Raw genomic sequence first — 113,608 nt, forward strand, 5'->3', positions numbered from 1 at the left:
CCCACCCCGCCCTACCCTGCGCGGGCCAATGCGTGGCCGATCGCGACGCGCGGCGAGGCATGCGCTACCGCGACAACCCCCGGTAACTTGAACGCACTGACTGCCCGCGTCAGCTCCGCTGCCTGGTCCTGCATCGACCCGGCCGCGGCGGCGGCTTCTTCTACCAGCGCGGCGTTTTGCTGCGTGACTTCGTCCATTTGCGATACCGCGCGGTTCACCTGTTCGATGCCGTCGGCCTGCTCGGCGGAGGCCGCTGCGATTTCGCCCATGATGTCGGTCACGCGCTGCACCGAGCTGACGATTTCCTGCATGGTGGTGCCGGCGCGTTCGGCGCTGATCGAGCCTTGGCTGATCTTTTGGACGGTATCTTCGATCAGCGTCTTGATCTCCTTGGCTGCTTGCGCGCTGCGTTGCGCAAGCGTGCGCACTTCCGCTGCGACCACTGCAAAGCCCTTGCCTTGCTCGCCCGCGCGCGCGGCTTCCACTGCCGCGTTCAGCGCCAGGATGTTGGTCTGGAACGCGATGCCGTCGATGACGGACACGATGTCGGCGATCTTGACCGAGCTGGACGAAATGGCGTTCATCGTGCTGACGACCTCGGACACCGTCGCGCCACCGCGCGAGGCCGTGTCGGACGCGGCCGCGGCCAGTTGGTTGGCTTGGCGGGCGCTGTCGGCGTTCTGCTTCACGGTGGAAGACAGCTGCTCCATCGACGCCGCCGTTTCCTCCAGCGATGCGGCCTGCTGTTCAGTGCGGGAAGACAGGTCGGTATTGCCGGCCGCGATTTCGCCCGACGCGGACGCCATGCTGTCCACGCCGGTGCGGATGCTGGCCACGGTGCCGGCCAGATTGGCGTTCATGGATTCCAGCGCCTGCATCAACTGTCCGATCTCGTCACGCGAACGCACGGTGATCGTGCTGGTCAAGTCGTTGGCGGCCACGGTGCGCGCCACGCGCACGGCGTCGGACAACGGGCGGGTAATGCCGCGCGTCAGCAACACGGCCAACACCAGGCCCGTGACCAGTGCGATTGACCCGATCACGATCATCCAAAGGTTGGCGGCGCCGTAGGCGCTTTGGATGTCGGCCGCGCTGGCATCGATTTCGGCGCGTTGCAGATCCGACAGCTTGTTGATCTGGTCGATGAACTGGCGCGTGGCCGGCAGGAATTCCTGGGTGAAAACGCGGTTGGCAGCCTCGACATCGCCGTCCTGCTTGGCCTTGAAGATAGCGTCGCGCGTGCGCAGATAGTCGGCGCGCGATTTGCGGATGCCTTCCCACAGACCCTTTTCCTGGTCGGTCTCGATCAGCGGTTCGATCTTTTGTTGCAGCGCCGACGAATTGCGGGAGGACGCCGCCGCCTCTTCCGTGAAGAAGCCGGCCAGACTGGCGTCGGCGCTCTTGGCAATGGCGGTGGTGCGCGTCACGCCGGTCTGGATGTTGCGCGCCCAGTCGCTGATCAGGCGTTCCTTGATAAGTGAACGCTGCGTCACGGTTTCGACCGACTGGTTGATGTTGGCCAGGCTGACCAGCCCCACGATGCACATGACGATAATCATCGCCAGCAAGACGGAAAAGCCACCCGCAAGGCGGGTTCCAAGCTTCATGTTTTTCATACTGCCTCCGGCATCCACCCAGACGCGTGAATGCGGGTTTTGGCAGCTGCATGGCGCCGGACTACGCCGCCGCCGTCGCAAGCCAGACGCCCGCAAGCCCCTGGATGATCCGCCCCCAAAAATATTGGTGTTCGTTATGTCAGGTAAATGCCGCCGGAGAAGTCGGATTCGAGGATTCTCCAGACGGTCCGGGAAATGCTAGCAGCCCGGATTTGGGCGGCATCGGGCGAAATGCAGAACTTTTTGCCACAAGCTCGCGCGTTTGCGTAACCGCCTGCCCGCCGCCGTGGGTGAAAAAAAGCGGCCGATGCACGATGCGCGGCCGCTTAAAGACGATGCGACCGTGATGGCCGCCTTGTTGCGTCAATCCGTCACGGTGGGCCGCGCCAGCTGGAACAGGTCCGTGCTGCGGGCGTACCAGCCGCTGCCGTGCATGCGCGCCACCAGCCCCATTTCGGTGGTGTTCACATAGCCGCGCTCGGCGTCCTGCACAAAGGCGTCGTCGACATGCGCGCCCAGGACGCGGCCGATGACGACAACCTGATGCGGGCCGGTCACGATCGTGGCCTGGCTTACGCATTCCAGCGACACCGGGCTGCCCTGAATCAGCGGCGGGCGCACGTGCGCGGCGGGCAATGCCGTCAGCCCGGCCTTGGCCAGCTCGTCCACGCCGGGCGGATAATCGGCGCAGGTCTTGTTCATCTGCTGCATCAGCGCTTCGGGCACCAGGTTCACCACGAACTCGCCGTTTTCGATGATGTTGGCGCTGGTGTCCTTCAGGTCACCATTGGCGCGGCGCATCAGGCCGATGGCGACGGTGGGCGGCTGATGCCCCATGACGTTAAAGAAGCTGAACGGCGCGGCATTGACGCACCCGTCGGCCGATATCGTGGTCACCCACGCGATCGGCCGGGGGGTGACGGTCGAGGTCAGCAGCTTATAGACCGTCTGCGAAGGCAGCGCGCTGAAATCAAAATGCATGGCTTAAGGCTCCTGGCCGCCCGCGCCAAGCGCTGAGACGGCCCGCTTTTCTCGGGTGTCGACCTGCAGCTGGAACACGTCTGGCCGGGCGTAATGGCCGGCCACATCGAAGTCATACTTGCCGCGCAGGATCTGGTTGGGGTTGATGTCGGCGTACAGGATGGTCTCGTCCGAGAAATCCGGGCCCGCCAGCACTTCACCAAGGGGGTCGATGATAGCGCTGCCGCCACGCATCAACACCGTGTCGGGCGCATCGCCCAGCGCGCATTCGAAATCTTCCGGATAGGCCTGGCGGCGCAGGTGCTGGCACGCCGTCAGCACATAGCAGCGACCTTCCAGCGCGATGTGGCGCATGCTGGGAATCCAGCTGTCGCGGTCATCGGCCGTGGGCGCGCAGTACAGCGCCACGCCCTGGCTGTACATGTACATGCGCAGCATGGGCATGTAGTTTTCCCAGCAGATCACGGCGCCGATCTTGCCGTAAGGCGTGTCGAAGACGGGCATGGTCGAGCCATCGCCAAAGCCCCAGATCAGCCGCTCTCCGGCCGTGGGCATCAGCTTGCGATGCTTGCCGACCAGGCCCTTGGCGCCGTTGAAATACAGCACGGTGCAGTACAGCGTGCCGCCATCCGCTTCAATGCAGCCCATTACCACGAAGCTGTCGGTGTCGGCCGCGGCCTGCGCCACGATCGCCACTTCCTCGCCATCCAGGGCGATGGCCTGCCGGTGGTAGCTGGCGAACGCGTCGCGGCCTTCGGCCTTGCGCATGCCGATGGGCGCGCCAAAGGAATTGCCCTTGGGGTATCCGCCCAGGAAGGCTTCGGGAAACACCAGCACCCGGGCGCCCTGCTCGGCCGCCTGCCGGATCAGCGACGCCGCCTTGTTGGCGCAGGCGACGCTGTCGGTGGGGATGGACGCGGCCTGGATCACGGCGGCCTTGAAACTCGCTTGCACGGACATGTTTCTCCTCGCTTTTCTAGTGGGTGGGGTCTTCGTCGATGGCTTGGGCGCGGGTGTTCGGCAGGAACAGGCTGCCGATAATGCCCACCACCACCATCACGACAACCGGGTACATCAACCCGCCAAAGATATTGCCGCTGGCCTGGGCCAGGTAGGTGGCGGTAAAGGGCACGATGCCGCCGAAGATGCCGGCGCCGATGTGATACGGAAAGGATAGCGCGGTGTAGCGGATGCGGGCCGGGAACAATTCCACCAGGTACGACGCAACCGGGCCGTACACCATGGCAACCACGGCGGTCATCAGCACCAGGATCAGGATGATGGTGGCGCGGTCCACGCGGGCGGGGTCGGCGCGATCCGGATAGCCCGCCGTGCCCAGGGCGCGGGCGTAGGCGGCGCGGTCAAAGCCGTTGACGGTGGTGCCGCCCACGCTCATCGCAATGTCCTGCCCCGGCAGCGGCGCGGCGTATTCGAAGTTGATGCCCTTGCCGACCAGGAATTTCTTGGCCTGCACGCACACCTTCTTGTGGTCGGCGTGGCTGCCGATCATGGCGGCCTGCAAGCCAAAGTCGCACGCGCCGCCGCTGGTGTCGGCGTGCACGCGGACCGGCGTGCTTTGCATGGCTTGCGCCAGCGCCGGGTTGCCGGCCTTGAGCAGGACTTCGAACATCGAGTGATAGCCGATGGCGGCGATGAACAGGCCGGCCATCATGATCCACTTGCGGCCGATGCGGTCGGACAGCCAGCCGAACAGCACGAAAGTCGGCGCGCCGATGATGAAGCCGATCAGGATCAGCGTGTAGACGCTGGTCTGGTCCAGTTGCACCGCCTGTTGCAGGAAGATCATCACGTAGAACTGGCCCGTGAAATACGTGGCGCCCTGGCCGGCGGTAACGCCGATCAGCGCCAGGATCACCAGGCGCAGGCTGGACCACTGGCCGAACGTTTCCTTGATGGGGTTCTTTGACAGGCGGTTCTGCTGCTTCATCCGCGTGAACACCGGCGATTCATGCAGCTTGGCGCGCACGTAGATCGAAATGGCCAGCATCACGATCGACAGGATGAACGGCAGGCGCCATCCCCACTGACGGAAATCGTCTGCGCTCATGGATGCCTGGGTGCACAGGATGACGACCAGCGACAGGATCAGGCCGGCCGACGAGGTGATCTGGATCCAGCCCGTCAGCAGACCGCGCCGCTTGGGTTCACAATGTTCGGCCACGTAGATCACGGCGCCGCCGTACTCGCCGCCCACCGCCAGGCCCTGCACGACGCGCAGCGTCAGCAGCAGAATCCACGACAGATGGCCCGCCGTTTCATAGGTGGGCAGGCAGCCGATCAACACGGTGGCCCCGCCCATCATCACGACCGTGATCAGGAAGGTGTACTTGCGGCCCCACTTGTCGCCCAGGTACCCGAACATCACCGCGCCCAGCGGCCGGATGATGAAGCCGACCGCCAGCGCGCCCAATGCGGCCAGCAGCGCAACGGTGGGATTGTCCTGCGGGAACAGCACCTGGCTCATGAAAACCGCCAGCGTCCCGTAGATGAAAAAGTCATACCACTCGAACAAGGTGCCCAAGGTCGAGGCCACCACCACCTGGCGTTCTTCTTTACGACTTAGCGTCGGCGCCGCAGCCGCGCGCCCCATTGCCACGTTAGCTTCCATGCTTGCTTTCCCCTGTGCTTTTAGATTGATACTGCTGTATGCATTAACTATTATCAAACTTAAAGCCCGAGCGTACAAAGCTGGGGGAAACCCGGAACGGACCGCCCGGCGGCGTCGAAAGCGGCCCGACGCCGCTGCTACACTGCCGCCAAACAGACAGTGGAGGCAGTGATGGCAAGGCCCGCCGGCAAGGTAGACAAGGACACGGAAAAGACGCCGACCGCGGCGCGCAGGGGAATCCAGTCGATTGAAGTGGGCTTTCGCATCCTGGACCTGATCCGCAAGACGGGCCGGCCCTTGCCCCTGAAGGACATCGCGGACGCCTGCGAGCTGACCGTGCCCAACGTGCATTACTACCTGGTCAGTTTTCAGAAGGTGGGCGTCGTGCAGCAGCATGCGGACACCGGCCACTACGGCCTGGGCCCGTACGCGTTGCGCCTGGGGCTGGCCGCGCTGGAACAGTTCGACGTCTTCACCACGGCGCGCCCGATCATGGCCGAGGTAGCCGCCGTCACCGGGCATACCGTGTTTTTGGGCGTGTGGGGCAACAAGGGGCCGACCATCGTCTATCGCGTGGAAGGCAGCCGCAGCCGGCCCTTGCTGGAATTGCGGGTAGGCACCGTGATGCCGCTGCTGTCGTCCGCGCTGGGCCGCAATTTTCTGGCCCACCTGCCCGACGCCTTGACGCGCGACCTGCTGGAGCGGGAACTGGCATCGTCCGTGCCGGAAAGCCACGGCGGCGCGCCGGGCAATTCCTACACGCTGAAAGACGTGCGGGCCATCCGCGACGAAGTGCAAAAGCACCACATCAGCCGCTGCCGCCATGCGCTGCTACCGCACTTTACGTCGCTATCCGCGCCCATCTTCGACATGTTGGGCGAGATGACGGCCGCCATCACACTGATGGGGCCGGTGGGCGCCATTGACGACGACCTGGATTCCGGCACCGCGAGGCTGCTGCGCGAGAAGGCGCGGTCGATCTCTGCGATGGCGGGTTGGGAAGGGTCCGAGCCGGTCGGGGCGACGCGCGCCGGTTGAGGCTCGGCGCCCGGCACCGGTGCATGCCGGGACGCCGGCCGGTCAGCTTTCCACCACGATCTTCGCGTCTTTGATCGTCTTGGCGTATTTGCGCTGTTCCTGCGTCATGAAATCGGCAAAGCGTTGCACGCTGCCGCCGCCGTCTTCCGCACCGACCTGCGCCAGTTTTTCCTGCACATCCGCCATCGCCAGCACTTGGTCGATGTCGCGATTCATGCGCCGGACCATGGCGTCCGGCATCTTGCCCGGGCCCACCATGCCGAACCAGATGCTGGCCTCGAAACCGGGGTAGCCCTGTTCGGCCACCGTCGGTACGTCCGGCTGGCTCTTGGAACGCTGTTGCAGCGTCTGCGCCAGCGCGATCACCTTGCCCGATTGCAGCAGCGGCGTGGCGGTGGTCATGCCTTCAAAGCAGTACTGCACATGGCCGCCCAGCAGGTCGTTCATCAGTGGCGCCGATCCCTTGTAGGGCACGTGCAGCACGTCGATCCCCGCACGGGCCTTGAAGATTTCCAGCGCAAGGTGTTGGGCCGAGCCGGCGCCGGCCGACCCGAACACGATCTTGCCCGGCTGCGCGCGGCATAGCTTGACCAGGTCGGGCAAGGTCCTGGCGGGTTGCGATGCGCCGCCGATCAGGATCGTGGGCGTTTTGCCGACCAACGCGATGGGCGTGAAATCGCGGTCCACCGAATATGCAAGCTTGGGGTGCAGGCCGGGCGCGATGCCGTGGCTGTTCACATGCGCCATCAACAAGGTGTTGCCGTCGTTGGGCTGACGCGCGACCTGTTCGGCCGCGATGACGCCGGCCGCGCCCGCCCGATTTTCGACGATGACGGGTATGTTCCACATCACGCCCAGCTTTTGCCCCAACAGGCGCGCCAGCACGTCGGTGCCGCCGCCCGCCGGAAAGCCCACCACGATTTTCACCGGGCCGGACGGCATGTCCTGCTGCGCTCGCGCCGTCACGGGCAGCACGAGCGCCGCCCCCAGCGCCGCGGCGCCGGTCATGAATTGCCTGCGTTGCATTCTTGTCTCCTTGCGCCGGTCCCGAAGGCCGGCAGCTTTTTTTAGAAAAGCGCCGCCTGCTTGTGATGGCGCCTAGCGACCGACGCGAACCCACTTGCCAAATTTTTCCACCATGCGCTCGTCAAAGCCAAAGCCCAGGCCCGGTTCCTGATGCAGCACCACGCGGCCTTGCTTGTGCGTCAACTGCCGGTCAACCAGCTTGCGGAAATTCAGCACCTGGTCGTCCCAGAAGAACTCGACGTAGCGCGCGTTCGGCGTGGCCGCCACCAGCGGCGCGTGCACGTCGTGGAACCAATGCGGGCACACCACCACGCCGTAGCTGGCCGCAGTGGCCGCGATGCGCTTCCATTCGGTGATGCCGCCGCAAACGGCAGCGTCGGTTTGCAGGATGCCGGCCGCGCCCTTGTCCAGCAGTTCCTTGTGGTACCAGCGGCCATAGCCGATTTCCGCTGTGGCAATCGGCAGATGCGTCAGGCGCGCCAGCTTGGCATGGCTGTCGATATCGTCGGGGCCAAAGGGTTCTTCGATGAAATACGGTTCGTATTGCTCAAAGCGGCGGATGTACTGCATGGCCTGCGTCACGTCCTGCCAGGCGTTATTGCAATCCATCATCAGTTCGACGTCCGGGCCGACCGCCTCGCGCGCCGCCTTCAGCCGCGCCTCTTCCTCGCGCGGCGACAGGCGGCCCGTTTTCATCTTGACGGCGCGAAAGCCCAGGTCCACATAGCTGGCCATTTCCTCGCCCAGATGCTGCGGCGTCTTGCCGTCCAGGTAATAGCCGCCGCTGGCGTAGGCCGGCACCGTTTCCAGTTCAACGGCACCCAGGAACTTGTGCAGGGGCAACCCGGCCGTCTTGGCGTTCAAGTCCCACAGCGCGATGTCCAGCGCGCTTAGCGCGCGCATCACCGTGCCCTGGCGGCCTTGCAGCAGCGCCTCTTGGTACATGGCCTGCCACAGCCCCTCGACGGCATGCGAATCGCGGCCCAGCAGCACCGGCGCCAGCAGGCTTTGCACGGCCGCTTCGAAAATGGCGCCGCCGGCGCTGCCCACATAGCAAAAGCCGATGCCTTCGACGCCGTCGGCGGAACGAACCTTGACCAGGCCGTAGTGGCGGGTAGACACGCTGCGGTTTGAGAACGACGTGACTTTGTCCAGCGGCACGGCGGCGGCGCAAACGTCGATGGATTCAATAATGGGCACGGCAAGCTCCTTGAAGGCGGGTTTCCAACGCGCCGCGCCGTGGCTTGATGCGGGGGCGGCTGGGGTTGAACGTATTCTTGCCGCCGCCAAAGAAAACAACAATTATCTTCACCCATCTTTAGAATACGGAAAAACCTTCTTCCAAAAAGGAAGCAATCGCCGTGGACTCACGCTTTCTACAAACCTATGTGCATGTGGTGGAACTGGGGTCCATTGCCCAGGCCGCGCGTCATCAAGGCCTGACGCCGGCCACCGTGCAGCAGCGCTTGCGCGCGCTGGAAGGCGATGTCGGCAGCGCGCTGATTGCCCGCTCGGGCCGCACCGTCAAGCCCACGCCGGCCGGGCTGCGCATTCTTGAGCGCGCCCGCCATATCCTGCGCGACGTGCGCGACCTGCGTTCGGCCGCCAGCGACACCGAGTTGCCCGCCGGCCCCTTGCGGCTGGGCGCCACGCCCACCGCGCTGACCGGCATCATGCCGCCCGTGCTGCGCACCTGGGTGACGCGCCATCCGCATATCGAGATCTACATTGAACCCGCGCCCACCACCCTGCTTTACAGCAAGGTGCTATCTGGCGAGCTGGACGGCGCGCTGCTGGTGCACCCGCTGTTCTCACTGCCCAAGACCTGCGAATGGCGCGACCTGCGCCACGAACCACTGGTGCTGGTAACGCCAGCCGACATGAAAGTGCGCGACCCGCTGGCGGTGATCGCGCGCGAGCCTTACATCTGCTATGACCGCAGCGTGGTGGGTGGCAAGATGGCCGACGATTATCTGCGCGCGCGCAATTTGCGGCCGCACGTGCGCTTCGAACTGGACGGCATCGATTCCATCGCCAAGCTGGTGGCCGAGGGCCTGGGCGTGGCGGTGCTGCCTGATTGGGCGGTAATGGGCGAGCCGGCCGCGCGGGTCAAGCGCTGGCCCTTGCCGGCGCCCTGCCCCGTGCGCACGGTGGGCGCGATCTGGCAGCGCGCGGGCGTACGGTCGGAATTGATGCGGGCCTTCGCGGCGTTGACCGAAACGCAGCTGGGGCTGACGCGCGGCTAGGCGATGGCGTCCTGGCCGTTGCGGGCCACGATGACGCCGCCGGATACGACCAGGCGGCGCGGCCTGCGCGTCACCACCGCTTCGGCCACACAGCTGGCGTCGACCAGCACCAGGTCGGCGCGCGCGCCCGGCGTCAGGCCATAGCCGTCGAAACCGCAGGCGCGGGCGGCGGCGCCGCTGACGCAATCGAACGCCCATTCCACTTCGTCGTCACGGCGCAGGTCGTTGCGCAGGCCGATCATCATGGCGCGGGCCAACATGTCGGGGCTGCCGTAGGGCGTCCAGGTGTCGCGGATGCCGTCGTTGCCCCCGAAGATCGTGACGCCCGCCTCGCGGCAAGCGCGCACGGGGGGCACCGGCCGCGATGGCGGCGCGGTGGTCAGCAGCGCAACGTCCAGCGCGGCCAGCCGCTTCAGCAAGCCATCCAGCCGCTTGGCGTCCACACCGCCCAGACAGAAAGCATGGCTGATCACCACCTTGCCCTGCATGCCCAGCGCCTGCACGCGGTCCAGAATCAGGTCCAACGTAAAAGCGCCCAACTCGCCAGGTTCGTGCAAATGGATGTCCACCGGCTTGCCATGCTTGTTAGCCAGGCCAAACAGCACATCCAGGGATTGGGCGGGGTCGCGGTCGATGGCGGACGGGTCCAGCCCGCCCAGCACATCGGCCCCTTGCGCCAGCGCCTGATCCAGCAGTTGCGCGGTGCCGGGGCGCACCAGCAGGCCCGATTGCGGAAACGCCACGGTCTGAATTTCAATGCGGCCCGCCAGTTCGTCGCGAGTGGCATGCACGCCGTCCAGATGGCGCAGGCCCGCGTCGGTGTCGACGTCGACATGGCTGCGGATGCGGGTGGTGCCTTCACGCAAGAAAGCCAGCGCCAGCGCGCGCGCGTGGCTGGCGGCGTCATGACCGGAATTGGCGCGCCAGATGCGTTCGTTGTCGATACGGTCGGTCAGCAGCGGGCCGACTTCGTTGACGTACCAGGGCGAATCCCAGTTGGTCTTGTCCAGATGGGTATGCCCTTCTATCAGGCCCGGCAATAACAACGCGCCGCCGCCATCCTCGACCGGGCCATCCGCCGGCGCGTGCACGGCGGTACCGATCTGAAGGATGCGCCCGTTGCGCACTTGGACGTCGACGGATTCGGCCGCCGACACGCGGACGTTCTTCAACAAGAGGTCGGTCATGGATGTTCCAGGACAAACGAAAGCGGCCGGCCCGAAGGGCCGGCCGTATCAGCCTTGGTGCTCAGACCTGCGGCGGTTCGATCCAGAAAAAGCGTTCGCCTTGGCGGACCATGTCGGCAACGCCTTCGGCGCCGATGCGATAGTCCGAACCCATAAGCGATGCGCCACCGTCTTCATGGATGTGGATAACGGCCAGCGGGTCATTGGCCATGGTGTACCAGTAGTACCCGGGCTTGAGATTATGCAGGTCAGTAGTCATTGCTCGAGTATACAAACAACACCACAAGACAAAAAGACAACACAAATACAAAGCTTGCCTGACAGCCTGAACACGACACGTCATACTGCGTGATCCTGATCTGAATTAGCTGGTGCATGTGTCACGCTGCGGCACTGGGAAACCGCGGACGTAGGTAGATAGGAGAACAGCGCGCGCATGAAAAGGCAGTCACTTCAATTCAGCGAACCGCTCAAGCAAGCCGTTCTGGCGGGCTCGAAAGTACAGAGCCGACGCATCCTGAAACCGCAGCCCACCAAGCTCACCACAGCTTGGTATGCGGACGCGGCCGACGCCGGGCGCTGGGTCGCCATGGGCCCTGATCGCGATAACCCCACAGAATTACGCCGCACCTCCAGCTGGGTCAGATGCCCTTTCGGTAAATCCGGAGAGAGCATTGTATTAACCGATGAAGCGGGCACCCCGTTCGCGCATGCGTTGGTTGTGGGCGTGCGTATTCAACGGCTGCAAACCCTGACCGAAGCCGACGCCCGCGCTGAAGGCACCGAAGCGATCTATCAGGCGTCCGCGTTATTGCCCGGCGTTCCTCTTCAAACGGCGTTTGCGCTGATGTGGTGCGAGCGCTATGGTTCGCACGCGTGGGCCGCCAACCCCTGGGTCTGGGTGGTGGAATACCGGCGCACCCAAACGCTGTAGCGATGTCGCCACGCCGCCGCGCGCGGATGGTGACCGGGTGTAACTTCACACGCTGACTTCATCGCATTCCACTTCATTTCAATCGATTTCAGATCTGGACCTACCAGAGCAGAAGTACTAGTTCCGCATCGCAGCACGATGGCTGCCCAGTCACGGGGGACGGTTGCGGATTGTCGCTATTGGGCTTGGCCCACTTACGAATACACGACCGAAAAGCCCGAAAATAGAGGCGTCAAATAACTTTGCTGTGTCGTGCAGCAGGCAGGTGCAACATGAAAAAGTGGCTTATTGCTGGTGTGGGTGCCGCAGGTCTGCTGATCTCCAGCGTGGCCTCGGCCCGAGTGGATGTGGGTATTTCCATCGGCGTGCCTGGTGTGGTGTATCCCGCGCCGGTATACGTTGCCCCCGCTCCCGTTTACGTGGCTCCGCCGCCTCCGGTTTACTACCGTCCGCCTCCCGTCTACGTGGCGCCTCCGGTGGTTTACCCTGCCCCGGTGTATTACCGTGGTGGCCCCCACTGGCGCGGCGGTCCGCCCCCGCGTTATTACGGTCCGGGCCCCGGGTATTATCGTGGCGGGCACGGCCATGGCAAGGGCCATGGAGATTGGCGCAGATAAATACGAAGGCCACTCGAAAGAGTGGCCTTTTTCCGTGGGGACAATGTCCGGTGCCCCGGTGGATGACTATCCAGCCGCAGGGGCTCTTAGCGGTTTTTCCGCCACCAGGGCGGATTTTTGCGACACCGGCTCGGGCTTGCCACCCACCCAACGCGGCGATTCCTGTACTAGATCAATCCATCTGCGCGGCGCACTGGACGCGCGCCACCAACCATTATGCGGACGCATGGGCAAACTCCGGTTCACCATTAAAACGCACACCATTGATTTCTTGGAACAACTGACGGCTTTCCTGCTCTGCTTCGTGCAAATCCGAGAACGGCGCCTGTCCGGGTACCGTCCAGCATTTTTCCGGCGCGGTTCCACCGACTCGGCGGGTCCATATCTGCACGCGGTAGCCCTGCTCGTCTTCGCGAGCCACAGAGCATCTCACACGAAAATCTCCAATCATTCTTGAAGTCATGGACAACTCCTTGTTATATAAGTGAATGAAGCGTGAAGAACGCGGGTGTATTGTGCCGCAACTATCCGGCCCTTATATTAGAAATACACAATTGCTCACATCAAATTCATGCACTCACACTGTGATGATAATGAGTAAAAAAGACAGCAATGTGTCGCTATGATAAAAAAAAACGGAGCCGCCAGGCTCCGTTTTCTTATCCGCCAAATGGCCGATAGACGTAATGCGCGTCAGGGTTTCAGCACCGTCAAACCACCCATATAGGGTTGCAGCGGCTCGGGAATCAATACGCTGCCGTCGGCTTGTTGATGATTTTCCAGCACCGCCACCAGCGCGCGGCCCACGGCCAGGCCAGACCCATTAAGCGTGTGCACATATTCCGGTTTGCCCTGCGCATTACGGAAGCGGGCCTGCATGCGTCGGGCCTGGAATGTTTCGCAGTTGGACACGGACGAAATCTCGCGCCAGGTATTTTGCGCGGGCAGCCACACTTCCAGGTCATAGGTCTTGGCCGAACCAAAACCCATATCGCCGGTGCACAGCAGCATGACGCGATACGGCAGACCCAGCAGTTGCAGCACGCGCTCGGCGTGGCCGACCATGTCTTCCAGCGCTTCATACGATTGATCCGGCTGCGTGATCTGCACCATTTCGACCTTGTCGAATTGATGCTGGCGGATCATGCCGCGCGTGTCGCGGCCGCCGCTGCCGGCTTCCGAACGGAAGCAAGGCGTGTGCGCCGTCAGCTTCAAAGGCAGATCGGCGGCGGCCTGGATCGTGTCGCGCGCCACGCTGGTCAGCGTGATTTCAGACGTCGAAATCAGGTATTGGTCTTCACGCACATAGGGGTTGCCGGCGGCGTCGACCTTCGGGTCGTCATCGCCACCGCCCTTGGACACCGCGAACATGTCGTCCTTGAATTTGGGCAACTGGCCCGTGCCGTACAAGGTGGACGCGTTGACGATGTACGGCGTATAGCACTCGGTGTAGCCGTGGGCGCCCGTTTGCAGGTCCAGCATGAACTGGGACAGCGCGCGGTGCAGGCGGGCGATGGGGCCGCGCATGAACGAGAAGCGCGCGCCCGACAGCTTGGCGGCCATGTCGAAGTCCAGACCCAGCGGCTCGCCGATGGCGACGTGGTCGCGCGCTTCAAACGCCAGCGCGGGCGGGTTGCCGTCAGCGCCGGCGGCGCCGGGCAGCCAGCGGCGTACTTCGACGTTGTCGTCGGCGGATTCACCCAGCGGCACGCTGGCGTGCGGCAGGTTAGGCACCGACATCAGCAGGTCGTTCAGCGGGGCCTGCAAGGCCGCCAGCTCTTCTTCCAGCTGCTTCAGGCGAACGGGCACGGCCTGCGATTCGGCCATGACGGCGCTGGCGTCTTCGCCCTTGGCCTTCAACTGACCGATCTGCTTGGCCAGCGCGTTGCGGCGGGCTTGCAGGGACTCGGTTTCGGTCTGGACGGCCTTGCGGCGAGATTCCAGGTCGTTGAACCGTTCCGTGTCGAAGGACACGCCACGGCTCTTGAGGCGGTCGACGACGGTTTGCAGGTCTTTGCGCAGCAGTATCGGGTCTAGCATGTTGATGTCGGTTGAGGTTGCGTGAAGGCGGCGGGCCGGGGCCCGTTACCGGTTCTTGGCGCGTTCCTGCGCGTCCAGCTCGCGCAGAAATGCCAACTTTTGCTGGATTTTAGCCTCCAGGCCGCGATCGGTCGGCCGATAGAAGGAAGGCTTGAGTCCATCAGGGAAATATTGTTCGCCGGCGGCATAGCCGTGCGGCTCGTCGTGGGCATAACGATAGGCCTTGCCGTGGCCCAGCTGCTTCATCAGCTTGGTGGGCGCATTGCGCAGGTGGATCGGCACCGGCGCGCTGCCGTGTTCGGCCGCGAACTGGCGCGCCTGGTTGTAGGCGTTGTAGACGGCGTTGGACTTGGCCGCGCAAGCCATGTAGACCACGGCTTGCGCCAGCGCCAGCTCGCCCTCGGGCGATCCCAGGCGTTCGTAGATATCGGCGCCGTTCACGGCCAGGTCGGTGGCGCGCGGGTCGGCCAGGCCGATGTCCTCGACCGCCATGCGCACCAGGCGCCGCGACAGGTATTTGGGATCGGCGCCGCCGTCGATCATGCGGCAGAACCAATACAGTGCGGCATCCGGATTCGAGCCGCGCACCGACTTGTGCAGGGCGCTGATCTGGTCGTAGAACGCGTCGCCGCCCTTGTCGAAGCGGCGCAGGTTCTGCGACAGGGATATTTCCAGCCAGGCCGCGTCCACCGTGTCGCGACCGGCCGACTGCGCCGATTCCGCCACCACTTCCACCGCGCTGATCAGGCGCCGCGCATCGCCGTCGGCCCAGGCGGCCAGCTGCTCGCGGGCATCCGGTTCGATGCGGATGGCGGCCTCGCCGTCGTCCAGCCCTTCGTTCAGGGCATGCACGGCGCGGTCCACCAACTGCTGCAATTCCTCGGGCGACAACGATTGCAGCACGTACACACGGGCGCGTGACAACAGCGCCGAATTCACTTCGAAAGACGGGTTTTCCGTGGTGGCGCCGATGAAGGTGAACAGGCCGCTTTCCACATAGGGCAGAAACGCGTCCTGCTGGGCCTTGTTGAAGCGGTGCACCTCGTCAACGAACAGAATGGTGCGGCGGCCCTGGCCTTGCGCCACTTGCGCCACCGTGACCGCTTCGCGGATGTCCTTGACGCCGCCAAGCACCGCCGAAATGGCAATGAATTGCGCGTCGAAACCATCGGCCATCAGGCGCGCCAGCGTGGTTTTGCCCACGCCGGGCGGCCCCCAGAAAATCATGGAATGTGGGCGACCGGATTCAAACGCCACGCGCAGGGGCTTGTCTGGCCCCAGCAGGTGCGACTGCCCGACCACGTCGGACAAGGTGCGCGGGCGCAGGCGCTCGGCCAGGGGCACATAGGGCCGATGCGCAGGATCGGCCGCGAAGAGATCGTTGCTCATTGGCAGCAGATGGGGGAAGACGGCAAGAAGATCAAGTCAGCATTACACCATGACCGCCGCGCCCTTTCCGGCTGCGCGCCAGGCTCGGCGGACCGACCGTGCCCTAGGCCAGTTCGGGCGGGCCGAAGCGTCGGTTGGCCAGCACCGGCAGCACCTTGCGGGCATGCGCCAGGCGCTCCGGGTCGATGTCGGCAAACACCAGCGCCGGGGCCTCGCCCGCGCGCGCCGTGACCACGCCCAGCGGGTCCACCACCATGCTGCATCCGATATTGCGTTCCCCGCATTCGCCGGTGGCCGCCACGTAGCAGGTGTTCTCCAGCGCGCGGGCCGTGACCAGCACTTCCCAGTGCATTTCCTTGAGCGGCCCGCGCACCCAGGCGGCGGGCAGCACCAGCAGGTCGGCGCCGTCCAGCGCCAGGCGGCGCGCCAGTTCGGGAAAGCGCACGTCATAGCAGGTCATCAGCCCGACGCGCAAACCGGCGATGTCCAGCAGCGGCGGGATCTCGGCGCCCGGCGTGACATTGGTGGATTCCTTCATCGTGAAGGCGTCGTACAGGTGCAGCTTGCGGTATTGCGACACGATGCGGCCGTCCTGCACCGTGACCAGCGTATTCCAGACGCGGCCTTCGCCCGTGGGCACGTGCACGCACATCATGGTGGCCAGCGACGAACCCCGGCTGGCCTCAAGCAGGCGCGTCATGAACGGGCCGTCCAGCGGCTGCGCGGCTTTCAGCACGATTTGCGGGTCGGTGATGTCGCGCGCCAGGATGCCTTCGGGCAAGACCAGCAAGCCGGCGCCGCCCGCGTTGGCCCGCTCCATCAGGTCGATGCAGACCTGCGCGTTCTCTTCCCAGACTCGGCTGACGGCGAACTGGCCCAAGGCAACTTTCAACATGGCTATTCCTTCGTGGAGCGCGGTTTTTTCGCGAATTTCCTATTGTCGCGCCAACTTGGCCGGCCCGCACCGTACGGGTAAGCCCTAGCTGCCTTTGTAAATTTCTTTCAGGATAATGAAAAAAAAGCATTTCCACGTAAATATTTTCCATAACGAGCGCGCCGCCATGATCCATTCCTCTTCCCCCGCAGCCCTGTTGGATGTGAACGGCAAAGGCCTGGGCGCGTTCCCCGAGTCCTGTACCACGGCCGGTGTGGCCGCCCTGAATTGGAACCTGCTGAACGAAGACGTCAGCCTGCCCGTGGCCGTGTTGTACGAGGCGCGCGTGCGCCACAACCTGCAATGGATGCAGCAGTTCATGGAGGCGTACCACGTCAAGCTGGCGCCCCACGGCAAGACCACGATGAGCCCGGCGCTGTTCAAGCGCCAGATCGACAACGGCGCGTGGGGCATCACGCTGGCGACCGCGCCGCAGGTGCTAGCCGCGTACCAGCACGGTATCCGCCGGGTGCTGATGGCGAATCAATTGGTGGGCCGCGCCAACATGGCCATCATCGCGCGCCTGCTGCAAGACCCGGCGTTCACCTATTTCTGCATCGTCGATTCCCCCGCCAACGCCGCCCAGCTAGGCCAGTTCTTTGCCGAACAGAGCCTGACCCTGCCCGTGCTGATCGAACTTGGCCCCACGGGCGGACGCACCGGTGTGCGGGATGATGCGCAGTTGCAAGCGCTGATCGACGAAATCGGCCGTTGGCCCAGCCTGGCGCTGGCCGGCATTGAAGTCTATGAAGGCGTGTTGCAGGAAGAAGGCGCGATCCGCGCGTTCCTGCGCCGCGCCACCGACGCGCTGCGCGGACTGGCCACGGCCGGCCGCCTGCGCAAGAACGGCCCCGCCATTATTTCCGGCGCGGGCTCGGCCTGGTTTGATGTGGTGGCCGAAGAATTTTCGCAACTGGATATCGGCGCGCCGCTGGAAGTGATCCTGCGCCCTGGCTGCTACCTGTCACACGACGTGGGCGTCTACCGGTCCGCCGCTGAACGCATCAACGCCCACAACCCCGTCGCGCAAAAAATGGAACCGGGCCTGCTGCCCGCCTTGCAAGTCTGGGCCTATGTGCAGTCGCTGCCCGAACCGGGCCGCGCCATCATTGCGCTGGGCAAGCGCGATGCCGCTTTCGACGCCGGCCTGCCCACGCCCGCGCTGCATTTTCGGCCGGGCCACGTCAGGCCGGGCCACGTCAGGCCGGGCCACGTTAGGCCGGGCCACGTTAGGCCGGGCCACGTTAGGTCGAGCGACGCCACGCCGGGCCAAAGCGCCCCCGGCGCCGCACCCCAGGCGTGGAAACTGACCGCCATGATGGACCAGCATGCCTTCATGCAGATCGCCGACGGCGACGACATCCAGGTCGGCGACATGATCGCCTTCGACATTTCCCACCCCTGCCTGACGTTCGACAAGTGGCGCCAGGTCTTGTTGGTGGACGAGCAGTACCGCGTCACCGACGTGGCCGAAACCTTCTTCTGAACACCCCCTAGCCCGCCGCACCGCGCCTGGCCCTAGGGGGCTGCTGCACGACGACCGGGATCCCGGCGCGAATCCGATCACACGCGACAACCTGTTTGTTTTTGACCCTCTGGAGAGAGAATCATGAACTTCCGACCCTCCCGGCGAGGCAGTGGGCTGACCAGCCTGCTCGCGGCCGGCGCAATTGGCTTGACCGCAATGACGTCCCCCGCCCTGAGTGCCACGCCGGTCAAGGGGGGCACGATATCCGTCGCCACCATCGGTGAACCGCCCACGCTGGACCCGATGACCAGCACGGCGGATCTGGTCGGCATCCTGACGCAGCATTTCTTCGAAACGCTCTACACCTTCGACGCCAAGTGGAACCTGACCCCGCTGTTGGCCGAAAAGATGCCCGACGTCACGCCCGACGGCCTGGTCTACACGATTGCGCTGCGCCAGGGCATCACGTTCCATGACGGCTCGAAGATGGATTCGTCCGACGTGCTGGCGTCCCTGAAGCGCTGGACCGAAACCGCCACGCGCGGCAAGGGCGCGGCCAAGGTCATCAGCAGCATCGAGGCGCCCGACGCCAACACCATCCGCATCACGCTCAAGCAGCCCTATGCGCCGCTGACCGCGCTGCTGGCCATGAACAACGCCGCCGCCGTCATCATGCCCAAGGGCAAGATCGCGCCGGTGCTGACTGAAATCGTCGGCACGGGCCCTTACCAGTTGAAGGCCCGCGTGCCGGACCAGTACATCCAGCTGGTGCGCTTTGACGGCTACAAGCAGCGCGACGGCGAGCCCGACGGTTACGGCGGCGCCCGCAAGCAGTACCTGGACGAAATCCGCTTTGTGCCGGTCAGCAACGCCAACACGCGTTCCGAAGCCGCCGCCGCCGGCCAGTTCGACTATGTCGACTCGCTGCCCGTGGAAGCGCTGGCCAAGCTCAAGGGCGGCCGTTCCGACCCGGTGATGCTCAAGCCCTTCGGCTGGCCGCGCCTGGTGCTCAACACCAAGCAAGGCATCATGTCCAACCTGGCCGTGCGCCAGGCCGTGCAGCTGGCGCTGAATGAAGAAGACATGCTGTTCGCCGCGTTCGGCAACAAGGACTTCTACAAGCTGAACGGCGACCTGTATCCCGAAGGCTACCCGTGGGCCACGTCGCTGGGCGGCAAGGTCTACAACAAGGGCGATGCCGCCGCTGCCAAAAAGCTGCTGGACAGCGCCAACGTGGCCGACAAGAAAATCCGCATCCTGACCAGCCAGCAGTACGAATTCCATTACAAGATGGCGCTGGTGGCCGCGGAATATCTGAAGGCCGCCGGCTTTACGGTGGACATGCAGGTGGTGGACTGGGCCACGCTGACGCAGCGCCGCCAGGACCCGGCCGTGTGGGACATCTTCATTACCCACAGCGTGTTCCTGCCCGAACCCGCGCTGATCGATTTCCCGTCCAAGGACGCGCCCGGCTGGTGGGACACGCCGCGCCGCGCACAGGTGATGGACGCCTTCAATCAGGCGCGCACGCAGGAAGAACGCATCAAGCGCTGGGCCGACGTGCAGCAGGCCGTGTATGACGAAATTCCGTTCGTGAAGGTGGGCGACTTCAACGCCCAGGCCGCGCGCTCGCCGTCGCTGCAAGGCACGCATCCCGCTCCGTGGCCGTACTTCTGGAACGCGTGGAAAAGCGCCAAGTAAGTAGGGAAACGCGCGGCCAGGCGGTGAACAGATCCCGCCGCCTGCCGCGCCCCAAGCCGTCTTCCGTCCGCGTGCACTGATTGCCGCTTTTCTAGGACTCTATCGTGTTGCGTTATCTATTGAACCGGCTGGTGGGGCTGGTGGCCGTGATGTTTATCGTCGCGACCATCGTGTTCGTCATCATCCGCGTCACGCCCGGCGATCCGGCGGCGGTGATGCTAGGGCCGCAGGCCAGCCAGCAGGACATCGCCGCGCTGCGCGCGCAGTTGGGGCTGGACCAGCCCATGGCGCTGCAATACGTGTCGTGGTTGGGCAAGCTGCTGCAAGGCGACCTAGGCCAGTCCATCTTCATGAACAAGCCGGTGCTTTCCGCCCTGGCTGACCGTGCCGAGCCCACGATTCTGCTGACGCTGATGTCGCTGCTGATTGCCAGCGCCATCGCGCTGCCGGTGGGAATTCTGTCGGCGGTCAAACGCGGCACCACGCTGGACCAGTCGGTGCTGTCGTTCTCGATGTTTACCTCCAGCGTGCCCAGCTTCTGGCTAGGCCTGCTGCTGATGCAGATTTTCTCGGTAAAGCTGGGCTGGCTGCCGGTGTCGGGCTATGGCGGCCCGGATGCCTCGCTGGCCACGCGCCTGTCGCACCTGATCCTGCCCGCCGTGGTGCTGGGCCTGGTCAACTCGGCGCTGATCACCCGCTTTATTCGCGCCAGCATGCTGGACGTGCTGCGCGACGATTACGTGCGCACCGCGCGCGCCAAGGGCCTGCCGGAGAGCAAGGTCATCCTGAAACACGCCGTGCGCAACGCGCTGATTCCCATCCTGACCGTGCTGGGCCTGACCACCGCGCTCTTGATCAGCGGCGCGGTCGTGACGGAAACCGTGTTCGGCCTGCCCGGCGTGGGCAGCCTGGTGGTGTCCGCCGTGCTGCGCCGCGACTACCCCGTCATCCAGGGCGCGCTGCTGATCATCGCGGCCATCTACGTCCTGATCAACCTGATCATCGACCTGCTCTACCTGCTGGTCGACCCCCGGGTGCGCTACTGATATGGCTATTGCAACTTCCCCCCAATCCGCCGGCGGCGCCGACCGCTGGCAGGTGCTGCGCCTGCTGGTGTCGCGCAAGACCGTGCTGCTGAGCCTGATCGTCATCATCGTGCTGGTGGCCGCCGCGCTGCTGGCGCCGTGGGTCAGCCCCTACGACCCCTTCAAGCTGTCCATCATGAACCGGCTGAAGGCGCCGGGCGCCGCGCACTGGTTCGGCACCGACGACTTTGGCCGCGACGTCTTCAGCCGCGTCATCTACGGCGGCCGCCTGTCGCTGATGGTGGGCTTTTCCGTCGTGATCGTGTCCAGCGTGCTGGGCATTGCGCTAGGGCTCGTGGCGGGCTTTTTCCGGTCGGCCGACAAGTTCGTCTCGCGGCTGATCGACGCCATGATGGCGTTTCCCGACATCCTGCTGGCCATTTCGCTAGTGGCCGCCCTGGGCCCGTCGCTGATCAACGTGGTGATTGCGCTGGGCATCGTCTACACACCGCGCCTGGCCCGCATCGTGCGCGCGTCCACGCTGGTGATTCGCGAATTGCCGTTCGTGGAAGCCGCCCGCGCGCTGGGCGTGCCCACGTGGCGCATCGTCACCGTGCACGTGCTGCGCAACCTGGTGTCGCCCATCCTGGTGCAAGGCACGTTCATCTTCGCCTACGCGATCCTGGCCGAAGCCGGCCTGTCGTTCCTGGGCGTGGGCGTTTCGCCCGACATTCCCACCTGGGGCACCATGATCAACGCCGGCCAGCAATACATGGGTTCAGCCGACTGGATCATGATTTTCCCCGGCATCGCCATCGTGCTGTCCGTGCTGTCGCTGCAATTGGTGGGCGACGGACTGCGCGACGTACTCGACCCGCGCCTGCGCAAGGAGCTGTAATCATGACGTCAAGCAACCGAGACGTCGTGCTGTCCGTGGAAGGGCTCAAGACCTGGTTCCACAGCCGCGACGGCATCGCCAAGTCCGTGGACGGCGTCACCTTTGATCTGGCGCGCGGTGAAACGCTGGCCATCGTGGGCGAATCCGGTTCCGGAAAATCCGTGACCAGCCTGTCCATCATGGGGCTGTTGCCCAAGCCGGCGGGCCGCATCGAATCGGGCAAGATCCTGTTTCGCGACCGCCAGGGCGTGCAGCATGACCTGGCACATGCTTCGTCCGCCACCCTGCAGAAGATACGCGGCGCCGAAATCGCCATGATCTTCCAGGAACCCATGACCAGTCTTAACCCGCTGTACACGGTAGGCGACCAGATCGCCGAAGCCGTGTTGCAGCACGAAGGCGGTTCGTATGCGTCGGCCATCCGCCGCGCCCGCGAAATGCTGGAACGCGTGGAAATCCCGGCCGCCGACCGGCGCGTCAACGAATATCCGCACCAGATGTCGGGCGGCATGCGGCAACGCGTGATGATCGCCCTGGCGCTGGCCTGCAACCCGGCGGTACTGATCGCCGACGAGCCCACCACCGCGTTGGACGTGACCGTGCAGGCGCAGATTCTGGACCTGCTGCGCCGGCTGCAAAAAGAAATGAACATGAGCATCCTGTTCATCACGCACAACCTGGGCGTGGTGGCCGAGATCGCGCACCGCGTCGCCGTCATGTACGCCGGCCGCGTGGTGGAAGACGCGGGTGTCTACGACCTGTTCGAAAAGCCCACGCACCCATACACCCGCGGCCTCTTGTCCTGCCTGCCCACGGCCGCGCTATTGGCCTCGGGCGAACGGCTGCGCGCCATTCCCGGCAACGTACCCAGCGTGCTGTCGCTGCCCGCCGGCTGCACCTTCGCCCCGCGCTGTGAATTGGCGGCGGACGATTGCCGCGCCGCCGTGCCCGAACTGGTTGCGGTGCAGGCGGAACACCGCGCGCGCTGCATCAAGGTGAATCCGATATGACTAGCCCCCAAGCCACCGTGCGGGCCGAAGACCCGCTGGTCCGCATTGAAGACCTGAAGGTCCACTTCCCCACGTCGCAAGCCCGTAATGCGCCGGTCGTGCGCGCCGTGGACGGCGTCAGCTTCGATGTGCCGCGCAACACCATCGTCGGCCTGGTCGGCGAATCGGGGTCGGGCAAGACCACGACGGGCCGCGCCTTGCTGCGCCTGTTCAAGCCCACCGCCGGCCGCCTGCTGTTTGACGGCACCGACATCACGCATCTGAACGAAAAGCAGATGCTGCCGTGGCGCCGCCGCATGCAGATCGTGTTCCAGGACCCGTACGCCAGCCTCAACCCCCGCATGACGGTGGCCGAGATCCTGGGTGAAGCGCTGGACACGCACAGGCTGGCGCAGCACCGCCGCGCCGCGCGCATCGGCGAACTGCTGGAACGCGTGGGCCTGAACGCGGACCACAGCCGCCGCTATCCGCATGAATTCTCGGGCGGACAGCGCCAGCGCATCGGCATCGCACGCGCGCTGGCCGTTGAACCCGATTTCATCGTGGCGGACGAACCGGTGTCGGCGCTGGACGTATCCGTGCAGGCGCAGGTGCTTAACCTGCTGCAAGACCTGCAACGCGACCTGGGCCTGACCATGCTGTTCGTGGCGCACGACCTGGCCGTGGTGGATTACCTGTGCGATGAAGTGGTGGTGATGTATCTGGGCCGCGTGATGGAACGCGGGCCCACCAGCGAAGTCTATGCGCGCCCGCGCCACCCCTATACTCGCGCACTGCTGTCGGCCGCGCCCGTGCCGGATCCGCGCGCGCCGCGATCGCGTATTCTGCTCAAGGGCGATATCCCCAGCCCGGTCAATCCGCCGTCCGGCTGCGTGTTCCGTACACGCTGCCCCCACGCGATCGACGCCTGCGCCACCATCGAGGCGCAAGCCGTCCAGGTGGGCGCGGGCCACTTCGTGGCCTGTTCGCGCCTGGACGCCCCCGAGCTGGCGGCCTAGCGCATTGCACGACCCGATCAGACCCAGGAAACCCCACATGGACATCATCCGCGACATCGTCTTCCAGATACGCAGTCGGCGGGACGCATTGAGCGTGACCGAACGCAAGGTGGCCGACGCCATTCTTGACGACATCATCTGGGGCGCCAGCGCCACCGTCGATCAGCTGGCCACCAAGGCCGGCGTCAGCATCGCCACGATTTCGCGCTTTGCGCGCACCGTGGGCTGCGACGACACGCGTGACCTGAAAATGAAGCTGGCGCAGGCCAGCACGGTGGGCAGCCGTTTCCTGGACCCCAGCGCGCCGGCAGAGGAAAGCACCTTTTACGCGCGCATCTACGCCGACATCGAAAGCACGCTGCGCGCGCATCTGCCCACGTTCACCGAACCGCTGTTCGAACAGGCGGCATCCATCGTGGATGGCGCGCGGATGATTTACGTGTTCGGCATGGGCGGTGCATCGGCCGTGCTGGCGCAGGAAGTGCAGTCGCGGCTGGTGCGGCTGGGTTATCCCATCGCGGTGTACAGCGATGCCGTGCTGCTGCGCATGGTGGCCGCCACGCTTACCGAGCACGACGCCGTGCTGGTGCTGTCGGCGTCGGGCCTGACGCCGGAAATCCTTGGCGCCGCCCGCATCGTGAAGCAGTATCGCGCCCGCATCGTCGCCATCACCGACGCAACGTCCGAACTGGCCAAGCTGGCCGACGTGGTGCTGCCCATCCGCACGGACGAAACCGACTTCATCTACAAACCCTCGGCATCGCGCTACGCGATGATGCTGGCCATCGACTTGCTGTCGACCGAACTGGCCATGCTGAACCAAGAGGAAAACCGCGAACGCCTGCGCCGCATCAAGCTGGCGCTGGACGAACACCGTGGTGGCCCCAACCGCTTGCCGCTGGGCGATTGAACCTGGAACCCAAGATGTACGACACCCTTATCGGCAACGTCCGTGTCCTGGACGGCACGGGCGGCCCCGAGTATCGCGCCAGCGTTGCCCTGGCCGACGGCCGCATCGCGGCTATCGGCGCCTTGCCGGGCGCGCAAGCGCGCCAGATCATCAACGGCACCGACCTGGCGCTGGCGCCCGGCTTCATCGATGTGCACACGCACGACGACACCAACGTGATCCGCACCCCGGACATGTTGCCCAAGCTGTCGCAGGGCGTGACCACCGTGGTGGTGGGCAACTGCGGCATCAGCGCCTCGCCCGTGTCGCTGCGCGCCGACCCGCCGGACCCGATGAACCTGCTGGGTGGCCGCGAAGACTTCAACTACCCCAGCTTCAGCGACTACACGCGCGCCATCGAAGCCGCGGGTCCGGCCGTGAACGTGGCCGCGCTGGTCGGCCATACCGCCCTGCGCAGCAACCACATGGACCGCCTGGACCGCGCCGCCACTCGCGATGAAGTGCTGGCCATGCGCGAACAGCTGCGCGATGCGCTGGCGCACGGCGCCATCGGGCTTAGCACGGGCCTGGCCTACGCGTCCGCCATTGAAGCCGACACCGCTGAAGTCAAACTGCTGGCCGAAGCCCTGGATGAGTTTGGTGCGCTGTACACCACGCACCTGCGTTCCGAATTCGCGGCCATTCTGGACGCGATGCAGGAAGCCTTCGACATTGCCGGGCACGCGCGCGTGCCGGTCGTGGTGTCGCACCTGAAATGCGCGGGCGCGGGCAACTGGGGCCGCACGAAGGAAGTGCTGTTCACGCTGGAAAACGCGGGCCGCATTCAGCATGTGGGCTGCGATTGCTATCCGTATTCGGCCAGCTCGTCCACGCTGGATTTGAAGCAGGTGACCGACGAATTCGATATCGACATCACGTGGTCGGTGCCGCACCCCGAGCAGGCGCGGCGCAAGCTGGCCGATGTGGCGGCCGACTGGGGCGTGTCCTTGCTGGACGCCGCGCGCCGCCTGCAACCGGCTGGGGCCGTGTATCACAACATGCATGAGGACGATGTGCGCCGCGTGCTGTCGCATCCGCTGACGATGGTGGGGTCCGACGGCCTGCCCAACGACCCGATGCCGCACCCGCGCCTGTGGGGCGCGTTTCCGCGCGTGCTGGGCCACTACAGCCGTGACGTGGGCTTGCTGCCGCTGATCCAGGCGGTGCACAAGATGACCGGGCTGTCCGCCGCCCGCTTCGGCCTGGCTGATCGCGGCTTGGTGCGCGAGGGCTATCACGCGGATCTGGTGCTGTTCAATCCCGATACCGTCATCGACCGCGCCACCTTCGCCCAGCCGGTGCAGACGGCAGCCGGCATCGAGGCCGTGTGGGTCAACGGCGCGCTGTCCTATCAGAAGGGCCAGGCCACCGGCGAACGCGCGGGCCGCTGGCTGCCGCGCAATGGCGATTTGCGCGCCAGCTTCGCGGCGGCGTCGCCCTATTCGTCCTCGCCCTGATCTTCGCCCTCGTCGTTGCCCCGATCTTCCTTGCCCCAATCTTCCTTGCCCACTACGAATTCAGGAGCACAACCATGAGCAACACTCCCACCCCCGATCAAAACGGCATCACCCGCTACGGCGTCGGCGGCGGCACCGGCCAGGGCGGTTCGCACATGCCGTTCGCGCGCGCGGTCGCGGCCGACGGCTGGCTGCACGTATCCGGTCAGGTGCCGATGGAAAACGGGGAAGTCATCGAGGGCGGCACGGTGGCGCAATGCCACAAGGCCATCCAGCAATTGCTGGGCATCTTGAAAGAAGCGGGCTACGGCCCGGAACACGTCGTGCGCTGCGGCGTATGGCTGGACGACGCGCGCGATTTCCCGTCGTTCAACAAGGTATTCAAGGAATACTTCGGCGAAAATCCGCCCGCCCGCGCCTGCGTGCAGTCCAGCCTGATGGTGGACGCCAAGGTGGAAATCGATTGTGTGGCGTACAAGCGCCCTTGATGCGGTAAATCGCCCGCCGCGCGCTTGCCGGCGCGCGGCGCGGCCTTACATCTTGACGATGTCCACGCCCTTGGGCGCGGTGAATTGGAATTCCTTGGCGGGCAGGCTGGGGTTGGCGGCAATGGACGACAAGTCCACGCGCGTCGTCTGGCCGAAGGAATCCAGCAGTTCGACTCGCACGGGCAGGTTGTCTTTCATGCCGATATCCACGCGCGAAAAGCCCGCGTCGGCTGTGCGCGGCTTGGCGCGCAGCCAGTCCACGCCGTCCTTGGACGGCAAGGCCGACACATCGAACGACTGTTCCAGCGAACCCGACCCGAACAGGATCGCGGCCGGTGACGTGCCGATGGCGGCGTCCACCTTGCGTTCGGTAACCTGAGCCAGATCCGGGTCGAACTGGAACAGCACGCGCCCGTCGGACACCACCAACTGTTCATAGGGCTTTTGCACCGCCCACTTGAACTTGCCCGGGCGCTGGAATGAAAACACGCCGGTCTGGGCGGGCTGCGTGCGGCCCTGGTTGTTCACGGTGTACTGCGAGAACGAACCGGTGGCCGACGTGACCGTGGCCACGAACGACTTCAACTGCTCTTGCGCGCTGGCGGCGAACGTCAGCGCGGGCGCCAGGCTCAGGGCGGCGACAACGGCCAGGCGGTGAAACGTCTTCATCAGGCTTCCTCTCGGGCGGCGGCAGCGGCGGGGACCAGGATCTCGCGATTGCCATTGGACTGCATCGCCGACACCATACCCGATTGCTCCATCTGCTCCAGTAACCGGGCCGCGCGGTTGTAACCGATGCGCAGGTGGCGCTGCACCAGCGAAATCGAGGCGCGGCGGTGCTTGAGCACCACTTCGCAGGCCTGGTCGTACATCGGGTCGGATTCCGCGTCGCCACCGATGCCGGTGACGCTGCTGGCGCCTTCGCCGTTATCGCCCTCGACGCCGCCTTCCAGCAGGCCTTCGATGTAGTTGGGCTCGCCTTGCGCCTTCAGGCTTTCCACCACGCGGTGCACTTCGTCGTCGCTGCAGAACGCGCCGTGCACGCGCACGGGCAAGCCGGTGCCAGGCGGCATGTAAAGCATGTCGCCCTGGCCCAGCAGGGTTTCGGCGCCCATCTGGTCAAGAATGGTGCGGGAATCGATCTTGGACGACACCTGGAACGCGATGCGCGTCGGGATGTTGGCCTTGATCAAACCGGTGATGACGTCCACGCTGGGACGCTGCGTGGCCAGGATCAGGTGGATACCGGCGGCGCGCGCCTTCTGCGCCAGGCGGGCAATCAGTTCTTCGATCTTCTTGCCCACCACCATCATCAAGTCGGCCAATTCGTCGATGACCACCACGATGGTGGGCAGCGGGGCCAGCGGCTCGGGCTGGTCGGGCGTCAGCGAGAACGGATTCGGGATGGGTTCCTCGCGCTTGATGGCGTCGCGAATCTTGGTGTTGTAGCCGGCCAGGTTGCGCACGCCCATCTTGCTCATCAGGCGATAGCGCTTTTCCATTTCGCCCACGCACCAGTTCAGCGCGTTGGCGGCCTGGCGCATGTCGGTGACAACCGGCGCCAGCAGGTGCGGAATGCCTTCGTAGACGCTCATTTCAAGCATCTTCGGATCGATCAGGATCAGGCGCGTGTGCGAGGCGTCGGCCTTGTACAGCAAGGACAGGATCATGGCGTTGATCCCCACCGACTTGCCCGACCCCGTGGTGCCCGCCACCAGCAGGTGGGGCATCTTGGCCAGGTCGGCCACGACGGGGTTGCCGGCAATGTCCTTGCCCAGCGCCATCGTCACGACGGAATGGCTGGCGTGATAGGTCTGCGACCCCAGGATTTCCGACAGGCGCACCATCTGACGGCGCGGGTTGGGCAGTTCCAGGCCCATCAGGTTCTTGCCCGGTATGGTTTCCACCACCCGGATGCTGACCAGGCTCAAGGCGCGCGCCAGGTCCTTGGCCAGATTGACGATCTGGCTGCCCTTGACGCCGGTGGCCGGCTCGATTTCGTAGCGCGTGATGACCGGGCCCGCCTGGGCCGCCACCACGGTGACGGACACACCGAAGTCGGCCAGCTTCTTTTCGATCAGGCGCGAGGTGAATTCGATGGTCTCGGCCGACACCGTTTCCTGGTTGGTCAGCGGGGGGTCCAGCAGGCTGATCGCAGGCAGGTCGCCTTCGGCGCCGCCGGCGGGCGCGAAGAACAGCGACTGCTGCTTTTCTTTTTCGACCCGCTCGGACTTGGGCACCACGGTAATGGCGGGTTCGATCCGCACCGGTTGTTCGTGCACCAGCTTTTCCTGCTTAGCCACGACTTGCTCGGTGCGCACGGCCTTGGCCACCTGGCCCACCTTGCGGTCTTCGCGCGCGGCGTAGGAATTGCGGACGCGGCGCACCAGGCCCTCCAGCCAGGAACCCACGCGTTCGGCCACGGCCAACCACGAAAACGAGAAAAACAGGCTCAGGCCGATGGCCAGCATGACCAGGAAAGCCAGCGTGCTGCCCGTAAAACCAATGCTGCGGCTGATCAGGTCGGCCAAGGTGTGGCCGATGACACCGCCGGCGCCGCTGGCCGTTTCGGACGCGCCGGGCAGATGCGTGCCTCGGCTGGACAAGCGCAGGGCTTCCATGCCAAGCGACCCCACCATCAACAGGAAGAAGCCAATGCCCTCTTCCCAATGGACGCGCGGCAGCACTTCCGGTTGCTTACTGTTAGTTACCTTAAGCTGGCTGGCCAGGCGCCGATAACCCGCGCGCACGCGATGCAGCAGCAGGATGACCCACCACCAGGCGGAAAAGCCAAATAGATATAGCAGGATGTCTGCCAGATAGGCGCCAAGCCGACCGCCGTGATTGCGCACCACGTCGCCGGGCACCGAGTGCGACCAGCCTGGGTCGGACGCGCTCCAGGTGGCCAGCACCAGAGTCAGCCAGGCCGCCAGGGCGGCAAATAGGATCCAGCGGGCTTCGCGCAGCAACGCGGAGATACGCGTTTGTAGCGGCGAAGGACCGTTGCGGGTGTTGCGCGAGGCGCGCGGGGAAGCTGTGGAGATACGCGGCATGCGGCTCATTATAATTGGGCGTTAACCTAAAGATACCCGCCCATGTCCACGCCCACGCACGCTAAAGTTTTGATACTCGGTTCCGGCCCCGCCGGTTACACGGCGGCCGTCTATGCGGCCCGCGCCAACCTGAGCCCCGTCCTTGTTACAGGTCTGGCCCAAGGCGGCCAGTTGATGACCACCACGGACGTCGATAACTGGCCCGCCGACGCGGATGGCGTCCAGGGTCCGGACCTGATGCAGCGCTTTCAGAAGCACGCCGAACGCTTCAACACCGAAATGCTGTTTGACCACATCGCCAAGGTCGATCTGTCCAAGCGTCCGTTCACGCTGACAGGCGACACCGGCAAGGTCTACACCTGCGACGCCCTGATCATCGCGACCGGCGCATCGGCCAAATACCTGGGCCTGCCGTCCGAAGAGGCCTTCATGGGCCGCGGCGTGTCGGGCTGCGCCACCTGCGACGGTTTCTTCTATCGGAACCAGGACGTGGTCGTGGTCGGCGGCGGCAATACCGCCGTGGAGGAAGCCCTGTACCTGTCCAACATCTGCCGCAAGGTCACCCTGATCCATCGCCGCGACAAGTTCCGCGCCGAACCCATCCTGGTGGACAAGCTGATGTCCAAGGTCGAGAACGGCAACATGGAACTGAAGCTGTTCCATACGCTGGAAGAAGTGCTGGGCGACAACAGCGGTGTAACCGGCGTGCGCGTACGCCACGTGGACACCGGCGTCACGGAAGACATGCCGGTTACCGGCGCGTTCATCGCCATCGGCCACCAGCCCAACACGGAAATCTTCCAGGGCCAGCTGGAAATGAAGGACGGCTACATCGTCACCAAGAGCGGCTTGTCCGGCATGGCCACGATGACGTCCGTGCCCGGCGTGTTCGCGGCCGGCGACGTGCAGGACCACGTCTATCGCCAAGCCATCACCAGCGCCGGCACGGGTTGCATGGCCGCGCTGGACGCCCAACGGTGGTTGGAGAATGCGGGGCAGTAAGGTCGGCCTGGCCGACCTGAAACGCCTGAAGAAAGACCTGCAGGCCGAGCGCGAACGCGAAGCGCTGGCCAAGCGGGTTGCGGCCATCAAGAAGCCTGAAACCGCCCCCATGGACGACATGGCGGCGTTTCAGCGCACGATGAAGTCCGTCACGCCCATCAAGCAGGACGCCCGGGTCGAACACAAACCCGTGGCGGAGCCTGCCCCGGCGTTGCGCCGCGCCAACGCGCTGGGCGAAACACCATCGCGCGCGGATGTGGGCGTGTCGGATGGTGGCGAAATCACGCACCTGTTGTCCGAAGGCGGCACCGCCTTTGTGCGCAGTGACGCGGCGCCGGACACCGCGCGCAACTTGCGGCGTGGCCAATGGCGCGCGGGCGCAGAGCTGGATCTGCACGGGCTGCGCGTCGAGCAGGCGCGCCACGCGCTGCTGTCGTTTCTGGACGAATGCCAGGACCACGGCATCCGCTGCGTGCGCATCGTGCATGGCAAGGGCTACGGGTCCGAAGGGCTGGAGCCCGTGCTGAAAGACAAGGCGCGGACCTGGCTGGTGCAAAAGAACGAAGTGTTGGCGTTTTCCGAGGCGCCCGAACGCGAAGGCGGCGCCGGTGCGCTGCTGGTGCTGCTGCGGCAATCCGAAGGGTCACGCAAATGAAATGGCTGTACCTGGGCGTGGCGATCGTCGCCGAGATCTTCGCCACCAGCGCGTTGAAGGGTTCCGAAGGCTTCACCCGCCTGGTGCCGTCGCTGATCACCGTGTGCGGCTACCTGATTTCGTTCTACTTCCTGTCGCTGACACTGCGCGAGATTCCCGTGGGCATCGCCTACGCAATCTGGTCCGGCGTGGGCATCGTGCTGATATCCATCGTGGGCGCGGTGCTGTTCAAGCAGCACCTGGACACGCCCGCGCTGATCGGCATCGGCCTGATCATCGCGGGCGTGGTGGTGATGAACGTGTTTTCGAAGTCGGTATCCCATTGACCGCGCCTGCCGCGGGGGGTGCGGCCGCTGTAGGTGACGCGGGAATGCCCGGCGCGGCTTGCCGGCGCGTGGTCGGAATGCCGCTCTGGCGCCGATGGCTTGCCTGGCTGGGCTTCGTCAGCCTGGCCTGCCTGGGCGGGCTCTGGAGCGCCAACGCCATGGCGCAGGACTTCAACCGCGCCGCCGAACTGGTCCGCTATCGCGCCTGGTTCCAGAATTTCACCCAGGATCTTGATGTGTTTGCCGCCACGCGCGGCCCGCTGACCGAGGCGCAGCTGGACGAACGATTCGCACGCACCGTCGTGCCGGGTTCGCGCGCCGCCAGTTTCATCCGCCAAACCTTCACGCGACGCGGCGACGACGGTTTGTACTATCCGCAAGCCGGGTCCCGCGCGGTGTTCATGGGCGTACTGGCCAGCGCGATCCCCGCCGGCCAGGGCGGCGTCTACCCCGAGACCACGGCCGCCGTCGATGTCGGCGATTTGACCGTCTGGTACCTGCACGTGGACGTGGGCGACATGGCCAACACCTACCTGCTGTCGCCCGATCACTTCAAACCGTACCGCTTGCCGCCGCCCGGCAAGCTGGAACGCGACGCCTACCCTTTCCTGTTGATGGACACGCGCGACAAGGCGTTGCGCCTGGGCGGCATCAGCAGCGAACTCTGGGGCCTGATCGTCTATCTGCACAATGCCGCACATTGATCGCACCCTGCGCCTGCTGCTGCTGAACGGGCTGTCGCTGGCCTCGCCGCTGGCACACGCGCTGTGCCAGCCCATGGCCGCATCTGCCCAGCGCGAGACCGTGGTGGCGCAGGTACGGCTGGACGAAACCGCCACCCTGCTGGCGCTGGACGGCTCGCGCATCAAGACTTGGGAACCGCCCGTTGCGGTGGAAACGGGCACACGCGCCACGCCGGTCATCTGGGCCGAGCGGGTGGACTGGTCGGTGTATCTGATCGATCCGATGGCCGCCCCGTCCGCCGCCTCCAAGCCCGCTTCCACCGGCGCACTCACCGGCGGGTCCAAGGCCGTCGCCAACCCCAACGTCAACAACAACGCCACGCTCGGCCCCACCGTGCTGCGGTTCGAGCGCGGCCCCGACGGCGTCCGCCACCTGTGCGGCATCGCCCAATTCGACGCCGGCACCCTCCGGGCCGCGCAAGCCGCCGGGCGGCCCGGGCTGCCCAAGCCCGACTACGAAACCCGCTTTCAGTACGACAGCGCCGGCCGGCTTGCCGGCTACGAAACACGTTCTCAGAATGCGCAGGGCAAGCCCAACCCCTCGGCCAATTTCTGCCTGCGCTACGACAGCAACGGATGGCTGGCGGAACACGGCGCCAACGCTTGTAGCGACCCGTCTCGGCCGCTGATGCGCTACGTGCACGATGCCGCCGGCCGGCTGCTGCGCACCATTTCCTATGTTGAAAACCAGGGCGATGCGCAGGAAGTCACGCAGTTTGACCAGCAAGGCCAACCCGCCCAGCGCTATCGGCGCCAACGGCTGGACTGGAGCAACGAAAAGCTGATGCTGGGGCTGCCCTATCAAGAACGCCCATCCGAATTTGCCGTCCTGGTGCTGCCCGGTGCGAACTGGGCGGCGCCGGCGATGGAGTCGTATCACTACGACTGGGCCATCGTGCAGCCCAAGGGCAAAGACGGCGACGTCTACGGAGCCAGGCGCGATCCGTCTTCCATCCTGGCGCAGGGCAATAGCGGCCCGGACGGCCAATTCACCCTTAGCGTGGCTCAGCGCCGCCAAGTCTGGGAAGCGGCGGGAAAAAACCCCGGCGCCGTGCACTGGCTGTGGGCGCCGGGCCAGGTCTACACGCTTTTGCAGACCCTGCCCCCGGGTGTGTGGAAAGCGTGCACCAACGCCGGCAACCGGCAGGCGGATGCCTGCGGCGCCCCTTAGGGATGGTTGGCGGGCGGCAGCGATTCGCCGGGATCGCGCGCGCCCGGATGCCGCACATAATCCACCAGCGCCAAGGTCGCGCGATCCGGTGGCGGTGTCAGCAACGACACCACGATGATCGTCAGGAAAGCCACCGGCGCGCCAAATACGCCGGCCGCAATCGGCTGGATGCCCCACCACAGGTCCACCGGCTGTGTGCGTGAAATGCCCAGCACCCATTCGCGCAACCACGGATGTGTGTGCGTCATATACGCGAACGTCGTCAGCAGCCCCGCCGCCATCCCCAGCGTAGCGCCCCATTTATTGGCGCGGCGCCAGAACACGCCCATGACCAGGGCGGGAAAGAACGACGATGCCGCGAACGAGAACGCCGCGGACACCATGAACAGAATGTCGGCAGGCTTGCGCGCCGCGACCCAGGCCGCGCCAAACGCCACCACCAGCAACAGTATCTTGGACACCATTACCCGGCGCGCGGCCGACATGCGCGGCGAGACCATCCGGTACCACATGTCGTGCGACAAGGAATTGGACAGCGTCAGCAGCAGGCCGTCGGCCGTGGACAGGGCGGCGGCAAGCCCGCCGGCCGCCACCAGGCCCGAAATCACATAAGGCAAGCCGCCGATCTCGGGCATCGCCAGCACCACCACGTCCGCGCCGATGCTGATCTCGCTTAGCTGCACGACGCCATCGCGATTGATGTCGGTCACGTCAAGCAGGTTGCTGTCGACCGCGCTCCAGGCATGCACCCAATTGGGCAGGCTGAGAAAGTTCGACCCCACTACCTGCGTATAGACCTCGTACTTGACCAGCAGCGCCAGCGCGGGCGCCATGAAGTACAGCAGCAGGATGAACAATAGCGACCAGCACACCGATTTGCGCGCCTCGATGACCGAGGGCGTGGTGTATGAACGCATCAGAATGTGCGGCATTCCCGCCGTGCCCAGCATCAGGCACAAGACCAGCGCCAGGAAGTTGACGCGCATGTTGCGTTGTTCTTCGGGGTCTTTGGCGGGAAAGGGCTCGGCGTGCGGGGTGGCCGGGGCGGCCCGCGCCTCGAACGTGGCGCGCGCCTGCGACCACGCCACCCGCGCGTCTTCCACGCTGGCGGGGTACGCGGCCAGCTCGCGCTCGGCCGAACGGATCTCGACCATCGGCGCATCCGACGCGTTCAGCTGCGCCAGCCGGCTGCGCAGCTTGTCTTTTTCCAACGTCCACGATTCGGGCAGGGCCTGGACGCGCGACGCCATTTCGTCGGCATGCTGCTGCCACAGCCGCCGCACCTCGATTTCGGAAGGGTCGTTCTGCAGATAGATTTCTTTTTCGGTCACCTGCTGCAAGACCACGCCGGCCGACAACTGCGGCACCGGCATGTTCGTATGCTTGACCGACAGCCACACAACCGGCACCAGGTAGGCGATGACCAGGATGATGTACTGCCCCACCTGCGTCCACGTCACGGCGCGCATGCCGCCCAGGAACGAGCACACCAGCATGCCGCCCAGCGCCACGAAGATGCCCAGCTCGAACGAGATACCCGTCATGCGCGTGGTGATGATGCCCACGCCGTAGATTTGCGCGACCAGATACGTGAATGAGCACAGGATGGCGCAGGCCACGCCCGCCATCCGGGGCATGTTGCCGCCGTAGCGCGCGCCCATGAAGTCGGGAATGGTGTATTGGCCAAACCGTCGCAGATACGGGGCCAGCAACATGGCGACCAGCACGTAGCCGCCGGTCCAGCCCATGATGTAGGCCAGCCCGCCGTAGCCGGTCAGGTACAGCGTGCCGGCCACGCCGATGAACGACGCCACCGACATCCAGTCGGCCGCCGTGGCCATGCCGTTATAGATGGCAGGCACGCGCCGGCCCGCCACGTAGTATTCGACCTGGTCCGAGGTGCGGCAGACGATGCCGATGCCGGCATACAGGCTGACCGTGACCAGCAGGAAGACGTAGCCGATCCAGTTGCGCGGCATGCCCAGGACCTCGGCCAGCGCCATCAGCAGGATCATCAGGGCAAAGCCGGCCGTGTACAGCACATAGATACGGCGCAGGCGGATCCTGAATTCCTGTGGAGTATCTCCGCTGAAAGGCATCAGCGGCCCCCGCCGGCGCGATCGCCGTTGCTGTGCTCATTGCCGTTGCCGTTGCCGCCCGCGTGGGCTGCCACTTCAGCGCCCAGTCCTCCGCCCGCATCGATCGCCGCTTCGGCGGCCTCGTCGGCGCGGTTCATGACCCGGGCGTAGACGCCCACGATGATCAGATACGCCAGCGGCGCGCCATAGGCCGCCATCCAGAACGCGAAGGGCCATCCGATGAAATCAAAGCTCAAGCTGCGGGCGAAGAACGCGGGCACGAAGGTCAGCGCCGCCCAGACCACAAGCAGCAACAGAATCAGCCGCAGATTGCGGCGCCAATAGGGGATGGGAATGGACGGGGAAAGAGGTGCGCGGGATTTCGGCATAGCTAGGATGTTTTCAGACCCTATCTGGATAGCGCGAAACGCTGCGTCTGAAAAGCCCTGCGAATGAAATTCAGGCTTTTTATGCGACAACGGCCGGCACTCTTTGGTGCCAGCCGTTGTGCGTTTTGCTTTTTTTGAGTACTGCTTTACTTTTTTTATGTACCGGTGCCGCCGGTATTTGCCCATGCAGGGCTTTGTCTCCTCACCTGCATGGGAAGAGATTCTGCACCAAGTGCGGGAATGCCACACTAGGGGAATGCCCTAAGACGGAGCATTCATTTACATATTCCCTGCACCACTACGGTGCTATTTGACCGGAAAGTTCTAAATATTGGGATTTTTTGGCAAAAAGGCCGGAATTGAGCCGAATTCAGGAATCTGGCGCGTCCCGCAATATGACGCCCGCCACCGTGCCATGCCCGGAATCGGGCGCGCCGGCCCGGCCCCTGAACAGCCCAGCCCTCCCCGCCCCATCGTGCGCAGGCTCTCCCCGGGCCCCGCGCCATTTTTATTTCTTGTTTACACCCTACCCCGCAACCTATATCCCGTTTTTACCCCCTGCTCCGTAACCTGCCGGTGTCCTGATTGGTCACCTGGCCTGCCCCGGCGCGCATCCGCCTTTGCCGCGCAGGCCCGTCGTTCGAAGGGAGCGTTGCTCCCGGGAGGAAAAACGTGGATGCCATCTATATCGCCGCCTTCGCCGTCATGGCCGGGGCGACGCTTGCCTTGCTGCAATTGTGCGCCGCCCTGTCCGGGGGAGAGCCGTCATGAACTGGCTTTACTGGCTTAGCGGCCTGACCGCCGCCGTGTTGTTCGTCTACCTGCTGGTGGCCCTGTTCAAACCGGAGAAATTCTGATGACCGCCGAATTTGTCGGATTGCTGGCCTTGTACCTGGCGATCCTGCTTGCGATCGCGCCCCTGCTGGGGCGCTATATCCGCATCGCCATGGAAAACGGGCAATCCAGGCTGACCGCATGGGGCCGCCCGCTGGAGCGCGGCATCTACCGGCTTGCGGGCATCGACCCGCAAGCCGAAATGGGCTGGAAGCGGTACGCCGTGGCCGTGCTGGTGTTCAACATTGTCGGCATTGTGGTCGTCTATGCCTTGCAGCGCGTGCAAGGCATGTTGCCGCTGAACCCTGCGGCCCTCGGCGCCGTCAGCCCGGATTCCGCGCTGAACACCGCCATCAGTTTCGTCAGCAACACCAACTGGCAAGGCTATGGCGGCGAGTCCACCATGAGCTACCTGACGCAGATGCTGGCGCTGACGGTGCAGAACTTTGTCTCGGCCGCCACCGGCATCGCCGTGCTGTTCGCGTTGATACGCGGCCTGTCGCGCCACTGTTCGGCCACCGTGGGCAACTTCTGGGCGGACATGGTCCGCTGCACGATGTACGTGCTGCTGCCACTGTCGTTCGTGCTGGCGCTGTTGCTGGTCAGCCAGGGAGTCATCCAGAACTTCAGCCCGTATCAGGACGTGCAGACGGTGCAAGCCCTGCACTACGAACAGCCGCGCGTGGGCGCCGACGGCCAGCCGGTGCTGGACGCGTCCGGCCAGGCCGTGACCGACCCCGCCGTCACCTCGACACAAACGCTGGCGATGGGCCCCGTGGCCTCGCAGGAAGCCATCAAGCTGCTGGGCACCAACGGCGGCGGCTTCTTCAACGCCAATTCCGCGCACCCGTTCGAGAACCCCACGCCGCTGGCGAACTTCATGCAGATGCTGGCCATCCTGATGATTCCCGCCGCGCTGTGCTTCACCTTTGGCGAAATGGTGGGCAGCCGCCGGCAGGGCATCGCCATCCTGGCCGCGATGACGGTGCTGTTTGCCGTGTTTGCGCTGACCACCGCCTACTTCGAACAACAGCCCAACCCCATGGCGGCGCAAGCAGGCGCGGACAGCGCCATGACGGCCCTGACGCCGGGCGGCAACATGGAAGGCAAGGAATCGCGCTTCGGCATCGCCGCCACGTCGCTCTTTGCCATCATCACCACGGCGGCATCCTGCGGCGCGGTAAATGGCATGCACGATTCGTTCAGCGCCATGGGCGGCTTGCCCCCGATGTTGCAGATGCAGCTGGGCGAAGTCGTCTACGGCGGCGTGGGCTCCGGGCTGTACGGCATGCTGGCCTTCGCCGTGCTGGCGGTGTTCATCGCGGGGCTGATGATCGGCCGCACGCCGGAATACCTGGGCAAGAAGATCGAAGCCTACGACATGAAGATGGTGTCGATCATCATCCTTGTCACCCCGTTGCTGGTGCTGGGTGGAACTGCGCTCGCCGTGTCGGTATCGGCGGGCCGGGCGGGCGTGCTCAACCCGGGCATCCACGGCTTCTCGGAAATCCTGTACGCGCTGTCATCGGCCGCCAATAACAACGGCAGCGCGTTTGCGGGGCTATCGGCCAACACGCCCTTCTACAACGTGCTGCTGGGCATCGCGATGTGGTTTGGCCGCTTTGCCGTGATCGTGGCGGTGCTGGCCATGGCCGGCTCGCTGGCGGCCAAGCGGCGCTTGCCCGCCGGCCCCGGCAGCATGCCCACCACCGGCCCGCTTTTCGTGGTGCTGCTGATCGGCGCGGTGCTGCTGGTGGGCGCGCTGACGTATGTGCCCGCGCTGGCCCTGGGGCCGGTCGCTGAACACCTGCAACCTTGAATGCAACAGGCTAGGAAACAACATGGCCAAGATTGAAATGCAAACCTCAAGCGCAGGCGGCGGCGCCGCCCGCGCGCCCGCCGTCACCCCGCAAGAGCGCCCTTTCGGCATGTGGTCGCGATCGCTGGTCGCGCCCGCGTTGCTGGACAGCTTGCGCAAGCTGTCGCCCGCGGCGCAATTGAAGAACCCCGTCATGTTCGTCGTGTACGTGGGCAGCATCCTGACCACCGTGCTATGGGTCATGGCCCTGCGCGGCCAGGCCGAAGCCCCCGCCGGCTTCATCCTGGCCATTGCCGTGTGGCTGTGGTTCACGGTGCTATTCGCCAACTTCGCCGAGGCCCTGGCCGAAGGGCGCGGCAAGCAGCAGGCGGCGACGCTGCGCGGGTTGCGCACCACCATCAACGCGCGCCTGCTCAAGAACTTTCGCGATGCCGACGCGCGCGACGCGCATCCCGATCAATGGCGCGGCCAGGCCGTCAGCCAGGCGTCGGGCCTGCTGCGCCGGGACGACGTGGTGCTGGTCGAAGCCGGTGAAACCATCCCCGGCGACGGCCAGGTGATCGCGGGCGTGGCCTCGGTGGACGAAAGCGCCATCACCGGCGAATCGGCGCCCGTCATCCGCGAATCGGGCGGCGACTTTTCTTCCGTTACCGGCGGCACCCGCGTGCTGTCCGACTGGATCTTCGTGCGCATCGCCGCCGACCCCGGCGAGAGCTTTCTGGACCGCATGATCTCCATGGTCGAAGGCGCCAAGCGCCAGAAGACGCCGAACGAATTGGCGCTGACCATCCTGCTGGTGGGCCTGACGGTGGTGTTCCTGCTGGTGGTCGTGACGCTGATGCCCTTCTCCATCTACGCGGTCAGCGCGGCGGGCGGCGGCGCGGCGGTCACCGTAACGGTGCTGGTGGCGCTGCTGGTATGCCTGATTCCGACCACCATCGGCGGGCTGCTGTCGGCCATCGGCGTGGCGGGCATGAGCCGCATGATGAGCGCCAACGTCATCGCCACCTCGGGCCGCGCGGTTGAAGCGGCGGGCGACGTTGACGTGCTGCTGCTGGACAAGACTGGCACCATCACCTTCGGCAACCGTCAGGCGTCCACCTTCCTGCCCGCGCCGGGCGTGTCGGCTCGCGAATTGGCTGACGCGGCCCGGCTGGCTTCGCTGGCTGATGAAACGCCTGAAGGACGCAGCATCGTGGCGCTGGCCGACAAGGCCACGCACGCCCCGGCCGCGCGTGTTGAAGACGCGGAATTCGTCCCGTTCACCGCGCAATCGCGCATGAGCGGCGTGAACCTGGGCGTACGGATGATCCGCAAGGGCGCGATAGACGCCGTACAGTCCTGGCTCAAGGCGCTGGACGCCGGCGTGCCCGACGCCGTATTGCACCAAGCCGAAGACGTAGCCCGGCGCGGCAGCACGCCGCTGCTGGTCAGCGACGGCAATCGCGCGTTGGGCGTCGTCGAACTGAAAGACATCGTCAAGCCCGGCATCCAGTCGCGCTTTGCCGAGCTGCGCCGCATGGGCATCAAGACGGTGATGATCACCGGCGATAACAAGCTGACCGCCGCGTCCATCGCCGCCGAAGCCGGCGTGGATGATTTCCTGGCCGAAGCCACGCCCGAAGCCAAGCTGAAGTTGATTCGCGCCTATCAATCCGAAGGCCGGCTGGTGGCGATGACGGGCGACGGCACCAACGACGCACCCGCGCTGGCGCAGGCCGACGTGGCCGTGGCGATGAACTCGGGCACGCAGGCCGCCAAGGAAGCCGGCAACATGGTGGACCTGGATTCAAACCCCACCAAGCTGATCGAAATTGTCGAAATCGGCAAGCAGATGCTGATGACGCGCGGGGCGTTGACCACGTTCAGCGTGGCCAACGACGTGGCCAAATACTTCGCCATCATTCCGGCCGCCTTCGCCACCGTGTTCCCGCAGCTGAACGTGCTGAACATCATGCAGCTGGCCACGCCGGCCTCGGCCATTCTGTCGGCCGTGATCTTCAACGCGCTGATCATCGTGGTGCTGATTCCGCTGGCCCTCAAGGGCGTGCGCTATCGGCCGCTGGGCGCCTCGGTGCTGCTGCGCCGCAACCTGCTGGTCTACGGCCTGGGCGGCCTGCTGGTGCCGTTCGTCGGCATCAAGCTGGTCGACATGGTGCTGGCCGCGCTGGGGTGGGCGTGACGCCCGCGCCGGCCTGGCGTGGCCCGGCCTGGCGCGGCCCGGCCCGCAACATAAGCACGTAGCCCGCGTCAGTCGTGCCCCCGACATAACCCGCACCCAGCCACTACCGGCCCCCGGCGCGCGCCTCGCGCCCGCCGGTGAGCCGGCCTGGAGCCTGCCCCATTCAAGGAATTCATCATGCAAGCCACAACTTCCCCAAACGCAGCCACCACTGCCCCCATCCCGGCCCGCCAAGGCGGCATCCTGCGCCCCGCGCTGGTCATCTTTGCCGCGCTGTCGCTCGTGACCGGCCTGGCCTACCCCTTCCTGACGCGCGGCGTGGCCGCCGTGGTGTTCCCGCACCAGGCGGCCGGCTCGCTCATCACGCAGGGCGACAAGGTGGTCGGGTCGGCGCTGATCGGCCAGGCGTTCAGCGAACCGCGGTACTTCTGGAGCCGTCCGTCGGCCACCGCGCCCATGCCGTACAACGGCGCGGCCTCCGGGGGGTCCAACCTGGGCCCGCGCAACCCGGCGCTGGCGCAAGCCATCCAGGACCGCATCGCGGCCTTGAAGGCGGCCGATCCGGACAACTCCACGCCGGTGCCGGTGGACCTGATCACCGCGTCCGGCAGCGGGCTGGACCCGCACATCAGCCCGGCCGCCGCCAACTATCAGGCCGCGCGCGTGGCGCGCCTCCGTCATCTGCCGCGCGCTCAAGTGGATGCGTTGATTCAGGCGCACACCGAAAAGCCCTGGATCGGCGTGCTGGGTGACCCCACCGTCAACGTGTTGACGTTGAACCTGGCGCTGGATGCATCGCGCCCTGCGCCATGACGGCGCGGCGTATAGTAGCGCCAGCCTTTTCCACCCCACACTTTGCGCTTCATGGCTGACATTGCTGGCGAGCGTCCCGATCCCGACGCGCTCTTGAAAACGCTGGACGATGCCGCGCGCCAGGCGGTGCGCGGCAAGCTTCGCGTGTACTTCGGCGCATCGGCCGGCGTGGGCAAAACCTACGCCATGCTGGTGGCCGCCCGCGCGCAGGCCGAACAAGGCGTGCACGTGCTGGCCGGCATTGTCGAAACCCACGGCCGCCGCGAAACGGCAAGCCTGCTGGATGGGCTGGCGTCGCTGCCCTTGAAAGACGTGGCGTACCGCGGCCATGTGCTGCGCGAATTCGACCTGGACGGCGCGCTGGCCGCCCGCCCCGCGCTGGTGCTGGTTGACGAACTGGCGCATTCCAACGCGCCGGGATCGCGCCACGCCAAGCGCTGGCAAGACATCCACGAATTGCTGGCCGCCGGCATCGACGTCTGGACCACGCTGAACGTGCAGCATCTGGACAGCCTGAACGAAGCCGTGGGCAGCATCACCGGCGTGCGCGTGTGGGAAACCGTGCCGGACGAGGTCTTCGACACCGCCGACGAGGTCATCCTGGTGGACCTGTCGGCCGATGAACTGCTGCGGCGCCTTAAAGAAGGCAAGGTCTATCTGCCCGAGCAGGCACGCCACGCCACGCGCAATTTCTTTCGCAAGGGCAACCTGATCGCGCTGCGGGAACTGGCGCTGCGCCGCACGGCCGACCACGTGGACGACGACGTGCAAGCCTACCGGCGCGACCGCGCCATTGATTCGGTGTGGCGCACGCGCGAAGCCGTGGTGGCCTGCATCGGCCCGGATGCGGACGCGGAATACGTGATCCGCAGCGCCCACCGCCTGAGCCAGCAACTGGAGTGCGACCTGCACGTGGTCACCATCGACACGCCGCGCGCGGCGCCCACGCCCCAGGCCGAGCAAGAGCGCATGCAGCGCAGCCTGGCGCTGGCCGACGGCCTGGGCGCGCGCACGGAAACGCTGGCGGGCGGCGACATGGTGGATGCCGTTGTGCGCTACGTGCGCCGCCACAACATCACCAAAGCCGTCGTGGGGCGCACCCGAGCAAGCGGTCTGCAACGGCTGCGCGTCTCGTTGTCCGCATTGCTGTCGGCCGCGCTGGCGCCGGGCTGGCTGTGGCGCCGCCACAGCTTTGCCGACATGCTGGCCGCCGGCTGCCCCGAAATCGACATCATCCGGCTGGGCGCGCCGCCGCTGCCGGCCAGCGCCGCCCCGGGCCGCGACCCGCTCACGCTGGGGAACCGCGCCCGCGCGCAAGCCGACGAGCGCAACGCCGCGCCCCGGTCCGGCTATGCCTGGGCGCTGTGCTACTGCGCGGCCGCCACCGGCTTGTCGATGCTGGCGTTTCCGGTGCTGCACCAGACCAACATCGTCATGCTGTTCCTGCTGGCGGTGGTAGCCGTTGCGCTGCGCCACGGGCGGGGTCCGGCGGCGCTGGCGTCCGTTGTCAGTGTGGCGTTGTTCGATTTTTTCTTCGTGCAGCCGCTGGCATCCTTTGCCGTGTCGGACGTGCAGTACCTGCTTACGTTCGCCGTGCTGCTGGCCGTGGGCCTGCTGATCGGGCAGTTGACGGCCGGGCTGCGGCTACAGGCGCAGGTGTCGGTCAAGCGCGAAGCCGACGCGCGCAGCCTGTATGAATTCGCACGCGAGCTGTCGTCGGCATTGTTGCCGGAGCAGATCGTGGCGCTGGCCGGCGCATTCGTGCACGCAACGTTCGGCTCGCGCTGCGCGCTGTATATCCTGGGCCTGGACGACCGCCTGAAACTGGCCTCGCCCGCCGCCGCCGACATGCCGGCGCTGGAATCGGCGTTGGCCCAATGGGTGTACGACCATGGCCAACCCGCCGGGGCGGGCACCGCCACGCTGTCCAACAGCGAGCTGCTGTACCTGCCCTTGAAGGCGCCGATGCGCACGCGCGGCGTGCTGGCACTGGCCGCGCCGCGCCGCAGCCTGTTCACGCATCCCGACGCGCGCCGCCAGATCGAGGCCTACGCCACGCTGATCGCCATTGCGCTGGAACGGCTGCACTATGTCGAAGTCGCGCAGCAGGCGCTGGTCAGCATGGAATCCGAACGGCTGCGCAATTCGCTGCTGGCGGCGGTGTCGCATGACCTGCGCACCCCGCTGACCAGCCTGGTCGGCATGACCGACACGCTGACGCGCCGGCCGGGCACGCTGCCGGACGATGTGCAGGACACCATTCGCGCCATGCGCGACCAGGCGCAGCGCATGCATGCGCTGGTGGTCAATCTGCTGGACATGGCGCGGCTGCAAAGCCACGACACGCCGCTGCGCCTGGAATGGCAGTCCATTGAAGAACTGGTGGGCGCGTCGCTGGCCGCCATGCGCGAACCGCTTGCCGCGCACCGCGTCACCGTCGCGCGGCTGTCCGACCTGCCGCTGGTGGAATGCGATGGCGTGCTGATCGAGCGCGTGCTGTGCAACCTGCTTGAAAACGCGGCCAAGTACACGCCGCCCGGCAGCAGCGTGCACATCCACGCCGCCGTGCACGATGGCACGCTGCGCGTGGCCGTGTGTGACAACGGCCCCGGCGTTGCCCCCGGGGCCGAACGCCGCATCTTCGAAAAATTCACGCGCGGCGACCGCGAATCCGCTACCCCCGGCGTGGGCCTGGGCCTGGCGGTATGCGAAGCCATCATCCTGGCCCACCACGGCCGCATCTGGGTGGAACACACGCCGGGCCAGGCCCATGGCGCGCAGTTTGTCTTCAGCCTGCCGCTGGGCACGCCGCCCGACGTCCAACCCGAATCCCTTTGAAAGCGCCTTTGCATGTTCGACTACCAGCCTACCGTCCTGATCATTGAAGACGACGCCAACATCCGGCGTTTCGTGCGCCAGGCCCTGGAAAGCGAGGGTTGCGCCGTGCACGAGGCCGACACGGTCAAGCGCGGCCTGATCGAAGCCGGCACCCGCCAGCCCGACGCCATCGTGCTGGACCTGGGGCTGCCCGACGAAGACGGCATGACGTTGATCCGCGAATTGCGCGGCTGGACGCAGGTGCCGGTGCTGGTCTTGTCGGCCCGCAGCGCCGAGCCGGACAAGGTGGCGGCGCTGGACGCGGGCGCCGACGACTACCTGACCAAGCCTTTCGGCGTCAGCGAACTGCTGGCGCGGCTGCGCGTGCTGTTGCGCCGCCATGCGCGGGCGGGCGCGGCCAGCGCCGCCGAGATCAGCTTTGGCGACGTGCGCGTTGACTTCTCGCGGCGTGTCGTCGAACGCGGCGGCCAGCACGTGCACCTGACCGCCATGGAATACCGGCTGCTTGCCGCCCTGCTGGCGCACCGGGGCAAGGTCATGACACATCGTGAACTGCTGCGTGAAGTGTGGGGGCCGTCGCATATCGAAAGCAACCACTACCTGCGCATCTACATGGGGCATCTGCGGCAGAAGCTCGAAGCCGACCCGGCACAGCCCGTGTTCCTGCTGACGGAGATCGGCGTGGGGTACCGCTTCGCGGGCTGAGCGGAGCAACGGATCGCGGTGACCGGGATGTAGTAAACGTGGATGTAGTAAACGTGGATGTAATCAACGTGGATGTAATCAACGTGCCTGTGATCCACATTGACGCGATCTTTACGCGTGCCGCCCGTGTCTTGTCTCGCGCTTTATGCCGATCCTCCTATTGTTGCGATCCGTTCAACAGCAGGAGCATTCCATGTCCCGCAATTCCTTGGTCGCGCTGGCGCTGCTGACGCTGGCCGCCACCGCGCAAGCTAATGACGCCCCGGTCGCCGCCGCCGCCCCCGACTTCACTTTGTCCGCAAACCTCAGCCTGACCAGCCAATACCGCTATCGCGGCCTGATGCAGTCGGACAACAAACCCGCCGTGCAAGGCGGCTTCGACCTTGCCCACCGCAGCGGCTTTTATCTGGGCAACTGGAATTCCAGCATCAGTTGGCTCGGCGACAGCAACCCCGACGTTTCCGCCCCCGTGGAAATGGATTTCTACGGCGGCTACAAGGGCAATGTGGCCGACGGCGTGCCCGTGGACCTGGGTGTCTTGCAGTACTACTACCCGGGCGATTTCCCGTCCGGCTACACCAGCCCCGACACCACCGAACTCTACGCCGGCATCGGCTATGGCCCGATCATGTTCAAGTATTCCATTGCCATGACCAACCTGTTCGGCTTTGCCGACAGCAAATACAGCCAGTACTTCGACCTGAGCGCCAACGTCGACACCGGAGTGTGGGGCCTGACCCTGAACGCCCATGCCGGCCGCCAGATGGTGAAGAACGTGGACAAGGGGTCGTATACCGACTGGAAGCTGGGGCTGACCAAGGACTTTGGACAAGGCCTGTCGGTATCGCTGGCCTACCTGGACACCAACGCGGATCGCGCCGTCTACACCAACACGCGCGGTCGCGACATGGGCCGCGCGACAGGCGTGCTGTCGTTGACCAAAACCTTTTGATCCGCCCGGGCGTTGACGCGATTTTTACGCGCCGCGCCCGCTTTTATCGGCGGGGTTTACGGCGCGCTTCCTATAGTGGAATCGTCATCAACCAACCGATACGCGGATCGCCGCAAGCAGCGCCTTCCGCCCCGCCCCCGCCATGATCGCCCAACCCAATTCTTCTGGCCCCGCCTTGCTTGCCCCCTTTCCCGCGCCTGCGCAGGCGCGCAACGAACAGGTGGCGCTGACGGTCAGGATCGATACGCTGGACGCCTTGAACGTGCGCCTGGCGCTGCATCGGGCACTGGGCACGCGCATCGGCATCTATCTGCTGTCGGTGGACCACGCCCGCGCGCAAAGCACGCTGCAACTGCAATGCGCGCGGGACCAGCTGGATGACATGATGCAAGCCGTCATGCGCGGGCTGCCGCAGGCCGAGTTCGGCGCGGTGCGCGCGGCCGCCACCCTGACGGGGCAATAACCATGGACATGCCCGTCACCCCCCGCTTTGAAGGCATCTGGCTGCCGATGATCACGCCGCTGCGTGGCGGCTATGTAGACGTGGACGCGGCCCAGGCGCTGGCCCGCTATTACCGCAACGCGGGCATCGCCGGTCTGGTGTTGTTCGGGTCCACCGGCGAAGGCAATTTGCTGAGCCTGTCCGAGAAGATCGACATGGCGCAGGCGATCAACAGCGACCCCAACGCGTTGCCGCTGGTGTTGGGCGCGGGCGGCGTGGACACGCGCGGCGTGGCCACGGCCATCCGGCGCCTGGACAAGCTGCGGCCGGCAGGCTTTCTGGTGCCGCCCCCTTACTACCTGGGCCCGTCGCAGGCGGGCATCCAGTGGCATTACCGGCAGATTGCCTGGGCCACCGACCGCCCCATCATCCTGTACAACATCCCGAAGCGGACCGGGGTGACGATGACGGTGGAAACCATGGAAACACTGGCGTCCTTACCCAATTTTTTGGCGGTGAAGGAATGCGACGCGCCCGTGCTTGCCGCGCTGAATGCGCGCGGCAAACTGGATGCGCTGTGTGGCGACGACTTGTCCTTGCCGGACCACTGGCTGGCCGGCGGGCACGGCGCGATTCCGGCCGCCGCGCATCTGTTTCCCGAACGCCACGTTGAAATCATGCGCCTGGCGCGCGCGGGTCAGGCCGACGCCGCCCGGGCGTTATTCGAACCGCTGCGCGGCTTGATCCGGTTGCTGTTCGCCGAACCAAATCCCGCGCCCATCAAGCGGGCGCTGGCCATGCAAGGGCTGATCGCGGACGAACTGCGCATGCCCATGATGCCCGCCAGCCGTGAACTTACGCCGCGGCTGCAACGAGCACTGGGCGCAATGCAGGCGCTGCCAAGCCGCTTGCAGACAGCTTGAATACCGACACGGCGCGCGCCAGGCCGTCGGCCTGATCGTGCAGGGTCGAGGCCGACGCGGCAAACTCTTCGACCAGCGCCGCGTTCTGCTGCGTAACGCTGTCCAGGTGCGTGACGGCCTGGTTGATCTGTTCGATGCCCGTGCTTTGTTCGGCGGACGCCGTGGCGATTTCCCCCATCAGCGGCGCGCTGTTGGCCGCCGATTCCAGCACGCTGCCCATCGTGGCGCTGGCCTGCCCCACGCGTTCGCTGCCGCGCGCCACCGAATCGGACGACGCTTCGATCAGGTCCTTGATCTCTTTGGCGGCCGTGGCCGAACGCTGCGCCAAGGCCCGCACTTCGCCCGCCACCACTGCAAACCCACGGCCCTGCTCGCCCGCGCGCGCGGCTTCCACCGCCGCGTTCAGGGCCAGGATGTTGGTCTGGAACGCAATGCCGTCAATCACGCTGATGATCTCGCCGATGCGCTGCGAGCTGTGCGAGATCTCGCGCATGGCGTCGATGGCGTGCTGCGTTTCTTCGCTGCCCTGGCGCGCCAGCTTTGCCGACTGCGCCGCCAGCGCGCTGACTTCGCGCACGTGTTCCGCGCTTTGCCGGGCGGTGGCGGTGATCTCTTCAACGCTGGCCGCCGTCTGTTCCAGCGCGGCCGCCTGCTTTTCGGTGCGGTCCGACAGGTCCAGGCTGCCCGCCGCGATCTGGCGCGAGGCCGCCGCGATGGACCCGGTGGATTGCACGATGCTGCGCAAGGCCACTTCCAACCGTGTCTGCATGCGCCCCATGGCTACGAACAGCTGCCCGATTTCGCCACGATGGTTGCCGGACACCTCGCCCGCCAGATCGCCGTTGGCCACGCGTTCGCACAGCGCCACGGCTTCGTCCAAGGGGCGGATCACATGGGTGTGGAAAAAACGCAGCGCCGCCAACAGCAGCAATGCCAGCAGGCCGATGGTGACCGCGCCCTGACGCCAAAGCGTCTGGTAGAACGCCGCGTCCACATCGTCCACGTACAGGCCCGTGAAGATCAGCCAGCCCCATTCCGCGTCGTAAGTCGCATAACTGATCTTCGGCAGTGCCTCATCCGCGCCGGGCCGTGGAAAGCGGTAGTGCACATAGCCGCCGCCTGCCTTGCCGCCGGCATACAGCCGCTGAAAGATAGGCAGGCCGTCCACGTCCTTGATGTCGCGCACGTTGGTGCCCACCAATTTCGGGTCAGGGTGCACCAGCAAGGCGTAGTCATCGCCAAAAGCGCCCACATAGCCGTCGGCGCCATAGCGCAGCTGCGACAGGCGCCTGGCCACGTTGCGCTTGGCCTCGGCCAGCGGCATGCCTTCGCTGACGCTTTGCTTGCCGTTGCGCAAAATGCCGGCGGACAGATCCAGCACGTGCCGCAGTTCCGTCTTGCGGTCTTCGACCATTTCACCCCGGCGCTGCCACGCATCCCAGGCGCCCAGCGCCAGCACGGCCGCGCCTATCGCGAAAACGAACCACAACAACTCTCTGCGCAGACTGGTGCTCTTCACCGGATTTCCTTGTAGTGCCTGTCATGCCACCCGCGCGTCTGAAACGATAGACGGCAAAATGTGACTGTTTATGTATTGCGATAGGTCAGGATACGGAGAAGACGCCGGGTTTTCAGCAGGCGCGCACGGGCTGGTTGATCTAGCGCAAGAGGCGGGCGTAAAAAAAACGCAAGACGCGGGACGCCTTGCGTTGGTTTGGTGCAAGCCCGGCGGCTGGGGCCCGGCCGCCAGGAATGTGAGGTCAGGGCTGCGGGGTCACCGGCTGCGAGGGCACTGCCTGCTTGGCCGGCCGCGGTGCCGTCAGTGCAATCAGCGTGACCACGATCAAGGAGTAATTGGGCACGCTGCGCATGTTGCGGAACATCATCTCCGTCAGGCTGAACGCGCAGTAACCCAGGCAGAACAACAAGCCCAACTGCGCCCCCACCCGTATCACGCGATCGTCGCTGGCCATGCGCCGGAAGAAGACGGCGGCCGGCACCAGATACAGGGTCAGAATCGTCATCAAGCCCAGCAAGCCATAACCGGACAACGCGCCCAGCATGTCGTTGTGCGGCTCACCGAAGCCTTCAACGACCTCTTGCGTCACGATGCCCTGCGTCTGCAAGTGCCGCAGCTCTTCCCGGAACATGCTGGGGCCCACGCCCACGATGGGGCTTTTCTGAAACATCAGCAGCGACGCATGCCACAGCTGCAAGCGGATGCCAAACGAGGTATCGCGGTTGGACGACGTGGCAAAGCCCTGCACGTCGGACGTGATCTCGTGCATGCGGCTGCTGAACGTCCAGATGGCGGCGGCGCTGGCGGCCAGCGCCACGCACAGCGCCAGCGCGCAATACACCTTGTGACGACGGCTCCAGTTGCGCAGGCCCAGCAGGAATACCAGCGCCAGAATCGGCAGCAACATCCAGCTGCTGCGCGTCTCAGACTGCCAGGTGGCGTAGACGGTCAGAGCCACCACCGCCAGCTTCACCGCCATTTCGATGCGCGGCCAGCGCGTACAGGCGCCAAAGCCCATCGACAACAAGGTCATGCCGCCCAGCAGCAATGTCAGGTTGGCGAACGCCACCGCGTTATAGCGGCCGCCGACGTCGACCATGCCGTTGCGGCCCACCGTCTCCATCGTGACGATCAGCAGCATGGCCCCGGCGAAGGCGCCCACCAGCACGCTCCATTGCACTGCCTTCAACCACGGACGCGGCGCGCGCAGCAGCAGCCACAGCACCGGCAGCGCCAAGGCGAAGCGCAACAGCTTTTCAAGTTCGGAATTACTCCACACGCCACGCACCGTCGACGTGATGAACATACAGGCCAGTGGCAGCAGCAGCACCAGCGACATGGGCCACAAGGCTCGGAAGTCCATCGGTTCGTAGCGCTTGACGGCGTTCACCGCCAACGCGGTCAGCGCAATCAGCGCGCTGAGATAAAGAACGGCGGGGCCGCCCACCGGGCTGGTCAGCGCCAGCGCGGGAACCAGCAATACAAGCCAGGTGGCTAGGGATACATACAGTCGGGGCACAGCGATCAGCCTGGAAAGAACAGCGTAAGCGCCAGCGCGCTTCATGCGGATACGTTAGACAAAACCCGCCCGCCATGACGGCGGGCGGGTTCAGCGGACCATCTAGATACGAACCGCGGGTTTACATGTTTTCGATCATGACCTGGCCGAAGCCCGAGCACGACACCTGCGTCGCCCCTTCCAGCAGGCGCGCGAAGTCATACGTGACCTTCTTGGACAGGATGGACTTTTCCATGCTGGAGATGATCAGGTCGGCGGCTTCGGTCCAGCCCATGTGGCGCAGCATCATTTCAGCAGACAGGATTTCGGAACCGGGGTTCACGTAGTCCTTGCCGGCGTACTTGGGCGCCGTGCCGTGGGTGGCTTCGAACATGGCAACCGAATCGGACAGGTTGGCGCCCGGGGCGATGCCGATGCCGCCCACCTGCGCGGCCAGCGCATCCGAGATGTAGTCGCCGTTGAGGTTCAGCGTGGCGATCACGTCGTATTCGGCCGGACGCAACAGGATCTGTTGCAGGAAGGCGTCGGCAATCACGTCCTTGACGATGATCTCACGGCCCGTCTTCGGGTTCTTGAACTTGCACCACGGGCCGCCATCGATCAGCTGCGCGCCAAATTCCTTCTGCAGCAGCTCGTAGCCCCAGTCCCGGAAGCCCCCTTCCGTGAACTTCATGATGTTGCCCTTATGCACCAGCGTCAGCGACGTGCGGTCGTTGTCGATGACGTACTGCGCAGCCTTGCGCACCAGGCGCTCGGTGCCTTCGCGCGACACGGGCTTGATGCCGATGGACGAGGTGTTCGGAAAGCGGATCTTCTTGACGCCCAGCTTGGTTTGCAGGAACTGGATCAATTCCTTGGCCTGTTCGCTTTCGGCCATGTATTCGATGCCCGCATAGATGTCTTCCGAGTTCTCGCGGAAGATCACCATGTTGGTCTTTTCGGGTTCACGCACCGGCGAGGGCACGCCCTTGAAGTACGCCACCGGACGCAGGCAGACGTACAGGTCCAGTTGCTGGCGCAGCGCCACGTTCAGCGAACGGATGCCGCCGCCCACGGGGGTGGTCAGCGGGCCCTTGATGGACACCACGTAGTCTTTGACGACTTCCAGGGTTTCATCGGGCAGCCAGACGTCCGGGCCGTAGACCTTGGTGGCCTTCTCGCCGGCATAGACTTCCATCCAATGGATCTTGCGCTTGCCGCCGTAGGCTTTTTGCACCGCGGCATCGACAACCTTGATCATCACCGGGGTGATGTCGGCGCCCGTGCCGTCGCCTTCAATGAAGGGAACGATGGGCTGTTCAGGCACATTCAGCGAGAAATCAGCGTTGACCGTGATTTTCTGGCCGCCAGCGGGAACCTTGATATGTTGGTAGGACATGAATGCTCCATTTGCTCCGGGTGGTTTTTCTGCACGCGCCGCATCGAAAAGCGTCCGATTCCGCAGGGGAAAAGCCCCTGTCTGACCGCACACCGGATGGCGGATAGCAACCAATTCTATATCGCAAAGGGTGCCGGGCAACCGGCGGCCATCGGGCGCGCGGTAAAATAATGCGTCCATAGACCGCATTCCGTCCCCACCGATGTTCAATCCGTCACGCGACCAAGTTCGCGAATTCTTTATCGACACCTGGCGCAAGCACCGCGCCAACGAGGTGCTGACCCCGCTCGAGGCCATCGCGCTGGACTGGATCATCGAGCATCCCGAATACCACGGCGACCTTGAAAGCCCCGAGGCCATGACCATGGAATACGAGGTGGAAAAGGGGCGCACCAACCCCTTCCTGCACCTGTCCATGCACCTGGCCATCGCCGAGCAGTTGTCCATCGACCATCCGCCCGGCATCCGTCTGGCTTACCAGCAGTTGACCGCCCGCTCGGACGCGCACCATGCGGCCCATGAAATCATGGAATGCCTGGGGCAAGTCGTATGGGAAGCGCAGCGCCTGGGCACGCCGCTGGACAGCGACACCTACATCGATCTGATCCGGCGCCGCGCCAGCCTTTGACGCTTACTTTGACGCTTATTTAGCGTGCAACGCGCAAGCGTTATGGCTTATTTGCGTACGCCCAGGTCGCTGGGCAGGGACGCCAGCCATGCCGACACGTTGGAAATATCCTGGTCGGACAGCTGCGTGGCAAAGGCGCCCATGATGGGGTTCTTGCGCACGTTGGCGGTGGCAGCGCTGCCCGAGGCACCGCGCTTGTAAGCCTTCAGCGCATGCGACAAGTAGTCGGCATGCTGGCCGGCCAGCGTGGGGTAGGCCGGGTCCACCGCGGTCTTGGCGTCGGCGCCGTGGCACGACGCGCAATTGAATTTATCGAAGACGGCCTTGCCGGCCGCCAGGTCCTGCGCCTGGACGGAGGCGCCCGCCATGGCGAAAGTCGCGCCCAGAAGGGCAAGCATCGTGCGATTCATTGTTTGCCCCTTATTTCAGATTCGAGTAGTACGCGGCCAGGTCGGCGATGTCCTGGTCGGACAGGCTGCCGGCAATGGCGTCCATCGTAGGATGGCTGCGCGCGCCTTTCTTGTACTCGTTCAGGGCGGTTTCGATGTACTTGGCGTTTTGGCCAGCAATCATCGGCACGTGATAAAGCTCGGGGAACGTCGCCTTGTAGCCTTCGATGCCGTGGCACCCGATGCACATGGAGACCTTGTCGCGGGCATTTTGGATATTACCGACAGGCGCTGCGTCAGCAGCAACAGCCTGGCCGGCGATCGCACAGGACGCCATCGCGGCCAACACGGAAACCGTGCACTTCAGAGAGGTTCGCAACTTCATTGGAATGGCTCTTCTTGGTATGGCTTAAGGACTAGGGCCTGCTCACACGTCGGCCCCCTGCAAACACGTTGCGGGTCGAACCCAACTGCAAAACCGCCTGATTGTACGATAATTGCTCAGGATTAATACCTTGCGATGGGTATTGATCACCGTCAATCCTCGGAAGCCATAAGCCAATGTCCGCAGCCCAGTCCGCACACTCCGCCTCGCCTGCCCGCTTCAACGGGACCGACAGCTACGTCGCCACCGACGACCTGAAACTGGCCGTCAACGCCGCCCTGACCTTGCAGCGTCCGCTGCTGATCAAAGGCGAGCCCGGCACCGGCAAGACCATGCTGGCCGAAGAAGTGGCGCGCGCGCTGGGGCGGCCGCTGCTGCAATGGCACATCAAATCCACCACCAAGGCGCATCAGGGCCTGTACGAATACGACGCCGTCTCGCGCCTGCGCGACTCCCAGCTGGGCGACGAAAAAGTCCGCGATATCCGCAACTACATCGTGCAAGGCACCTTGTGGCAAGCCTTCCAGGCGGATGAGCCGGTGGTGCTGCTGATCGACGAGATCGACAAGGCCGACATCGAATTTCCCAACGACCTGCTGCGCGAACTGGACCGCATGGAATTCCATGTGTACGAAACGCGCGAGACCATTTCCGCGCGCCATCGCCCGCTGGTCATCATCACGTCCAACAACGAAAAAGACCTGCCCGACGCGTTCCTGCGCCGCTGCTTCTTTCACTACATCCGCTTCCCCGACCGCGACACCATGCGCGACATCGTGGCCGTGCACTATCCGCACCTGAAGCAAGACGTGCTGCGCGCGGCGCTGGACACCTTCTTTGCGCTGCGCGACGCGCCCGGCCTGAAGAAAAAGCCGTCTACATCGGAACTGCTGGATTGGCTGCGCCTGCTGCTGGCAGAAAACGCCACGGCGGCCGAGATTGACGCCCACACAGCAACCGCCGTGCCGCTGATGGCCGGCGCGCTTCTGAAGAACGAGCAAGACGTGCACCTGCTGGAACGCCTGGCGGCCATGACCCGCGGCGGCCAGCGCCGCTGATCTTGCAGCCACCGGCGGCCACCCTATGCTGATCGACTTCTTCTATCACCTGCGGGCGCACAAGCTGCCCGTCTCGGTCAAGGAATACCTGACCCTGGTGGACGCCCTGCGCCACGATCTGATGGCGCCCACGCTGGACGAGTTCTACTTCCTGGCGCGCGCCACGCTGGTCAAGGACGAATCGCTTTACGACCGCTACGACAAGGCCTTCGGCGCCTATTACAAGGGCATCGAAGCCGCGCTGCCACCGGGCAAGGAAATCCCGCTGGACTGGCTGATCAAGCAGTTTGAAAAGAACCTGACGCCCGAAGAAAAAGCCGCGATCGAAAAGCACGGCTGGGACAAGCTGATGGAGCTTTTCAAGGAACGCATGCAAGAGCAGAAAGAGCGCCACGCGGGCGGCAGCAAATGGATCGGCACCGGCGGAACGTCGCCGTTCGGCAACGGCGGCTACCACCCCGAGGGCATTCGCGTGGGCGGCGCGTCGGCGGGCAACCGCTCGGCCGTCAAGGTCTGGGACATGCGCCAGTTCAAAGACTACGACGATCAGGTCGAACTGGGCACGCGCAACTTCAAGGTGGCGCTACGGCGCCTGCGCCGCTTCGCTCGCCAAGGCGCCGAAATGGAATTGGACCTGGACGACACCATCGCCAGCACCGCGCGCAACGCCGGCCACCTGGACCTGCGCATGGTGCCCGAACGCCACAACACCGTGAAGGTGCTGATGTTGCTGGACGTGGGCGGCAGCATGGACGACCACATCGGCCGCGTCGAGGAATTGTTTTCCGCGGCACGTAGCGAATTTCGCAATCTGGAAGTCTATTACTTCCACAACTGCCCGTACGAAAGCCTGTGGCAAAGCAACCGCCGCCGCCAGAACGAACGCTTCGACACCTGGGACGTGCTGCGCAAATACAACCCGGATTGGCGCCTGATCATCGTGGGCGACGCCACCATGAGCCCGTACGAAATCCTGCAACCAGGCGGCTCTGTCGAGCACTACAACAAGGAACCGGGCGCCCAGTGGATGCGGCGGCTGCTGGATGCGTGGCCCAAGTCGGTGTGGCTGAACCCCGAGCCCACGGCATCGTGGCAGTATCGGCAGTCCATCGCGCTGATGCGCGACATCATGCAGGACCGCATGTACCCGGTCACCGTCGCCGGCCTGGAACAGGCCATGCGGGTGCTGTCCAAGTAGGGGCTTGCGGTAAAGCCTGGCGCCAGGCCTGTGCGGGCTTCAGCCGTCGACCGGCTGCTGGGGCGTATCCAGCGTCAGCTGATAAAACGCCAAGTCCAGCCAGCGGCCGAACTTGAATCCGGCCTGGCGGATCGTGCCGGAATGCGTGAAGCCCAGCTTTTCGTGCAGGTGGATGCTGCCTTCATTCGAGGCATCGATTCCGCCGACCAGTACATGCACCTGATTGGCGCGCGCACGTTCGATCAACACCCGCATCATTGCTTCGCCCAGCCCCTTGCCGCGAAAACGCGCGTCCACATAGACGGAATGTTCAACCGAATACTTGAACGCGGGCCACGCGCGAAATGTGCCGTAGCTGGCGAAGGCCATTAATTCACCCGCCTCGTTTTCGAAGCCCACCACCGGAAAGCCGCCCTGCTGTTTGGCCTGGAACCAGCCTTGCATGGCCTCGGGGGGACGCGGCTTGTAGTCATACAACGCCGTCGAATTGACGATGGCGTCGTTGAAGATGGCCAGTATCTGGTGCGCATGGCGGGCATGCGTGCAATCAACCAGGGTGGCGCCTGGGGGAACGTGGATGTCGGCGGGCGAGTTCATGGCGCGAAATTGTACTGTCACTAACCGCCGCGCAAGCAGCGCCAAAAAGCGTCCGCACAAAAAAAAGACCGGCGAATCCGCCGGTTCAATGAGGTGTTGCCGCTTCTGGCCACTCTTAGGCGGCGCGGCTCTCCACTGATCGGCTGTTGGCGGACGCATGCCGCAGGCCAGGACATTGGCGCCAGGACAGGTCGTCCCCGTCCATGTCCAGGTCAAAAAGATCGTTCGCGGCCGGCCAGGGGTGGCTGCGCGCGGCCGCGCCCTCCATCTCCAGCACGTGCCCGGCAAACCCACGGGGCGAACCACCGCACTCGGCAAAATAACGTTGGGAGTTCAGGTCCACCACATAGGTGGTCATATCATGGGTCAGTATGGCCACGAATTGGCCGTCATCACTGGCATAGGCGTACTGAAACTGTCCTTTGATGCCGTCGCCGTTCAGGGCGCTACCGGTCAATTGGGACAAGGCACGCGTGACGATTTCGGTCAGCATGGGTCGTTCCTCCGAAAAATGCGCCGGCAGGATGCCGGCAGCGAAGGCGCGAACGACAAGCACCGGCGCCGCGCTAGCAGCGGCGTCTGGCGTTGGACGGGAAGCCGGGTAGACGGCTGTCGCGCATCCCGTCGGCAACAGCTACTACGTGTTGAAAAGCTTACACCCGCAAGCGGGGCAAGCTCAAATTTGCCTTGTGCACGAACGGTATTGCGGTGCAGCACCCTGTGACGACGCGGCTTTCAGCCAATTATGCGGCTGCAACCGGCACGCCCCCTATCTCTGCGTCACCGTTATTCTGCCGCAGCCATTGCTCGCGGCGCATGCGATACAGCACGTGCTGGCGCAGCCTGTGCCCCTCGGGCAAGGCGGGATGATCAAACGTGCCGGGCTCGGCCTGCATGCCCAGACGCCTCATAACCGCGCGCGAGCGTTGGTTGCCCACGGCGGTGAACGCCACGATGTCGGAAAGATTGACCTGTTCGAAACCCACGCGCAGCGCTGCCTGGGCCGCTTCGCTGGCATAGCCGCGCCCCCAGAATGGCTGCGCCAGACGCCAGCCCACTTCCACGCCCGGCGCAAATGGAAGCATGGCGGGCAACGGCTTGATGCCGACAAAGCCGATGAACGGCGCCACGCCGGGCGCCTCCACCGCCCATAGACCCCAGCCGTGCTCGTCGATGCCCGCGGCCAGCCGCTGGGCCAGCGCATCGCTTTCCTCGGTGGAAAGCGGGATCAGGAATTCCGTTACGCGAGGGTCCGCATTCATGGCCGCGAAGGGCTTGCGGTCATCCGCGCGCCATTGCCGCAGCACCAGGCGCGGTGTTTCTACTTCAAGAGATAACGACATGCTGCACTTCCTTATCTTGCGCCCAGGTCCGCAGCCCCTGAACCATCGCCAACGTATACACTCCAACGGATTCTGCCATGCCAAAGGAATTGTCTGCCATGCGCCTGTCCCTGTCGAAGCTGCCGCGCCCGTTGGGTGCGCTGCTGTTCTCCTCCTTCCTGGCCTTTCAGGCCGGCGCCGCCAATCTTCCGGCCGGCGTATCGGAGGCCGCCTCGGTTGAAGGCATCACCGAATATCGCTTGGCCAATGGCCTTCGGGTGCTGCTGGTACCCGACGAATCCAAACCCTCAACAACGGTCAACATGACCTACCTGGTCGGCTCTCGCAACGAGAACTACGGCCAGACCGGCATGGCGCACCTGCTTGAACACATGCTGTTCAAGGGCACGTCCACCACCCGCAACGCCATGGGCGAATTTTCGCGCCGCGGCCTGCAAGCCAACGGGTCCACCTCCAGCGACCGCACCAACTACTTCGCCAGTTTTGCCGCCAACCCCGACACCCTGAAGTGGTATCTGGGCTGGCAGGCCGACGCCATGGTCAATTCCTTGATCGCCAAGGAAGACCTGGATTCGGAAATGACCGTCGTCCGCAACGAAATGGAAAGCGGCGAAAACAGCCCGTCACGCATCCTGATGCAAAAGATGCAGGCCGCCGCCTACCAGTGGCACAGCTACGGCAAGAACACCATCGGCGCCCGCTCCGACGTTGAAAACGTGGACATCGGCCAGCTGCGCGCCTTCTATCACGAGTACTACCAGCCCGATAACGCCGTGCTGATCGTGGCCGGCAAGTTCGATCCGCAAGCCACCCTGGCTGACATCGAGCAAACGCTGGGCAAGCTGCCTAAGCCCGAGCGCAAGCTGCCGCCGGAATACACCGTGGAACCCGTGCAGGACGGCGAACGGTCCGTTACGCTGCGCCGCACGGGCGGCACGCCGCTGGTTGCCGCGATGTACCACATCCCCGCCGCCGGCAGCCCCGACTTCGTGCCGCTGGACCTGGCCACCGTGATCCTTGCCGACACGCCGTCGGGCCGTCTGTACCACGCGCTGGTCGCCACGAAGATGGCTTCTGGCGTATTCGGCTTCACCATGGAAAACCGCGATCCGGGCCTGGCGATGTTCGGCGCGCAACTGCCGCCCGGCAAAGACCTGGACGCCGCCATGAAGACGCTGACCGGCACGCTGGAATCCTTGGGTAAAAAGCCGTTCACTCAGCAAGAACTGGACCGCGCCCGCAGCAAGTGGCTGACCGCATGGGAACAAACCTACAGCGATCCCGAGCAAGTTGGCGTGGCGTTGTCCGAAGCCATTGCGGCCGGCGACTGGCGCTTGTTCTTCTTGCAGCGCGACCGCGCCCGCAAGGCCACGCTGGCTGAAGTCCAGCAGGCGGCCACCACGTATCTGCTGCAAAGCAATCGCATCGAAGGCCGCTACATCCCCACGGAAAAGCCGCTGCGCGCACCGCAGACGCAACGCGTGGATTTGACCGCCGTGTTCAAGGATTACAAGGGCGATCCGGACTTCAAGGCCGCTTCGGCATTCGATCCCACGCCGGAAAACATCGACAAGCTGACGCAAAGGAAGAAGCTGGACCTTCCCAACGGGCCGGTTCAACTGGCGCTGTTGCCCAAGGCCACGCGCGGCAACCGCGTACAGGCGCAGATGCTGATTCAGTTCGGCAACGAGAAAGACCTGCGCGGCCAACGCGTGAACGCCAGCGCGGTGGCCGACCTGCTGATTCGCGGCACGGCCAAGCTGTCGCGCCAGGACATCCAGGATCGGCTGGACAAGCTCCAGGCTGAACTCGGTTTCAGCGGCGGCGGCACCACGTTGAAGGTCGCCATGTCGACCAAGGGTGAAAACCTGCCCGAGCTCACCGCCCTGGCGCTGGATATCGTGCGCAACGCCAACTTCCCGAAAGAACAGTTGGACGAATACCAGCGCCAGCTGGAAACGTCGATTCAAAACGCCATGACCGAACCGTCGGCCCTGGCCGGACGCACCTTGGCCCGCCAGGACAACCCGTGGCCCGTGGATGACCTGCGCTACGTGCCCACGTTCGAAGAGTCACTGGCCAGCGCGCGCGGCCTGAACCGCGATGCGCTTGCCAAGTTCCACGCCAAGTTCTACGGCGCGGGCAAGATCGAGTATTCCGCCGTCGGCGACTTTGAACCGGATGCGGTCGAAAAGGCCATCAAGACGGGGCTTGCCGGCTGGAAGAAGGCGCCCGCCTACACGCGCGTGCCCAATCCGTACCGCGACATCCCCGCCAAGCAGTTCGATATCGACACGCCTGACAAGGCCAACGCGTTCTACCTGTCGCGCATGCCGCTCAAGCTGCAAGACACCGATGCCGACTACGCGGCGCTGTACCTGGGCAACTACCTGTTCGGTGCGTCGGAAACGTCACGCTTGTGGAATCGCGTGCGCGAGACCGAAGGGCTGTCGTACAACGTGCGCAGCTCGTTGTCGGTGTCGTCGTTTGAACCCAGCGCCAGCTGGACCATGTACGCGATCTACGCGCCGCAGAATCGTGAACGCCTGGAAAAGGCCATCAACGAGGAACTGGCTCGCGTGCTGAAAGACGGCTTTTCCGACAAGGAAATCACCGATGGCATCAACGCGCTGCTGAACTACCGCAACCTGGCGCGGGCGCAGGACGACATCCTGGCCAGCACCTGGCTGGACTACCTGCAACGGGGTCGCACGTTTGAATGGTCAGCCGAGATGGACAAAAAGATCTCGGCCCTGACGCCTGATGCGGTCAACGCCGCGCTGCGCAAGTACCTGCGTCCCGACGGCTTCAGCACCGCCGTCGCCGGGGATTTCAAGAAGAAAGCCGCGCCCTGACCTGAACGGATCCGGGCACTGCGGGCGCCGGAGAGCCCCGCCCCCGCGATTGACACCTTAGCTCCTGCCGGATGACGGCAGGGGCTTTTTTTGCGTCATCCGCCATCTCAGTGGGAAGGGACCTCTCTCTAGACCGCCCAGCCCCCCCTAAAACCATGCCAAAAACGGGGAGATTTTTCACTATCACGCTTATTACTCGGTTATTTGGAAAGATGTTTTCAACAAGCAAGGGTTTATCCCAAGTGGGATCAAGCGCAGAATTCAGTCATCGGGAACAAAACACGAACCACGACGGAGGGCCGCCGGATTCGGTCCCATCCAAGATGACACGGAGGTCTCAATCATGAAAACCCTAACCACCACCCTGTTGCTATCCCTGGCGCTTGTTGGCGTTGGCGCCCAAGCCGCCGGCCTGGAACAAGCCAAGACCCGCGACCAGGTCGTGACCGAATTGCAGCAAGCCAAGGCCAGCGGCCAATACACGTTCGGCGAACTGGACTACCCGCCCACCCAGCCCCAGGCCGCCAGCCTGAGCTCGGACGAAGTGCGTGCCCAACTGCAACAAGCCAAGGTCAGCGGCGAATACACGTTCGGTGAACTGCAATACCCGCCCGTCATCGCCACCTCGGCCAGCGCGAAGTCCCGCGCCCAGGTGCAGCAGGAATTGGCGCAAGCCAAGGCCAGCGGCCAGTACACGTTCGGCGAGCTCGAATACCCGCCGATCACCCGGTGAGCTGCTTGCTGTAGCCCGGCCGGTCTTGGGCGGCATCATGGCCTGAGACCGGTTTTTTCCGGCACAGCGGCAACCGCGGTAGCAGTAGCAGTACTTAGCAGTAGCAGTACTTAGCAGTAGCAGTACTTAGCAGTTGTCGTACCTAGCAGTTGTCGTACCTAGCAGTTGAAGTACCAGCAGTTGAAGTACGTAGCAGTTGCAGTACCAGCAGTTGCAGTACCCAGCAGTTGCAGTACCCAGCAGTTGAAGTACCAGCAGTTGCAGTACCAGCAGTTGAAGTACCCCAGCAGTTGCAGTACCCAGCAGTTGAAGTACCAGCAGTTGCAGTACCAGCAGTTGAAGTACCAGCAGTTGAAGTACCAGCAGTTGAAGTACCAGCAGTTGAAGTACCAGCAGTTGAAGTACCCAGCAGTAAGGCCGCGGCGAGCCAGCCGCGGCCTTTTTACGTTGCGCGATCGTCCGCGCCCTCAAAAGAAAAAGCCGCGATTCGCATCGCGGCTTTTTCGTGTCCTGCAACCCGATCAGCTGAAGAATTCCTTCACCCGATCCGTCCAGGACTTGCTTTGCGGCGAGTGGCGATCGCCCCCGTCGTTCAGCGACGTCTCGAACTGGCGCAGGATGCTCTTCTGGTCTTCGCTCAGGCGCACCGGCGTTTCCACCACCACGTGGCAGTACAGATCACCCGGATAGCTGCCGCGCACGCCCCGGATTCCCTTGCCGCGCAGGCGGAAAGTCTTGCCCGACTGCGTGCCCTCGGGAATCGAGATCTCGGCCTTGCCACCCAGCGTGGGCACCTGCAATTCGCCGCCCAATGCCGCCGTGGTGAACGGAATGGTCAGCTCGCAATGCAGATCGTCGCCGTCACGCTGGAAAATCTTGTGCTGCTTGATGTGGATTTCCACATACAGGTCGCCCGGAGGACCGCCGTTGATGCCTGGTTCGCCATTGCCGCTGGAACGGATGCGCATACCGTCGTCGATGCCGGCGGGAATCTTCACCTGCAAGGTCTTGTTGCGGCGGATACGGCCCACGCCGTCGCACGACGGGCACGGGTCGGTGATTTCCTTGCCGTTGCCGTGGCAGGTCGGGCAGGTTTGCTGCACGCTGAAAAAGCCTTGCTGCATCCGCACGGCGCCCGAGCCACCGCAGGTGCGGCAGGTCTTGGGCGACGTGCCGGCCTTGGCGCCAGAGCCATGGCAGGTGTCGCAGTTTTCCCAGCTAGGCACGCGGATCTCGGTGTCGAAACCGGCGGCAGCCTGTTCCAACGTGATTTCCAGCGCGTATTTCAGGTCGGCGCCGCGATACACCTGCGGGCCGCCGCGACGGCCGCCGCCGCCCGCGCCGCCAAAGATTTCGCCAAAGATGTCGCCGAAGGCGTCGGCAAAGCCGCCGCCCATCCCCGCCCCGCCCATGCCGGCTGAATTAGGGTCCACGCCCGCATGGCCGTAGCGGTCATAGGCGGCACGCTTTTGTTCATCGCCCAGGACCTCGTAGGCTTCCTTGGCTTCCTTGAACTTCTCTTCGGCTTCTTTGCTGTCCGGATTGCGGTCCGGGTGGTACTTCATGGCCAGCTTTCGATAGGCCTTCTTGAGTTCGTCGTCCGAGGCGTTTTTTGCTACGCCCAGAACTTCGTAATAGTCGCGTTTTGCCATGATCCGTGGGCTCGAATAGAGCCGTCTTTTCAGTGCTACAGAATGAGTACGCCCGGTAGGCGGATTTCTCCGGCTACCGGGCGGCAGAGGCTGGTCAGCGCCCGGCCATTATTGGTCGCGCTTGACTTCCTTGAAGTCGGCATCGACGACGTTGTCGTCCACCGGCTTCGCGTTATCGGCCGCTTGCTGCTGGCCGGCGGCTTGTTGCGCCTGCATGTCGGCGTACATCTTTTCGCCCAACTTCTGCGACGCGGTCGACAAGGCTTCCACCTTGGCGTCGATCGCGGCCTTGTCGCCTTCCTTCAGCGTGTCTTCCAGGTCCTTGATGGCGGCCTCGATGCTTTCCTTTTCGGAAGCTTCGAGCTTGTCGCCGTACTCGGTCAACGACTTGCGGGTGGCGTGCACCAGCGCATCGGCCTGGTTGCGCGACTGAGCCAGTTCGGCAACGCGGTGATCTTCCTCGGCGTTGGCCTCGGCATCCTTGACCATGCGTTGGATCTCGTCTTCCGACAGACCCGAGTTGGCCTTGATGGTGATCTTGTTTTCCTTGCCGGTGCCCTTGTCTTTCGCGGACACGTGCAGGATGCCGTTGGCGTCGATGTCGAACGTGACTTCGATCTGCGGCATGCCGCGCGGCGACGGCGGGATCCCTTCAAGGTTGAACTCGCCCAGCGCCTTGTTGCCCGCGGCGATTTCGCGTTCGCCCTGGAACACCTTGATGGTCACGGCCGGCTGGTTGTCGTCAGCGGTCGAGAAGGTCTGCGAGAACCGGGTCGGGATCGTCGTGTTCTTCTGGATCATCTTCGTCATCACGCCGCCCAGGGTTTCGATACCCAGCGACAGAGGCGTCACGTCCAGCAGCAGCACGTCCTTGCGGTCGCCCGACAGCACGGAACCTTGGATGGCGGCGCCAGCGGCGACGGCTTCGTCAGGGTTCACGTCCTTGCGCGGATCCTTGCCGAAGAATTCCTTCACCTTCTCCTGAACCTTGGGCATGCGGGTCATGCCGCCGACCAGGATCACGTCGTCGATGTCGGAAACCTTCACGCCGGCGTCCTTGATGGCGACGCGGCAGGGTTCGATCGTGCGTTCGATCAGTTCTTCAACCAGCGCTTCCAGCTTGGCGCGCGTGATCTTCAGGTTCAAGTGCTTGGGACCCGAGGCATCCGCCGTGATGTACGGCAGGTTGATTTCGGTCTGCTGGGCCGAGGACAGCTCGATCTTGGCCTTTTCAGCAGCTTCCTTCAGGCGTTGCAGCGCCAGCACGTCCTTGGACAGATCAACGCCTTGTTCTTTCTTGAACTCGGAGATGATGTAGTCGATGATGCGCTGGTCGAAGTCTTCGCCGCCCAGGAAGGTGTCGCCGTTGGTCGACAGCACTTCAAACTGCTTTTCACCGTCAACGTCAGCGATTTCAATGATGGACACGTCGAACGTGCCGCCACCCAAGTCATAGACAGCGATCTTGCGGTCGCCCTTTTCGGTCTTGTCCAGGCCGAACGCCAACGCGGCCGCGGTGGGCTCGTTGATGATGCGCTTGACTTCCAGACCGGCGATGCGGCCGGCGTCCTTGGTGGCCTGGCGCTGGCTGTCGTTGAAGTAGGCGGGCACAGTGATCACGGCCTCGGTCACTTCTTCGCCCAGGTAGTCCTCGGCGGTCTTCTTCATCTTGCGCAGCACGTCGGCCGACACTTGGGGAGGCGCCATCTTCTTGCCGCGCACTTCGACCCAGGCATCGCCGTTATCGGCCCGTGCAATGGTGTAGGGCATCAGGTCGATGTCCTTCTGCACAGCCTTTTCTTCGAACTTGCGGCCGATCAGGCGCTTCACGGCGTACAGCGTGTTGCGCGGGTTGGTCACGGCCTGACGCTTGGCGGGAGCGCCAACCAGGGTCTCGCCGTCGTCCATGTAGGCGACGATCGAGGGGGTGGTACGGGCGCCTTCCGCGTTTTCAATGATTTTGACCTGCCCGCCGTCCATCACAGCCACGCAGCTGTTGGTCGTGCCCAGGTCAATGCCAATAATCTTGCTCATGGTGGGTTACCTTGAATTGATCTATGAAAATAGAGAGAAACTTCTTGTCCCCACATAACTGGGGTTACTCGCAGGGTTTTCAAGACGCCTTGCCGGAATTTTCCGCATTCGGGTCCTGCAACCGCGAAATCGCCGCCGTGAACTGGGGCAATCCGGGCCAACCGGTGATACGACCCAGCCGTTTGCCGGCCCGGTACAGCACAAAAGTGGGGACGCCATGCAGGGAAAAGCGCCGGCCCAGGGGCTCGTCGGCGTAAACGTCGGCCTCGAACCAGGTCAGGCCCAGCTTCAGCAACGTTTCCTGGTGCAGCAGTGCTGCCTGCTTGAAAAGATTGCAGTTATAGCAATCCTGTCCCCATAAAAACACACAGCGCAGATCCGTTCCCGGCGCCTGAACCACGGCGGCGTCAAAGCCATCGGTGTCGACATGACGCATGCCGAACACCTGGAAGACTTGAGCCGGGTCGAAGCGGGGATCGGTCATGACGCGCGGCTGGCGTTTCAGCCTTGGCCGGCCGATACGACCACCAGCGCCGGACGCAGCGTGCGGTCGGCAATGGCGTAGCCCTTTTGCAGCAGCTGCACCACGGTATTGGCGGGCTGCTCGTGCGGGATCGACGAAATCGCTTGGTGCAGGTGCGGGTCGAACTTGTCGCCCTGGGCCGGCGCGATGTCCTTGAGCATGTTGCGCTCGAACGCGGCCGACAACTGCTTCAGGGTGACTTCAACGCCTTCGCGCAACGTCTGGACGGTCTGGTCGGGTTGGGCCAGGGCGGCCTCAAGGCTGTCCTTGACCGGAACCAGGCTCTCGGCAAACGATTCGATGCCGAACTTGCGCGCCTTGGACACTTCTTCCTGGGCGCGGCGGCGCACGTTGTCGGCTTCGGCGTGCACACGCAGAAGCTGGTCGTGCTGCTCATTGACGGTAGCTTGGGCGGCGTCCAGCTGGGCGCGCAACTCGTTCAGCTCGGCCTGACCGGCGTCCTGGTCGGCGGGTGCCGCGTCGGCGTTGTGGCCGGCTTCGGGCGTCTTGTCTACAGGCTCGTGGGGTGCCGTCATGGGGAATCCTCCAAAAAGAATGGCTTTCGCAGACATGAATGGGGGCCAATACCCCTATTTCAAGCCCGGGTAAGCGAAATATTCCCTGACGGCGCCCCTCTGGGACCGGAAGCCCGCCCGGGTCTGGCCCGGGCGGGCCGGCCGCTTACTTCTTGTGGGGCTGCGCCGGGGCGACCGGGTCGCTGGCGGGGAAGCTTTCCTTCAGGCCGCGGTCTACGTTTTCGTCATCGTCGTCCGGCTCGGGCCGGATGGCGATGGGGTCGCTGGCGGGAAAAGTTTCGGCCAGCGCCTCGTCCAGATCGTGTTCGACCTGATCCTCGTCCACCGGGGTGGCAACGGTCCCCTTTTTTACGCTCTTGCCGCTCTTGGGATCATGGTGCATGCGCCTTCTCCTTCAAGTCCGTGTTGGCCTGGATCTTCAGTGGCCAGCCCTGCAAGTTGCGTTCCACCAAAGTGGCCAAGCCGGCGATCCATGCGGGATCGTCGTTCAGCGCAGGGATGTAACGAAACTGCTTGCCGCCCGCCTCAATAAAGGCGTCCCGGCATTCCAGGCTGATCTCTTCCAGGGTTTCTAGACAGTCTGCCACAAATCCCGGGCACACCACATCCACCTCGGTAACACCTGAAGCGGCTAACGCTTTCAGGGTGGGCTCGGTATAGGGCTCAAGCCACCGGGCAGTGCCAAAGCGGCTTTGGAAGGTCACTTCGATCTGCTCGCGCGGCAGCGACAGCCGTTGGGACAGCAGGCGCGCCGACTCCATGCAGTCGCGGTAGTAGGGGTCGCCCAATTCGATGGAATACCGCGGCAACCCGTGAAAGCTCATGACCAGCTTCTGCGGCTTGCCGTGCTCGCGCCAGAAGGTCTCGATGCGGGCGGCCAGCGGGTCCAGCCAGGCCGGATCTTCGTGAAAGCGCTTGGTAAAGCGCAGTTCGGGCTGGTCGCGCAGGCGCCCGGCATGGCGGGTGACCGCGTCCACGACCGTGGCCGTGGTGCTGGCCGCGTACTGCGGGTACAGCGGCACGGTCAGGATGCGTTCGCAACCGGCCGCGCGCAAACGGGTGATGGCGTCCGGAATGGAAGGGTTGCCGTAGCGCATGCCCAGTTCCACCACGGCGTCGATGCCCGATGCCTCCAGTGCGGCGCGCACGCCGTCGGCCTGGCGCTGGCTATAGACCATCAGGGGCGACCCTTCTTTCAGCCAGACGCCCGCATAGCGCGGCGCCAGCTTCTTCGGCCGCAGCGTCAGCACCAGCCCGTACAGGATGGGCTTCCATAAATAACGTGGAATTTCAATGACGCGCGGGTCCGACAGGAATTCGCCCAGGTATTTGCGGATGCCCTGCTTGTCCGGCCTATCCGGCGTACCCAGGTTGACCAGCAGCACCCCGACTTTGCCGGGCGCGCGGGCCGGCGGGTCTTCGTTGAAGGGGTCGTCCTGCTCGGCTTCCGGCAGATAGCGTTCAGGCCACAGGTACTTGAACAGGCGAAGAAACACAAAAACTCCCCTTCCTCCGCGAGGAGGATGTAGCTTTGAATGGGACTACTGGTTGTGGCTGAGCGCGTTGGACAGCAGGCGCGCCGTGATGTCCACAATGGGAATCACGCGTTCGTAAGCCATGCGGGTCGGGCCGATGACGCCCAACGTGCCCACGACCTTGCCGTCCACGCCGTAGGGCGCGGTGATGACCGAGACCTCTTCCATGGGCACCAGCTGGGAGTCGCCACCGATGTAGATCTGCACGCCCTGCGCCCGGCTGGACACATCCAGCAGTTGCAGCAGGTCGGTCTTTTTCTCGAACAGCGAGAACATCTTGCGCAGCCGGTCCATGTCGGACGCGATATCGGTGACGTCCAGCAGCTTGCGTTCGCCCGAGATGACCATGGTGTCGCCGTCTTCCGCGGCCTCGGCGCTGGCCTCGACCGCCGCCTGCATCAACCGCGAAATGTCTTCGCGCAGCTGAGCCAGTTCGGTGGACAGCGTCTGGCGCACGGCGTTGAACGACTTGCCCGCGAAGTGCATGTTGAAGAAATTGCCGGCTTCCAGCAATTCCGCTTCGGCGTAATCGCGCTGAACAAAGAGAATGCGGTTCTGGACGTCGCCGTCCGGGGTGACGATGATAAGCAGCACGCGCTTGTCGGACAGCCGGATGAATTCGATCTGCCGGAATACCTGGGCACGCTTCGGGGTCAGCACCACGCCCGCGAATTGCGTCAGGTTGGACAGCAACGCGGCGGCGGCGTTGACGGCGCGGGTGGGTTCGGCGGCCGACAGCATTTCGCCCATGTTGTGCGGTTGCAGCTGATAAGACTGCACGGCCAGCAGGGAATCGACGAACATGCGATAGCCCCGCGGCGTAGGCACGCGGCCGGCGGAGGTGTGCGGGCTATGGATCAGCCCCAGCTCTTCAAGATCCGCCATGACATTGCGGATGGTGGCCGGGGACAAGTCAAAGACTTTCGATAGCGTCCGCGAGCCGACGGGCTGCCCATCGGCGATGTAGCGTTCTATCAACGCTTTCAGTAGTGCGCGTGCGCGGTCATCCATAGCGGGCATTTTAAGGAATCTTTTAGGATAAAGGCGATTTTTGTCCCGCAAGCAGATATGCGGCCCCATATAATCGGCTAATCGGCCCATTCCGGGCAGGTTCTGGCTTCGGCTTCGCCCTTCGGCCCTGCCCTTCGTTTCGCCCTTTTGATACACCCGCATCCATGCACTTTCCTACCGTCGCCCTGATCGGCAGATACCAGGACACCGGCCTGGACACCCCGCTAAGAGCCCTTGCGCACGCGCTGACGCAAGCGGGCAGGCATGTGCTGATCGATGCGGACACCGCGCGCAACACCGGCCTGACCGAATACCCCATCGCTACCCTTGAAGAGATTGGCCAGAATGCATCGCTGGCCGTCGTGATGGGCGGCGACGGCACGGTGCTGGGCGCGGGCCGGCATCTGGCGCCTTTTGGCGTGCCCCTGGTGGGTATCAACCACGGGCGCCTGGGCTTCATCACCGACATCCCGCTGCAGGACGCGCACGGCGCCCTGGCGCGCGTATTGGAAGGCAGCTTCCAGATAGAAGAACGCATGCTGCTGGAAGGCAGCGTGTGGCGCGGCGACCAGAAAATGTATTCCGCGTCGGCGCTCAACGACGTCGTGCTGAACCGCGCCGGGCGCGGCGGCATGATCGAAGTGCGCGTCGAGCTGGACGGCGCCTTCATGTACACGCAGCGCGCCGACGGCCTGATCATCGCCACGCCCACCGGCTCGACCGCATACGCGCTGTCCGCCAACGGCCCCATCCTGCACCCCGGCATGAACGCCATGGTGCTGGTGCCCGTGGCGCCGCAAACGCTGTCGAACCGACCCATCGTCATCCCGGACACCGGCGTGCTGAACATGACGCTGACGGCGATGGGCCGCGTGGAAGTTGGCGCCAGCGTGCATTTCGACATGCAGACGTGGTCCGACCTGCAACCGGGCGACCGCATCGTCGTGCAGCGCGCGCCGTACACCATCCGCTTCGTGCACCCCGAGGGCTACAGCTTCTTTTCCACCTTGCGCCGCAAGTTGCATTGGAACCTGATGCCCCAGGCCACCGACAACGTAGAGTAGTAAGCGCCCCGACATGCTGCGCACCCTGCATATCCGCGACTTCGTCATCGTCGAACAGACCGAAATCCATTTCGGCCCCGGCTTCACCGTGTTCTCCGGCGAGACCGGGGCGGGCAAATCCATCCTGGTGGACGCGTTGGCGCTTGCGCTGGGCGAGCGTGGCGACGCCAGCATGCTGCGCGAAGGCGCGCCGCGCGCCGACATCACTGCCGTGTTCGATACGCCCAAGTCATTGCACAGCTGGCTGAACGAACGCGAAATCGACGCCGATGACGAATTGTCGCTGCGCCGGGTCATCGACGCGCAGGGGCGCAGCCGCGCTTACATCAACGGCACGCCCGCCACCGTGGGGCAGCTGCGCGAACTGGGCGACAGCCTGGTCGACATCCACGGCCAGCACGCCCATCAAAGCCTGATGCGCCCTGACGCCCAGCGCGATCTGCTGGACGCCCACGGCGGCCATGGCGATCTGCGCCAGGCCGTGGGCCAGGCGTGGAAGCAATGGCGCGCGCTGGCGCGCCAACTGGAAGCCGCCGAAAAAGACGCCGCCAGCCTGGCCAACGAACGCGACCGGCTGCAATGGCAGGTGGACGAACTGGATCAACTGGCGCTTGGCCCGGACGAATGGGAATCCTTGCAGTCCGAGCACACGCGCTTGTCGCATTCGCAATCGCTGCTGGATGGCGCCTCGCAAATCCTGGAAGCGCTGGACGGCGAAGGCGATTCCGCGCACCACCGCGTCACGGCCGCCAATCACCGCATTCAGCAAATGCTGCGGCATGACCCCGGCCTGCAAGGCGTGTACGACGAACTGGAGTCCGCCCGCATCGCGATCAGCGAAGCCGTGTCCGACCTGAACAATTACGTCAGCCGGGTCGATCTGGACCCGAAGCGGCTGGCCGACGTCGAAGCGCGCCTGGGCCTGGTCTTCGAGACCGCGCGCAAATTCCGCGTCGAGCCCGACGCCCTGTGCGAATTGCGCGATTCCCTGCATGCCGAGCTGGCCGCCTTGCAAGCCGCCGGCGACATCGATGCGTTGCGCACCCAGTCGGTGGCGGCGCAAACGCAATACGACGCCGCGGCCGCCAAGCTGACCGCCGCCCGTCGCAAGATAGCCAAGGACCTGGGCAAACAAGTCACCCAGGCCATGCAGACGCTGGCCATGCAGGGCGGCAAGTTCGAGCCCACCCTGACCGCCGCCGGGCCGTCCGCGCACGGCAACGAGCAGGTTGAATTTCTGGTGGCCGGCCACGCCGGCACCACCCCGCGACCCCTGGCCAAAGTGGCTTCGGGTGGCGAGTTGTCGCGGATTTCGCTGGCGCTGTCCGTCATTGCCAGCCGCGCCGCGCGCGTACCGACGCTGATCTTCGATGAGGTCGATAGCGGCGTGGGCGGCGCGGTGGCCGAAGCCGTGGGCAAGCTGCTGCGCGAGCTGGGCGAACGCCACCAGGTGCTGTGCGTGACGCACTTGCCCCAGGTGGCTGCCTGCGCGAACAACCAGTTCCTGGTCAGCAAGACCGAGTCTCGCGGCACCACGCGCTCCAGCATCGAAGAGCTGGACGCGGCGGCGCGTGTTGAGGAAATCGCGCGGATGCTGGGCGGCATCAAGCTGACGGCCACCACGCGCGAGCACGCCCGCGAAATGCTGGAAGGTTTTGACCAGCCCGCAGCCTGACCCAGCTTGGCGCGGGCCAAGGCAAGCCCGCCACGATTCCAAGGAATATCCGCGCGCATGCCGCGTGAAATGCAGCTTAAAGCCGCGCAATATCGGCGCAAGGACGGCGCAAGAACCGCGCCCCGCGGCGGACCCATCGGACAAAAAAAAGCCCCTCCGTTCAGAAGGGGCTTTTGATCTCACTGGCCCGCAACGAGCGCGGCCACGGACCGTGGGGCGGACGCTAGCGGTTTAGCGCCCTTTCATGCAGCTGCTGCACACGCCGTACAACACCATCGCGTGGCTTTCCAGCGCGAAACCGTTGTCCTTGGCGATCTTCTGCTGGCGCTTTTCAATGTCCGGGTCCGAAAACTCGACCACGGTGCCGCAATTCGTGCAGATCAGGTGATCGTGGTGATCGCCGTCGTTCAGCTCGAACACGGCCTTGCCGCTGTCGAACTGGCTGCGGGCCAGGATGCCGGCCTGCTCGAACTGGGTCAGCACGCGGTAGACGGTTGCCAGGCCGATTTCGACATTTTCGCCGATCAGGGCACGGTAGACGTCTTCGGCGCTGAGGTGGCGCTGGTCGGATTTGCGGAAAATATCAAGAATTTTCAGGCGCGGAAACGTCGCCTTCAAACCCATGTTCTTCAGTTCGCTTTGGTCGCTCATGGTGTAATCGCTCTCCGTCCGCGTAGGCATGGGCAGAATCAAGGGTGCACCGCGAGTCGGCTCACCTGAATTCATGCCGCCTCGCGGAACTATCCTTATGAAACCTTTATGATAACGGTTTTGTCTGCTTCCAAATAATAGGGGCGCGTAGTGTCCATGATTGCACGAATTCCCTCCCGCTCGCTGAAGACCGGATTGGCCGTCGCCGCCCTGGCCATCGCCCTTGCCGGCTGCTCGGGGGACAAGTGGGGCTTCCCCTACAAGGCCGGTGTCCAGCAAGGCAACTGGATCACCCAGGAACAAGTCGCGCTGCTCCAGCCGGGCATGACCCGCGAGCAAGTCCGCTTTGCGCTGGGCAGCCCTACCCTTACCAGCGTGCTGCACGCCAACCGTTGGGACTACCCCTACTATTACAAGCCCGGCTACGGCGAAGCCCGTGAACGCAAGTTCACCGTCTGGTTCGAAAACGACCGCCTGACGCGCTGGGAAGGCGACAAGCAGCCTGATTTGCAGCCCTATCAGCTGAACACCCCCAGCAGCACCGCCGACGAAAAGGCGGACAAGCGCCTGGACCAGGACGAAGCCCGCATCAAAGAAGAGGAAGACCTGAAAAAGCGCGATTCCGCCGCGCCGGTCAGCCCGCTGAATCAGTACCCCGGCCAACCGGGCAACGCGCCCGAGCCGCTTCGGTAACCCCCAAGGATTTTCTTCATGCGTATTGCAATTGCCGGCGCCAGCGGCCGTATGGGCCAGATGCTGATCGACGCCATCCTCAAGTCCACCGACCTGCAATTGGCAGTGGCGTTGGACCGCAATGGGTCGACGTCGCTGGGCCAGGACGCGGGCGCCCCGCTGGGCCAACAGACCGGCGTGCTGATCACCGATGATCTTGACGCGCTGGCCAACGCCGATTGCCTGATCGATTTCACGCGGCCCGAAGGCACGCTTGCCCACTTGCAGGCCTGCGTGAAGCACGGCACGCACGCCGTCATCGGCACCACCGGGTTCGACGACAACGGCCGCGCCGCCATCGAAGTGGCCGCGCAGAAAATCGGCATCGTGTTCGCGCCCAACATGAGCGTGGGTGTGAATGCCACGCTCAAGCTGCTGGACATGGCCGCCCGCATCCTGAATTCCGGTTATGACGTTGAAGTGTTCGAAGCGCACCATCGCAACAAGGTCGATGCGCCTTCGGGCACCGCGTTGAAAATGGGCGAGACCATTGCGTCGGCCTGGGACGTGGCGCTGCCGGACGTGGCCACCTGGAGCCGCCATGGCGACACCGGCGTGCGCAAGCCCGGCACCATCGGCTTTTCCGTGCTGCGCGGTGGCGACATCGTGGGCGACCACACCGTATCGTTCTGCGGCATCGGCGAACGCATCGAGATCACGCACCGTTCCAGCAGCCGCGCCACCTACGCGGAAGGCGCCCTGCGCGCGGCACGCTTTCTGCAAGACAAGCACAACGGCCTGTACGACATGCAATCCGTGCTGGGCTTCTGAGCCAGGCGGCCGCGGGATCGCCGGAGCGCCGGAACGCCGGAACGCCGGAACGCCGGCCGCCGGATCGCCGGCCGCCGGATCGCCGGCCGCCACAAAACACAAAGGATCCCTCGGGATCCTTTTTTATTGCTCCGGCCGCACCGCGCCCTACACCACCACGGGCTCCGGTTCCAGCATGACGCCATAGCGCGCCTGCACCGACGCTTGAATCGCGCCGGCCAGCGCCATGATGTCGGCGGCGTTGGCTCCGCCGCGATTCACCAGCACCAGCGCCTGCCTGTCATGCACCCCGGCCGCGCCCAGCGCCTGCCCCTTCCAACCGCATTGATCGATCAGCCAACCGGCTGCCAGCTTGTAGCGGCCGTCCGGTTGCGCGTACGACACCAGGCCCGGGTAGCGTTCGGCCAGAGCGTCCCGCACATCGGCCGCTACGATGGGATTCTTGAAAAAGCTGCCGGCGTTGCCGGTCACTGCCGGGTCCGGCAGCTTGGCGCGGCGAATGTCGCAAACCGCGTTGAAGATGTCCCGCGCGCCGGGCGCGCCGTGGGCCAACCGTTCGTGGCGTTGCAGGTCGGGATAGCCCAACACGGGGCGCCAGGGGCGCGGCAAGGCGAACCGCACGCTGACGATGATCCAGCGGCCGGGCGCATCGTGCTTGAACGCGCTATCGCGATACGAAAAGCGGCAATCGGACGGGCCCATTTCAACAAGCCTTGCCGCCGCGACATCCCACGCCGTCAGGCTATGAAAGCGTTCTTCGAATTCGACGCCGTAAGCGCCGATGTTCTGCACCGGCGCGGCCCCGACCGTACCGGGAATCAAGGCCAGGTTTTCCAGGCCATCCCAGCCCTGCCCGACGCAATGTTCGACAAAGCCGTGCCAGCTTTCGCCGCCCGCCGCTTCCACCAGGCAGACATCGGGCGCGTCCTGCAACAGCCGCACGCCCCTGAAAGCCACCTTGGCCACCAAGCCGGAAACACGCCGGGGCAGGACGACATTGCTGCCGCCGCCCAGCACCAGGAGGCTGTCCGCCCCGCGTGCCAAGTCGGACAAGGCCGGCAATTGAGCGGCATCATCCAGCGTGACAAAGGCTTCGGCTTGCGAGACCAGGCCCAGCGTATTGAGCCGGCTGAGATCGTGGGCAGCGGGAGTCAACGCGGCTGACGCCGTGTCGATAGCAGAGGGAGTTGACATGGGTGCTACGGGCTATGCTATAGTTTCGGTCTTCGCTCATATTACTTGATTGAGTGTTTTGGTTTGAGTACACCGCTTTTTCAATAGCCGCTCTTTACAGAGAACACGGCGAAAACGCGAAAAATCTCGGCCCAATGACAAGCTCGAAAAAATCATGTAAGATGCGCGCCTTCTGATCGATAACCAAGTTGATCAGAGTGCATAAGAAAGTGCATAAGAAAGTGCATAAGAAAACGGTTCTGAGCAGTTCAAGACGGAACCCATGCGGGAGTAGCTCAGTTGGTAGAGCGCAACCTTGCCAAGGTTGAGGTCGCGAGTTCGAGACTCGTCTCCCGCTCCAAATTCAGATGTGCAGCGGTCAAGCAACCCAGGTTCTTGATCACTGCAGTCACCTAAAAAGGGCCCGACACTTGTTGTCCGGCCCTTTTTTCATTCCTGCCGCCATTACCAGAGTCCTCTGATTGCTTCTTGCCGATCCGGATGCTCTGCTCTTGGGTTGCATCGCGGACGCCGCGTCGCCGCGTCCGCCGCCCCCGGAGCCTTGGCCATGACATTGACGCGCACGGTGCTGCTGCACCGCTTGAAAACCGCCTGCTACACCATCAGCTCCATCGTGCTGATCAGCTGGGTAACCGATGCGCTCAATGAAGGGCTGATGTTCAAGCCCTTGCTGCGCTACTTCTACCCCACCACCGTTGAAAATTATCAGCATCCGTTCACGGACCATCCCAGTCTGCTGATCTGGCTGGTTCCATTGCTGGCCGGCCTGTCATTGACCATCGCCTCGTCCGCGATGGCCGTGCACCACTTGAAGCGGCGGCCCCGATATCGTCTTAGCCCCGTCGCCACCTCGCCCTCTCAACTGGTCGGGCTGGCATCAGGCGGCCGTGCGCTGTCTTCTTTTTGCGGCACCCACGATTCATCTCGTTCGCGGACATTCCATGCGCTTTATCGGCAGGCCGACGAGCTGGCCGCGCTTGAAGCGCCATGTGCCACCGCTGGGGTCCGCCTGCAAGGCCATCCGCTGCCCGATTTGCAGGACATGCATCAGAACCACGCGCGCATTCACCAACTGCTAGCCGGCATCCGACGCGAGGCCGGCGCCGATGCAGCCATTGCCTTTGACCTTAGCGGCCTGCCGGCCGAACTGGCCAGCGTCGCCACGCTGGCCGGCCCGCAACACGACGTCATGCTTTGTCAGGTCGACAAGCAGGGGCAGGCACACAGCTATCGCCTGGTGGCGGACCTGCACGCTTGACGCCTAGATGGGCGGCTTACCTTGCCCGAAAAAAAGCCCCCACCGGAAAACCGGCGGGGGCGGTGCATTACGCAGCGATCGCGGAACGCTTGGCGATTAGCGTGTAGCCCTTAGCGCTTAGCCCTTAGCCCTTAGCGCTTAACGCCTGACACGTTGCGCTTAACGCCTGACACGTTGTGCTTAACGCCTGACACGTTGTGCTTAACGCTGAATCCACGCATCGTTCCAATGCGAACCCGTGCCGGGCGCATAGTGCGACGGTGACTGGCTGCACCAGCCGCTGTACGGGTAGATCTTGCATTCAAACGTCTTGCCCACGTTCACGACCTTGTCGCCCGCTTTGTAAATCGTGCCGGCCTTGTACTGCGGGTAACCACCCACGGCAGCCTGCGCCTTCACGGTCACGGTATGGCTGGCCTGGACTTCGCCACGCGAATTGCTGACCGTCAGCGTAAAGCGGTAAGGCGTGTCCTTCGTGGTGGTCGGCGCGACAAAGCTGATGTCGGCCTGGTCCAACGCACCGGCGGGAATGCCCGCGGGCACGGTCCAGCGGAAGCGCAGGTCGGTGCCCGTGGACGCCTTGCCAGACAGGACAACGCGTTCACCGCTCTTTGCCTGCGCGGGGCCGCTCAGCTTGGCTTGCGGCGGGATCACTTCCGGCACCACGTCCTTCGCCTTGGCTTTAACCACATGGCTGGCGGTCGCGGTGCGTCCGCGATCATCCGTCACGGCCAGATTGAAGGTCAGGTTACGGTCTTCGCCCAACGGCGGGCCGTAGAACGTGACCATGGCACCGTTCGGCTGCAACGCAATGCCGTCCATGCTGGTCCATGCATACTTCAGGCCCTGGCCCGTCGATCCGGTGGCCGACAACGTGGCCGGCTTCAAGGCCATCACTTCGGCGGGGCCGCTGATCCGGGCTACCGGCGGCGGAACCGGCGTCGGCTCCACGTCGCAAGCTTCAGGCATTTTCCACGGCTTGCCATACTGCGCCGAGTTCTTATCGGGCGCGGCATCCACGTTCCAGTAGTTCTGGTGATACACCTTGCCGTTGTACGACACCGCTTCATTCGGCACGTTGTACACCTTGCGGGCATCCCAGGCCGGCACGTTGGCGCACACGCCGGCGGCCTTTGCCTTGACCAGAACGCCATGGTGCGCGGACGCGCTACGCCCTTGCGAGTCGGTGACCTTCAGCGTGATGCGATAGGCGACGTCCTTCGCGTTTTCCGGCGCGACGAAGCTGCTCTTGACGCCCTGCTCAATGAACTTCAGCGTGGGCTGGCTGCTCCATGCATAGGTCAGGTCCTTGCCAGTGGAATCCACGGCCGACAACACTACCTTGTCGCCCGCATTCGCTTGCGCCAAGCCGACGACATGCGCTTGGGGCGCCTGGCCGCCGATGCTGTCGCCGCCCAGCAGTTCCGCCGCGCGAACCAGGTCGGGCTGCACGCCAATGGGCCGGGCCGGATCGACCTTCGGCACGGGGTTGCCGCTATCCACCAGGATCTGACGCATGACCTTGGGCGGAATATTGCCCAGCCCACGCTCGCGTGCCAGGCTTTGCAGCCAGGCCACGCTGCCCGCAATGATGGGGTTCGCGGAAGACGTGCCGCTATAGCCGGTCGTGTACAAGTTGTGTTGACCCTCTTCCCAGTTCGTAGTGGTGACTTGGCCACCCCAACTGAAGGTATCGACCCGGCTGCCGTACTCCGAGAACCACGATCGCGCACCCGAATACGGGTCCGCCGCGCCGACGTAAATCGCGCCGGAATCCCGCTTCGTGCGGTCATAGCGCCCGCGGTAATACGGATCGTCCAAGTTGACGTTTCCATTGGCGGCCGCCAACACAACGTGAACGCCCTTTTCCTGGGTCAAATAGGAAATCGCGTCATACACGGCATCCACGTGCTCGACAGGCAGGTAGCAAGCCGTGGTGGGACCGCAGCCGTTTCCAAACTTGTAGTGCACGCCGATCTGAACCACATCGCCGGCCTGAAGCACGTTGCGCAGATCAATCATTCCGCCCACGCTGTACTTGGTATAGCCGGCCTGCGCCTCCGGGACGATACCTGTCACGCCATAGCCGTTCTTCTGTCCGAACATGATGCCCGCCGACATCGTGTCGTGGAAGTCCGGCTTCTCCACATACTGGCCGTGATGGATGAAAGGCTTGGGCAAATCGATGTGATCGAAGTCCCAGTGGCCGATCTCATTCGATATGACGCGCACGTTGGCGCCATAGTGGCCGGTCTGACGCTGCGCCTCGAAAGCGTTGACCCCGCCCAGCACCCAGTGCCCGCGCGTGGGCGGCTGCATATAGTTCTGGCAGGTCGGCGCCAGCGCGCCGTCGCAATTGGTGTAGTCAGGGGTGCCGGATGCGGCGCGGGTAACCGCCATTACCGGTTCCTCACCCAGGCCTTCGCCCATCGACATCGGCACAGGCTCGATCTGCGCGCTTTCCACCAGCGGATTTTCCAGCAGTTGCCTGACCAGCGATTCCGCATCGCGACCACGCATCATCTCGGCCGAAATCTTGTAGTAACGCGTCAAATTATGGCGTTCCAGCGCGGCGAGTTCCTCGTGGTTACGCATCATCGGCGACAGCGGCACCAACGGCTCCATGCCGTTAGCCAGGCGCGTCAGCGCGTCCATTGCGTTGGCCACTTCGGGCGTCGGCGCGGTGCGCTGCGCCGGGTTGGGGGCTTCGGCTTTCAGCCGGACGTAGATGGGCCGCGGCTCATCGGCTGACGCCGCATGTCCGGGGCCGGTAAATCCCGCGCCTAACATCAGCGCGAGCATGGATAACTGTATTTTGTTTTTCATGGCTATTCAGTGATCCGCCTTGACGGTGGATCCATCAACGCAAAAAGAAAGCCCCCCTCCCATCGCTGGAAGAAGGGCTGGCGTCCAACGCGGGCCAAGACGCCGATGGTCTTGGCCCGCCTCAACAACAACGGCTTACTTCACCAGGTTCCAGGCCTGGGTCCAGTAGCCGCCCTTGCCGGGCTCGTAGTGGAACGGCGACTGACCGCACCAGTTGGTGTAGGGCCACGGCTTGCACTCGTAGACCTTGCCCAGGTTCGTCACACGCTCAAGCGCCTTGTAGGCCGTGCCTGCCTTGTAGGCGGGCGGCGTATCGCCGGTGCCGCCATTGCCGCCATTGCCGCCTTCATCGACAACAACTTCCGGCTTGCCCTTGACGGTCACAACGTGGGACGCGTCCGATGCGCCCTTGTCATTGCGCGTGGTCAGCGTGAACGCGTACTGCTGGTCCTTGGTCTGCGTCGGCGCCACAAAGCTCAGCGTGGGTTGGTCCTTCACCGCCGCCGTGATGCCGGCCGGCACGGTCCACGAGAACTTCAGGTCGGTACCCGTCGAGGCCGATCCCGACAGCTGAACCTTCTGACCTGCTTGCACATTCACCGGACCGGTGATGCTCGACAGCGGCGGGATGACCACGGGATCCGGCGTGATCACGGCCGCTTCCTTGGTCACCACGAAGTGGTACTTGCTGCCGTCCATCGAATAGACGTGCGACTTGTCCACGCCCACGATCGGCGTCACGGTCTTGCCGTCGGCGCCCAGCTGGCCGATGCGCACGCGCTTGGACGAGCCGTTGACGGCATTACCCAGCGCTTGCGTCCAACGCTCGCCCTGGGCGGCGTTCTCGTCCAGCGGCAAGCGCAGCTGTTCCAGGTATTCGCCGTTGCGCTTGGGATCAGCCAAACGCCAGACCAGCGAGTCGCCCACCTTGGTTTCACCGATGGAGTACAGCGCGCCGATGTCCGACGGCTTGATGACGTTGCTGACGCCTTCGATGTTCACGTCGCCGCAGGCACGATAGGATTCGCCCGAGGTCACGCCATCGCCCACGTGGTTGGTGTTCCAGACGCTCATGATCAGGTGACGGCCCGTCTTGCCGGCGGGCAGCGTGCAGCTGTATTCCTGTTCGCGGCCTTCGCCTGCGGCGGCGGGCGTGAAGTCGCGCTGTTCGCAGAACTTTTCGAAGTCGGAAAACTGCAGCGGCTTGGTCGAGTCGTAAGGCATCTTCGTGATGAAGAATTGCAGCGACTTCGTGCGGTGGGCCACGGTGTGGTTCCACTTCAGCGTAACGTTGCCATTGGCGTCCGGCTTGAGCGTGGTGATGGGCCATTGAGCCAGCGCGTTCAGGCCGCGATGCGAAGGCTTGGTGCCGCCGTCGCACAGGCGATCGCCCGGCGTGGTGGCCACGGTGTTTTCGCCACCCGGCTTCTGCCAGACTTCACGCCAGTCATACACGCTGCCGCCTTGCGCCTTGAATGCAGTGCAACCTTCGCTCTGGCTGCCTGCGTGGCAATGCAGAATGCGCGCTTTGGGATGCGACATCGTGCCGTGAGCCAGGACCGAACCGGATACGGCTGCCAGCACCAATCCACCCAGAATAGTTATTTTGAATTTTGCCATTGGTTTTAATACTTCAGAGAGAGGTTTGAATAATCACCTTCCTTGCGACAACACACGCATGGCAAGGTGAATTCATTCTCGGCCGGAAGCCCATTGACAATCAAAGTTAATAAACGATTCCTTAAAGCATTTTCCCCACACGCCATTTTCCAAACGATTCCCACATAAAAAAATCCCCCGCGCTTGCGCGCGAGGGATCAGGAACTTCGTTTTTCCCGTTATGAATTACGGATTACGGATTATCAAAGAAGGTTCAGTAAACCTGAGAGCCGTGTAGTGAAGCGAGCTTGATTACTTCACCAGGTCCCAAGCTTGCTGCCAAGCCAGGCCCTTGCCCGGTGCGTAATGCAGGGGCGAAGCGCTGCACCATGCCGTCACGGGCCAGATCTTGCACTCGTAGACGTTGCCGGCGTTGGTGACCTTGTCGCCAGCGGCGTAGGTGGTGCCTTCCTTGTAGGCCGGGTATTGGCCGGTCTGGCCGCCGTTGCCGCCTTCGTTGCCGCCGTTGCCGCCGGTGTTACCACCGTCAGTGCCGCCGCCGGTTTGGGCTTGCTTCTTGACCAGGACCGAATGCGTCTTGCTCGACGAACCCTTTTCGTTCGTGACCTTGACGGTGAACGAGTAGGACTTGTCTTGCGTCAGCGTCGGAGCGGTGAAGCTCAGGTCAGCCAGGTTCAGCGCCGAAGCGGTGATGCCGGCAGGAGCCGTCCATTGGAACTTCAGCGTGCCGCCACCGTTGTTCGAACCCTTGGCCGACAAAGCAACGCGCTCGCCAGCATTGGCCGAGGCCGGGCCGGTCAGTTCAGCCTTGGGCGGGTTGATGACGACGGGAGGCGGATCCACGGGTTCCGGAGCCTTCTGGTCAATCGCGAAGCCCACCTTCTTGTTCAGGCCATAAACCTGGTTGTCGGTTTCGCTTTGCTGCGGCACGACTTGGCCGTTCGTCCCCATCTTGCCGACCTTGATCACGGACGACTTGTTGTTGACTTCCTTGGCCAGTGCGTACATCCACTGAGCCGGCTTCTCTTCACCGGCCTTGACCGTAATCGAATGGCTTTCCAGATCGCCGGTGCGGCTCAGATCGAATACGCGCAGCGTCATCTGCGCACCCGTGTTTACCTGGCCGCCTTGCAAGGCGCCACTGGCTTGCCATTGCACGTTGGCAGGCATCACGTCCACGTTCGAGCAAGAGTAGAAGCCTTCCTTGGCGTCGCTCGGGTCACGTTGCCACACGCTGTAGATCACGCGCTTGCCGGTAAAGTGGGCGGGAATCTTGACATCCAGCGGCGTAACGGAGTTCAGGGCTTCCGGACGCGGCAGAAAGCCGGAGTCGCCAATCAGTTCCAGATCGTCCCAGCGCAGGCCGCGCTTGGGGTCGTAGCTGTCTTTGCTGATGTAGGTCTTGAAGTACGTGGTGATGTGCGGTGCCGTTTGCAGATACTTGAACTGCGCATTGCCGTTGGCATCCGGCGTAACCACCGTGGTGGGCCACTCGTGATCGCCATCCAGGTCCTTCCAACCTTCCTTTCCGCCCGCGCACAGCAGGCCATCAGCGATGAGTTCCTTGTGGTTGTTGAACGCGCCGCCGATCAAGTTTGACTGCCAGTTTCCGATAAGGTCGGACGATTTGGCGCAACCGGAGAACTTGGGATTGTTCCAGGGGGTATCAAACTTGTGGCAACCATATTCCCGGCTCGGGGGATCAATCATGGAACCGTGAGCCGAAGCGGTCGTCGGCGCCATGGCCATGAGCACAGCCTGCGTCAGCGCCGCGACCGGCAAGCCAAGCTTGGCGGCTGCACCGCGCAATGTGGTTTTAGTCATCAAATATCCTATGTTTAGTGGATTGTTTTTCGCATTCTCATGAACCGGAAATCACACGGAACCCGTGAAAGCGAAGCCATTATTCCCGGCGCTGGAAATCGGCAAAACCATTCTCAACACACTATTAAAAGCAGGTGTTGCATTGCTGCCGCATCGCATTAAGGACGCGAAAGAAGCACGATGGAAAGGGTCCAAACGGCCAAAAAAAAAGCGCCACAAGGGCGCTTATTCATGAGGCCGGGTTAAGGCCGGTTCGATAGCGGGGCCGCGTTTCCTGGCGATCTCCTTCCACACACGGCATCGGCATCAGCGGAAATGTGAGTGAAAACTCGCTTCCCAACCCGGGACGGGAGCTGACCGACAATTTTCCGCCATGTGCATCCACCACCGTGGCCACCAGCGCCAAGCCCATTCCAACGCCCTCGCGGCTGCCGGGCTGCACCTGGAAAAAAGCCTCGCACAACTGCGGCATGACCGCATCGGCAATGCCGATACCCTGGTCGATCACGCTGATGCGGGCCATATCGCCCTGGCGCTTCAGGCACAAGGTGATGCGCGTGGACGGGTTGGAATACTTGATTGCGTTGTCCAGCAGGTTGATGACCGCGCGTTGCAGCATGCAGTAGTCGCCCGAGACCCAGAGCTTTTCCCCGCATTCGCGGATCTGCACGTCGATGCCCTTACGCTCGGCCAGCAACAGGGATTGGTCGGCGGCTTCCTGGCCTACGTCCAGCATCGAGACGGGCAGGAAATTCTCCTTATCCAGGCGCTCGGCGCGCGACAGGTGCATGAAGTCCTGCGCCACTGCCAGGCTGTACTGCGCCAGATCGCGCACGGATTGCGCAAAGGCCTCCTGTTTGGGGCAGTCGCTTTCGGCGCTTTGCTTTTCCACCATCACCAGAATCGTCGACAACGGGCTGCGCAGGTCATGCATCATCTGCAGCATCACTTCGTTATCGCGAGCGCAGTTCGGCTTGGCGGGGGATGCAGCCGGCGTAGCCGCCGACGCGGGGGTGCGTGCCAGCACCTGCTCACGGCGTGCCCTTTTCGTGGCCATGCGCCAGCGAACTACGCTGATGTACGCCAGCGCCACGCCCACCAGGGGAGCCACCATGGGCGTCCAGCGGCGTGCGGTGATCACGACAAAGGCGGCCAACAGCCAAAAACCGATCAACCAGCCCAATGCCCGCAAGCGCATTTTCGACTGCCCCGCAATCACGCTGAACAGCGCCAGGCCCGCCAGGATTCCGAAGTCGGCCAGCACGCCGGGCGCCGCCGAGGTCAGCGGCTGCCCGTCGCTGGGCATGGCGTAGCACAGCAAGATAATGCCCAGGTTGCAGAACAGCAGCGCATCGTTTTTTCTGGCGCCAAGGCGCGCATAAGGCCAAATCAGGAATTTCATCGTCAGGCTCGAAAGGTGGGTCGCGATGCGGCAGGCGCGCGGTCGGACCGGCAGCGCACATAAGGCGCGGGCTGCGATTGGAATGGGGGATGTTGCGTGAACTACCGAAGCAGTGCGGCACACAGGCCGGGGCGAATGCCCGCTGGCTTAATACATGCGTTCTAGGCGATAGCCGTAGTTGTACACAGTGGCGATCACATAGCCATTGCGCGAGCGCAGGCCCAATGACGAACGCAGGTTGCTGACATAGGTTGCCAGGCTGGCGTCGTACTTGCGGTCGACGGTGCCCCAGATCTGCTGGCACAAGGCGTCTTTGGTGATGATGCGGCCGGGGCTGCGGAACAGCATCGTGGCCAGGTCGAATTCTCGCGTCGGCAGGCTGACCGGGCGGCCGTCCACCGTCAAGGTCTTGGCTTCCAGGTTGAACGCAAAATGCCCTACCTGGAACTGCAACGCCGTGGCTTCCCCGCGTTGCGACTTGCGCAGCTGAGCACCCATGCGGGCCAGCAGCTCACGTTCGCGCACCGGCTTTTGCAGGTAGTCGTCAGCGCCCATGTTCAAGGCCTGCACGATGCTTTCTTCGTCGTCGCGCTGCGTGAGCATCAGGATGGGCATGTTGGGCGCCAGGTTGCATCGCGCCCACTTCAGCACCGCCAGGCCCGACGCGCCGGGCACTTCCCAGTCCAGCAGAACGACATCAACCTTCTGTTGTTGCAACAGGGCGATGAAGCCGTCGCCATCGCGACGCGAGAACGCCTGGTGGCCGTGGCTTTGCAGCAGTTTGGTGACCCACTCGACCTGAGTGGGCGAATCTTCAAGAATGGCGACGATCATTGAGTCAACTCTTATGTAAGCGCAATTCCCGAAGACTTTTATTATTACGGCAATCACAATTGATACCCCGACAGAATGATTTCATGCTGGGATAGACACAACAATAAGAAATTTCTCAAAGCCAAACTGGGAAAGCCAAATGTCAAGATATGACAACAAGGGCCTGATATGGGAATATTCCTGAAGGATTACTGGCAAACAGACCACGGATTATCAAGAACGTTCCGACAAGTTTTTTATCTGTCCTTTTATATTCCTCGTTGTCGTGGTTGCTTCAATTAACCCCCATGAACACAAACTTCCAGTCCTGATAACTGGATTTTCCTGCCATATCCCCCACTTCGGCATCGAATCCATCCTGTTTGATGGGTTTTCTTTCCGACAGGCTATAAACCCCCATGATCCCGCCGTCCGGCGATTTCACGATGCCCCATTCCGTACTGCCGGTTATCGGATCGGCATACAGCCGCCGCAGATGCCTGCGGGTAAACGACACGCGGTCATCCTTGAGCAGCGCCTCCATGGTTTTGGGATAAGCCGGCGCCGTGCCGGACAGGTAATACGAGGCCAGCGCGCGTTGATACTGCGTGCCGACGAACAGCAGCTCGGCTTCCTGGTCGCGCAGCTTTTGCATAGACCATGGCTGAACCACGGCCGTCAGGCCCGTGGCCACCGCCATTACCAGCATCAACACCGTCAGGTAACCGAAGCCCGCCTGACGTCTGGTCCACGCACCGCGATCACCACCGCGCATAATCCAGCCCATCCAACCCCCTGCCGGTAGCGCCGCTGATTACATCATTCACGCCCGGCGCGTCCCCGTTCTGCGGCAGCCAGCTGTCGCGTTTTCCCGTCACCGGGTCCATCGGAAGCTCGCGCAGGTATTTGTCCGTGACCAACGCATCCAGTGAATCGGGATTGTTGCCATGGTCCGCGCGGTAATCGTCGATGGCATGGCGGATTGATTGCAGGTTGTGACGCAACACCGTTTCCCGCGCGCGGTCGTTGCTTTTGAAAAACGACGGCGCCACCAGCGACATCAAGGCACCGATGATGGCCATGACCGCCATCAGCTCGATCAGCGTAAAGCCGGCACAACCGCGCCTACCATTCTTTGTACGGAACGCCATTGAGGCCCCTTCGTTGACTTTTTGAACGCACATCGAACACATCACGTCCCGATGAAAACGCATCGACCGAACTGTCATAGCTTCGGGTATCCCAGGTGTCGGCCGCCGAGCGGTTCTCGCAGTTTTCACACATCGGGTCCTTGGGCAGACGGCGCAGGAAATACAGCATGCCGCCGTTGGGATCCGTCTTGTTCTGCACGCCCTTGACCAAGGATTCCAGGTCGGGCGGGTAGCCGCTGCGATCCAGCGGCTTGTCCACCTTGCCCTCGCGGCTGGCCTGGTAATACGCGTCGATGGCGTTGCGCAAGGTGTGCAGGCTCTGCCGTAGTTCGCGCTCATCCGCACGTTGCTTGACCAGCGCCGAGAACGGCAGCGCAACGCTCAGCAACAGGGCCAGCAAGGTCATGGCCGCCATCATTTCGATCAGCGTAAAACCCGATTGCTTGCGCATGTCGTGTCCTTAGAACGGCGGTGTGGTCAGCACCGCGTCCAGCGCCGGGGCGTCGCCGCCCGTTGCCGCGCCCGCCGAGGCGGCGGGCGCCTGGGTGGTCATCGGCGTAACGGTGACGCGCGACTCCGTGCCCGACGGGAAATAGCTGTCGGCGGCCGACGGCAAGGCCATCGAACGTTCAATATGCGGCGTCAGCAGCAGCACGATCTCGGTGTTCTGGTCCGTCTTCTTCTGGCCGCCGAACAAGCTGCCCAGCCAGCCCATCACACTCAGCCCGGGCACCCCGCTGCTGCTGCGCGTCTGCTGTTGATTGACCAGGCCGGCCAGCACCTGCGTTTCGCCATCACGCGCCGTCATCACGGTTTCCGCATTGCGCGTGCTCATCGGGTAGACAACGCCGCCACCCGCCGTCTTGACCTCGCCCTTCAGGTTGCTGACTTCCATGCTGACGCGCACGCTGACTTCGTTGCTCAGGCTGATCCGAGGTTCCACTTGCAGGATCAGGCCCACGTCCTGGTAGTTCACGGATTCCGTCACCACGCCGTTGGCGTTGGTTGTCGTCACGACCGGTACCTTTTCACCGATCTTGATGCTGGCCTTTTCCATGTTGCGCACGCGGATCTTCGGGTTGGCCAGCACCTTGGTCTTGCCGCGCTTTTGCAGCAGGTTCAGCGCCGCCGACAGGTCATTGCGGCTGGTCACGCCGATCTTGCCCTGGTTCAGGCCCAGCAGGTCGCCCACCGTGATGCGGCCGCTTTCCCCCTGCGGCAGCACGGAAAACCGCAGGTCGCTGGGGTAGTCCACGCCCACTTCCAATTCGTCGCTGGCGTTCACTTCCAGCACCTGCACATCCATCGTTACTTCCGATTGCGCGATGTCCAGCGCGGCCACCACCCGTTCCACCACCGCCATCACTTCAGGCGTGTCGCGCACCAACACGGCATTGGCGCGTTCGTCCAGATGCACGTTCTTGGGCGCGCTGATCTGCCGCAACGCGGCAAGCACATGCGTGGCGTCGGCATGGTTCAGGTAGAACACGCGCACCATCAGCTCGCGATATTCCTTGTCCTTGTCGGGGCGCGACGGATAGATCAGCAGTGTGTGCGCATCCAGCACCTTCTTTTCCAGCTGATTGGTGCGCAGCAACAGGTTGATCGCGTCTTCGGCCGTGGTCTGCCGGGCCATGATGCTGGCCGGCATGCTCGTCTGCACGTCCGGGTCCAACACGAAGTCAACACCGGCGGCCAGCGAGATCGTGTCCAGGATCTGGACGATGGGCTGCGCCTTGAAGTTCAGCGTGACGGGTTTGCGCAGCGCGTCGGCCAGCCGGGGCTTGACCGACTGGCGGCCGACGTCACGGCGTTGCAGCTGCGTGCGCAGTGCCTCGGCGGCGGGAAAGCCGGGCTGTTCCTGCAAGATGCGATTGACCTTGTAGAGCGCCTCGCGCGGGTGGTCGAATTGCAGCCTGACCGCCTCGGCCAGTTCGCTGTTCAGGTGTACGCGTTGTTCCAGCTGCGTCTTGAGCTGCTGGGCACGCATGTTCCCCGGGTTGATCGTCAACAGTTCCAGCACGTCTTGCAACGCGGCCTCGTCATCGCCCGCGTCCATCTTCACGCGCACACGTTGCAGGATCTCGCGGGTCAACGTCACCCCATCGCGCGCCACGTCCTTGCCGGCTTCGATATCGTTGGGGTTCTTGTCCAGCTTCGCGCGGCCGGCGGCCAGGCGTTCAGCGGTAGTCGGCGCGTCGCCGCCCAACGCGCGCTTCAGTGATTCCGGGGCCGCGCATCCGCCCAGCAACAGGGTGAAGAATGCGGCCATTACGACAGGTTTTGCAATCATGATGTCTTGCCATTCCCAATAGAATTTTTTCGTTTCGATGAGCGCCATGCTCATTGCGCCAGCGGCGCCAGGTCCACATGCAGTTCTTTGCCCTGCGGGTCCAACAGCACGGCGCGTTTCGCCTCCAGCGCCTTGAAGCGGTACTGCGGCGTCAACATGCCGCCAGGCTGCACCGCGCCGGCCACATCGCAGCGCTGGCAAATCAGATAGGTTTCCCCTTGATGCGCCAGCACCACGATGCGACGCCCGGTTTCGGACCATTCGCCGATGGCCGTGAAGGCCGACACAACCGCAGCCTCGACGCCCTCGGGCGCGGTCGGCATCGTGTCGTCCAGGTCCGGCGTATCGGTTGGTGCCGCGTTGGCCTGGGCGGCGGCGTCCTGTGTGGGTTCAGTGCCCCGATCCAGTAGCGACGCCCAGCTTTGCGAAGGAAACAGATCCACCTCTTGCGGGGTCTCGGACCACGCGGCGGCGGGCGCCAGGGCGGTGATTACCGCGGTCATCCATCGCTTCATCACACCACCCCCAACATGCTCAGACGCATCTTCACGTTGACCAGCATGTTTTCCGGTTTCTGCCTGTCCAACGACAAGGACTCCAGGCGCAACAGCGGCTCTTCGGTCAACTTGCGCAGGCCGGCGCTCAGGTCCTGGTACGAACCCACCGCCGTTACATCCACCGACGTGCGGCGCAGGCGACCTTGGATGGTGTCTTCACCCTGATACTGAATGTCGACCAGAAGCAAGCCCGAACGCACCAACTGTTCCATCACGGCCAGCTTGCGCTGGTCGGGGTCCAGGCGCAGTTGCACGCGCAGTTCGTCCATGTCGTTGCCGGGCGGCGCGACGCTGGGTTGGCAGGCATGCAGCTCGGCGTTCAATTCCAGTGCCCGCAGTTGCAACGTGCCCTTTTCCGGCCACAGCACCACGACGCAATGCACGATCAGGACCAGCAAGGCAGCCAGGGCCAACAGCCCACCGCGCCCGAGGCGTTCGGCCCAGCACTGGGCATGCCAACGCAGAGGCGAACCGGCGTTTCCCTGACGTAGCGCGGCCAGGCGGCGACGAATTTCAGTAAAGGATTTCATTGCAGATCCACCCGCACGGTGGCCATCGTGGCCAGGTTGGGATCACCCGACTTGATGCCGTGGCGCATCACGGTTGCCCGGATGCCTTCCCCGGCGTTCACGCGCCCGGCGAAGGCGAACACCTCGGTCAGGTCCACGGCCATCAGTTCCAGTTGCACGGTCTTGCCGGCGCCTTCGATCTTCAGGTTCATGACGGCCACGCGGGGGCTCCAGGCCTGTTCGATGGCGCGCAGCAGCACGGGCCGCAACCGGTCTTCGGCACTTTGCGCGGACACCAGCGCGTCCACCTTCTTTTCTTCAGGCGACTGCGCCAGCGCGCGTCGCTGCTCGCGTTCCTGCTGCATGCGGCGCTCGACCAGCTGGCTTTCAACGCGGGTGACCTCGACACGCAGCGCCCAAAGATCCCATTGCCGCCAAGCGCTCAACAGGCCGACGCACAGCAACAGCAACACCACGATGGCGGCAAACGGTTGCGTCGCCCCGCGCTTGGTGAAGTCAAGCTGGTTCATCTTCAACCCGGGCATGTCCGCCCTCCCAACATGGCATGGGGAAAGCCCAGCCAGCGCGCGTCTTCAGGCAGCGCGACGTCCGGGGATACCAAGGTGGACGTCCAGGCGCATTGCGCCATGACCGGGCGATCGCACAGCGCCTGCGCCGAAGCAACGGCGGACGCGTGGGATTGGCCCGGCGACAGCTGTAAGGTGATCATGTCTTCCCACCCCTGCGCCGCCGGCCACAGGCACGTCACCGCGCCAGCTTCCGCCAGGACCAGGCAGGCGCCGTCCGCCCGCACCGGTCGCTGAAAGCGATGCAAGGCCGACGACAGCAGGTCGTGGCAGGCCGGCACGGTCCACCCTTGTTCGCGCATCTGGGCTTCCAGGGCGTCCAGCATCACGGCGTCGGCTGCGACGGCCAGGCGGGCGTGCCCATGGCGAGCCGGCCCCAGGCGCACCCGGCTCTGCATCGCGATGCCGCGCTCGCGCAGCAGCGCCTGGGCATAGCCGCACCACTGCGTATCGCCACCGGGCAGACCCGGCTGCCAAGGCAACAGCACCGTGTGCACCCAGGGATAGCCCAGCCAGATGCGAGCGCGGTTGCGCCAGCGCGGGCGCAGCAAGCGGCGGCTTGCCAGCAAGGCGGCCACGGCTTCGGCGGGCTGGCCCCCATGGCGGGCCTTCAGTCGTTCGTGCACGGCCGTTGTCGTGGACAACAGGCTGACGTGCTCGGCATCGATCAGAACGGCTTGGTCATTCCATAGCGACGGCACGGCAAACCTCCTGATAAGTTGTCAGCCCATGCGCCACCGCTTCATGGGCGGCATCGCGCATCGATTGATAGTCGGGGCACTGCGCCAGCGCTTCCTGGCGCCGCTCGGGAGAGCGGTCCAGCAGCGCGGTCTTCATGCGGCTGTCCAGGCGCAGGACTTCGGCCAGCGCGATGCGGCCCAGAAAGCCCGTGTGACGGCAAGCCTCGCAGCCGGAGCCCGCGCGCGCTTCGCCCGCGGGCGCACAATGCGGGCACAGACGCCGCACCAGACGCTGCGAGACCACGCCGTTCAGCGATTCCAGGAACGTGGCGGGCTCGACATCCATGTATAGGAAGCGGTCGATCACGCTGAACGCGTCGTTGGCGTGCACGGACGACAACACGCGGTGGCCGGTCAACGCGGACTGCACGGCGATGGCCGCCGTCTCGGCGTCGCGGATTTCACCAACCAGGATCGTGTCCGGATCGTGGCGCAGAATGGACCGCAGGCCACGCGCGAAGGTCAGGCCCTTTTTCTCGTTCACCGGAATCTGCAGGATGCCGGCCATCTCGTATTCCACCGGGTCTTCGATGGTGATCAGCTTTTCGTCGCCGCTGTTCAATTCCGACAACGCGCCATACAAGGTCGTGGATTTGCCGCTGCCGGTGGGCCCGGTGATCAGCGTCAACCCATAGGGCAGCTGCGCCAGCACGCGAATGCGGCGCGCTGTTTCCGCCGGAAAACCCAAGGTGTCCAGGCTGAGCTTGTCGCCACGCTGCGACCGGTCCAGCAGACGCAACACCGCGTTTTCGCCGTGATTGCCCGGCATGATGGATACGCGGAAATCCACTTCGCGCCCTTGCAGCACCACTTTGAAGCGCCCGTCCTGCGGCACGCGCTTTTCCGCGATGTCCAGGCTGGACAACACCTTCAGGCGCGACATCACCTGGTTGGCCGTCACCTGCCCCGGCACCTGGCGGATGCGCAGCATCACACCGTCGATGCGATAGCGGATCAACAGCCCTTCCTCGTCCGACTCCAGATGGATGTCGCTGGCACGGCTTTGCAGGCCGTCATACAGCGTCATGTTCACCAGGCGGATCACCGGGCTTTCGTCTTTGGCCAGCGAAGCCAGCGAAATCGATTCGACCGCCTTGGCCAACGAGTCGTCCGCCATGTCGACGGCTACGCCGTCCAGCACGCGCTCGGTAGCCTCGGCCTGCTTGAGCCACGCGTCCACCGCGCCGGTGGGGCACACGGCAAAGCGCAATGCGCGGCCGGCCAGCATGGCCTGTAGCCTCAGGCGCGCTTCGCGAGAGAAAGGCGCGGCCATCGCCAGCAGCAATTCGCCGTCCACCTGCAAGGGCGCCACGCGGCAGGCCATGGCATCGGCCAGCGGCAGCACGTCAAAGCGCGGGGCGGCCTGGCGGCATTGCTGCGCGCTTAGCGGCTCCATGCCCAGCGCCTGCGCCAGCACCGGCAGCAGTTGCGGGCGGCGCGCCAGTTCCTCGTCCAGGTAATCGGCCAGGGACAGGCTCAGTTCCGCGGCGCGCTCGCGCCACAACCACCATGCCTCGTCGGCGACGGGTTGGGTTTCCATTGCTGCCTTCTCCTGACTGATTTCAATTGGGTTCATTGCGTTCATCCCAGACTCCCGGCCATCTCGAAGATGGGCATGTACAGCAAGATGACGATGGTGCCGACCAGCCCTCCGACCACCAGCATCAGCAGGGGCTCGAACACCTTTCCAAAGACTTCGATGGCGTGGTCCAGCGTGCCGTCATGAAATTGGGCGATGCGTTCGCACATGCCGCCCAGATCGCCGCTTTGTTCTCCTACGCGCAGCAGCCGTTCGGCCACTGCCGTGGTCAAGCCGTGGCGCGCCAGCGTTTCCGACACGCTGCGGCCGGCGCGCAGCTCTTGCAACGCCAGGTCCAGACGTTCGCCGTAGGCGGGCGGCAGGATGCGTTCGGCCAACTCGAATGCCTGCAATGCGGGCGTACCGCCTTCGATCAACAGGCCGACGGTGCGATAAAAGCGCGCCAGCACGAACAGGTTGCCCACATCGCGCAGCTTGGGCAGCCGCCAGAACACGTTCATCAATGCCGCCTTCACCCTTTGCGTGCGCAGCGCCAATGCCGTCAAGAGCAGACTGCCGCCAATGCCCGCGCCCAGCCATTGGCCGTCGGACTTGACCAGGCGCGCCCACCACAACATGGCCTCGGCCGTTGCCGGCAAGGTCCGCATGCTTTCGAACACGATGGCAAAGCGCGGCACCACGAAAAACAGCATGAACAACAAGATGCCGAAGCCCACTGCAATCACGACAAGCGGATACACCAGCGCGCCCACAACCTTCTTGCGGATGTTCTCGATCCGCGTTTCGTAGTACTGGTAGCGCCGCAGCACCACCGGCAACTGGCCACTGCCTTCGGCCGAGGCCACCGTGGCAACCAGCAGCGCCGGATACACGAGCGGCTGCGCCTGCATCGCCTTCGATAGCGGTTGGCCCTGGTACAACAAGCGCAACAACTGGCTCAGCGACGATTGCAGCGCCCTGTTGCCCTTGCCGGCCTTGTCGCTCAGTGCTTCCAGCGCTTCGATCAAAGCCAGCCCGGCGTCCAGCAACGTAGACAGTTCTTGCAGCAACAGGCCCAGCGAAAATGACTTCTTGCCGCGCGCCTTGATGCCACGACGCACGGCCGAACGTTGAATGTCCAGAACCATGCCGTCGGCATCGCTCAACTGCGCGCGGGCCTCGCCTTCGCTGGAGGCGCGCACGGTATGCACGCGCAACGTGCCCTGCTTGAGCAAGCGGATCCTGAACTCATTCATATCAACGCTCCGCGTGTTGGGACTGGCGATAACGGGCGTCGCGCGCCTGGGTCAGTTGCAGATAGTGTTGCCACACGCGATTCACGTAGCGCTTGCGCGCCGCTTCGCGGTTGGCGGCGCCGCCAGCGTTGTACGCGCCGACCGCGCGCCAGGTGTAGCCATAGCGCTTGATGAAGCCGGCCAGGATTTCGGCGCCGGCATCGATCGACAGACAGGGCTCGTCCAGCAAGCGCTGGCGCGTAATGCCCCGCTTGGCCAGCGCCGGCAGATGGATGCTGTTGATCTGCATCAGCCCGACGTCCTGGGTACCGTTGGTGTTGTTGTTGATGGCGCGGGGGTTCAGTGATGACTCTACCTTCGCGATGGCGAACAGCAGCAAGGGGTCCACGCCATGGCGGTCGCCCGATTCCTGCCAGCAGCTGGCGGCGGCCGCCGTCGAGAACGTCATCCCGACGAGCCCGGCCGCCGCCCACTTAGAGGCCGTAGACCAACTCACCGCTGCCTCCCGCCCGGCCTTCCTCGCCGAAAGAAACCACTTCTGCGTCCGTGCTGCGACCGGGCACGTTCAACACGTAGGGACGGCCCCACGCGTCTGCGGGCACATCCTTGGCCAGATACGGGCCGTGCCAGTTGGGTGCGCCCTGAGGCGCCTTGACCAGCGATTCCAGCCCTTGCTCGGTGGAGGGATAGCTGCCCACGTCCAGGCGGTATTGGGTCAAGGCATCACCCAGCGTCTTCATCTGCGCCTGGGTAGCGCGCACCTTGGCGCGGTCGACCTGTGAGAACAGCTTGGGGCCGACGTATCCGGCCAGCAACGCAATGATCAACAGCACGACCAGCAGTTCCAGCAAGGTGAAACCTTGTTGCAGGCCAAGACGGCGTCGGAAGGTAAGAGTCTTCATGAGTCCACTTTTTCTGATTGAGCGATCGCCGCGCGGCGGAGATCTGGAGTGAAGTGCGGGGGGCAGAGGCGAGCATCGTGAGGAACGACGCCGATCCGAGCGCCGGCGTGGCCGGGCGCATCAAAGGCGGAAAAATCTCTACGCAGGCCGGCATATTTCCATGCGGGCAATCGGCCAACAACGTTTCTAAAGAGAGCCTAAAGGGACCCAGGCAGGGGGCCTTTAGGCCTTCAGGAAGTGTTGAGGAAGGTGGCGTGGCAGGGGTGGCGGCGCTTCAATCTCGCCTCTTGGCCAAGCCCCGCCGCACGCGGAGCCGGCTGGCACCGCTAGAAGGAAGACCATGCATTCCCCCCCCGCCGCCCTGGCCACACAGGCCTACACCACCTCGCAAATCGCCTTGCATTGGCTAAGCGTCAGCCTGATGGGCATCCTGATTCTTGCCGGCGAATTGCGCCACGTGCTGACCGCGCAGACGGGCGTGTCGATGCGCTCGGTCATGATCGTGCACATCGGCTGTGGCATGGCGCTGCTTGTGGTCACGATGGTGCGCACGGTCGTGCGCATCACGCGCCGCCGCGCCGCCGGCGCTGATTTCTGCATGCAGGATGCCTGCGCCCACGCGGTGCACCTGTCCATCTATGCGTTCATTTTTGCGTCGTGCATGGTGGGTTGGGTCGTCGTCAACGCCAAGGGCCTGGCCGTACCGTTACCCTTCACCAATCTGGAGTTTCCGCGTTTGGTCGCCGCCGACCCCGCGCTGGTGGTCACCACGGTATGGATGCACGACATGCTGACGTGGGGGCTGTACGGCTTGTTGGCGCTGCACATTGTGGCGGCGCTTGCCCACCACTTCATCGTGCGCGACGACACCTTGGCGCGCATGGCCTGGCGCCGCCGGCAACGCAGTCACGCGGTGGTGGTACCCGTCAGGGCCGCGCGGAATCGCGCGGCGGCATCCCGATCCACGGCCGGCGTGCATTTTTCAAAAAATTAGGTATACTTCCGCCTCGCTTGCCAAAAAACGACATCAAGACGCCGACGGCAATGCGTGGCGATAGCAGTAAATTGCGGGAGTAGCTCAGTTGGTAGAGCGCAACCTTGCCAAGGTTGAGGTCGCGAGTTCGAGACTCGTCTCCCGCTCCACATTCGGATTTCGCAGCATTGGGTTTTCATCCTGCTGCAAATCAAAAAATGGGCCCCTCGGGCCCTGGTAATTGAAAAAAGGGCCCGCTGGGCCCTTTTTTCATGCGCGCTCGATACGCTGGTTCGGCGACATGAATTCGCGCGCCGCGTCCAGCAGCATGCGGCCGGCATAGTCCGCGAAGCTGCGGCGCACCACCACTTCCACGCCGCGCGCCTCCAGCGCGCGCAACATCACGCCCGCTTTGAAGTAGTGGCTTTGCGCGCATTGCCCCGGGGCGAAGACGCGCGGATGCAAATCCAGGGGGCACCCTTTTTCCAGCACGTCGCGCGCGGGGTCGCCCAGCAGTTGCAGCACCGTATAGCCGCTGCTGACATCCACCACCGTTGCCGATTGCCCCGCCAATGCCGGACGCAGCGCGCCTTCCAGCGCCGGCCGGGTCGGCGCCAGTGACTGCACCCACCATTCATCAGGCCCCATCCAGGCCACCAGATGCACATGGCCGTGGGCCACGGTGTTCGGCGCCAGCGGCGGCGCGGTTCCCAAGGCGCGTTCAAGCGCGCCGGCAAACCCGGACGAGCATGCGTTGCCGCGCAGCACCGCCAGATCCAGAAAGGGTCTTTCGATGATGCGCAAGCGCTTCGTGTCGCCCGATTGCGCGGGCGCCTGCACGGGCTTGAGGCCCTTCAAGGGCGACTCCTGATAGGTTTCAGTCCACATGCTGGCGCCCTCCCTCGGGATCGTAGAAAACCGTGCTGTGTATCGTGGCCGGCATGAAGCCCCCCGTGGGCAACGCCACTTCCACCAGTTGACCCATGCGTTGCTGCCCGTCCTCTACCCATCCCAGCGCAATCGACCGGTTCAGCGTGGGGCTCATGTAGCTGGACGTGACGTGGCCGATCATGGGCACGATCGGCGCGCGGCTTGCGCGTTGCATGATCTGGCTGCCTTCCGGCAGCACAACCGCCGGATCGCGCGCCAGGAGGCCGACGAACTGCTTGCGCCTGGCCGCGGCCGTATACGCGCGCGACAGCGAACGCTTGCCCAGGCAGTCCTTCGACTTGGCCACCATGCCGCCCATGCCCAGGTCCTGCGGCGTCATGGAGCCATCTGTGTCCTGGCCCACGATGATGTAGCCCTTTTCGGCGCGCAACACGTGCATGGTTTCGGTGCCGTAGGGCGTGATGCCATGCTCGTGGCCGGCTTCCATCAACGCATTCCAGACGCGTTGCCCCAGGTTTGCGGGCACGTTCACTTCGTACGACAGTTCACCCGAAAAACTGATGCGCATGATGCGCGCGGGGCTGGACCAGCCGGCGCCGCCAACCGAGCCCTCACGAAAGCTCATGAAGGGGAAGGCCCCGTTGGAAAAGTCGATGTCGGGGCAGACGCCTTGCAAGACCTTGCGCGCCCGCGGCCCGGCCACGGCGAAGGTGGCGAAATGGTCAGTGACGGTGGTCAGATGCACGTCCAGATGCGGCCATTCCGTTTGCAGCCACCGTTCCATCCAGGTCAGCACGCGCGCGGCGCCGCCCGTCGTGGTGCTCATCAGAAAATGCTGTTCACCCAGGCGCATGGTGACGCCGTCATCGAACACCATGCCGTTTTCGTCCAGCATCAGGCCATAACGGCCCTTGCCCACTTCAAGCTTGCTCCACAGGTTGGTGTAGACCCAGTTCAACAACGTGGCGGCATCCGGGCCCTGGATGTCGATCTTGCCCAATGTGGACGCATCCAGCATGCCAACGCCGTTGCGCACGGCCAGGCATTCACGCGCGACCGCCGCCTGCATGCTTTCGCCGGGCAGCGGGAAGTACCACGGGCGCTTCCAGTTACCGACGTCTTCAAACACCGCACCCCGCGACACGTGCCATTCGTGCACGCTGGTCTTGCGGATGGGGTCGAAGAAGTCGCCCAGTTCGCGCCCGGCCAGCGCGCCGAACGCCACGGGCGTGTAGTTCGGCCGATAGGTGGTGGTGCCGGTTTGCGCAATGGTCTTGCCCAGCGCGTCGGCCAGGACGGCCGCGCCGTTGATGTTGCCCAGCTTGCCCTGGTCGGTGCCGAAGCCCATGGCGGTATAGCGCTTCACGTGCTCGACCGAGTGATAGCCTTCGCGCACGGCCAGATGGATGTCCGCCACCGTGACGTCGTTCTGGTAATCCACGAATTGCTTGGCGCCCCGGCTTGGACGAACACGCCTTGCTACCTGCCACAGCGGCATCAAGGGATCTTGCGCGATGTCGGCGGTGCGCCAGGCAAGCGCGCCGGCGGGGTTCAGGCCCGCCAGCATCGCCGCCCTGGCTCCCGCCGACGCACCGCCTTCCAGCGCCAGCGCCAGCGAAAACTCTCCATTGGCCGCGCCTGCGCTGGCCTGAGCCTGTTGTGACCGCAGCGGCACAAAGCAGGCGTGGGCGTCGTCCCAGCGCGTCTGCCCGCCCGACTGCGCATGCAGGTGCAACGCCGTGCTCCAGCCGCCGGACACGGCGACCAGATCGCAAGCCAGCCTGGCATTGGCCGGCCCGGCCTTGGCCCCCACGTAAGAAGCCAGGACGACGCCCTTCACGTGGCGCCCGCCCCGCGCCTGCAACACGACCGACTCATTGCGTACCTCGATGCCGGCGCTGCGCACGGCGTCGGGCAAGGCGCCTCGCCCGGGCGGCCGGGGGTCGACCACGGTCACGTTGGCGCCCTGCTCGCGCAGGTCCAGCGCCGTGCGATAGGCGCCGTCGTTGTTCGTGTAGAGCACCACGCGCCGCCCCGGCAGCACGGCGTAGCGCCGCACGTAGGTGGACACCGCCGACGCCAGCATGACGCCGGGCAGGTCGTTATTGCCAAACAGCAGCGGCCGTTCGTGCGCGCCGGTGGCCAGCACGACCTGCTTGGCGCGAACCTTCCATAGCCGTTGACGCACCCCGCGACGCCCCGTGACGGGGAGATGGTCGCTGACCTGCTCACACACCGTCACCAGATTCTGGTCGTGATAGCCGAACGCCGTGCTGCGCGACAGGATGCGCACATCGCTCATGCCTTGCAACGCCGCATGCGTCTGGCGGATCCAGTCGCTGTTGGCCGCGCCGTTGATCAGCGCGGGGCTGGAAAGCAGGCCGCCGCCAAGTTCGGACTGGTTGTCGACAAGGATCACGCGCGCGCCCGCCATGCCCGCCGCCATCGCCGCGGCCAGGCCGGCAGGCCCACCGCCCACCACCAGGACATCGCAATGGGCGTAGCGCTTGTCGTAGTGGTCGGGGTCGGGTTGCACAGGGGCACGCCCCAGCCCGCCCGCCTTGCGAATAAAGCGTTCGTAACGCGGCCACCAGCGCCTGGGCCACATGAAGGTCTTGTAGTAGAAGCCCGCCGGAATGAAGCGCGCCACCCGTTGCAGGATGGCCATGCGGTCGCGCTCCAGATCAGGCACGGCGTTGACGCTGCCGGCACGCAAGCCTTCATACAGTTCAATCGTCGTGGCGGCCGGGTTGGGTACGGTATGCCCGCCGTCTTCCAGCTGCACCAGGGCATTGGGTTCTTCGACACCCGCCGTCATGACGCCGCGCGGGCGGTGGTACTTGAAGCTGCGCCCCACGAAATGCTCGCCGTTGGCCAGCAGCGCGGACGCCAGCGTGTCGCCCTGGCAGCCGTAAAAGGTGCGGCCATTGAAGGTGAATTCGATGGACGTCGCCGTGTCGACGCGTCCGCCGTGCGCCAGCCGGTTGGGTTGCGTCATTTGCGTTCTCCCGCTGCATGCTCGAACGTGTGAAAGCCGTGAAACTCATGGCTGACCGTATCGCGTTCCGCCAGGAACCAGCGCCGGCAACCGTGGGCGTGCTGCCATTGCTCGCGGGCGCGGCCGCGTTCGTTGCGGCGCATGAACGTGTAGTCGGCCCATTGGGCATCGGTCAGGGAATCGCAATCCAGCGGCCGGACGATGTCTGCCTCGCCGCCACACATGAATTCGGTTTCGGCGCGCGGGCCGCAGTAGGGACAAGTCAGCATCAGCATGGATAAGCTCCGCAATCAGTGCGCGACGGCGGCCGCGCCGTGTTCGTCGATCAGATGGCCGGTGTGGAAGCGGTCAAGCGAGAACGGCGCGTTCAGCCGGTGCGGCGCGTTATTGGCCACCGTGTAGGCAAAGACCCATCCCGACCCCGGCGTGGCCTTGAAGCCGCCCGTGCCCCAGCCGCAGTTGAAGTACAGCCCCTTGATGGGCGTGGTTGAAATGATGGGGCAGGCGTCGGGCGACACGTCGACGATGCCGCCCCACTGGCGGTTCATGCGCACGCGGCTGAACGCCGGAAACATCTCGACGATTGCCTGCAAGGTGCTTTCGATCAGGTGGAAGCTGCCGCGCTGCCCATAGCCCACGTATTGGTCGATGCCGGCGCCGATCACCAGATCGCCCTTGTCCGACTGGCTGATGTAGGCGTGCACGGCGTTGGACATCACGACGGTGTTCAGCACGGGCTTTAGCGGCTCGGACACCAGCGCTTGCAGCGGATGGCTTTCCAAGGGCAGGCGCAAGCCGGCCATGTCGGCGATCACGCTGGAATGGCCCGCCGCCACGACGGCCACTTTGCCGGCCTGGATAAAGCCGCGCGCCGTTTCCACGCCACGCACCTGGCCGTCTTCGCGACGTATCCCCGTCACCGCGCAGTTCTCAATGATGTCCACGCCCAGCCGGTCCGCCGCGCGCGCGTAGCCCCAGGCCACCGCGTCGTGCCGCGCCACCCCGCCGCGCCGCTGGAACGACGCGCCCAGCACGGGGTAACGGCAGTCCAGGTTGATGGCCGGGACGATTTCCTTGATCTGCGCGGGCGTCAGCCATTCGCCGTCGATGCCGTTGTAGCGGTTGGCGGTGATACGCCGCTGGGTATCGCGCACGTCTTGCAGCGTGTGCGCCAGGTTCATCACCCCGCGCTGGCTGAACATGACGTTGTAATTGAGCTCCTGCGATAACCCTTCCCACAGCTGCATCGCCTTTTCGTACAGCTGGGACGATTCATCCCACAGGTAGTTGGAACGCACGATCGTGGTGTTGCGCGCGGTATTGCCGCCGCCCACCCAGCCCTTTTCAAGCACGGCGATATTCTTTACACCGTGCTCTTTGGCCAAGTAGTACGCCGTGGCCAGCCCATGGCCGCCGCCGCCAACCACCACGATGTCGTAGGCGGGCCGGGGGTCGGGGCTGCGCCAGGCGCGCGGCCAGCGTTCGTGGTTTGAAAAGCCATTGCGAATCAGGCTGAAGAGGGAATAGCGGCTCATCGTGGCTCCTAGACGGTGATCCATTCTTCTCTGAAGGCGGCGGCCATGACGTGCCGCCTCGGCCGTGAACTTGCCTGATTCCGACATGCCGGTTGCGCAAGTGCCGGCTGGCGCATATCCGCTGCTTCCTGTCGCGCGCGATGGCGTTGCCTGCATGGGGGCTTGCCAAAATCGGCCGGTGGCGGGCATCGGCCCGCATCGTTCCGGCGCGGCCGGCAGGGAGACAGAGTCATGGCAGCGAACAGAGGCGTGGTGTACGTGGGCGAAGGGCGCGTCGAGGTCCAGTCAATCGGCTTTCCAAAACTGGAGGACCCCAGGGGTCGCAAGCTTGAACACGGCGTCATCCTGAAAGTGGTGACCACCAACATCTGCGGTTCGGACCAACACATGGTGCGTGGGCGCACGACCGCGCAACAGGGGCTTGTGCTGGGGCACGAGATCACCGGAGAGGTCATTGAAGTGGGCCGCGACGTTGAAATGCTGGCGGTGGGCGACCTGGTATCCGTGCCGTTCAACGTCGCCTGCGGACGCTGCCGGACCTGCAAGGAACAGGACACCGGCGTCTGCCTTACCGTGAACCCGGCGCGCCCGGGTGGCGCCTATGGCTATGTCGACATGGGAGACTGGATCGGTGGCCAGGCCGAGTACGTCATGGTGCCGTATGCCGATTTCAATCTGCTGCGTTTTCCGGACCGCGATCAGGCCATGGCGAAGATCCGCGACCTGACCTGCCTGTCCGATATATTGCCCACCGGCTTTCACGGCGCGATCAGCGCGGGCGTGGGGCCGGGCAGCACCGTATACGTGGCAGGCGCCGGCCCGGTCGGCATGGCGGCGGCAGCGTCCGCGCGCCTGTTGGGCGCGGCGGTAGTCATCGTCGGCGACATAAACCGCCAGCGGCTGCAGCACGCGCGCAAGGTCGGTTTTGAAACGGCGGATCTGTCCCTGGACGCGCCCTTGGGCGTGCAGATCGCCACGTTGCTGGGCACGCCGGAAGTGGATTGCGCGATCGACGCGGTCGGCTTCGAGGCACGCGGACATGGGTCCAGCGGATCCCAGGTCGCCGCGCCTGCCGCCGTGTTGAACGCATTGATGGACGTGACCCGCGTGGCGGGGCGCATCGGCATACCAGGGCTGTACGTCACCGACGACCCCGGCGCCGGTCACCCCGCCGCGCGCCGCGGCAGCCTGTCAGTGCGCTTCGGCCTGGGCTGGGCCAAGGCACACAGCTTTCACACGGGGCAAACGCCGGTGCTGAAATACAACCGCGCACTGATGCAGGCAATCTTGTGGGACCGCATCAACATCGCGGAAGTCGTGGGCGTGCAGGTCATCACGCTGGACGCAGCGCCTGACGGCTATGCCGCCTTTGACGCGGGCGCGCCGAAGAAATTCGTGATCGACCCCCACGCGATGTTGTCCGCGTGAACGCCCGCTAATCCGGCACCTGCCTGCGCTCGCTGCTGGGCGAACGTCCGAAGCGGGCGCGGTATGCCTTGCTGAAATGGCAAGGCGACTGAAACCCGCAGGCAACCGTTACGCCCATGATCGTCATGTGTGTCTGAAGCAGCAGTTCACGGGCGCGCAGCAGGCGCAGCCACAGGTAATAGCGCATGGGCGACATGCCCAGGTAGTACTTGAACATGCGTTGCAGCTGACGTTGCGACAGCCCGATCTGAACCGCGATCTGCCTGAACGACAGCGGGTCTTCGATATGCGCTTCCATCAGTTGCGCGACGTTCAGCAATTCCTGGCGGTTGTATCCGACGCGTGCCACCATCGGAATGTGCTGCCGTTCCGAAGGCAAGCGGATCCGCTCCAGCATGAACTGCTCGGACACGCCATGCGCCAGCTCGGCCCCGAAGCGTTCGGCGGTAATGCCCAGCATCAGATCGATCGGCGCGGTGCCGCCGGAACTGGTCATGCGGTCGCGGTCGATGACGAAAAGTTCCTCGGTCAGTTCAACCGCCGGAAATTCCTCGTGCACGGCAAAGAGGTTTTCCCAGTGCATCGCGCAGCGATACCCCGCCATCAGGCCGGCCTTTACCAGCGCGTAGCTGCCCGTGCAGATACCGCCCAGCGCCACCCCCTCGCGGGCGACGTTGTGCAGCAGCTTGATGACGGGTTCGGTCACCTGGTCCTGCACCTGGAGACCGCCGCAGACGAATAGCGCATCCCAATCGTCCACCAGCCCGCGCGAGGGCAAGGGCCGGATCGGCAACCGGTTGCTGGCATGCACCGCCGCGCCATCCAGCGTCATGACCGACCAGCGGTAGAGCTCGCGGCGACTGACGTAGTTGGCCATGCGCAGCACTTCCACCGCGCCCGAAAACGCGATCATCGAAAAATTGGGCAATAGCAAAAAGCCGAAATGCACCTGGCCGGGCTCGACGGCGGGCGTCTCGGGCACCGGCCAGGGCTCGTCGGCAATGCGCGCGGACGCTGCGTGCATAGGCATGGGTATTGGCCCTCCCGTCATTTGTCGATGAGCAAATTGCTTAACGGCCGGCTGCAGCATAGCAACACCATGCCCTGATCGATTTCGCGCTGCCGGATGCCGCCCTGGTGCTGCATGTTGACGTTGCCTTCCAGCAGCCGCACCTTGCACGTGCCGCACAAGCCCTGCGTGCAGGAAGCCGCCATCCGCAAACCGGCCGCGCGCGCGGCGTCCAGCAACGGCTGGTTGGCTGCGCAGGCGATGGTGCGTTGGCTTTGCTGGAACCGGATGCTGTAGGTTGGGGCATCGCTGGCGGCATCGGTGCCGGCATCGGTGGTGGCATCGGTGCCGGCATCGGTGGCGCCTGCCCTGCCCGCGTTTGGCGACGATGCCTCACTGCGCGCCGACTCCGCGTCAGACAGCGTTTCAAACGAGAAACTCTCTTCGTGATGCCGCGCCATGTCGCAACCCGCCGTGCGCAGCATCTGGCTCACCGCCTGCATATACGGCGCGGGGCCGCAGACAAAGATCTCGCGCTGGCGGAAATCCGGTGCAATCAATTCCAGCAAGGGCAGGCTCAAGCGCCCGGTCAAGCCGTGCCATCCGGTGTGCTCGCCCAGCGCTTCGCAGACAAAGTGCGCCCGAAAGTGGCGCTGGCTGGCAGCGAACAGCGCAATTTCCCGGCCAAAAATGATGTCGTCGGGCGTGCGGGCGCTGTGCACGAATACGGTGTCGCGGTCATCGCAGAGGTCGCGATGGGTGCGCGCCATGGACATCAACGGCGTAATGCCCGACCCCGCCGACAGGAACAGATAGCGCTCGGCCGGATGCAAGGCGGACGAAAACACGCCCGCCGGACCCAGCACACGCAAGCGGTCGCCGACCTCCAGGCAGTCATGCAGCCAGTTCGACGCCTTGCCGCCCGGCACGCGCTTGACGGTGATGGACAGGGTATGCGGCCGCGTCGGCGGCGACGAAATCGTATAGCAGCGGTTCAGGCGTTCGCCGTCGATATCCAGCTCAAGCGTCAGAAACTGCCCGGGCGAGAACTGGAACGCATGGCCCGCGCGCGAACGGAAATAGAAGCTCTTGACGTCGGCGGTCTCTTGCCGCACCTGGCAGCACAGCAAGGTTTCTTCGATGTCGCAGTCCCACGGGGAAGGCAGGCGCTGCCAGAACTCGGGCTGATGAATGCGTAAAAGCGCGTGCGGCATGTCGGTCTCTTAATCCAGATAATGGGCCGCCAGGCGGCCGACATACCAGTTGCAGAACTTGTCGACCAGGCTTTCGGTAAACGGCGAATACGGCCCGGGCTGGTACGCCGGACTGCGCACACCCTGCTGCGAAATCTCGACCAGCGCACGGTCCTGTGCGTTGGTCGCCCGCCACACGGCCGTCAAGTTCTGGACGTCGTAATCCACGTTTTCCACCGCGTCCTTGTGCACCAGCCAGCGCGTGCGCACCAGGGTCTTTTCGGGCCCCAGCGGCAGCGCCGAGAACGCGACGATGTGGTCGCTCATGAAGTGGAACCAGGCGTTGGGCTGCGTCCACAGCGACAAGCCGCCAAGGTTGCGGCGTGTCAAGGTTCCCAACAGCTTTTTCGACGCCGCGTTGCCGTCCAGCGTCTGGGATTCGCCGGCCAGGTCCAGGGGCAGGCGCCGCACGCGATAGCCCGTCACACAGCTATCCAGCGCTTCGCGTTCAGCGCTGGGCAGGCCCGCGGCTTCCCATTCGCGACAACGCGTGGCGGACATCTGCTCGAACTGATCCATTTGCGCGGCATTGGAGGGTGACGGCTGATAGCCGTAGCCAAACTCGAACAGCGAGACGGTCAGCTCGGGATGGTTGACGGCGCAGTGATAGCACTCGCGGTTGTTCTCCATCGTGAGCTTCCAGTTGCAGTCCTCGACGATGTCAATCTGCGCGGCGACCTTGCATTCGCGCAGTTGATGCGGCCGCAGATAAGGCTCCACCTGCGCGCGCACCATCGCGAAGTCATCGGGCGCGTCGGGGCTAAGGCAGACAAAAATCAGACCGCTCAAGGTTTCCACCGGGACGGGCTTCAGGCTATAGAGGCTTTTGTCGAAGCCTTCGCCCATGTGTTCGGCGTAGGCCAGCTTGCCGTTCAAGGTGTAGGTCCACTGGTGGTAGGAACAGACCAGGTTGCCGACCGAGCCTTGCGGCGTCACGCACAGGCGCGCGCCGCGATGGCGGCAAACGTTGTGATAGCCGCGCACCCGCCCGTCGTCGTCGCGTACCAGCACCACGGACTGGCGGCCGATGTCCACGGTGATGTAATCGCCGGGCTCGGGGATGTCGGGTTCGACCGCCACGAACAGCCAGTGCCGGCCGAAGATGGCTTCCATGTCCATCTCGTACACGGCCGGACTCAGATAGAAGTCGGCGTCCAGGCTATAGCCCGGCCGGCGTGCGGCAATCATCTTGCGTAGCGAAGCATCGATAGGGGGTCGCACCGCGCAAACCTGCTGGATGATGGTCATGTTCCACCTCAGTAGTCGATCAGGCTGTGGGTGCGCAGGTAGTCGATGACCGCCTGCGCCTTTTCGTCGGGAGTTCCTTCGGTGATGACTGTGCCGCCACGGCTTTCCATCGTGATGGCGGCAAGCAGGCGCGCGCGCCCCGACCGCGATTCACGCGCCGCCAGTTTGCGCGGGCTGCCCGTGGCGGCCTCGATGCGCGCGGCGGCCAGCGGCGCGGCGGAAACCGTGGACGCGTGCGTGGTCACCTGCCCGGCGCGCTCTTGCGCATACACGTGCCGCACGTCGAACGTGGCCAACGGGTGCACGAGCACGACAGCGGGCAAGGTTGCAGCCACTTCCCGCCGTCGGCCTTTGGGCAGGCATTGCTGCGTGACCACGCTGCCGGCCTCGATGCGGGCCGACAGGACAGCGGGCAGCAAGGGCAGATGCAGTTTCTGTGCCACCAGATAAGGCAACAGGCCGCTGCCGTCGCCGCTTTCCGCGCGCGTGCCGCACAGCACCAGGTCGTGACCACGCACGTATTCGGCCAAACCCTCCGCAACGTCACGGCCCGGCGGCACGTCGATCGCATGGACCGTCGTCGCGCCCAGCGCCAGGTAGTCGCGCAGCGTCAGATCGGCCGGGTTGCCGGCATGGACAACGTCCACGTCCGCGCCATCACTGGCGATTGTTCGCGCCATGGCCAGGGCCAGCGCGTCATTGCGGCTGAAGCGGGCCGCCCCGCTGATCGGGTGCGCACCTATCGATACCAGCACGGCAATACGAAGTTCATCCATCGGGGGCCTCGTGTTGTCGGTGCGCGCCTCGCGCCTGTTTGACGCGGGCCAGCAACGCCTGAGCCACGCGTTGCGTATCGTCGATGATGCTGAGGTCGGCGCGCCGGACCAGCGGCGCAGCCGCGTCCAGGTTGATCGCGATCACATGGCGGCAGTCCTTGATGCCTTGCAGATGCTGCACCGCGCCCGATATGCCGAACGCCAGGTAAGCGCTGGCGCTGACGGTTTTTCCCGTTGCGCCGATCTGCTGGCCTCGCGCAAAGCGCCCGTCATCCACGGCCACGCGGCTGGCGCCGATGGCCGCGCCCAGTTCATCGGCCAGCGCGTGAAAGCCCTCCAGGTCGCGCATGCCGTTGCCGGCCGACACGATCAGGTCGGCTTCTTCCAGGTCCACTTCCATGGCGGGCAGCGTGCGCGTGCCATGGTCGCGGTAGGCCGACCTCATCGGTAGCGGCATGACGCGGGCGGCTTTTCCGTGGCCCACGAAGGGCAGCCGGTCATCCACGGCGTCCGGGGCCAGCAACACGATGCGGGGCAAGGCGCGCCGCGCGCGTTTCGGGCCGGTGTGTTGCGCGTTCGGCGGGTTGGGCGAGTTCGGTGCGTGTTGCGCGGTTCGCGGAATCGCGGGGTTGGACGACGGCGACACGCTGCCGTCAGCCGAGGCGACCAACGTGGACGCGGCGCGGCCGAAGGCGCCACGCCCCACGGCCACCTGTCGATACGGGCTGGCCACCCCGTCGCGGCTCAGTTCCACGACCTGCGTGCCGACGGTGTCGCGCGTGGCGGCGGCCAGGCGTCGGCCCAGGTCACCGTCCGGCAGGCCGTTGTCGGGCAGGAACACATGCAGCGGGCGGTCGCGGTCCATCAGCGCCAGCACCACCGCCAGCTCGGCATCAGGCGCATAGGCCGGCGGCGCGGCGATGACGGTCACGCTGTCCGCGCCCAAGGCGGCGGCGTCACCCTGGAATTCCCCGAAGACCAGCAGATGCACCCAGGTGTCGTGCGCCGCCAGCAAGGCGGCCGCCGCCACGGCCTGGCAAGCATGAGGGTCCAGCTGCCCGCGATCGCTATGCGCCACTGCCAGCACGCAGCGCAACGCTTCGGTGGCGCGCACCGGCTTGTGCGCCGGACGCGCTTGCCGTTCTTGGGCATCGCCCGAGGGGCCGGCGCCAAGAACAAGCCGGCGAATACCCGAAGGCGCCACGGTGTACGGTCTGCGCGGGTCGATTCTACGGATCGGGTTCATCATGCCTCCAAGGCGTCGGCGACAAGTTCGGCGATGTCTCGCACGTCGGGGCGGGGGCCCACCACGCCCTCCAGCATGGCCGTGCAATTGGGACAGGCCACGGCCACCAGGCTCGCGCCGGTATCGCGCGCGTCCTGGATGCGGATGTCGGGAATGCGGCGCTCGCCGGGAATATCCGTCAATGCCGCACCCCCGCCCGCGCCGCAGCAGCGCGCGTTCAAGCCATGGCGTTCCATTTCGTTGATACGCAGGCCCAGTCGGCGCAACAACTTGCGCGGCGCTTCCGTTTCACCGTTGTAGCGACCCAGATAGCAGGGGTCGTGATACGTCAGGATGCGTGAATCGTCGCCCGGCTTGAACCGCAAGCGCCCGGCGTCCGCCAGTTCGGCAAGCAGGCTGGTGTGATGCTGCACCTGGTACAGCCCGCCCAGCGCGGGATATTCGTTGCGCAGGCTGTGCAGGATATGCGGGTCGGCCGTGACGATGCGCGTAAAGCTCAGGCCCGACAGCGTCTGGATCAGCCGGGTGGCCAGCACCTGGAAGGTGGCTTCATCGCCCAGCCGACGGGCAAGGTCTCCGGTGTCGGTTTCGCGGTCGCCCAGCACCGCGAAATCCACGCCGCCCGCATGCATCGCCTTGACCAGCGCGCGCAGGCTGCGTTGGTATCGCAGTCCGAAAGCGCCCTCGCCGACGATCAGCAGTACGTCCACGGCCTGGTCCGGCTGTATCCACGGCACGTTAAGGTCCACCGCCCAGTGGTGGCGCGCGGCCAGGTCATAGCCGCCGGCCGTGCCGGTTTCGCGCAGGTTGGCCAGGACAGTGGGCGCCGTCCCGGGCGCGGCGCCGTGCTGCAATGTCTGCTGGCGGCGCATGTCGATCACGGCGTCCACGTGTTCGATCAGCATGGGGCATTCATGCACGCAGGCCCTGCAAGTGGTGCAGGCCCACAGCGTCTCGGCGGCCACCAGGCCGGGCACAAGCGGCTTGTTCGCCGCGCCTGCGCGTGCCCCGACAGGTACGCCCGGCATGGGGCTGCCGGTATAGGCGGCGTCCGACCCGCCCGCCATGCCGACCACCATGTCCTGTATCAGCTTCTTGGGGTTCAGCGGTTGCCCGGCGGCAAACGCCGGGCACGCGGCTTCGCACTTGCCGCATTGCACGCAGGCATCGAAACCCAGCAGTTGGTTCCACGCGAAGGCGGCCGGCTTGCCCACACCCAGGGACTCTGCCGCCGGGTCGCCGCCCAGCGCCAAGGGGCGCAGCGCCGCTTTCTGGCCCGGCAAGGCGCGGCCGAAGCGTTCGGGCCGAGGGTGAAAGGCCAAGTGCAGCAGGCCGGCCAGCGCATGTTTCATGGGGCCGCCCCGCGCCATGCCAACCGTCAGTTCCCATGCCCCCACCGCCAGCAGCGCCACCGTGCCCACGCCCGCCGCGCCGGCCAGCCAGGGTGCGGAAACGCCGCCCAGCAGCAACAGGCCCAGCGCCAACGCGCCCAACATCCACGGCAAACGGTCCCACAGGCCGCGCGACAGGCGCTCGGGCGGTTTGCGACGGCGGTGCCAGACGAACATCAGGCCGCCCAGCATCACCAGGGCGGCCACGGCGATGGCCATGTCCAACATCGGCGAGTACAGCGCCAGGCCGTAGTTGATGGCCACCAGCACCATGGCCGCGACCGCGCCGCCCGCCGTGGCCACATGGGTACGGGCGATGTAGGGGTCACGCGCCACCACGCGGTGCAGGTCCACGAAATAGCGCTTGGGCACCGCCAGCAAATCCAGCCAGCGCACCGGCGCCGCCCGGCCGACGCGCCACAAGGCAGCCCGCCGCCACCCGCCGACGCAGACCCCAAGCAGCGACACCCAGAACAGCGCGGTAACCACGACAGCAAACTGTTCCATGGTCAAAAGTCCTTGCACAGCCGCAACGCGTCATAAATGGCGGCGTGGATGTTGTGCATCGACACGCAATCGCCCACCCGATACAGCAGGAAGCGGCCGTCGCCCAGATGTTGCCCCAGCGCGGGCTGGGGGTCCGCCGCATACAGGGCGTGCAGGTCGGTCTGGCCCATGTTGACGGACTTGCGTTTCAGCAAGCCGTACAGCGCGTCATTGGGCACGATGCCATTTTCAATGACCACCTGATCCACCACGCGTTCTTCGCGGTCTTCGGTGTATTCATTGCGCAGCAGCGCCACTTTCTTGTCGCCTTCGGCGCTAACGCGTTCAAGCCAATGGTTGGGGGTCAGCACGACCTGCTGCGCATACAGGCGGCGGTAGAAGATCGGGAACGTGGTGCCGCCCACGTCCTCGGCCACCTTGGTGTCAGGCGTGACGATCTCGACGTGCGCGCCCCGGCTGGCCAGGAAGTCTGCCACCCCCGCGCCCGCGTGCGTGCTGACGCCGTCGTACACCAACACGTTTTTCCCGGGCTCGACCCGGCCGGAAAGTATGTCCCAAGAGCCCACGGCCAGCCCGTGCGCCACGCCCCAGCCCTGGTGTTGGTAGACGTGGCTGATTCCGCCCGTGGCCAACACAACAATATCCGGGTGCTGCGCCAACACCATTTCTTCGGTAGCCAGCGCGCCCAAGCGGCAGTCCACGCCCAGGCGCTTGAGCTCCAGCGCAAACCACCGCACGATGCCGTCCATCTGTTCGCGCTGCGGCGCCTTGGCCGCCAGCAGGATCTGGCCGCCAATGGCGGCGGCGCGTTCGAACAGCACAACGTCATGCCCGCGCTCGGCGCACACGCGCGCGGCTTCCATGCCCGCGGGCCCGGCGCCAACCACCACGACTTTCCGTTCGACGCCGCGCGAACGCGCGATCACGTGCGGCATGGTTTCTTCACGGGCCGTTGCCGCGTTCTGGATGCACAGCACGTCCAGCCCGTCGTACTGCCTGTCGATACAGTAGTTGGCGCCCACGCATTGTTTGATCTCGTCTTCGCGGTCGTCGCGGATCTTCACGACCAGATGCGGGTCGGCGATATGCGCGCGCGTCATGCCGACCAGATCCGCATGGCCGGCTGCCAGCAGCCGCTCGGCCTGCACCGCGTCGCGGATGCTTTGCGCGTGCATCACCGGTATCCGCACCACTGACTTGATGCCGGCCGCCAGATGGGCGAAGGGTTCGGGTGGCAACGCCATCGGCGGCATGCAGTTGGCCAGCGAATTGTGCGTGTCGGCACCAGAGCCGATGACGCCCAGGTAATCGATCAGGCCGGTGTCCGCCATGGCCTGGGCGATTTCGCGCAGCGCTTCGTGGTCCAGACCGTCGTCGTGGAATTCATCGCCGCACATGCGCAGGCCCACGCAGAAATCGGCGCCGACCGCCTCGCGCACGGCGTGCAGCACGTCCAGCCCGAAGCGCAGGCGGTTGCGCAGGCTGCCGCCATAGGCGTCGGTGCGAAAGTTGGTGCGCGGGCTCCAGAACTGGTCGATCAGATGCTGGTGCGCGGCGGATATCTCGATGCCGTCCATGCCCGCCTGTTGCACCCGCTTTGCCGCGGCGGCAAAGTCGCTGATGATGCGGCCAATCTCTTCGACTTCAATGGTCTTGGCGTTGCCCCGATGCACGGGCTCGCGCACACCGGACGGCGACAACAGATGCGGCCAATGTTCCCCATGCCATGCCGAGCGCCTGCCCATGTGCGTGGCCTGGATCATGACCTTGGCGCCGTGGCGATGCATGGCATCGCTAAGTCTGGCCAACGGTTCGATGACGCGGTCGGTGGTCAGGTTGACCGACCGCCACCACCCTTGCGGGCTATCCAGCGACACGGGGCTGGACCCGCCACAGATGGCCAGGCCCAGGCCGCCCTTCGCCTTTTCTTCGTAGTAGGCAATGTAGCGCTCGCCCGGCAAGCCGCCCGGGTCCGCGTGCACTTCGGCGTGCGCGGTGCTGACGATGCGATTTCGCAGCACCAGGCGGTTCAGCGTCAGTGGCGCAAACAGGTGGGGATAACGCATGCCGGCCTCAGGTGATGGGGCTAACGGTGAACTCGCAGTGCGCATGCCCTTCGGCCGCGCATAGGCTTTCCACGCATTGCGCGCGCGTGGCGCCGCCATGCTGGTCGGCCACCCAGTCCATTGCGCCCGCGAACCATCCGGCGAACATGTGGCAGCGCTTGCCCTCGCCCTGGGGCTGGCCCAGCACGAAGGCGGAATGGCGCAGCACGATGCGCGCCGTCATGGCCGTGGGGTCCGCGTCCGTCAGCCGGAACAGCCCCCAGCCGCGCTGCGACAGCCGCATCAAGTAGTGTTCATAGACGGCCAACCCGGCCAGGCGATGCTCGCGCGATTCTTCATTGCACCAGTGGTAGGCCGACTGGTGGCCGGCGTCGTAAAGAATGCGTGCGTAAGCCTCCCGGCCCAACGCCGCTTCCACCGCCGTGTGGTTGTTGATGAAGAAGTGGCGCGGCACGTACAGCATCGGCATGCCGTCCGTGCTCCACACGCCCGTCTGCTCGTTGACGTCAATCGGAAGCTGGGGATTCATGTTGATGGCTCCTTAAGCCGCCGGCGCGTCGGAAGGCCAGACGTCGCCAAACACGCGCAGCCAGTTTTCGCCCACTATTTTTCGGATGTGGATTTCGCTCCAGCCTACGCGCTGCATCGCATCGGTCAGGTTGGGAAATTGGCCTATCTTCTGGATGCCTTCGGGGTTGCGGATGGCGCCAAAGTCCGTCAGCCGGCGGTACCGGCCCTTGTCATGCGTCAGCCAGTCGAAAAACGGCTGTCCGTAGCCCTGGGTGAAATCGGTGCCGATGCCCACCGCGTCCTCGCCCACCAGATTCACCACATAGCCGATGGCTTCAACGTAGTCGTCCACCGTGGCGTGCACGCCGCGCTTGAGGAACGGCGGGAACATCGTCACGCCGATGAAGCCGCCGCGCTCCGCGATAAACCGCAGCTGCGCGTCGCTTTTGTTACGCGGATGTTCTTTCAAGCCGGCCGGCAGGCAGTGCGAATAGCAAACGGGCCGGGTCGATGCCAGGATCGCTTCTTCAGAGGTCTGAGCGCCTACGTGCGACAGGTCGACCATGATGCCGACGCGGTTCATCTCGGCAATGACTTCGCGGCCGTAGCCGGACAAGCCGCCGTCGCGCTCGTAGCAGCCCGTGCCGATCAGGTTTTGCGTGTTGTAGCAAAGCTGGACCACGCGCACGCCCATGTCGGCAAAAGCTTCGATGGCGCCCAGATTGTCTTCGAACGCCTGGCCGTTCTGAAAGCCGAGAATGATGCCGGTCTTGCCGTCGCGTTTGGCGCGGCGGATATCGTCCGTGGTGCGCACCAACGTGACCAGATCGTCGTTGGCGCGGATCAGGGCCTTCATGGCGGCAATGTTCGAGACCGTTTGCTCGAACCCTTCCCACACCGACACCGTGCAGTTGGCGGCGGTCAGGCCGCCTTGCTTCATGTCTTCAAAAACGGACCGATCCCATTTGGAGATGATCAGGCCGTCGATAACCATGCTTTTCCGATGCAGCGTAGCCATGGGATTTCCCCCCGATGTTGTGCCGCTTAGTAGATGGGATGGCGCTGGCACAGCGCGTGGACTTCAGCTCGAATGCGTCGTTCGGTTGCTTCGTGTTCGTCGGGGCTGGTGGCCAGCATGTCCACCACATGCAGGATCATGTCGCCCACGGCTCGAAATTCGTCTTCGCCAAACCCGCGCGAGGTTGCGGCCGGTGTGCCCAGCCGGATGCCGGAGGTGACCGACGGTTTTTGCGTATCGAACGGGATGCCGTTCTTGTTGCATGTGATGCCGGCGCGTTCCAGCGTGCGCTCGACATGCGCGCCGGTCAGCCCTTTGGAACGCAGGTCGAGCAGCAGCAGGTGGTTGTCGGTGCCGCCGGAGACCAGGTCGATGCCGCCTTCACGCAGCACGTCGCCCAACACGTCGGCGTTTGCGAGCACGCGGTCGATGTAGCGTTTGAAGTCCGCTTGCAGCGCCTCGCCGAAGGCCACCGCCTTGGCCGCCACCACGTGCATCAGCGGCCCGCCCTGCAAGCCGGGAAACACGGCGGAATTGATCTTCTTGGCAATGGCGCCGTCATTGGTCAGGATGAAGCCGCCACGGGGCCCGCGCAGCGTTTTGTGCGTAGTGGACGTGACGACGTGTGCATGCGGCACCGGGCTGGGATGCCTGCCCGCCGCCACCAGTCCCGCGATGTGCGCCATATCGACCATCAGCATGGCGCCGGCCTCATCGGCGATCTGGCGAAAGCGGGCAAAGTCCGGCTGCCTGGGGTAGGCGGAAAACCCCGCGATGATCAGCTTGGGCCGATGTTGCAACGCCAGCCGGCGGACCTCGTCGTAATCGATCAGGCTGTCTTCCTGGCGCACGCCGTACTGCACCGCGTTGAACCACTTGCCCGACATTGCCGGCCGCGCGCCGTGGGTCAGGTGCCCGCCGGCATCCAGCGACATGCCCAGCACGGTATCGCCGGGCTCCAGCAGC

At 64.5% G+C, this 113,608-nt stretch carries 104 protein-coding genes and 2 tRNA genes (1 of these 106 cut by a window edge); 42 read left to right on the forward strand and 64 right to left on the reverse strand.

Translation table 11 applies throughout. From position 1 onward, the window contains the following. Window positions 1–11 precede the first annotated feature (11 nt). The 4 genes from V6F88_RS23485 to V6F88_RS23500 form a co-directional block, all read right to left on the reverse strand. A complete protein-coding gene (locus tag V6F88_RS23485; RefSeq protein ID WP_442880386.1) occupies window positions 12–1,607 on the reverse strand; it encodes a methyl-accepting chemotaxis protein in 1,596 nt (531 codons plus the stop codon). A gap of 372 nt (window positions 1,608–1,979) precedes the next feature. After that, complete coding sequence (locus tag V6F88_RS23490) at window positions 1,980–2,597, reverse strand: flavin reductase family protein (protein ID WP_332612616.1); 618 nt, start codon at window positions 2,595–2,597, stop codon at window positions 1,980–1,982. Between the two features lie 3 nt (window positions 2,598–2,600). Further along, window positions 2,601–3,557, reverse strand: coding sequence for a carbon-nitrogen hydrolase family protein (locus tag V6F88_RS23495; RefSeq protein ID WP_332612617.1), 957 nt, complete (start codon window positions 3,555–3,557; stop codon window positions 2,601–2,603). A gap of 16 nt (window positions 3,558–3,573) precedes the next feature. Further along, window positions 3,574–5,226, reverse strand: coding sequence for an MFS transporter (locus V6F88_RS23500; protein WP_332612618.1), 1,653 nt, complete (start codon window positions 5,224–5,226; stop codon window positions 3,574–3,576). Window positions 5,227–5,397: 171 nt separating this feature from the next. Between V6F88_RS23500 and V6F88_RS23505 the strand changes: the two genes are divergently transcribed. After that, on the forward strand, window positions 5,398–6,264 hold the full coding sequence (locus V6F88_RS23505) for an IclR family transcriptional regulator (protein WP_332612619.1): 867 nt from the start codon (window positions 5,398–5,400) through the stop codon (window positions 6,262–6,264). Between the two features lie 42 nt (window positions 6,265–6,306). Here V6F88_RS23505 and V6F88_RS23510 read toward each other — a convergent pair whose 3' ends face one another. Both V6F88_RS23510 and V6F88_RS23515 read right to left on the reverse strand, forming a co-directional pair. Beyond that, entirely contained in the window at window positions 6,307–7,290 is a 984-nt protein-coding gene (locus tag V6F88_RS23510) for a Bug family tripartite tricarboxylate transporter substrate binding protein (RefSeq protein WP_332612620.1), read from the reverse strand. 72 nt (window positions 7,291–7,362) lie between these two features. Beyond that, window positions 7,363–8,490, reverse strand: coding sequence for a mandelate racemase/muconate lactonizing enzyme family protein (locus V6F88_RS23515; protein WP_332612621.1), 1,128 nt, complete (start codon window positions 8,488–8,490; stop codon window positions 7,363–7,365). Window positions 8,491–8,651: 161 nt separating this feature from the next. Between V6F88_RS23515 and V6F88_RS23520 the strand changes: the two genes are divergently transcribed. Further along, a complete protein-coding gene (locus V6F88_RS23520) occupies window positions 8,652–9,536 on the forward strand; it encodes a LysR family transcriptional regulator (RefSeq protein ID WP_332612622.1) in 885 nt (294 codons plus the stop codon). On the opposite strand, the gene V6F88_RS23525 is transcribed toward V6F88_RS23520, so the two are convergent. Both V6F88_RS23525 and V6F88_RS23530 read right to left on the reverse strand, forming a co-directional pair. Continuing rightward, complete coding sequence (locus V6F88_RS23525) at window positions 9,533–10,723, reverse strand: amidohydrolase family protein (RefSeq protein ID WP_332612623.1); 1,191 nt, start codon at window positions 10,721–10,723, stop codon at window positions 9,533–9,535. The genes V6F88_RS23520 and V6F88_RS23525 overlap by 4 nt on opposite strands. 61 nt (window positions 10,724–10,784) lie before the next feature. Next, complete coding sequence (locus V6F88_RS23530; RefSeq protein WP_082134365.1) at window positions 10,785–10,982, reverse strand: hypothetical protein; 198 nt, start codon at window positions 10,980–10,982, stop codon at window positions 10,785–10,787. A gap of 177 nt (window positions 10,983–11,159) precedes the next feature. On the opposite strand from V6F88_RS23530, the gene V6F88_RS23535 reads away from it, so the two are divergent. Together V6F88_RS23535 and V6F88_RS23540 are read left to right on the forward strand one after the other, a co-directional pair. After that, window positions 11,160–11,657: a hypothetical protein gene (locus tag V6F88_RS23535; RefSeq protein ID WP_332612624.1), complete on the forward strand. Its 498-nt coding sequence runs from the start codon at window positions 11,160–11,162 to the stop codon at window positions 11,655–11,657. A 272-nt stretch (window positions 11,658–11,929) separates the two neighbouring features. Next, window positions 11,930–12,274 (forward strand): virulence factor, encoded by a 345-nt coding sequence (locus V6F88_RS23540; RefSeq protein ID WP_332612625.1) that lies wholly within the window; start codon window positions 11,930–11,932, stop codon window positions 12,272–12,274. Window positions 12,275–12,488: 214 nt separating this feature from the next. Here the strand turns inward: V6F88_RS23540 and V6F88_RS23545 are convergent, their stop codons facing one another. The 4 genes from V6F88_RS23545 to V6F88_RS23560 form a co-directional block, all read right to left on the reverse strand. After that, window positions 12,489–12,737 carry a hypothetical protein gene (locus V6F88_RS23545; RefSeq protein WP_082134366.1) on the reverse strand — a complete coding sequence of 83 codons (249 nt, stop codon included), beginning with the start codon at window positions 12,735–12,737 and terminating at the stop codon, window positions 12,489–12,491. Window positions 12,738–12,967: 230 nt separating this feature from the next. Beyond that, on the reverse strand, window positions 12,968–14,314 hold the full coding sequence (serS, locus tag V6F88_RS23550; protein ID WP_332612626.1) for a serine--tRNA ligase: 1,347 nt from the start codon (window positions 14,312–14,314) through the stop codon (window positions 12,968–12,970). A gap of 45 nt (window positions 14,315–14,359) precedes the next feature. Then, window positions 14,360–15,703, reverse strand: coding sequence for a replication-associated recombination protein A (locus tag V6F88_RS23555; protein ID WP_046803375.1), 1,344 nt, complete (start codon window positions 15,701–15,703; stop codon window positions 14,360–14,362). Between the two features lie 103 nt (window positions 15,704–15,806). After that, window positions 15,807–16,598, reverse strand: coding sequence for a deaminated glutathione amidase (locus tag V6F88_RS23560; protein WP_332612627.1), 792 nt, complete (start codon window positions 16,596–16,598; stop codon window positions 15,807–15,809). Between the two features lie 166 nt (window positions 16,599–16,764). On the opposite strand from V6F88_RS23560, the gene V6F88_RS23565 reads away from it, so the two are divergent. The 9 genes from V6F88_RS23565 to V6F88_RS23605 all read left to right on the forward strand — a co-directional run bounded on the left by V6F88_RS23565 (window position 16,765) and on the right by V6F88_RS23605 (window position 26,631). After that, on the forward strand, window positions 16,765–18,123 hold the full coding sequence (locus V6F88_RS23565; RefSeq protein ID WP_332612628.1) for an amino acid deaminase: 1,359 nt from the start codon (window positions 16,765–16,767) through the stop codon (window positions 18,121–18,123). 123 nt (window positions 18,124–18,246) lie between these two features. Further along, window positions 18,247–19,806: an ABC transporter substrate-binding protein gene (locus V6F88_RS23570; protein ID WP_332612629.1), complete on the forward strand. Its 1,560-nt coding sequence runs from the start codon at window positions 18,247–18,249 to the stop codon at window positions 19,804–19,806. Between the two features lie 104 nt (window positions 19,807–19,910). Next, on the forward strand, window positions 19,911–20,852 hold the full coding sequence (locus V6F88_RS23575; protein ID WP_006217836.1) for an ABC transporter permease: 942 nt from the start codon (window positions 19,911–19,913) through the stop codon (window positions 20,850–20,852). A 1-nt stretch (window position 20,853) separates the two neighbouring features. After that, a complete protein-coding gene (locus V6F88_RS23580; RefSeq protein ID WP_183015311.1) occupies window positions 20,854–21,729 on the forward strand; it encodes an ABC transporter permease in 876 nt (291 codons plus the stop codon). 2 nt (window positions 21,730–21,731) lie between these two features. Further along, window positions 21,732–22,739: an ABC transporter ATP-binding protein gene (locus V6F88_RS23585; RefSeq protein ID WP_332612630.1), complete on the forward strand. Its 1,008-nt coding sequence runs from the start codon at window positions 21,732–21,734 to the stop codon at window positions 22,737–22,739. After that, window positions 22,736–23,737, forward strand: a complete 1,002-nt coding sequence (locus V6F88_RS23590) for an ABC transporter ATP-binding protein (RefSeq protein WP_332612631.1) — start codon at window positions 22,736–22,738, stop codon at window positions 23,735–23,737. The genes V6F88_RS23585 and V6F88_RS23590 overlap by 4 nt, the downstream gene beginning before the upstream one ends. Window positions 23,738–23,774: 37 nt before the next feature. Next, window positions 23,775–24,647: a MurR/RpiR family transcriptional regulator gene (locus V6F88_RS23595; protein WP_046803381.1), complete on the forward strand. Its 873-nt coding sequence runs from the start codon at window positions 23,775–23,777 to the stop codon at window positions 24,645–24,647. Between the two features lie 14 nt (window positions 24,648–24,661). Further along, window positions 24,662–26,143 carry an N-acyl-D-amino-acid deacylase family protein gene (locus V6F88_RS23600; protein ID WP_332612632.1) on the forward strand — a complete coding sequence of 494 codons (1,482 nt, stop codon included), beginning with the start codon at window positions 24,662–24,664 and terminating at the stop codon, window positions 26,141–26,143. Between the two features lie 74 nt (window positions 26,144–26,217). Further along, on the forward strand, window positions 26,218–26,631 hold the full coding sequence (locus tag V6F88_RS23605) for a RidA family protein (RefSeq protein WP_332612633.1): 414 nt from the start codon (window positions 26,218–26,220) through the stop codon (window positions 26,629–26,631). Between the two features lie 45 nt (window positions 26,632–26,676). Here V6F88_RS23605 and lolA read toward each other — a convergent pair whose 3' ends face one another. Together lolA and V6F88_RS23615 are read right to left on the reverse strand one after the other, a co-directional pair. Then, on the reverse strand, window positions 26,677–27,300 hold the full coding sequence (lolA, locus tag V6F88_RS23610; RefSeq protein WP_046803384.1) for an outer membrane lipoprotein chaperone LolA: 624 nt from the start codon (window positions 27,298–27,300) through the stop codon (window positions 26,677–26,679). Continuing rightward, on the reverse strand, window positions 27,300–29,684 hold the full coding sequence (locus V6F88_RS23615; RefSeq protein WP_332612634.1) for a DNA translocase FtsK: 2,385 nt from the start codon (window positions 29,682–29,684) through the stop codon (window positions 27,300–27,302). The genes lolA and V6F88_RS23615 overlap by 1 nt, the downstream gene beginning before the upstream one ends. A gap of 42 nt (window positions 29,685–29,726) precedes the next feature. On the opposite strand from V6F88_RS23615, the gene trxB reads away from it, so the two are divergent. The 5 genes from trxB to V6F88_RS23640 all read left to right on the forward strand — a co-directional run bounded on the left by trxB (window position 29,727) and on the right by V6F88_RS23640 (window position 33,581). Next, a complete protein-coding gene (trxB, locus tag V6F88_RS23620) occupies window positions 29,727–30,686 on the forward strand; it encodes a thioredoxin-disulfide reductase (RefSeq protein WP_332612635.1) in 960 nt (319 codons plus the stop codon). Continuing rightward, window positions 30,673–31,341 carry a Smr/MutS family protein gene (locus V6F88_RS23625; protein WP_332612636.1) on the forward strand — a complete coding sequence of 223 codons (669 nt, stop codon included), beginning with the start codon at window positions 30,673–30,675 and terminating at the stop codon, window positions 31,339–31,341. The genes trxB and V6F88_RS23625 overlap by 14 nt, the downstream gene beginning before the upstream one ends. After that, a complete protein-coding gene (locus V6F88_RS23630) occupies window positions 31,338–31,667 on the forward strand; it encodes a DMT family transporter (RefSeq protein ID WP_332612637.1) in 330 nt (109 codons plus the stop codon). The genes V6F88_RS23625 and V6F88_RS23630 overlap by 4 nt, the downstream gene beginning before the upstream one ends. Before the next feature lie 77 nt (window positions 31,668–31,744). Beyond that, window positions 31,745–32,371, forward strand: coding sequence for a hypothetical protein (locus tag V6F88_RS23635; protein WP_332612638.1), 627 nt, complete (start codon window positions 31,745–31,747; stop codon window positions 32,369–32,371). Next, entirely contained in the window at window positions 32,358–33,581 is a 1,224-nt protein-coding gene (locus V6F88_RS23640; protein ID WP_332612639.1) for a hypothetical protein, read from the forward strand. Before V6F88_RS23635 ends, V6F88_RS23640 begins: the two co-directional genes overlap by 14 nt. Here V6F88_RS23640 and V6F88_RS23645 read toward each other — a convergent pair. Together V6F88_RS23645 and V6F88_RS23650 are read right to left on the reverse strand one after the other, a co-directional pair. Next, window positions 33,578–35,680, reverse strand: coding sequence for a sodium:solute symporter family protein (locus V6F88_RS23645; protein ID WP_332612640.1), 2,103 nt, complete (start codon window positions 35,678–35,680; stop codon window positions 33,578–33,580). The genes V6F88_RS23640 and V6F88_RS23645 overlap by 4 nt on opposite strands. After that, entirely contained in the window at window positions 35,680–36,048 is a 369-nt protein-coding gene (locus tag V6F88_RS23650) for a DUF4212 domain-containing protein (protein WP_332613030.1), read from the reverse strand. The genes V6F88_RS23645 and V6F88_RS23650 overlap by 1 nt, the downstream gene beginning before the upstream one ends. Window positions 36,049–36,815: 767 nt before the next feature. Between V6F88_RS23650 and kdpF the strand changes: the two genes are divergently transcribed. The 9 genes from kdpF (at window position 36,816) to V6F88_RS23695 (ending at window position 47,556) form a co-directional block, all read left to right on the forward strand. Further along, window positions 36,816–36,905: a K(+)-transporting ATPase subunit F gene (gene kdpF, locus V6F88_RS23655; protein ID WP_046803392.1), complete on the forward strand. Its 90-nt coding sequence runs from the start codon at window positions 36,816–36,818 to the stop codon at window positions 36,903–36,905. Then, the gene (gene kdpA / locus V6F88_RS23660) at window positions 36,905–38,701 is read left to right on the forward strand and encodes a potassium-transporting ATPase subunit KdpA (protein ID WP_332612642.1); all 1,797 of its coding nucleotides are present in this window, start codon (window positions 36,905–36,907) and stop codon (window positions 38,699–38,701) included. Before kdpF ends, kdpA begins: the two co-directional genes overlap by 1 nt. 22 nt (window positions 38,702–38,723) lie before the next feature. Continuing rightward, window positions 38,724–40,883, forward strand: coding sequence for a potassium-transporting ATPase subunit KdpB (gene kdpB, locus V6F88_RS23665; protein WP_332612643.1), 2,160 nt, complete (start codon window positions 38,724–38,726; stop codon window positions 40,881–40,883). A 177-nt stretch (window positions 40,884–41,060) separates the two neighbouring features. Then, window positions 41,061–41,696, forward strand: a complete 636-nt coding sequence (kdpC, locus tag V6F88_RS23670; RefSeq protein WP_332612644.1) for a potassium-transporting ATPase subunit KdpC — start codon at window positions 41,061–41,063, stop codon at window positions 41,694–41,696. Between the two features lie 51 nt (window positions 41,697–41,747). Further along, window positions 41,748–44,534, forward strand: a complete 2,787-nt coding sequence (locus V6F88_RS23675) for a sensor histidine kinase KdpD (protein ID WP_332612645.1) — start codon at window positions 41,748–41,750, stop codon at window positions 44,532–44,534. A gap of 12 nt (window positions 44,535–44,546) precedes the next feature. Next, window positions 44,547–45,239, forward strand: coding sequence for a two-component system response regulator KdpE (gene kdpE / locus V6F88_RS23680; RefSeq protein ID WP_046803396.1), 693 nt, complete (start codon window positions 44,547–44,549; stop codon window positions 45,237–45,239). A 193-nt stretch (window positions 45,240–45,432) separates the two neighbouring features. Then, window positions 45,433–46,191, forward strand: a complete 759-nt coding sequence (locus V6F88_RS23685; RefSeq protein WP_332612647.1) for a TorF family putative porin — start codon at window positions 45,433–45,435, stop codon at window positions 46,189–46,191. A 142-nt stretch (window positions 46,192–46,333) separates the two neighbouring features. Then, window positions 46,334–46,654 (forward strand): hypothetical protein, encoded by a 321-nt coding sequence (locus tag V6F88_RS23690; RefSeq protein ID WP_332612650.1) that lies wholly within the window; start codon window positions 46,334–46,336, stop codon window positions 46,652–46,654. 2 nt (window positions 46,655–46,656) lie between these two features. Then, window positions 46,657–47,556, forward strand: coding sequence for a 4-hydroxy-tetrahydrodipicolinate synthase family protein (locus tag V6F88_RS23695; protein ID WP_332612652.1), 900 nt, complete (start codon window positions 46,657–46,659; stop codon window positions 47,554–47,556). Here the strand turns inward: V6F88_RS23695 and V6F88_RS23700 are convergent. The 3 genes from V6F88_RS23700 to icd form a co-directional block, all read right to left on the reverse strand. Beyond that, on the reverse strand, window positions 47,489–49,075 hold the full coding sequence (locus V6F88_RS23700; protein ID WP_332612654.1) for a methyl-accepting chemotaxis protein: 1,587 nt from the start codon (window positions 49,073–49,075) through the stop codon (window positions 47,489–47,491). The two genes, V6F88_RS23695 and V6F88_RS23700, sit on opposite strands and share 68 nt — an antisense overlap. 241 nt (window positions 49,076–49,316) lie before the next feature. Continuing rightward, complete coding sequence (locus V6F88_RS23705; RefSeq protein ID WP_442880387.1) at window positions 49,317–50,594, reverse strand: O-antigen ligase family protein; 1,278 nt, start codon at window positions 50,592–50,594, stop codon at window positions 49,317–49,319. 121 nt (window positions 50,595–50,715) lie between these two features. After that, window positions 50,716–51,972, reverse strand: a complete 1,257-nt coding sequence (icd, locus tag V6F88_RS23710; RefSeq protein ID WP_006217809.1) for an NADP-dependent isocitrate dehydrogenase — start codon at window positions 51,970–51,972, stop codon at window positions 50,716–50,718. Window positions 51,973–52,174: 202 nt separating this feature from the next. Between icd and V6F88_RS23715 the strand changes: the two genes are divergently transcribed. Continuing rightward, window positions 52,175–52,600 (forward strand): DUF1841 family protein, encoded by a 426-nt coding sequence (locus V6F88_RS23715; protein WP_332612656.1) that lies wholly within the window; start codon window positions 52,175–52,177, stop codon window positions 52,598–52,600. A 47-nt stretch (window positions 52,601–52,647) separates the two neighbouring features. Here V6F88_RS23715 and V6F88_RS23720 read toward each other — a convergent pair whose 3' ends face one another. Together V6F88_RS23720 and V6F88_RS23725 are read right to left on the reverse strand one after the other, a co-directional pair. Further along, window positions 52,648–53,010 (reverse strand): c-type cytochrome, encoded by a 363-nt coding sequence (locus V6F88_RS23720; RefSeq protein ID WP_332612658.1) that lies wholly within the window; start codon window positions 53,008–53,010, stop codon window positions 52,648–52,650. 10 nt (window positions 53,011–53,020) lie between these two features. Beyond that, window positions 53,021–53,374, reverse strand: a complete 354-nt coding sequence (locus V6F88_RS23725) for a c-type cytochrome (protein WP_006217806.1) — start codon at window positions 53,372–53,374, stop codon at window positions 53,021–53,023. Between the two features lie 176 nt (window positions 53,375–53,550). On the opposite strand from V6F88_RS23725, the gene V6F88_RS23730 reads away from it, so the two are divergent. Both V6F88_RS23730 and V6F88_RS23735 read left to right on the forward strand, forming a co-directional pair. Then, window positions 53,551–54,432, forward strand: a complete 882-nt coding sequence (locus V6F88_RS23730) for an AAA family ATPase (protein ID WP_046803404.1) — start codon at window positions 53,551–53,553, stop codon at window positions 54,430–54,432. A 25-nt stretch (window positions 54,433–54,457) separates the two neighbouring features. After that, window positions 54,458–55,630, forward strand: coding sequence for a vWA domain-containing protein (locus tag V6F88_RS23735; protein ID WP_120154099.1), 1,173 nt, complete (start codon window positions 54,458–54,460; stop codon window positions 55,628–55,630). Between the two features lie 39 nt (window positions 55,631–55,669). On the opposite strand, the gene V6F88_RS23740 is transcribed toward V6F88_RS23735, so the two are convergent. From V6F88_RS23740 to V6F88_RS23750, 3 genes are all read right to left on the reverse strand, one after another. After that, window positions 55,670–56,227: a GNAT family N-acetyltransferase gene (locus V6F88_RS23740; RefSeq protein ID WP_332612660.1), complete on the reverse strand. Its 558-nt coding sequence runs from the start codon at window positions 56,225–56,227 to the stop codon at window positions 55,670–55,672. A 115-nt stretch (window positions 56,228–56,342) separates the two neighbouring features. Then, entirely contained in the window at window positions 56,343–56,720 is a 378-nt protein-coding gene (locus tag V6F88_RS23745) for a hypothetical protein (RefSeq protein WP_332612661.1), read from the reverse strand. Between the two features lie 250 nt (window positions 56,721–56,970). Next, entirely contained in the window at window positions 56,971–57,570 is a 600-nt protein-coding gene (locus V6F88_RS23750; protein ID WP_332612663.1) for a GNAT family N-acetyltransferase, read from the reverse strand. A gap of 98 nt (window positions 57,571–57,668) precedes the next feature. Between V6F88_RS23750 and V6F88_RS23755 the strand changes: the two genes are divergently transcribed. After that, a complete protein-coding gene (locus V6F88_RS23755; RefSeq protein WP_332613032.1) occupies window positions 57,669–60,425 on the forward strand; it encodes a M16 family metallopeptidase in 2,757 nt (918 codons plus the stop codon). 343 nt (window positions 60,426–60,768) lie between these two features. Continuing rightward, the gene (locus V6F88_RS23760) at window positions 60,769–61,158 is read left to right on the forward strand and encodes a DUF4148 domain-containing protein (protein WP_332612664.1); all 390 of its coding nucleotides are present in this window, start codon (window positions 60,769–60,771) and stop codon (window positions 61,156–61,158) included. A gap of 521 nt (window positions 61,159–61,679) precedes the next feature. Here V6F88_RS23760 and dnaJ read toward each other — a convergent pair. The 7 genes from dnaJ to hrcA form a co-directional block, all read right to left on the reverse strand. Beyond that, window positions 61,680–62,810 carry a molecular chaperone DnaJ gene (gene dnaJ, locus V6F88_RS23765; protein WP_332612665.1) on the reverse strand — a complete coding sequence of 377 codons (1,131 nt, stop codon included), beginning with the start codon at window positions 62,808–62,810 and terminating at the stop codon, window positions 61,680–61,682. 108 nt (window positions 62,811–62,918) lie between these two features. Next, complete coding sequence (gene dnaK / locus V6F88_RS23770) at window positions 62,919–64,844, reverse strand: molecular chaperone DnaK (RefSeq protein ID WP_046803411.1); 1,926 nt, start codon at window positions 64,842–64,844, stop codon at window positions 62,919–62,921. Window positions 64,845–64,923: 79 nt separating this feature from the next. Continuing rightward, entirely contained in the window at window positions 64,924–65,328 is a 405-nt protein-coding gene (locus V6F88_RS23775; RefSeq protein ID WP_332612666.1) for a thioredoxin family protein, read from the reverse strand. 17 nt (window positions 65,329–65,345) lie between these two features. Beyond that, complete coding sequence (gene grpE / locus V6F88_RS23780) at window positions 65,346–65,903, reverse strand: nucleotide exchange factor GrpE (protein ID WP_332612667.1); 558 nt, start codon at window positions 65,901–65,903, stop codon at window positions 65,346–65,348. A 145-nt stretch (window positions 65,904–66,048) separates the two neighbouring features. Continuing rightward, window positions 66,049–66,285: a hypothetical protein gene (locus V6F88_RS23785; protein ID WP_332612668.1), complete on the reverse strand. Its 237-nt coding sequence runs from the start codon at window positions 66,283–66,285 to the stop codon at window positions 66,049–66,051. After that, entirely contained in the window at window positions 66,275–67,399 is a 1,125-nt protein-coding gene (hemH, locus tag V6F88_RS23790; RefSeq protein ID WP_332612669.1) for a ferrochelatase, read from the reverse strand. The genes V6F88_RS23785 and hemH overlap by 11 nt, the downstream gene beginning before the upstream one ends. Before the next feature lie 45 nt (window positions 67,400–67,444). Next, entirely contained in the window at window positions 67,445–68,449 is a 1,005-nt protein-coding gene (gene hrcA, locus V6F88_RS23795) for a heat-inducible transcriptional repressor HrcA (protein ID WP_046803416.1), read from the reverse strand. 164 nt (window positions 68,450–68,613) lie between these two features. On the opposite strand from hrcA, the gene V6F88_RS23800 reads away from it, so the two are divergent. Both V6F88_RS23800 and recN read left to right on the forward strand, forming a co-directional pair. Further along, entirely contained in the window at window positions 68,614–69,513 is a 900-nt protein-coding gene (locus tag V6F88_RS23800; protein WP_046803417.1) for an NAD kinase, read from the forward strand. 13 nt (window positions 69,514–69,526) lie between these two features. Then, window positions 69,527–71,188 carry a DNA repair protein RecN gene (gene recN / locus V6F88_RS23805; RefSeq protein WP_332612670.1) on the forward strand — a complete coding sequence of 554 codons (1,662 nt, stop codon included), beginning with the start codon at window positions 69,527–69,529 and terminating at the stop codon, window positions 71,186–71,188. Window positions 71,189–71,419: 231 nt separating this feature from the next. On the opposite strand, the gene fur is transcribed toward recN, so the two are convergent. Then, window positions 71,420–71,839 (reverse strand): ferric iron uptake transcriptional regulator, encoded by a 420-nt coding sequence (gene fur / locus V6F88_RS23810; protein ID WP_332612671.1) that lies wholly within the window; start codon window positions 71,837–71,839, stop codon window positions 71,420–71,422. Between the two features lie 156 nt (window positions 71,840–71,995). Between fur and V6F88_RS23815 the strand changes: the two genes are divergently transcribed. Further along, the gene (locus V6F88_RS23815) at window positions 71,996–72,532 is read left to right on the forward strand and encodes an outer membrane protein assembly factor BamE (protein ID WP_332612672.1); all 537 of its coding nucleotides are present in this window, start codon (window positions 71,996–71,998) and stop codon (window positions 72,530–72,532) included. Window positions 72,533–72,550: 18 nt separating this feature from the next. After that, entirely contained in the window at window positions 72,551–73,342 is a 792-nt protein-coding gene (gene dapB / locus V6F88_RS23820; protein ID WP_046803421.1) for a 4-hydroxy-tetrahydrodipicolinate reductase, read from the forward strand. A gap of 147 nt (window positions 73,343–73,489) precedes the next feature. Here the strand turns inward: dapB and murB are convergent, their stop codons facing one another. Further along, the gene (gene murB / locus V6F88_RS23825; RefSeq protein WP_332612673.1) at window positions 73,490–74,536 is read right to left on the reverse strand and encodes a UDP-N-acetylmuramate dehydrogenase; all 1,047 of its coding nucleotides are present in this window, start codon (window positions 74,534–74,536) and stop codon (window positions 73,490–73,492) included. A gap of 264 nt (window positions 74,537–74,800) precedes the next feature. Between murB and V6F88_RS23830 the strand changes: the two genes are divergently transcribed. Further along, a tRNA-Gly gene (locus tag V6F88_RS23830) sits at window positions 74,801–74,876 on the forward strand. A 207-nt stretch (window positions 74,877–75,083) separates the two neighbouring features. Beyond that, a complete protein-coding gene (locus tag V6F88_RS23835) occupies window positions 75,084–75,794 on the forward strand; it encodes a hypothetical protein (RefSeq protein WP_332612674.1) in 711 nt (236 codons plus the stop codon). Between the two features lie 201 nt (window positions 75,795–75,995). On the opposite strand, the gene V6F88_RS23840 is transcribed toward V6F88_RS23835, so the two are convergent. From V6F88_RS23840 to V6F88_RS23850, 3 genes are all read right to left on the reverse strand, one after another. Then, entirely contained in the window at window positions 75,996–78,620 is a 2,625-nt protein-coding gene (locus tag V6F88_RS23840; protein WP_332612675.1) for a S8 family serine peptidase, read from the reverse strand. Between the two features lie 135 nt (window positions 78,621–78,755). Then, entirely contained in the window at window positions 78,756–80,240 is a 1,485-nt protein-coding gene (locus V6F88_RS23845) for a lytic polysaccharide monooxygenase (protein ID WP_332612676.1), read from the reverse strand. 291 nt (window positions 80,241–80,531) lie between these two features. Further along, the gene (locus V6F88_RS23850) at window positions 80,532–82,064 is read right to left on the reverse strand and encodes a lytic polysaccharide monooxygenase (protein ID WP_332612677.1); all 1,533 of its coding nucleotides are present in this window, start codon (window positions 82,062–82,064) and stop codon (window positions 80,532–80,534) included. A 64-nt stretch (window positions 82,065–82,128) separates the two neighbouring features. Between V6F88_RS23850 and V6F88_RS23855 the strand changes: the two genes are divergently transcribed. Beyond that, on the forward strand, window positions 82,129–82,299 hold the full coding sequence (locus tag V6F88_RS23855) for a hypothetical protein (protein WP_332612678.1): 171 nt from the start codon (window positions 82,129–82,131) through the stop codon (window positions 82,297–82,299). Here the strand turns inward: V6F88_RS23855 and V6F88_RS23860 are convergent. From V6F88_RS23860 to gspG, 14 genes are all read right to left on the reverse strand, one after another. Then, window positions 82,294–83,466, reverse strand: a complete 1,173-nt coding sequence (locus V6F88_RS23860) for a sensor histidine kinase (protein ID WP_332612679.1) — start codon at window positions 83,464–83,466, stop codon at window positions 82,294–82,296. The genes V6F88_RS23855 and V6F88_RS23860 overlap by 6 nt on opposite strands. Window positions 83,467–83,613: 147 nt before the next feature. Next, window positions 83,614–84,300, reverse strand: a complete 687-nt coding sequence (locus V6F88_RS23865; protein WP_332612680.1) for a response regulator transcription factor — start codon at window positions 84,298–84,300, stop codon at window positions 83,614–83,616. Window positions 84,301–84,574: 274 nt separating this feature from the next. Further along, window positions 84,575–85,066 carry a type II secretion system protein gene (locus tag V6F88_RS23870; RefSeq protein ID WP_332612682.1) on the reverse strand — a complete coding sequence of 164 codons (492 nt, stop codon included), beginning with the start codon at window positions 85,064–85,066 and terminating at the stop codon, window positions 84,575–84,577. After that, entirely contained in the window at window positions 85,041–85,430 is a 390-nt protein-coding gene (locus tag V6F88_RS23875) for a type II secretion system protein (RefSeq protein WP_332612683.1), read from the reverse strand. Before V6F88_RS23875 ends, V6F88_RS23870 begins: the two co-directional genes overlap by 26 nt. Further along, entirely contained in the window at window positions 85,405–85,881 is a 477-nt protein-coding gene (locus V6F88_RS23880) for a type II secretion system protein (RefSeq protein ID WP_332612684.1), read from the reverse strand. The genes V6F88_RS23875 and V6F88_RS23880 overlap by 26 nt, the downstream gene beginning before the upstream one ends. A 9-nt stretch (window positions 85,882–85,890) precedes the next feature. Then, window positions 85,891–87,723 (reverse strand): secretin N-terminal domain-containing protein, encoded by a 1,833-nt coding sequence (locus tag V6F88_RS23885; protein ID WP_332612685.1) that lies wholly within the window; start codon window positions 87,721–87,723, stop codon window positions 85,891–85,893. A 50-nt stretch (window positions 87,724–87,773) separates the two neighbouring features. After that, window positions 87,774–88,226, reverse strand: a complete 453-nt coding sequence (locus V6F88_RS23890; protein ID WP_332612686.1) for a hypothetical protein — start codon at window positions 88,224–88,226, stop codon at window positions 87,774–87,776. 11 nt (window positions 88,227–88,237) lie between these two features. Continuing rightward, on the reverse strand, window positions 88,238–88,810 hold the full coding sequence (locus V6F88_RS23895) for a hypothetical protein (RefSeq protein ID WP_332612687.1): 573 nt from the start codon (window positions 88,808–88,810) through the stop codon (window positions 88,238–88,240). After that, the gene (locus tag V6F88_RS23900; RefSeq protein WP_332612688.1) at window positions 88,807–89,334 is read right to left on the reverse strand and encodes a hypothetical protein; all 528 of its coding nucleotides are present in this window, start codon (window positions 89,332–89,334) and stop codon (window positions 88,807–88,809) included. Before V6F88_RS23900 ends, V6F88_RS23895 begins: the two co-directional genes overlap by 4 nt. Continuing rightward, on the reverse strand, window positions 89,322–90,077 hold the full coding sequence (locus tag V6F88_RS23905) for a hypothetical protein (RefSeq protein WP_332612689.1): 756 nt from the start codon (window positions 90,075–90,077) through the stop codon (window positions 89,322–89,324). Before V6F88_RS23905 ends, V6F88_RS23900 begins: the two co-directional genes overlap by 13 nt. Beyond that, a complete protein-coding gene (locus V6F88_RS23910; protein ID WP_332612690.1) occupies window positions 90,058–91,656 on the reverse strand; it encodes a GspE/PulE family protein in 1,599 nt (532 codons plus the stop codon). The genes V6F88_RS23905 and V6F88_RS23910 overlap by 20 nt, the downstream gene beginning before the upstream one ends. Window positions 91,657–91,697: 41 nt before the next feature. Continuing rightward, on the reverse strand, window positions 91,698–92,891 hold the full coding sequence (locus V6F88_RS23915) for a type II secretion system F family protein (RefSeq protein ID WP_332612691.1): 1,194 nt from the start codon (window positions 92,889–92,891) through the stop codon (window positions 91,698–91,700). Between the two features lies 1 nt (window position 92,892). Continuing rightward, window positions 92,893–93,387, reverse strand: coding sequence for a lytic transglycosylase domain-containing protein (locus tag V6F88_RS23920; protein WP_332612692.1), 495 nt, complete (start codon window positions 93,385–93,387; stop codon window positions 92,893–92,895). Then, complete coding sequence (gene gspG, locus V6F88_RS23925) at window positions 93,365–93,793, reverse strand: type II secretion system major pseudopilin GspG (protein WP_332612693.1); 429 nt, start codon at window positions 93,791–93,793, stop codon at window positions 93,365–93,367. The genes V6F88_RS23920 and gspG overlap by 23 nt, the downstream gene beginning before the upstream one ends. A 340-nt stretch (window positions 93,794–94,133) precedes the next feature. Between gspG and V6F88_RS23930 the strand changes: the two genes are divergently transcribed. Then, a complete protein-coding gene (locus V6F88_RS23930; RefSeq protein ID WP_332612694.1) occupies window positions 94,134–94,787 on the forward strand; it encodes a cytochrome b in 654 nt (217 codons plus the stop codon). A 73-nt stretch (window positions 94,788–94,860) separates the two neighbouring features. Further along, window positions 94,861–94,936, forward strand: a tRNA-Gly gene (locus V6F88_RS23935). Between the two features lie 100 nt (window positions 94,937–95,036). On the opposite strand, the gene V6F88_RS23940 is transcribed toward V6F88_RS23935, so the two are convergent. From V6F88_RS23940 to V6F88_RS23955, 4 genes are read right to left on the reverse strand one after another with little or no spacing between them, the layout of a single operon-like run. Beyond that, the gene (locus tag V6F88_RS23940) at window positions 95,037–95,654 is read right to left on the reverse strand and encodes a sarcosine oxidase subunit gamma (protein WP_332612695.1); all 618 of its coding nucleotides are present in this window, start codon (window positions 95,652–95,654) and stop codon (window positions 95,037–95,039) included. Then, window positions 95,644–98,655: a sarcosine oxidase subunit alpha family protein gene (locus tag V6F88_RS23945; protein ID WP_332612696.1), complete on the reverse strand. Its 3,012-nt coding sequence runs from the start codon at window positions 98,653–98,655 to the stop codon at window positions 95,644–95,646. Before V6F88_RS23945 ends, V6F88_RS23940 begins: the two co-directional genes overlap by 11 nt. Beyond that, window positions 98,652–98,930, reverse strand: a complete 279-nt coding sequence (locus V6F88_RS23950; protein ID WP_332612697.1) for a sarcosine oxidase subunit delta — start codon at window positions 98,928–98,930, stop codon at window positions 98,652–98,654. The genes V6F88_RS23945 and V6F88_RS23950 overlap by 4 nt, the downstream gene beginning before the upstream one ends. Before the next feature lie 15 nt (window positions 98,931–98,945). After that, window positions 98,946–100,190 carry a sarcosine oxidase subunit beta family protein gene (locus V6F88_RS23955; protein ID WP_332612698.1) on the reverse strand — a complete coding sequence of 415 codons (1,245 nt, stop codon included), beginning with the start codon at window positions 100,188–100,190 and terminating at the stop codon, window positions 98,946–98,948. 231 nt (window positions 100,191–100,421) lie between these two features. Here V6F88_RS23955 and fdhA point away from each other — a divergent pair, with 231 nt between their 5' ends. Next, complete coding sequence (fdhA, locus tag V6F88_RS23960; protein ID WP_332612699.1) at window positions 100,422–101,618, forward strand: formaldehyde dehydrogenase, glutathione-independent; 1,197 nt, start codon at window positions 100,422–100,424, stop codon at window positions 101,616–101,618. Window positions 101,619–101,625: 7 nt separating this feature from the next. On the opposite strand, the gene V6F88_RS23965 is transcribed toward fdhA, so the two are convergent. The 10 genes from V6F88_RS23965 to glyA all read right to left on the reverse strand — a co-directional run. Next, window positions 101,626–102,648 (reverse strand): GlxA family transcriptional regulator, encoded by a 1,023-nt coding sequence (locus V6F88_RS23965; RefSeq protein ID WP_332612700.1) that lies wholly within the window; start codon window positions 102,646–102,648, stop codon window positions 101,626–101,628. A gap of 17 nt (window positions 102,649–102,665) precedes the next feature. Beyond that, window positions 102,666–103,841, reverse strand: a complete 1,176-nt coding sequence (locus V6F88_RS23970; protein WP_332612701.1) for a hybrid-cluster NAD(P)-dependent oxidoreductase — start codon at window positions 103,839–103,841, stop codon at window positions 102,666–102,668. Between the two features lie 9 nt (window positions 103,842–103,850). After that, entirely contained in the window at window positions 103,851–105,068 is a 1,218-nt protein-coding gene (locus tag V6F88_RS23975; protein WP_442880392.1) for an aromatic ring-hydroxylating oxygenase subunit alpha, read from the reverse strand. Between the two features lie 68 nt (window positions 105,069–105,136). Further along, the gene (locus tag V6F88_RS23980) at window positions 105,137–105,904 is read right to left on the reverse strand and encodes an electron transfer flavoprotein subunit beta/FixA family protein (RefSeq protein WP_332612703.1); all 768 of its coding nucleotides are present in this window, start codon (window positions 105,902–105,904) and stop codon (window positions 105,137–105,139) included. Further along, on the reverse strand, window positions 105,897–107,153 hold the full coding sequence (locus V6F88_RS23985) for an electron transfer flavoprotein subunit alpha/FixB family protein (RefSeq protein WP_332612704.1): 1,257 nt from the start codon (window positions 107,151–107,153) through the stop codon (window positions 105,897–105,899). The genes V6F88_RS23980 and V6F88_RS23985 overlap by 8 nt, the downstream gene beginning before the upstream one ends. Then, the gene (locus V6F88_RS23990; RefSeq protein ID WP_332612705.1) at window positions 107,150–109,048 is read right to left on the reverse strand and encodes a (Fe-S)-binding protein; all 1,899 of its coding nucleotides are present in this window, start codon (window positions 109,046–109,048) and stop codon (window positions 107,150–107,152) included. The genes V6F88_RS23985 and V6F88_RS23990 overlap by 4 nt, the downstream gene beginning before the upstream one ends. A gap of 2 nt (window positions 109,049–109,050) precedes the next feature. Further along, window positions 109,051–111,114, reverse strand: a complete 2,064-nt coding sequence (locus V6F88_RS23995) for an NADH:flavin oxidoreductase (RefSeq protein ID WP_332612706.1) — start codon at window positions 111,112–111,114, stop codon at window positions 109,051–109,053. A gap of 7 nt (window positions 111,115–111,121) precedes the next feature. Then, window positions 111,122–111,643 carry a DUF5943 domain-containing protein gene (locus V6F88_RS24000; protein WP_332612707.1) on the reverse strand — a complete coding sequence of 174 codons (522 nt, stop codon included), beginning with the start codon at window positions 111,641–111,643 and terminating at the stop codon, window positions 111,122–111,124. A gap of 12 nt (window positions 111,644–111,655) precedes the next feature. Next, window positions 111,656–112,642, reverse strand: coding sequence for a dipeptidase (locus V6F88_RS24005; protein ID WP_332612709.1), 987 nt, complete (start codon window positions 112,640–112,642; stop codon window positions 111,656–111,658). 26 nt (window positions 112,643–112,668) lie between these two features. Next, a protein-coding gene (gene glyA / locus V6F88_RS24010; RefSeq protein WP_332612711.1) for a serine hydroxymethyltransferase crosses the window boundary here: on the reverse strand, window positions 112,669–113,608 show its 3' portion. Its footprint extends 338 nt past the window's final position; only the last 940 of its 1,278 coding nucleotides appear in the window; its start codon lies off the right edge, out of view; the stop codon is at window positions 112,669–112,671.

It is taken from the genome of Achromobacter sp. ESBL13 (genome assembly GCF_036668755.1).
Lineage (GTDB): Bacteria > Pseudomonadota > Gammaproteobacteria > Burkholderiales > Burkholderiaceae_B > Achromobacter.

Bases quoted from the DNA above. Each gene is read 5' to 3' on its own strand.
- kdpE (WP_046803396.1), top strand. From the start codon at position 44,547: ATGTTCGACTACCAGCCTACCGTCCTGATCATTGAAGACGACGCCAAC.
- V6F88_RS23835 (WP_332612674.1), top strand. From the start codon at position 75,084: ATGACATTGACGCGCACGGTGCTGCTGCACCGCTTGAAAACCGCCTGC.
- trxB (WP_332612635.1), top strand. From the start codon at position 29,727: ATGTCCACGCCCACGCACGCTAAAGTTTTGATACTCGGTTCCGGCCCC.
- kdpF (WP_046803392.1), top strand. From the start codon at position 36,816: ATGAACTGGCTTTACTGGCTTAGCGGCCTGACCGCCGCCGTGTTGTTC.
- V6F88_RS23720 (WP_332612658.1), bottom strand. From the start codon at position 53,010: ATGAATCGCACGATGCTTGCCCTTCTGGGCGCGACTTTCGCCATGGCG.
- V6F88_RS23570 (WP_332612629.1), top strand. From the start codon at position 18,247: ATGAACTTCCGACCCTCCCGGCGAGGCAGTGGGCTGACCAGCCTGCTC.
- V6F88_RS23955 (WP_332612698.1), bottom strand. From the start codon at position 100,190: ATGAGCCGCTATTCCCTCTTCAGCCTGATTCGCAATGGCTTTTCAAAC.
- V6F88_RS23690 (WP_332612650.1), top strand. From the start codon at position 46,334: ATGATCGCCCAACCCAATTCTTCTGGCCCCGCCTTGCTTGCCCCCTTT.
- V6F88_RS23995 (WP_332612706.1), bottom strand. From the start codon at position 111,114: ATGCGTTATCCCCACCTGTTTGCGCCACTGACGCTGAACCGCCTGGTG.
- V6F88_RS23840 (WP_332612675.1), bottom strand. From the start codon at position 78,620: ATGAAAAACAAAATACAGTTATCCATGCTCGCGCTGATGTTAGGCGCG.
- V6F88_RS23590 (WP_332612631.1), top strand. From the start codon at position 22,736: ATGACTAGCCCCCAAGCCACCGTGCGGGCCGAAGACCCGCTGGTCCGC.
- V6F88_RS23965 (WP_332612700.1), bottom strand. From the start codon at position 102,648: ATGCCTATGCACGCAGCGTCCGCGCGCATTGCCGACGAGCCCTGGCCG.
- lolA (WP_046803384.1), bottom strand. From the start codon at position 27,300: ATGAAGACGTTTCACCGCCTGGCCGTTGTCGCCGCCCTGAGCCTGGCG.
- V6F88_RS23845 (WP_332612676.1), bottom strand. From the start codon at position 80,240: ATGGCAAAATTCAAAATAACTATTCTGGGTGGATTGGTGCTGGCAGCC.
- V6F88_RS23970 (WP_332612701.1), bottom strand. From the start codon at position 103,841: ATGCCGCACGCGCTTTTACGCATTCATCAGCCCGAGTTCTGGCAGCGC.
- V6F88_RS23505 (WP_332612619.1), top strand. From the start codon at position 5,398: ATGGCAAGGCCCGCCGGCAAGGTAGACAAGGACACGGAAAAGACGCCG.
- V6F88_RS23500 (WP_332612618.1), bottom strand. From the start codon at position 5,226: ATGGAAGCTAACGTGGCAATGGGGCGCGCGGCTGCGGCGCCGACGCTA.
- V6F88_RS23490 (WP_332612616.1), bottom strand. From the start codon at position 2,597: ATGCATTTTGATTTCAGCGCGCTGCCTTCGCAGACGGTCTATAAGCTG.
- V6F88_RS23980 (WP_332612703.1), bottom strand. From the start codon at position 105,904: ATGGATGAACTTCGTATTGCCGTGCTGGTATCGATAGGTGCGCACCCG.
- V6F88_RS23510 (WP_332612620.1), bottom strand. From the start codon at position 7,290: ATGCAACGCAGGCAATTCATGACCGGCGCCGCGGCGCTGGGGGCGGCG.
- V6F88_RS23950 (WP_332612697.1), bottom strand. From the start codon at position 98,930: ATGCTGATGCTGACTTGTCCCTACTGCGGCCCGCGCGCCGAAACCGAA.
- V6F88_RS23775 (WP_332612666.1), bottom strand. From the start codon at position 65,328: ATGACCGATCCCCGCTTCGACCCGGCTCAAGTCTTCCAGGTGTTCGGC.
- V6F88_RS23815 (WP_332612672.1), top strand. From the start codon at position 71,996: ATGATTGCACGAATTCCCTCCCGCTCGCTGAAGACCGGATTGGCCGTC.
- V6F88_RS23485 (WP_442880386.1), bottom strand. From the start codon at position 1,607: ATGAAGCTTGGAACCCGCCTTGCGGGTGGCTTTTCCGTCTTGCTGGCG.
- V6F88_RS23890 (WP_332612686.1), bottom strand. From the start codon at position 88,226: ATGACCGCGGTAATCACCGCCCTGGCGCCCGCCGCCGCGTGGTCCGAG.
- icd (WP_006217809.1), bottom strand. From the start codon at position 51,972: ATGTCCTACCAACATATCAAGGTTCCCGCTGGCGGCCAGAAAATCACG.
- V6F88_RS23725 (WP_006217806.1), bottom strand. From the start codon at position 53,374: ATGAAGTTGCGAACCTCTCTGAAGTGCACGGTTTCCGTGTTGGCCGCG.
- V6F88_RS23685 (WP_332612647.1), top strand. From the start codon at position 45,433: ATGTCCCGCAATTCCTTGGTCGCGCTGGCGCTGCTGACGCTGGCCGCC.
- V6F88_RS23495 (WP_332612617.1), bottom strand. From the start codon at position 3,557: ATGTCCGTGCAAGCGAGTTTCAAGGCCGCCGTGATCCAGGCCGCGTCC.
- V6F88_RS23745 (WP_332612661.1), bottom strand. From the start codon at position 56,720: ATGCTGACCGAAATCGTCACGCGTGCCTTGTCCCAATTGACCGGTAGC.
- V6F88_RS23785 (WP_332612668.1), bottom strand. From the start codon at position 66,285: ATGCACCATGATCCCAAGAGCGGCAAGAGCGTAAAAAAGGGGACCGTT.
- V6F88_RS23600 (WP_332612632.1), top strand. From the start codon at position 24,662: ATGTACGACACCCTTATCGGCAACGTCCGTGTCCTGGACGGCACGGGC.
- V6F88_RS23605 (WP_332612633.1), top strand. From the start codon at position 26,218: ATGAGCAACACTCCCACCCCCGATCAAAACGGCATCACCCGCTACGGC.
- fur (WP_332612671.1), bottom strand. From the start codon at position 71,839: ATGAGCGACCAAAGCGAACTGAAGAACATGGGTTTGAAGGCGACGTTT.
- V6F88_RS23595 (WP_046803381.1), top strand. From the start codon at position 23,775: ATGGACATCATCCGCGACATCGTCTTCCAGATACGCAGTCGGCGGGAC.
- kdpB (WP_332612643.1), top strand. From the start codon at position 38,724: ATGGCCAAGATTGAAATGCAAACCTCAAGCGCAGGCGGCGGCGCCGCC.
- V6F88_RS24000 (WP_332612707.1), bottom strand. From the start codon at position 111,643: ATGAATCCCCAGCTTCCGATTGACGTCAACGAGCAGACGGGCGTGTGG.
- V6F88_RS23675 (WP_332612645.1), top strand. From the start codon at position 41,748: ATGGCTGACATTGCTGGCGAGCGTCCCGATCCCGACGCGCTCTTGAAA.
- dnaK (WP_046803411.1), bottom strand. From the start codon at position 64,844: ATGAGCAAGATTATTGGCATTGACCTGGGCACGACCAACAGCTGCGTG.
- V6F88_RS23695 (WP_332612652.1), top strand. From the start codon at position 46,657: ATGGACATGCCCGTCACCCCCCGCTTTGAAGGCATCTGGCTGCCGATG.
- V6F88_RS23880 (WP_332612684.1), bottom strand. From the start codon at position 85,881: ATGCGCAAGCAATCGGGTTTTACGCTGATCGAAATGATGGCGGCCATG.
- V6F88_RS23945 (WP_332612696.1), bottom strand. From the start codon at position 98,655: ATGACGCAACCCAACCGGCTGGCGCACGGCGGACGCGTCGACACGGCG.
- V6F88_RS23750 (WP_332612663.1), bottom strand. From the start codon at position 57,570: ATGTCGTTATCTCTTGAAGTAGAAACACCGCGCCTGGTGCTGCGGCAA.
- V6F88_RS23635 (WP_332612638.1), top strand. From the start codon at position 31,745: ATGCCGCTCTGGCGCCGATGGCTTGCCTGGCTGGGCTTCGTCAGCCTG.
- V6F88_RS23975 (WP_442880392.1), bottom strand. From the start codon at position 105,068: ATGATTGCCGCACGCCGGCCGGGCTATAGCCTGGACGCCGACTTCTAT.
- V6F88_RS23760 (WP_332612664.1), top strand. From the start codon at position 60,769: ATGAAAACCCTAACCACCACCCTGTTGCTATCCCTGGCGCTTGTTGGC.
- V6F88_RS23545 (WP_082134366.1), bottom strand. From the start codon at position 12,737: ATGACTTCAAGAATGATTGGAGATTTTCGTGTGAGATGCTCTGTGGCT.
- V6F88_RS23630 (WP_332612637.1), top strand. From the start codon at position 31,338: ATGAAATGGCTGTACCTGGGCGTGGCGATCGTCGCCGAGATCTTCGCC.
- V6F88_RS23560 (WP_332612627.1), bottom strand. From the start codon at position 16,598: ATGTTGAAAGTTGCCTTGGGCCAGTTCGCCGTCAGCCGAGTCTGGGAA.
- gspG (WP_332612693.1), bottom strand. From the start codon at position 93,793: ATGAAGACTCTTACCTTCCGACGCCGTCTTGGCCTGCAACAAGGTTTC.
- V6F88_RS23615 (WP_332612634.1), bottom strand. From the start codon at position 29,684: ATGCCGCGTATCTCCACAGCTTCCCCGCGCGCCTCGCGCAACACCCGC.
- V6F88_RS23580 (WP_183015311.1), top strand. From the start codon at position 20,854: ATGGCTATTGCAACTTCCCCCCAATCCGCCGGCGGCGCCGACCGCTGG.
- V6F88_RS23755 (WP_332613032.1), top strand. From the start codon at position 57,669: ATGCGCCTGTCCCTGTCGAAGCTGCCGCGCCCGTTGGGTGCGCTGCTG.
- V6F88_RS23895 (WP_332612687.1), bottom strand. From the start codon at position 88,810: ATGAAATCCTTTACTGAAATTCGTCGCCGCCTGGCCGCGCTACGTCAG.
- V6F88_RS23540 (WP_332612625.1), top strand. From the start codon at position 11,930: ATGAAAAAGTGGCTTATTGCTGGTGTGGGTGCCGCAGGTCTGCTGATC.
- dnaJ (WP_332612665.1), bottom strand. From the start codon at position 62,810: ATGGCAAAACGCGACTATTACGAAGTTCTGGGCGTAGCAAAAAACGCC.
- fdhA (WP_332612699.1), top strand. From the start codon at position 100,422: ATGGCAGCGAACAGAGGCGTGGTGTACGTGGGCGAAGGGCGCGTCGAG.
- V6F88_RS23535 (WP_332612624.1), top strand. From the start codon at position 11,160: ATGAAAAGGCAGTCACTTCAATTCAGCGAACCGCTCAAGCAAGCCGTT.
- V6F88_RS23625 (WP_332612636.1), top strand. From the start codon at position 30,673: ATGCGGGGCAGTAAGGTCGGCCTGGCCGACCTGAAACGCCTGAAGAAA.
- V6F88_RS23715 (WP_332612656.1), top strand. From the start codon at position 52,175: ATGTTCAATCCGTCACGCGACCAAGTTCGCGAATTCTTTATCGACACC.
- kdpC (WP_332612644.1), top strand. From the start codon at position 41,061: ATGCAAGCCACAACTTCCCCAAACGCAGCCACCACTGCCCCCATCCCG.
- grpE (WP_332612667.1), bottom strand. From the start codon at position 65,903: ATGACGGCACCCCACGAGCCTGTAGACAAGACGCCCGAAGCCGGCCAC.
- kdpA (WP_332612642.1), top strand. From the start codon at position 36,905: ATGACCGCCGAATTTGTCGGATTGCTGGCCTTGTACCTGGCGATCCTG.
- V6F88_RS23870 (WP_332612682.1), bottom strand. From the start codon at position 85,066: ATGGGCTGGATTATGCGCGGTGGTGATCGCGGTGCGTGGACCAGACGT.
- V6F88_RS23885 (WP_332612685.1), bottom strand. From the start codon at position 87,723: ATGATTGCAAAACCTGTCGTAATGGCCGCATTCTTCACCCTGTTGCTG.
- V6F88_RS23940 (WP_332612695.1), bottom strand. From the start codon at position 95,654: ATGTGGACTGAAACCTATCAGGAGTCGCCCTTGAAGGGCCTCAAGCCC.
- V6F88_RS23860 (WP_332612679.1), bottom strand. From the start codon at position 83,466: ATGAAATTCCTGATTTGGCCTTATGCGCGCCTTGGCGCCAGAAAAAAC.
- V6F88_RS23850 (WP_332612677.1), bottom strand. From the start codon at position 82,064: ATGACTAAAACCACATTGCGCGGTGCAGCCGCCAAGCTTGGCTTGCCG.
- V6F88_RS23740 (WP_332612660.1), bottom strand. From the start codon at position 56,227: ATGAACTCGCCCGCCGACATCCACGTTCCCCCAGGCGCCACCCTGGTT.
- V6F88_RS23530 (WP_082134365.1), bottom strand. From the start codon at position 10,982: ATGACTACTGACCTGCATAATCTCAAGCCCGGGTACTACTGGTACACC.
- V6F88_RS24005 (WP_332612709.1), bottom strand. From the start codon at position 112,642: ATGGCTACGCTGCATCGGAAAAGCATGGTTATCGACGGCCTGATCATC.
- hrcA (WP_046803416.1), bottom strand. From the start codon at position 68,449: ATGGATGACCGCGCACGCGCACTACTGAAAGCGTTGATAGAACGCTAC.
- serS (WP_332612626.1), bottom strand. From the start codon at position 14,314: ATGCTAGACCCGATACTGCTGCGCAAAGACCTGCAAACCGTCGTCGAC.
- V6F88_RS23915 (WP_332612691.1), bottom strand. From the start codon at position 92,891: ATGAATGAGTTCAGGATCCGCTTGCTCAAGCAGGGCACGTTGCGCGTG.
- recN (WP_332612670.1), top strand. From the start codon at position 69,527: ATGCTGCGCACCCTGCATATCCGCGACTTCGTCATCGTCGAACAGACC.
- V6F88_RS23875 (WP_332612683.1), bottom strand. From the start codon at position 85,430: ATGGCGTTCCGTACAAAGAATGGTAGGCGCGGTTGTGCCGGCTTTACG.
- V6F88_RS23930 (WP_332612694.1), top strand. From the start codon at position 94,134: ATGCATTCCCCCCCCGCCGCCCTGGCCACACAGGCCTACACCACCTCG.
- V6F88_RS23645 (WP_332612640.1), bottom strand. From the start codon at position 35,680: ATGCCTTTCAGCGGAGATACTCCACAGGAATTCAGGATCCGCCTGCGC.
- V6F88_RS23565 (WP_332612628.1), top strand. From the start codon at position 16,765: ATGATCCATTCCTCTTCCCCCGCAGCCCTGTTGGATGTGAACGGCAAA.
- V6F88_RS23650 (WP_332613030.1), bottom strand. From the start codon at position 36,048: ATGCCGAAATCCCGCGCACCTCTTTCCCCGTCCATTCCCATCCCCTAT.
- V6F88_RS23555 (WP_046803375.1), bottom strand. From the start codon at position 15,703: ATGAGCAACGATCTCTTCGCGGCCGATCCTGCGCATCGGCCCTATGTG.
- V6F88_RS23800 (WP_046803417.1), top strand. From the start codon at position 68,614: ATGCACTTTCCTACCGTCGCCCTGATCGGCAGATACCAGGACACCGGC.
- murB (WP_332612673.1), bottom strand. From the start codon at position 74,536: ATGTCAACTCCCTCTGCTATCGACACGGCGTCAGCCGCGTTGACTCCC.
- V6F88_RS23585 (WP_332612630.1), top strand. From the start codon at position 21,732: ATGACGTCAAGCAACCGAGACGTCGTGCTGTCCGTGGAAGGGCTCAAG.
- V6F88_RS23525 (WP_332612623.1), bottom strand. From the start codon at position 10,723: ATGACCGACCTCTTGTTGAAGAACGTCCGCGTGTCGGCGGCCGAATCC.
- V6F88_RS23735 (WP_120154099.1), top strand. From the start codon at position 54,458: ATGCTGATCGACTTCTTCTATCACCTGCGGGCGCACAAGCTGCCCGTC.
- V6F88_RS23865 (WP_332612680.1), bottom strand. From the start codon at position 84,300: ATGATCGTCGCCATTCTTGAAGATTCGCCCACTCAGGTCGAGTGGGTC.
- V6F88_RS23900 (WP_332612688.1), bottom strand. From the start codon at position 89,334: ATGCCCGGGTTGAAGATGAACCAGCTTGACTTCACCAAGCGCGGGGCG.
- V6F88_RS23910 (WP_332612690.1), bottom strand. From the start codon at position 91,656: ATGGAAACCCAACCCGTCGCCGACGAGGCATGGTGGTTGTGGCGCGAG.
- V6F88_RS23990 (WP_332612705.1), bottom strand. From the start codon at position 109,048: ATGGAACAGTTTGCTGTCGTGGTTACCGCGCTGTTCTGGGTGTCGCTG.
- V6F88_RS23730 (WP_046803404.1), top strand. From the start codon at position 53,551: ATGTCCGCAGCCCAGTCCGCACACTCCGCCTCGCCTGCCCGCTTCAAC.
- V6F88_RS23985 (WP_332612704.1), bottom strand. From the start codon at position 107,153: ATGATGAACCCGATCCGTAGAATCGACCCGCGCAGACCGTACACCGTG.
- V6F88_RS23640 (WP_332612639.1), top strand. From the start codon at position 32,358: ATGCCGCACATTGATCGCACCCTGCGCCTGCTGCTGCTGAACGGGCTG.
- dapB (WP_046803421.1), top strand. From the start codon at position 72,551: ATGCGTATTGCAATTGCCGGCGCCAGCGGCCGTATGGGCCAGATGCTG.